The organism is Alphaproteobacteria bacterium LSUCC0719 (genome assembly GCA_040839025.1).
Classification (GTDB): domain Bacteria; phylum Pseudomonadota; class Alphaproteobacteria; order Puniceispirillales; family Puniceispirillaceae; genus UBA8309.
In genome coordinates this window covers 1-114,787 of record JBFPJN010000002.1, presented here as the reverse complement: position 1 = coordinate 114,787, position 114,787 = coordinate 1, and the positions used below count along the sequence as shown (strand labels likewise).

110 protein-coding genes (1 of these 110 cut by a window edge) are annotated in these 114,787 nt (G+C 58.8%); 69 read left to right on the top strand and 41 right to left on the bottom strand.

The window, feature by feature from the left end:
• From AB3X55_05260 to AB3X55_05235, 6 genes are all read right to left on the bottom strand, one after another.
• A protein-coding gene (locus tag AB3X55_05260; protein ID MEX0502986.1) for a hypothetical protein crosses the window boundary here: on the bottom strand, nucleotides 1–889 show its 5' portion. It extends 836 nt beyond the left edge of the window; 889 of the gene's 1,725 nt are visible here — the first part of the coding sequence; its start codon is at nucleotides 887–889; the stop codon falls past the left edge of the window.
• Entirely contained in the window at nucleotides 882–1,862 is a 981-nt protein-coding gene (locus AB3X55_05255) for a membrane dipeptidase (protein MEX0502985.1), read from the bottom strand. Before AB3X55_05255 ends, AB3X55_05260 begins: the two co-directional genes overlap by 8 nt.
• An 8-nt stretch (nucleotides 1,863–1,870) precedes the next feature.
• A complete protein-coding gene (locus AB3X55_05250) occupies nucleotides 1,871–3,313 on the bottom strand; it encodes an aldehyde dehydrogenase family protein (protein ID MEX0502984.1) in 1,443 nt (480 codons plus the stop codon).
• Between the two features lie 151 nt (nucleotides 3,314–3,464).
• Entirely contained in the window at nucleotides 3,465–4,448 is a 984-nt protein-coding gene (locus tag AB3X55_05245; GenBank protein ID MEX0502983.1) for a betaine/proline/choline family ABC transporter ATP-binding protein, read from the bottom strand.
• A 98-nt stretch (nucleotides 4,449–4,546) separates the two neighbouring features.
• Nucleotides 4,547–5,560 carry an ABC transporter permease gene (locus AB3X55_05240; GenBank protein MEX0502982.1) on the bottom strand — a complete coding sequence of 338 codons (1,014 nt, stop codon included), beginning with the start codon at nucleotides 5,558–5,560 and terminating at the stop codon, nucleotides 4,547–4,549.
• A gap of 118 nt (nucleotides 5,561–5,678) precedes the next feature.
• A complete protein-coding gene (locus AB3X55_05235) occupies nucleotides 5,679–6,653 on the bottom strand; it encodes an ABC transporter substrate-binding protein (protein MEX0502981.1) in 975 nt (324 codons plus the stop codon).
• Between the two features lie 241 nt (nucleotides 6,654–6,894).
• Here AB3X55_05235 and AB3X55_05230 point away from each other — a divergent pair, with 241 nt between their 5' ends.
• The 4 genes from AB3X55_05230 (at nucleotide 6,895) to AB3X55_05215 (ending at nucleotide 10,536) form a co-directional block, all read left to right on the top strand.
• The gene (locus AB3X55_05230) at nucleotides 6,895–8,142 is read left to right on the top strand and encodes an aconitase X (protein ID MEX0502980.1); all 1,248 of its coding nucleotides are present in this window, start codon (nucleotides 6,895–6,897) and stop codon (nucleotides 8,140–8,142) included.
• Nucleotides 8,139–8,561 carry a DUF126 domain-containing protein gene (locus AB3X55_05225; protein MEX0502979.1) on the top strand — a complete coding sequence of 141 codons (423 nt, stop codon included), beginning with the start codon at nucleotides 8,139–8,141 and terminating at the stop codon, nucleotides 8,559–8,561. The genes AB3X55_05230 and AB3X55_05225 overlap by 4 nt, the downstream gene beginning before the upstream one ends.
• A 78-nt stretch (nucleotides 8,562–8,639) precedes the next feature.
• Entirely contained in the window at nucleotides 8,640–9,620 is a 981-nt protein-coding gene (locus tag AB3X55_05220; protein MEX0502978.1) for an arginase family protein, read from the top strand.
• Nucleotides 9,621–9,645: 25 nt separating this feature from the next.
• Nucleotides 9,646–10,536, top strand: a complete 891-nt coding sequence (locus AB3X55_05215) for an urea carboxylase-associated family protein (GenBank protein ID MEX0502977.1) — start codon at nucleotides 9,646–9,648, stop codon at nucleotides 10,534–10,536.
• 14 nt (nucleotides 10,537–10,550) lie between these two features.
• Here AB3X55_05215 and AB3X55_05210 read toward each other — a convergent pair whose 3' ends face one another.
• The 3 genes from AB3X55_05210 to AB3X55_05200 form a co-directional block, all read right to left on the bottom strand.
• Complete coding sequence (locus tag AB3X55_05210) at nucleotides 10,551–12,896, bottom strand: TRAP transporter permease (protein MEX0502976.1); 2,346 nt, start codon at nucleotides 12,894–12,896, stop codon at nucleotides 10,551–10,553.
• Nucleotides 12,897–12,964: 68 nt separating this feature from the next.
• Nucleotides 12,965–14,011: a TAXI family TRAP transporter solute-binding subunit gene (locus AB3X55_05205; GenBank protein ID MEX0502975.1), complete on the bottom strand. Its 1,047-nt coding sequence runs from the start codon at nucleotides 14,009–14,011 to the stop codon at nucleotides 12,965–12,967.
• Between the two features lie 130 nt (nucleotides 14,012–14,141).
• Nucleotides 14,142–15,011 (bottom strand): dioxygenase, encoded by an 870-nt coding sequence (locus AB3X55_05200; protein MEX0502974.1) that lies wholly within the window; start codon nucleotides 15,009–15,011, stop codon nucleotides 14,142–14,144.
• A gap of 184 nt (nucleotides 15,012–15,195) precedes the next feature.
• Here AB3X55_05200 and AB3X55_05195 point away from each other — a divergent pair, with 184 nt between their 5' ends.
• On the top strand, nucleotides 15,196–15,987 hold the full coding sequence (locus tag AB3X55_05195) for a glutathione S-transferase family protein (GenBank protein MEX0502973.1): 792 nt from the start codon (nucleotides 15,196–15,198) through the stop codon (nucleotides 15,985–15,987).
• A 69-nt stretch (nucleotides 15,988–16,056) separates the two neighbouring features.
• Here AB3X55_05195 and AB3X55_05190 read toward each other — a convergent pair whose 3' ends face one another.
• Together AB3X55_05190 and AB3X55_05185 are read right to left on the bottom strand one after the other, a co-directional pair.
• Nucleotides 16,057–17,142 carry a Gfo/Idh/MocA family protein gene (locus AB3X55_05190; GenBank protein MEX0502972.1) on the bottom strand — a complete coding sequence of 362 codons (1,086 nt, stop codon included), beginning with the start codon at nucleotides 17,140–17,142 and terminating at the stop codon, nucleotides 16,057–16,059.
• A gap of 66 nt (nucleotides 17,143–17,208) precedes the next feature.
• On the bottom strand, nucleotides 17,209–17,976 hold the full coding sequence (locus tag AB3X55_05185; GenBank protein MEX0502971.1) for a GntR family transcriptional regulator: 768 nt from the start codon (nucleotides 17,974–17,976) through the stop codon (nucleotides 17,209–17,211).
• A 68-nt stretch (nucleotides 17,977–18,044) separates the two neighbouring features.
• Here AB3X55_05185 and AB3X55_05180 point away from each other — a divergent pair, with 68 nt between their 5' ends.
• The 5 genes from AB3X55_05180 (at nucleotide 18,045) to dctP (ending at nucleotide 23,167) form a co-directional block, all read left to right on the top strand.
• On the top strand, nucleotides 18,045–19,202 hold the full coding sequence (locus tag AB3X55_05180) for an LLM class flavin-dependent oxidoreductase (GenBank protein MEX0502970.1): 1,158 nt from the start codon (nucleotides 18,045–18,047) through the stop codon (nucleotides 19,200–19,202).
• The gene (locus tag AB3X55_05175; protein MEX0502969.1) at nucleotides 19,202–20,095 is read left to right on the top strand and encodes an aldo/keto reductase family oxidoreductase; all 894 of its coding nucleotides are present in this window, start codon (nucleotides 19,202–19,204) and stop codon (nucleotides 20,093–20,095) included. Before AB3X55_05180 ends, AB3X55_05175 begins: the two co-directional genes overlap by 1 nt.
• A gap of 84 nt (nucleotides 20,096–20,179) precedes the next feature.
• Nucleotides 20,180–20,788: a TRAP transporter small permease gene (locus AB3X55_05170; protein ID MEX0502968.1), complete on the top strand. Its 609-nt coding sequence runs from the start codon at nucleotides 20,180–20,182 to the stop codon at nucleotides 20,786–20,788.
• On the top strand, nucleotides 20,788–22,077 hold the full coding sequence (locus AB3X55_05165) for a TRAP transporter large permease (GenBank protein ID MEX0502967.1): 1,290 nt from the start codon (nucleotides 20,788–20,790) through the stop codon (nucleotides 22,075–22,077). Before AB3X55_05170 ends, AB3X55_05165 begins: the two co-directional genes overlap by 1 nt.
• 31 nt (nucleotides 22,078–22,108) lie before the next feature.
• A complete protein-coding gene (dctP, locus tag AB3X55_05160; GenBank protein ID MEX0502966.1) occupies nucleotides 22,109–23,167 on the top strand; it encodes a TRAP transporter substrate-binding protein DctP in 1,059 nt (352 codons plus the stop codon).
• A gap of 45 nt (nucleotides 23,168–23,212) precedes the next feature.
• On the opposite strand, the gene AB3X55_05155 is transcribed toward dctP, so the two are convergent.
• A complete protein-coding gene (locus AB3X55_05155; protein ID MEX0502965.1) occupies nucleotides 23,213–23,710 on the bottom strand; it encodes a tetratricopeptide repeat protein in 498 nt (165 codons plus the stop codon).
• 24 nt (nucleotides 23,711–23,734) lie between these two features.
• On the opposite strand from AB3X55_05155, the gene AB3X55_05150 reads away from it, so the two are divergent.
• Nucleotides 23,735–25,021: a cytochrome-c peroxidase gene (locus tag AB3X55_05150; protein ID MEX0502964.1), complete on the top strand. Its 1,287-nt coding sequence runs from the start codon at nucleotides 23,735–23,737 to the stop codon at nucleotides 25,019–25,021.
• Between the two features lie 10 nt (nucleotides 25,022–25,031).
• Here AB3X55_05150 and xylB read toward each other — a convergent pair whose 3' ends face one another.
• The 6 genes from xylB to AB3X55_05120 form a co-directional block, all read right to left on the bottom strand.
• Entirely contained in the window at nucleotides 25,032–26,477 is a 1,446-nt protein-coding gene (gene xylB / locus AB3X55_05145) for a xylulokinase (GenBank protein MEX0502963.1), read from the bottom strand.
• A 176-nt stretch (nucleotides 26,478–26,653) separates the two neighbouring features.
• A complete protein-coding gene (locus AB3X55_05140; protein ID MEX0502962.1) occupies nucleotides 26,654–26,950 on the bottom strand; it encodes a hypothetical protein in 297 nt (98 codons plus the stop codon).
• Nucleotides 26,951–26,991: 41 nt separating this feature from the next.
• Complete coding sequence (gene htpG, locus AB3X55_05135) at nucleotides 26,992–28,863, bottom strand: molecular chaperone HtpG (GenBank protein ID MEX0502961.1); 1,872 nt, start codon at nucleotides 28,861–28,863, stop codon at nucleotides 26,992–26,994.
• A 122-nt stretch (nucleotides 28,864–28,985) separates the two neighbouring features.
• The gene (locus AB3X55_05130) at nucleotides 28,986–29,819 is read right to left on the bottom strand and encodes a ferredoxin--NADP reductase (protein ID MEX0502960.1); all 834 of its coding nucleotides are present in this window, start codon (nucleotides 29,817–29,819) and stop codon (nucleotides 28,986–28,988) included.
• Nucleotides 29,820–30,042: 223 nt separating this feature from the next.
• A complete protein-coding gene (locus tag AB3X55_05125; GenBank protein ID MEX0502959.1) occupies nucleotides 30,043–31,800 on the bottom strand; it encodes a hydantoinase B/oxoprolinase family protein in 1,758 nt (585 codons plus the stop codon).
• Nucleotides 31,797–33,902, bottom strand: a complete 2,106-nt coding sequence (locus AB3X55_05120) for a hydantoinase/oxoprolinase family protein (GenBank protein ID MEX0502958.1) — start codon at nucleotides 33,900–33,902, stop codon at nucleotides 31,797–31,799. Before AB3X55_05120 ends, AB3X55_05125 begins: the two co-directional genes overlap by 4 nt.
• Before the next feature lie 96 nt (nucleotides 33,903–33,998).
• Between AB3X55_05120 and AB3X55_05115 the strand changes: the two genes are divergently transcribed.
• The 6 genes from AB3X55_05115 to AB3X55_05090 all read left to right on the top strand — a co-directional run bounded on the left by AB3X55_05115 (nucleotide 33,999) and on the right by AB3X55_05090 (nucleotide 40,213).
• Nucleotides 33,999–35,408, top strand: a complete 1,410-nt coding sequence (locus AB3X55_05115; GenBank protein ID MEX0502957.1) for a hypothetical protein — start codon at nucleotides 33,999–34,001, stop codon at nucleotides 35,406–35,408.
• A gap of 108 nt (nucleotides 35,409–35,516) precedes the next feature.
• Nucleotides 35,517–36,839: an ABC transporter substrate-binding protein gene (locus tag AB3X55_05110; protein ID MEX0502956.1), complete on the top strand. Its 1,323-nt coding sequence runs from the start codon at nucleotides 35,517–35,519 to the stop codon at nucleotides 36,837–36,839.
• Nucleotides 36,840–36,925: 86 nt separating this feature from the next.
• On the top strand, nucleotides 36,926–37,852 hold the full coding sequence (locus AB3X55_05105; GenBank protein MEX0502955.1) for a branched-chain amino acid ABC transporter permease: 927 nt from the start codon (nucleotides 36,926–36,928) through the stop codon (nucleotides 37,850–37,852).
• Nucleotides 37,853–37,857: 5 nt separating this feature from the next.
• Nucleotides 37,858–38,808 carry a branched-chain amino acid ABC transporter permease gene (locus tag AB3X55_05100; GenBank protein ID MEX0502954.1) on the top strand — a complete coding sequence of 317 codons (951 nt, stop codon included), beginning with the start codon at nucleotides 37,858–37,860 and terminating at the stop codon, nucleotides 38,806–38,808.
• Nucleotides 38,805–39,518 carry an ABC transporter ATP-binding protein gene (locus AB3X55_05095; protein ID MEX0502953.1) on the top strand — a complete coding sequence of 238 codons (714 nt, stop codon included), beginning with the start codon at nucleotides 38,805–38,807 and terminating at the stop codon, nucleotides 39,516–39,518. The genes AB3X55_05100 and AB3X55_05095 overlap by 4 nt, the downstream gene beginning before the upstream one ends.
• On the top strand, nucleotides 39,518–40,213 hold the full coding sequence (locus tag AB3X55_05090; protein ID MEX0502952.1) for an ABC transporter ATP-binding protein: 696 nt from the start codon (nucleotides 39,518–39,520) through the stop codon (nucleotides 40,211–40,213). Before AB3X55_05095 ends, AB3X55_05090 begins: the two co-directional genes overlap by 1 nt.
• Before the next feature lie 42 nt (nucleotides 40,214–40,255).
• Here AB3X55_05090 and AB3X55_05085 read toward each other — a convergent pair whose 3' ends face one another.
• Nucleotides 40,256–40,675 carry a MarR family winged helix-turn-helix transcriptional regulator gene (locus AB3X55_05085; GenBank protein MEX0502951.1) on the bottom strand — a complete coding sequence of 140 codons (420 nt, stop codon included), beginning with the start codon at nucleotides 40,673–40,675 and terminating at the stop codon, nucleotides 40,256–40,258.
• 128 nt (nucleotides 40,676–40,803) lie between these two features.
• On the opposite strand from AB3X55_05085, the gene AB3X55_05080 reads away from it, so the two are divergent.
• The 7 genes from AB3X55_05080 to AB3X55_05050 all read left to right on the top strand — a co-directional run bounded on the left by AB3X55_05080 (nucleotide 40,804) and on the right by AB3X55_05050 (nucleotide 48,664).
• Entirely contained in the window at nucleotides 40,804–41,649 is an 846-nt protein-coding gene (locus AB3X55_05080; GenBank protein MEX0502950.1) for a xanthine dehydrogenase family protein subunit M, read from the top strand.
• Nucleotides 41,649–44,405, top strand: a complete 2,757-nt coding sequence (locus AB3X55_05075) for a molybdopterin-dependent oxidoreductase (GenBank protein MEX0502949.1) — start codon at nucleotides 41,649–41,651, stop codon at nucleotides 44,403–44,405. Before AB3X55_05080 ends, AB3X55_05075 begins: the two co-directional genes overlap by 1 nt.
• 2 nt (nucleotides 44,406–44,407) lie before the next feature.
• The gene (locus AB3X55_05070) at nucleotides 44,408–45,880 is read left to right on the top strand and encodes a 6-hydroxynicotinate reductase (protein MEX0502948.1); all 1,473 of its coding nucleotides are present in this window, start codon (nucleotides 44,408–44,410) and stop codon (nucleotides 45,878–45,880) included.
• 28 nt (nucleotides 45,881–45,908) lie between these two features.
• Nucleotides 45,909–46,814, top strand: a complete 906-nt coding sequence (locus AB3X55_05065) for a UPF0280 family protein (protein MEX0502947.1) — start codon at nucleotides 45,909–45,911, stop codon at nucleotides 46,812–46,814.
• Nucleotides 46,807–47,388 (top strand): amino acid synthesis family protein, encoded by a 582-nt coding sequence (locus AB3X55_05060; protein ID MEX0502946.1) that lies wholly within the window; start codon nucleotides 46,807–46,809, stop codon nucleotides 47,386–47,388. Before AB3X55_05065 ends, AB3X55_05060 begins: the two co-directional genes overlap by 8 nt.
• A gap of 95 nt (nucleotides 47,389–47,483) precedes the next feature.
• Nucleotides 47,484–48,080: a bifunctional nicotinamidase/pyrazinamidase gene (gene pncA / locus AB3X55_05055; GenBank protein MEX0502945.1), complete on the top strand. Its 597-nt coding sequence runs from the start codon at nucleotides 47,484–47,486 to the stop codon at nucleotides 48,078–48,080.
• A 32-nt stretch (nucleotides 48,081–48,112) separates the two neighbouring features.
• Complete coding sequence (locus AB3X55_05050) at nucleotides 48,113–48,664, top strand: hypothetical protein (GenBank protein ID MEX0502944.1); 552 nt, start codon at nucleotides 48,113–48,115, stop codon at nucleotides 48,662–48,664.
• Between the two features lie 96 nt (nucleotides 48,665–48,760).
• On the opposite strand, the gene AB3X55_05045 is transcribed toward AB3X55_05050, so the two are convergent.
• The 7 genes from AB3X55_05045 to AB3X55_05015 form a co-directional block, all read right to left on the bottom strand.
• Nucleotides 48,761–49,750 (bottom strand): ABC transporter substrate-binding protein, encoded by a 990-nt coding sequence (locus AB3X55_05045; GenBank protein ID MEX0502943.1) that lies wholly within the window; start codon nucleotides 49,748–49,750, stop codon nucleotides 48,761–48,763.
• A gap of 28 nt (nucleotides 49,751–49,778) precedes the next feature.
• Nucleotides 49,779–50,879: an ABC transporter permease gene (locus tag AB3X55_05040; GenBank protein ID MEX0502942.1), complete on the bottom strand. Its 1,101-nt coding sequence runs from the start codon at nucleotides 50,877–50,879 to the stop codon at nucleotides 49,779–49,781.
• Entirely contained in the window at nucleotides 50,876–51,751 is an 876-nt protein-coding gene (locus AB3X55_05035; GenBank protein ID MEX0502941.1) for an ABC transporter permease, read from the bottom strand. The genes AB3X55_05040 and AB3X55_05035 overlap by 4 nt, the downstream gene beginning before the upstream one ends.
• Nucleotides 51,752–51,847: 96 nt before the next feature.
• A complete protein-coding gene (locus AB3X55_05030) occupies nucleotides 51,848–52,642 on the bottom strand; it encodes an ABC transporter ATP-binding protein (GenBank protein MEX0502940.1) in 795 nt (264 codons plus the stop codon).
• A gap of 66 nt (nucleotides 52,643–52,708) precedes the next feature.
• Complete coding sequence (gene hydA, locus AB3X55_05025; GenBank protein MEX0502939.1) at nucleotides 52,709–54,163, bottom strand: dihydropyrimidinase; 1,455 nt, start codon at nucleotides 54,161–54,163, stop codon at nucleotides 52,709–52,711.
• A gap of 15 nt (nucleotides 54,164–54,178) precedes the next feature.
• The gene (locus tag AB3X55_05020) at nucleotides 54,179–55,432 is read right to left on the bottom strand and encodes a Zn-dependent hydrolase (protein MEX0502938.1); all 1,254 of its coding nucleotides are present in this window, start codon (nucleotides 55,430–55,432) and stop codon (nucleotides 54,179–54,181) included.
• 138 nt (nucleotides 55,433–55,570) lie between these two features.
• Entirely contained in the window at nucleotides 55,571–55,744 is a 174-nt protein-coding gene (locus tag AB3X55_05015) for a hypothetical protein (protein ID MEX0502937.1), read from the bottom strand.
• A 221-nt stretch (nucleotides 55,745–55,965) separates the two neighbouring features.
• Between AB3X55_05015 and AB3X55_05010 the strand changes: the two genes are divergently transcribed.
• Nucleotides 55,966–56,631: a TetR family transcriptional regulator C-terminal domain-containing protein gene (locus AB3X55_05010; protein MEX0502936.1), complete on the top strand. Its 666-nt coding sequence runs from the start codon at nucleotides 55,966–55,968 to the stop codon at nucleotides 56,629–56,631.
• 24 nt (nucleotides 56,632–56,655) lie between these two features.
• On the opposite strand, the gene preA is transcribed toward AB3X55_05010, so the two are convergent.
• Nucleotides 56,656–57,963, bottom strand: coding sequence for an NAD-dependent dihydropyrimidine dehydrogenase subunit PreA (gene preA, locus AB3X55_05005; GenBank protein ID MEX0502935.1), 1,308 nt, complete (start codon nucleotides 57,961–57,963; stop codon nucleotides 56,656–56,658).
• Nucleotides 57,964–57,985: 22 nt separating this feature from the next.
• A complete protein-coding gene (locus AB3X55_05000; protein ID MEX0502934.1) occupies nucleotides 57,986–59,329 on the bottom strand; it encodes an NAD(P)-dependent oxidoreductase in 1,344 nt (447 codons plus the stop codon).
• A gap of 94 nt (nucleotides 59,330–59,423) precedes the next feature.
• On the opposite strand from AB3X55_05000, the gene AB3X55_04995 reads away from it, so the two are divergent.
• Nucleotides 59,424–59,567: a hypothetical protein gene (locus AB3X55_04995; protein ID MEX0502933.1), complete on the top strand. Its 144-nt coding sequence runs from the start codon at nucleotides 59,424–59,426 to the stop codon at nucleotides 59,565–59,567.
• A gap of 35 nt (nucleotides 59,568–59,602) precedes the next feature.
• Nucleotides 59,603–60,160, top strand: coding sequence for an amino acid synthesis family protein (locus AB3X55_04990; protein MEX0502932.1), 558 nt, complete (start codon nucleotides 59,603–59,605; stop codon nucleotides 60,158–60,160).
• 25 nt (nucleotides 60,161–60,185) lie between these two features.
• Here the strand turns inward: AB3X55_04990 and AB3X55_04985 are convergent, their stop codons facing one another.
• Nucleotides 60,186–61,118, bottom strand: coding sequence for an SMP-30/gluconolactonase/LRE family protein (locus AB3X55_04985; protein MEX0502931.1), 933 nt, complete (start codon nucleotides 61,116–61,118; stop codon nucleotides 60,186–60,188).
• Nucleotides 61,119–61,382: 264 nt separating this feature from the next.
• Between AB3X55_04985 and AB3X55_04980 the strand changes: the two genes are divergently transcribed.
• Both AB3X55_04980 and AB3X55_04975 read left to right on the top strand, forming a co-directional pair.
• Nucleotides 61,383–62,138 carry an SDR family NAD(P)-dependent oxidoreductase gene (locus tag AB3X55_04980; GenBank protein ID MEX0502930.1) on the top strand — a complete coding sequence of 252 codons (756 nt, stop codon included), beginning with the start codon at nucleotides 61,383–61,385 and terminating at the stop codon, nucleotides 62,136–62,138.
• A gap of 44 nt (nucleotides 62,139–62,182) precedes the next feature.
• Nucleotides 62,183–62,914: a spermidine synthase gene (locus tag AB3X55_04975; protein ID MEX0502929.1), complete on the top strand. Its 732-nt coding sequence runs from the start codon at nucleotides 62,183–62,185 to the stop codon at nucleotides 62,912–62,914.
• Nucleotides 62,915–62,960: 46 nt separating this feature from the next.
• Here AB3X55_04975 and AB3X55_04970 read toward each other — a convergent pair whose 3' ends face one another.
• The 3 genes from AB3X55_04970 to AB3X55_04960 form a co-directional block, all read right to left on the bottom strand.
• Nucleotides 62,961–64,166 carry an MFS transporter gene (locus AB3X55_04970; GenBank protein MEX0502928.1) on the bottom strand — a complete coding sequence of 402 codons (1,206 nt, stop codon included), beginning with the start codon at nucleotides 64,164–64,166 and terminating at the stop codon, nucleotides 62,961–62,963.
• Nucleotides 64,167–64,255: 89 nt separating this feature from the next.
• On the bottom strand, nucleotides 64,256–64,936 hold the full coding sequence (locus tag AB3X55_04965; protein ID MEX0502927.1) for a YitT family protein: 681 nt from the start codon (nucleotides 64,934–64,936) through the stop codon (nucleotides 64,256–64,258).
• A 169-nt stretch (nucleotides 64,937–65,105) separates the two neighbouring features.
• Nucleotides 65,106–66,908, bottom strand: a complete 1,803-nt coding sequence (locus AB3X55_04960) for an AMP-binding protein (GenBank protein ID MEX0502926.1) — start codon at nucleotides 66,906–66,908, stop codon at nucleotides 65,106–65,108.
• A gap of 198 nt (nucleotides 66,909–67,106) precedes the next feature.
• On the opposite strand from AB3X55_04960, the gene AB3X55_04955 reads away from it, so the two are divergent.
• Genes AB3X55_04955 through AB3X55_04935 form a run of 5 tightly spaced genes read left to right on the top strand, consistent with a single transcriptional unit; the run spans nucleotide 67,107 to nucleotide 71,677 of the window.
• Nucleotides 67,107–67,877, top strand: coding sequence for an SDR family NAD(P)-dependent oxidoreductase (locus tag AB3X55_04955; protein ID MEX0502925.1), 771 nt, complete (start codon nucleotides 67,107–67,109; stop codon nucleotides 67,875–67,877).
• Between the two features lie 19 nt (nucleotides 67,878–67,896).
• Nucleotides 67,897–68,664, top strand: coding sequence for a crotonase/enoyl-CoA hydratase family protein (locus tag AB3X55_04950; protein ID MEX0502924.1), 768 nt, complete (start codon nucleotides 67,897–67,899; stop codon nucleotides 68,662–68,664).
• A gap of 1 nt (nucleotide 68,665) precedes the next feature.
• Nucleotides 68,666–69,169: a MarR family winged helix-turn-helix transcriptional regulator gene (locus tag AB3X55_04945; protein MEX0502923.1), complete on the top strand. Its 504-nt coding sequence runs from the start codon at nucleotides 68,666–68,668 to the stop codon at nucleotides 69,167–69,169.
• Nucleotides 69,170–69,214: 45 nt separating this feature from the next.
• Nucleotides 69,215–70,090, top strand: coding sequence for an amidohydrolase family protein (locus tag AB3X55_04940; protein MEX0502922.1), 876 nt, complete (start codon nucleotides 69,215–69,217; stop codon nucleotides 70,088–70,090).
• A gap of 6 nt (nucleotides 70,091–70,096) precedes the next feature.
• Nucleotides 70,097–71,677 carry an acyl-CoA dehydrogenase family protein gene (locus AB3X55_04935; protein ID MEX0502921.1) on the top strand — a complete coding sequence of 527 codons (1,581 nt, stop codon included), beginning with the start codon at nucleotides 70,097–70,099 and terminating at the stop codon, nucleotides 71,675–71,677.
• 63 nt (nucleotides 71,678–71,740) lie between these two features.
• On the opposite strand, the gene AB3X55_04930 is transcribed toward AB3X55_04935, so the two are convergent.
• Nucleotides 71,741–72,880 carry a zinc ABC transporter substrate-binding protein gene (locus AB3X55_04930; protein ID MEX0502920.1) on the bottom strand — a complete coding sequence of 380 codons (1,140 nt, stop codon included), beginning with the start codon at nucleotides 72,878–72,880 and terminating at the stop codon, nucleotides 71,741–71,743.
• 148 nt (nucleotides 72,881–73,028) lie between these two features.
• Here AB3X55_04930 and AB3X55_04925 point away from each other — a divergent pair, with 148 nt between their 5' ends.
• The 11 genes from AB3X55_04925 to AB3X55_04875 all read left to right on the top strand — a co-directional run bounded on the left by AB3X55_04925 (nucleotide 73,029) and on the right by AB3X55_04875 (nucleotide 80,882).
• Entirely contained in the window at nucleotides 73,029–73,796 is a 768-nt protein-coding gene (locus AB3X55_04925; protein ID MEX0502919.1) for an ATP-binding cassette domain-containing protein, read from the top strand.
• Nucleotides 73,789–74,604: a metal ABC transporter permease gene (locus tag AB3X55_04920; GenBank protein MEX0502918.1), complete on the top strand. Its 816-nt coding sequence runs from the start codon at nucleotides 73,789–73,791 to the stop codon at nucleotides 74,602–74,604. Before AB3X55_04925 ends, AB3X55_04920 begins: the two co-directional genes overlap by 8 nt.
• Before the next feature lie 83 nt (nucleotides 74,605–74,687).
• A complete protein-coding gene (locus AB3X55_04915) occupies nucleotides 74,688–75,506 on the top strand; it encodes an urease accessory protein UreD (GenBank protein ID MEX0502917.1) in 819 nt (272 codons plus the stop codon).
• 8 nt (nucleotides 75,507–75,514) lie between these two features.
• The gene (locus tag AB3X55_04910) at nucleotides 75,515–75,832 is read left to right on the top strand and encodes an urease subunit gamma (GenBank protein MEX0502916.1); all 318 of its coding nucleotides are present in this window, start codon (nucleotides 75,515–75,517) and stop codon (nucleotides 75,830–75,832) included.
• Nucleotides 75,829–76,134, top strand: coding sequence for an urease subunit beta (locus tag AB3X55_04905; protein MEX0502915.1), 306 nt, complete (start codon nucleotides 75,829–75,831; stop codon nucleotides 76,132–76,134). Before AB3X55_04910 ends, AB3X55_04905 begins: the two co-directional genes overlap by 4 nt.
• On the top strand, nucleotides 76,134–77,843 hold the full coding sequence (gene ureC, locus AB3X55_04900; protein ID MEX0502914.1) for an urease subunit alpha: 1,710 nt from the start codon (nucleotides 76,134–76,136) through the stop codon (nucleotides 77,841–77,843). Before AB3X55_04905 ends, ureC begins: the two co-directional genes overlap by 1 nt.
• Before the next feature lie 11 nt (nucleotides 77,844–77,854).
• Nucleotides 77,855–78,304 carry an urease accessory protein UreE gene (locus tag AB3X55_04895; GenBank protein MEX0502913.1) on the top strand — a complete coding sequence of 150 codons (450 nt, stop codon included), beginning with the start codon at nucleotides 77,855–77,857 and terminating at the stop codon, nucleotides 78,302–78,304.
• Between the two features lies 1 nt (nucleotide 78,305).
• A complete protein-coding gene (locus AB3X55_04890; GenBank protein MEX0502912.1) occupies nucleotides 78,306–78,944 on the top strand; it encodes an urease accessory protein UreF in 639 nt (212 codons plus the stop codon).
• A 26-nt stretch (nucleotides 78,945–78,970) separates the two neighbouring features.
• Nucleotides 78,971–79,579, top strand: a complete 609-nt coding sequence (ureG, locus tag AB3X55_04885) for an urease accessory protein UreG (GenBank protein ID MEX0502911.1) — start codon at nucleotides 78,971–78,973, stop codon at nucleotides 79,577–79,579.
• Between the two features lie 80 nt (nucleotides 79,580–79,659).
• Entirely contained in the window at nucleotides 79,660–80,340 is a 681-nt protein-coding gene (locus tag AB3X55_04880) for a cupin domain-containing protein (protein ID MEX0502910.1), read from the top strand.
• A gap of 119 nt (nucleotides 80,341–80,459) precedes the next feature.
• Nucleotides 80,460–80,882: a YqaA family protein gene (locus tag AB3X55_04875; GenBank protein ID MEX0502909.1), complete on the top strand. Its 423-nt coding sequence runs from the start codon at nucleotides 80,460–80,462 to the stop codon at nucleotides 80,880–80,882.
• Between the two features lie 44 nt (nucleotides 80,883–80,926).
• Here the strand turns inward: AB3X55_04875 and AB3X55_04870 are convergent, their stop codons facing one another.
• The gene (locus AB3X55_04870) at nucleotides 80,927–81,544 is read right to left on the bottom strand and encodes a phosphoribosyltransferase family protein (GenBank protein ID MEX0502908.1); all 618 of its coding nucleotides are present in this window, start codon (nucleotides 81,542–81,544) and stop codon (nucleotides 80,927–80,929) included.
• Nucleotides 81,541–82,296 (bottom strand): adenine phosphoribosyltransferase, encoded by a 756-nt coding sequence (locus AB3X55_04865; GenBank protein MEX0502907.1) that lies wholly within the window; start codon nucleotides 82,294–82,296, stop codon nucleotides 81,541–81,543. The genes AB3X55_04870 and AB3X55_04865 overlap by 4 nt, the downstream gene beginning before the upstream one ends.
• Before the next feature lie 192 nt (nucleotides 82,297–82,488).
• Between AB3X55_04865 and AB3X55_04860 the strand changes: the two genes are divergently transcribed.
• From AB3X55_04860 to AB3X55_04835, 6 genes are all read left to right on the top strand, one after another.
• Nucleotides 82,489–83,625: a spermidine/putrescine ABC transporter substrate-binding protein gene (locus AB3X55_04860; protein MEX0502906.1), complete on the top strand. Its 1,137-nt coding sequence runs from the start codon at nucleotides 82,489–82,491 to the stop codon at nucleotides 83,623–83,625.
• Between the two features lie 82 nt (nucleotides 83,626–83,707).
• Entirely contained in the window at nucleotides 83,708–84,586 is an 879-nt protein-coding gene (locus AB3X55_04855; protein MEX0502905.1) for an ABC transporter permease, read from the top strand.
• On the top strand, nucleotides 84,586–85,380 hold the full coding sequence (locus AB3X55_04850) for an ABC transporter permease (GenBank protein MEX0502904.1): 795 nt from the start codon (nucleotides 84,586–84,588) through the stop codon (nucleotides 85,378–85,380). The genes AB3X55_04855 and AB3X55_04850 overlap by 1 nt, the downstream gene beginning before the upstream one ends.
• Nucleotides 85,381–85,384: 4 nt before the next feature.
• Nucleotides 85,385–86,473 carry an ABC transporter ATP-binding protein gene (locus AB3X55_04845; GenBank protein ID MEX0502903.1) on the top strand — a complete coding sequence of 363 codons (1,089 nt, stop codon included), beginning with the start codon at nucleotides 85,385–85,387 and terminating at the stop codon, nucleotides 86,471–86,473.
• A gap of 38 nt (nucleotides 86,474–86,511) precedes the next feature.
• Complete coding sequence (locus AB3X55_04840) at nucleotides 86,512–87,393, top strand: polysaccharide deacetylase (GenBank protein MEX0502902.1); 882 nt, start codon at nucleotides 86,512–86,514, stop codon at nucleotides 87,391–87,393.
• Between the two features lie 46 nt (nucleotides 87,394–87,439).
• Complete coding sequence (locus tag AB3X55_04835) at nucleotides 87,440–87,889, top strand: nucleoside deaminase (protein ID MEX0502901.1); 450 nt, start codon at nucleotides 87,440–87,442, stop codon at nucleotides 87,887–87,889.
• Between the two features lie 361 nt (nucleotides 87,890–88,250).
• On the opposite strand, the gene AB3X55_04830 is transcribed toward AB3X55_04835, so the two are convergent.
• The 3 genes from AB3X55_04830 to AB3X55_04820 are packed head-to-tail and all read right to left on the bottom strand — an operon-like array spanning nucleotide 88,251 to nucleotide 91,885.
• Nucleotides 88,251–89,639: a M20 family metallopeptidase gene (locus AB3X55_04830; protein MEX0502900.1), complete on the bottom strand. Its 1,389-nt coding sequence runs from the start codon at nucleotides 89,637–89,639 to the stop codon at nucleotides 88,251–88,253.
• Nucleotides 89,640–89,690: 51 nt separating this feature from the next.
• Complete coding sequence (locus tag AB3X55_04825) at nucleotides 89,691–90,899, bottom strand: MFS transporter (protein ID MEX0502899.1); 1,209 nt, start codon at nucleotides 90,897–90,899, stop codon at nucleotides 89,691–89,693.
• Nucleotides 90,896–91,885, bottom strand: a complete 990-nt coding sequence (locus AB3X55_04820) for an alpha/beta fold hydrolase (protein ID MEX0502898.1) — start codon at nucleotides 91,883–91,885, stop codon at nucleotides 90,896–90,898. Before AB3X55_04820 ends, AB3X55_04825 begins: the two co-directional genes overlap by 4 nt.
• Here AB3X55_04820 and AB3X55_04815 point away from each other — a divergent pair.
• The 5 genes from AB3X55_04815 (at nucleotide 91,824) to AB3X55_04795 (ending at nucleotide 97,338) form a co-directional block, all read left to right on the top strand.
• The gene (locus tag AB3X55_04815; GenBank protein MEX0502897.1) at nucleotides 91,824–93,404 is read left to right on the top strand and encodes an ABC transporter substrate-binding protein; all 1,581 of its coding nucleotides are present in this window, start codon (nucleotides 91,824–91,826) and stop codon (nucleotides 93,402–93,404) included. The two genes, AB3X55_04820 and AB3X55_04815, sit on opposite strands and share 62 nt — an antisense overlap.
• Before the next feature lie 79 nt (nucleotides 93,405–93,483).
• Nucleotides 93,484–94,458, top strand: coding sequence for an ABC transporter permease (locus AB3X55_04810; protein ID MEX0502896.1), 975 nt, complete (start codon nucleotides 93,484–93,486; stop codon nucleotides 94,456–94,458).
• A complete protein-coding gene (locus AB3X55_04805) occupies nucleotides 94,458–95,369 on the top strand; it encodes an ABC transporter permease (protein MEX0502895.1) in 912 nt (303 codons plus the stop codon). Before AB3X55_04810 ends, AB3X55_04805 begins: the two co-directional genes overlap by 1 nt.
• A gap of 8 nt (nucleotides 95,370–95,377) precedes the next feature.
• A complete protein-coding gene (locus tag AB3X55_04800) occupies nucleotides 95,378–96,358 on the top strand; it encodes an ABC transporter ATP-binding protein (GenBank protein ID MEX0502894.1) in 981 nt (326 codons plus the stop codon).
• Nucleotides 96,355–97,338: an ABC transporter ATP-binding protein gene (locus AB3X55_04795; protein MEX0502893.1), complete on the top strand. Its 984-nt coding sequence runs from the start codon at nucleotides 96,355–96,357 to the stop codon at nucleotides 97,336–97,338. Before AB3X55_04800 ends, AB3X55_04795 begins: the two co-directional genes overlap by 4 nt.
• A 22-nt stretch (nucleotides 97,339–97,360) precedes the next feature.
• On the opposite strand, the gene AB3X55_04790 is transcribed toward AB3X55_04795, so the two are convergent.
• On the bottom strand, nucleotides 97,361–98,632 hold the full coding sequence (locus tag AB3X55_04790) for a Zn-dependent hydrolase (GenBank protein ID MEX0502892.1): 1,272 nt from the start codon (nucleotides 98,630–98,632) through the stop codon (nucleotides 97,361–97,363).
• Nucleotides 98,633–98,774: 142 nt separating this feature from the next.
• Between AB3X55_04790 and AB3X55_04785 the strand changes: the two genes are divergently transcribed.
• Nucleotides 98,775–99,920 carry a M20 aminoacylase family protein gene (locus tag AB3X55_04785; GenBank protein MEX0502891.1) on the top strand — a complete coding sequence of 382 codons (1,146 nt, stop codon included), beginning with the start codon at nucleotides 98,775–98,777 and terminating at the stop codon, nucleotides 99,918–99,920.
• Between the two features lie 32 nt (nucleotides 99,921–99,952).
• Here the strand turns inward: AB3X55_04785 and AB3X55_04780 are convergent, their stop codons facing one another.
• Nucleotides 99,953–101,374 (bottom strand): M20 family metallopeptidase, encoded by a 1,422-nt coding sequence (locus tag AB3X55_04780; GenBank protein ID MEX0502890.1) that lies wholly within the window; start codon nucleotides 101,372–101,374, stop codon nucleotides 99,953–99,955.
• Nucleotides 101,375–101,553: 179 nt separating this feature from the next.
• Here AB3X55_04780 and AB3X55_04775 point away from each other — a divergent pair, with 179 nt between their 5' ends.
• Entirely contained in the window at nucleotides 101,554–103,101 is a 1,548-nt protein-coding gene (locus AB3X55_04775) for a M81 family metallopeptidase (GenBank protein ID MEX0502889.1), read from the top strand.
• A 1-nt stretch (nucleotide 103,102) separates the two neighbouring features.
• On the top strand, nucleotides 103,103–103,567 hold the full coding sequence (locus AB3X55_04770; GenBank protein ID MEX0502888.1) for an RES family NAD+ phosphorylase: 465 nt from the start codon (nucleotides 103,103–103,105) through the stop codon (nucleotides 103,565–103,567).
• 185 nt (nucleotides 103,568–103,752) lie between these two features.
• Here the strand turns inward: AB3X55_04770 and AB3X55_04765 are convergent, their stop codons facing one another.
• Nucleotides 103,753–104,682 (bottom strand): LysR family transcriptional regulator, encoded by a 930-nt coding sequence (locus AB3X55_04765; protein MEX0502887.1) that lies wholly within the window; start codon nucleotides 104,680–104,682, stop codon nucleotides 103,753–103,755.
• Nucleotides 104,683–104,830: 148 nt separating this feature from the next.
• On the opposite strand from AB3X55_04765, the gene AB3X55_04760 reads away from it, so the two are divergent.
• From AB3X55_04760 to AB3X55_04715, 10 genes are all read left to right on the top strand, one after another.
• Entirely contained in the window at nucleotides 104,831–106,459 is a 1,629-nt protein-coding gene (locus tag AB3X55_04760; protein ID MEX0502886.1) for an ABC transporter substrate-binding protein, read from the top strand.
• A 111-nt stretch (nucleotides 106,460–106,570) separates the two neighbouring features.
• Nucleotides 106,571–107,563 (top strand): ABC transporter permease, encoded by a 993-nt coding sequence (locus AB3X55_04755; GenBank protein MEX0502885.1) that lies wholly within the window; start codon nucleotides 106,571–106,573, stop codon nucleotides 107,561–107,563.
• Entirely contained in the window at nucleotides 107,560–108,690 is a 1,131-nt protein-coding gene (locus AB3X55_04750; protein MEX0502884.1) for a mandelate racemase/muconate lactonizing enzyme family protein, read from the top strand. The genes AB3X55_04755 and AB3X55_04750 overlap by 4 nt, the downstream gene beginning before the upstream one ends.
• Nucleotide 108,691: 1 nt before the next feature.
• Entirely contained in the window at nucleotides 108,692–109,591 is a 900-nt protein-coding gene (locus tag AB3X55_04745) for an ABC transporter permease (protein MEX0502883.1), read from the top strand.
• A gap of 2 nt (nucleotides 109,592–109,593) precedes the next feature.
• A complete protein-coding gene (locus AB3X55_04740; protein ID MEX0502882.1) occupies nucleotides 109,594–110,598 on the top strand; it encodes an ABC transporter ATP-binding protein in 1,005 nt (334 codons plus the stop codon).
• Nucleotides 110,586–111,605, top strand: coding sequence for an ABC transporter ATP-binding protein (locus AB3X55_04735; GenBank protein ID MEX0502881.1), 1,020 nt, complete (start codon nucleotides 110,586–110,588; stop codon nucleotides 111,603–111,605). The genes AB3X55_04740 and AB3X55_04735 overlap by 13 nt, the downstream gene beginning before the upstream one ends.
• Nucleotides 111,589–112,695, top strand: a complete 1,107-nt coding sequence (locus tag AB3X55_04730; protein ID MEX0502880.1) for an NAD(P)/FAD-dependent oxidoreductase — start codon at nucleotides 111,589–111,591, stop codon at nucleotides 112,693–112,695. Before AB3X55_04735 ends, AB3X55_04730 begins: the two co-directional genes overlap by 17 nt.
• A complete protein-coding gene (locus AB3X55_04725) occupies nucleotides 112,688–112,960 on the top strand; it encodes a (2Fe-2S)-binding protein (protein ID MEX0502879.1) in 273 nt (90 codons plus the stop codon). Before AB3X55_04730 ends, AB3X55_04725 begins: the two co-directional genes overlap by 8 nt.
• The gene (locus tag AB3X55_04720; GenBank protein MEX0502878.1) at nucleotides 112,961–114,334 is read left to right on the top strand and encodes an FAD-dependent oxidoreductase; all 1,374 of its coding nucleotides are present in this window, start codon (nucleotides 112,961–112,963) and stop codon (nucleotides 114,332–114,334) included.
• Complete coding sequence (locus AB3X55_04715; GenBank protein MEX0502877.1) at nucleotides 114,318–114,668, top strand: RidA family protein; 351 nt, start codon at nucleotides 114,318–114,320, stop codon at nucleotides 114,666–114,668. Before AB3X55_04720 ends, AB3X55_04715 begins: the two co-directional genes overlap by 17 nt.
• The last annotated feature ends 119 nt before the right edge of the window (nucleotides 114,669–114,787 follow it).

Genomic DNA, 114,787 nt, shown 5'->3' with positions numbered 1-114,787 from the left:
GGAACCGGTCGATCTGTTCCAGCGTGGCAGCCGGCAGTGCGCGCACTCTGGCAAGGGCGGTCTCGCGGGCCGCGATCCAGCTGTTGATCAGCCGTGGATGGTTGATCAGGAACGGCGCCATACCAAGCCCGGTGGAATTGCCGATGCCAAACCGCCGCCTCACATCCGGGTCGAGAGCCACCGCGGTTGTCGGGGATTTCGTCTGTGCGGCATGTTCCACAATATCGATGGAAAAGGCCCTGATCAGCCATACCGCCAGCATTTCCGGCTGGAAAGACCCGGTGAATTCGGGCCGGGAACTCCATTGCGTCCTGTCTGCAGCGCCGAATTTGCCGGCACCGTAAACGGCTGTGGTTCGATACAGATAGCCGACCGATTCAATCATCTCCGGGTCGGGCTGGTGCCCGGCGGCAAGTGACTCAACAACATGGCTGAACAGCCGCACCGACTTGTTGGCACGCGACAGCACCAGTTCACTCTCGGCAATGCGGCCAGCTTCCTGTTTTGGAACATTGCCGGCAAGCCGGCTGATCTGTGCGGCGTCGACCTCGCCATCACACAGGGTAAAGGTGGCATCCCATGCCTCGGCAATGACCCTGTCCGACCGCTGGTCGTCAGCAAGCTGATGGGCAAAGGCAACAAGAGTATAGGTGGCCTGGGGGCCGCGCGCCCGGTAGGTGGCGACACCAACCCCGCGATCGTCGATATCGAACACCGGACGGTCAACAACCCATCCTTCGGTCTTCAACCGACGCAGCAGGACTCGCATGAAACTCAGCCGGCTCTGATGGAAGGCACCCATGCGCGCCAGTCGCATCACCGTCTGCGGCGTTCGCAGCGGGGCCTGCCGGATGTCACCGGCATGTTGTGGTTCGCGGCTGTCAGGCATGGTTCGGTCCAAAGCTGAGGTCGAAAAAATTCAACCAGTTCTCACCCATGATGCCCGCGATCTCGGTCTCTGAAAAGCCCTGCAGGCGCAGACCGTCTGCAAGTGCGACGAAGTGCCTGTTGTCCTGAAACCAGTCCGGCATCGGTGGAAAACCGGCATTGCTGGCGCTGCCCTCGCCATAGTCAATATCCTTTGTCCATCTGCCGACACGCATCCATTCGACGATGCTGTCGGGCTGGTCCTGACATAGATCAGTGCCGATGCCAATGTGATCGGGGCCCATCAGGTCCGCTGTCTTCGCCACCATCTCGCAGAAATCGGCAAGCGTGCAGCCGGTGCCACCCTTCAGGTGATGCGGGTAAAGCGAGAAGCCAAGCATGCCGCCACTCTGGCCAAGGCTGCGCAGAACATCGTCCGACTTGTTGCGCCGCGCTGGATGCCAGAAGGTGGGGTTGGCGTGCGTAATGGCAATCGGCCGGCTGGAAAATTCAATGGCATCGAGTGTCGAGCGTTCGGCGGAATGGCTCATGTCGACAACCAGCCCGACCCGGTTCATTTCGGCGACAACCGCACGGCCCATACGGGTCAGGCCCGTATCCTCGGCCTCATAGCACCCTGTCGCCAGTAGTGACTGGTTGTTATAGGTCAGCTGCATGAAACGGGCACCAAGCGTATGGCAGATTTCCACCAGCCCGATATCATCCTCGATCGGCGAGGGATTCTGGAATCCAAAGAAAATGGCGGTTCGTCCCTCGGTGCGGGCGCGCCGGACATCGTCACCGGTGCGACCCTGGAAAATCAGCTCGGGAAATTGTTCGAACCAGCGGTTCCACCGCTCGATGTTCGCCACCGTCTCGCGAAACATCTCGTGATAGGCGATGGTGACATGAACGGCGTCAACACCGCCCTCGCGCATCTGCCGGAAGATCTTTTCGGACCAGTTGCAATATTGCAGACAGTCAATCAGATGCATGATGGCACCTATGACACCGCGCCGGCCGCGATATAGGCGGTCTTGGTGCTGGTAAAGAAATCGACCGCATATTGCCCCTGTTCACGCGGACCGTAGGAGCTGTCGCCGCGACCGCCAAATGGCACATGATAGTCGGTTCCCGCCGTTGCCAGATTGACCATGACCACGCCTGTCTCGGCCCGGCGGCGGAAGTCGGTTGCGCGGGCAAGTGACCGCGTCATGATCCCGGCGGTGAGGCCGAAATGGGTGTCATTCGACAGTGCCAGCGCCTCTTCATAGGATCCGGCGCGTATGACACAGGCAATGGGGGCGAACATCTCCTCGCGATTGATCCGCCAGTCATTGTGGGTTCCGGCAATGACGCAGGGTGCCATGTAATATCCGTCATGCGCCATATCGATCCGGTCGCCGCCACACAGGATGTCACCGCCCTCGCGTTTTGCCAGTGCGACATAATCCAGATTCTCGGCAAGCTGACTGTCGCTGACCACCGGTCCGATCTGGGTGCCGTCTTCCAGGGCGTGACCGACCTGCAGCGCCTTTGTTGCCGCGACCAGCTTTTCGACAAATTCATCATGGACAACGTCATGGACAATCAGGCGCGACGAAGCGGTGCATTTCTGACCGGTGCCGCCAAAGGCGCCATTTGCCGCGCAGGCGACTGCCAGGTCCAGATCGGCATCATCCATCACCACAAGGGCGTTCTTCGATCCCATCTCCATCTGCAGGCGTGGCATGTTCCCGATGGCGGCGGCGGCAATCTGGCGGCCTGTCTGGACCGACCCGGTAAAGGTGATGGCATTGACAGCCGGATGCGACACAAGCGCATCCCCGATGGTGGCACCTGATCCCATGACGAGGTTGAACAGCCCGGCCGGCAGTCCGGCATCGGCGATGATTTCTGTCAGGGCAACAGCCGAGCCCGGCACCAGATTGGCCGGTTTCCATATCACAGCATTGCCAAAGGCCAGCGCCGGCGCGATTTTCCAGACGGCGGTGGCTGTCGGGAAATTCCACGGGCTGATTACCGCGACAATGCCAACCGGATCGCGTCTCACGTCGATCTCGATGCCAGGCCGCACGGAATCGGCGTTGTCGCCAATCTGGCGCAACACTTCGGCAGCGTAATAGGTAAAGAACTGTCCGGCGCGATAGACCTCGCCGCGCCCCTCGGCGCGTGGCTTGCCTTCCTCGCGGCTGAGAAGCTCACCAAGCTCGTCGGCGCGGGACATCAGCGCGTTGCCAATCTTCATCAGCGCGCTCTGGCGTGCCTCCAGCCCGGTTGCCTGCCACTGTTTCTGGGCGGAGTGGGCCCCATCAAGCGCGCGTTCCAGCTGGTCCGTGTCGGCCTGTGCGTAGGTGCCAATCAGATCGGTAATGTCCGACGGGTTTCGGTTTTCGATGGCGGCGTCAGCGCCGACCCATTCACCGTTGATATAATTCTTGTGCATATTCGTCCTGTTCTGTCCGTCTGGCGTGATTGATGGCCGTCTGATCGATTGGTCCGTGTGGTTCGGTTTCTTGACAGGCCAGCCAGATCGGATATCTCAGCAGAGTGGATATTTCGGATCTGGTGTCTCGGCCACAATCCGCCGGGGTCGCCTATCCAGCTCCGTTTGTCCGCCCATTGCCCCCAAGATCATAGCGCACCAGGGCCTTGAACACTTCCTTCATGGTGATTGTTCCGACGCGCGCCTCACCGTCATGAACGGCAAAACTGCGGTTGATATCGCCTTCGGCATGGGCGATCAGGCTTTCCAGTGACATGTTGGAATCGACCGTTCCGTGGCTTGCCTTGGCACTTTTGGTCTGGTCCATGATCGACCTGACTTTCAATACGCGGGCGCGGTTGATGTCGCTGACAAAATCCTCGATATACGGGTCGCTCGGGTTCAGCAGGATATGCTGTGGTTCGCCCTGCTGGACGATGAACCCGTCCTTCAGGATCACAAGATGGTCGGCAAGCTTCAGCGCCTCATCCAGATCGTGGGTGATAAACACGATGGTCTTGTGAAGATCCTGCTGAAGTTCAAGCAGAAGGTCCTGCATCGATGTACGGATCAGCGGGTCGAGCGCCGAAAAGGCCTCGTCCATCAGCATCACTTCGGCATTCGAAGTCAGCGCCCTGGCCAGCCCGACACGCTGTTGCATGCCGCCCGACAACTGATGTGGAAAAGCATCTTCATTGCCTTCAAGACCGACACGCCGGATCCATTTGATGGCTTCCTCGGTGGACAGGCTGCCATTTTCCCCGCGGATTTCGGGTGCCAGCATGGTGTTCTGCAGCACCGTGCGATGCGGCAACAGGGCGAATTTCTGGAACACCATCGACATCTTGGTCTGCCGCAGCGCACGGAGACGCGCGCTGTCATAGGCCATGATGTCTTCACCATCCATTTCGATCTCGCCGGCTGTCGGCTCGATCAGCCTGTTGAGATGACGGATCAATGTCGACTTGCCAGACCCGGACAGCCCCATGATCACCGTGATCAGCCCTGACTTGATATCCACATTGATGTTGTTCAGGCCGATGACGTGACCGGTCCGGCGCTGGATATCGGCCTTGTCGATACCGTCTGAAAGCATTGGCAGGATCGAGGCCGGGTCGTCACCGAAAATCTTGTAGAGATTGCGAACGGCGATCTTGACCTGCTTTTGTGGCGTGGACACAGCTTGTCTCCCGTCTAGATCTTGCGTGATTCATCGACCCGGGCAAGTGCCGCCTTGGACACCCGGTCGAGAATGATGGCGAGGAGGACGATGCCAAATCCGGCGAGGAAACCAACGCCAAGTCGCAGATTGTTGATCCCGTCAAGCACCAGTGTGCCAAGGCCCGGCGCCGAGACCAGCGACGCGATCACAACCATCGCCAGACTCATCATGATGGTCTGGTTGATGCCGGCCATGATGTTGGGAAGCGCCAGCGGGATTTCGACCCGGACAAGCTTCTGGCGTGACGTCATGCCATAGGCGTTTGCGGCCTCGATGACATCACGATCGACAAGCCGGATGCCGAGATTGGTCAAACGGATCACCGGCACGATGGAATATAGGATGATGGCAAGCCCATAGAGCTTTGGTTCGGTGATCTTGAACAGGAAGATCAGCGGAATGAGATACACAAAGGTCGGCAATGTCTGCAGCATGTCCAGAACCGGTGTGATGATACGTTGTGCGGTGTCGTTCTTTGACATCAGGATTCCGGTTGGCACACCGAGAATGGCGCACAGCACGGTGCAGACAAAAATGATCGACAATGTCTGGACCGCATATCCGTAATGGTCGGTAAACAGGAAGAAGACAAAGCAGGCACCGACAAAGGCGGTGATCCGCAAGGATTTCGACGACAGCATGGTGCCGACAAGAATCAGCGGCACAAGGCACCACCATGGCAGAGTTGTGAACAGGGTCAGCGCACCGTCAAGCGCCCAGGACAATGGCTGCGTCAGCGGATCAAGCACCACGCGAAGGGCCGGTCTGATGGCAAGGAAGCTATTTTCAAGCCACGCGGTGAAGTCGCGTGTCTGCGGAATTCCGGCGCAGGCCTTGTGCAGATTGTCCAGTGAAGGAAATGGAATTTCCCACCATGCCGGATCGTCGCCCTTCAACTGGCGAAGCGACATCAGGGATTTCTTCTTGCTTTCGTCGCACCATTCGCGAAGCCCGAACAGATCGAAAATGCCGGTATAGGCAGCCATCAATAATCTCCGTTGCCCGCATCGGCCAGGCTGTTGCATGGCCATATTGCGCCGCCCCTGTCAGGCGGCGAGGGGCGGACACGGCAGTTTCGCCGTATCCGCCCGTTTACGCTGTCGGCTAGAGACGCTCAGCCAGCTTTGCCTTGGCGCTGTCATTGACCCATGCCATCACCATGTCGGTATGGTTGGTCAGAACCCAGGCAGCGGCCTCATCGGCGGATGCGTTGTTCTCTTCCTTCCAGGCCAGCATGCTGCTGATGACATCGTTCGGGAACGACATCTTCTTGACGAAGTCGGCAACCGCAGGCTCACGCGCTGCAAAATCGGCAGTGATCGCATTCAGCACCGGTGCTGACGGGAAGCCGGACACACCGATGGCGGCAGGATCGGCATCAGCCTTCTGGTTGACGGCATGCTGGGCGGCATCGATGGCACCGATATCGACCTTTGTCATCTTGTACTTGCCAAGAACCGCTGTCGGACCCCAGTAATAGCCGAACCACGGCTCATTGTCGGCAAAGGCCGACGCGATGGACGCACCGAGGTTGGCACCGGAACCATGATCGAAGACCTCGATCCCATTGGCCTCAAGCTGGTGTACGACCTTCAGATTGTCATTCACGATGCGGCAGCCCCATCCAACAGGACAGTTGTGAAACCTGGCGCCAACCTTGTCAGGATTCGCCAGAATACCGTCGATCGTTGCCAGCTCGGGGTGCTTGTCGACCAGCCAGGTCGGAACCCACCAACCTTCTTCACCGCCATTTGCGAAAACGTCGGACGCTGTGATCACCTTGCCGGCAGATACCAGTTCGGCATAGACCGGTGCCGAATTGCGCCATACCTCGGGCACAATGTCGGGCTGGCCATTCTCGGCAAGCGAGGTTACTGCGGGAACTGTATCTGTCGGGACGACGGTTACGTTACATCCGTAACCGACCTCGAGAACAAATGTGGCAACAGCGGTAATTGATTCGCCTGATGCCCAGCCCATGGCACCGATACTGACATCCCCGCAGTCGGCCTTGGCGGCTGAAATATTCATCGAGAGCGCTGCAGTAGCGACCCCAAGCACGGATAGAAACTTCTTCATGATAGTCTTTCCTCCAGATTTTATTCGGGTGCGTTTTCGCGCACCAATTCTTCCAGCCTAACCAGATTCACCTCTGTAACGAAAGCCATCAGCGCCACTTTTTATTCAGTGGCGACCGGATTCAGGGCGAACCTGTTGTCAAAAGCGGTCTCGGACTTCTAGAGTTGTCGGGCACGGACAAAGCCAGCTGGATGATATCAGGCCCTTTATCCGGGGCGCGCGGCATGGGACGGGAGTGGTGATGAAGCTGGACGATCAGGAACAGGCGATGCTGGCCGGGGAACATGGTCCGGCCTGCCAATGGGCGATCCAGCATCAGCTGCAGGTTGGACGCATGTTCGACGCCGCCGATATGGTGTCGGTCAGCCAGGCCCATATGATGGCGGATCCGGAATCGCTTGGAGATGCCGGTGTCGCCTTTGTCGAGGGGCTGGCCGGCGATGGTGGTCAAGTCGCGATTCCCATGATCACCGACCCGCGCGGCGTTGATCTTTCATATTATCTGCCGCTTGGCCAGACCGAGGACATGGCCGAGCTTGAGCGCCGGTTCGTCGCCGCCTGCCGGGCGATGGGAATCATGATGACCGACACCTGTATCAACTATCAGACGATCATGCCGCCACTTTACGGGGATCACGTCGCCTATGGTGATACTGGTGTCGTCATCTATTCGAACTCTGTCTGTGGTGCCAGATCCAATTTTGAAGGGGGGCCATCGGCGCTTGCCGCCGGGCTGACAGGCCGCACGCCGCGCTATGGCCTGCATCTCGATGAACATCGTCGCGCCACGCAACGGTTCATTGTCGATGACCGACCGCGCGACCTGATGGAATGGGGAATCCTTGGCGCCACCATCGGGCGGATGGCGGGAAGCTATTGGGAAGTGCCGGTCATCGAAGGCATCGAAGGCGCGCCGACATCAGACGAGATCAAGCATTTTGGGGCTGCGATGGCGAGTTGGGGGTCAACGCCGCTGTTTCATATTGTCGGGGTGACACCTGAATGTCGTGATCTTGCCGATGTCGAGGCCCAGCACCTGACGGCGCGGCGCGTCTCTGCGGCCGATCTTAATGATCTTGGGGCGCCATTCGGTGCCGCCGGCGAAGCCGTCGATGTCGTGGTGTTTGCGGCACCGCAGCTGAGCCTTGTTGAAATGGCGCAGCTGGCAGCTCTGTGCGAGGGTCGCCGCCGTGCCAGCTCAACGGATATGATTGTCTGCACACCTGTTCAGGTGTATGGCGACGCAAAGCAACTTGGCTATATCGATTCGATCGAGGGTTTTGGGGGCACAGTCCTGACAGGCACCTGTTTCTACCAGCAATATGCCCGCGAAATCGCCGAGGCGAATGGCTGGACCAGGCTGCTCAGCAATTCAGCCAAGATCGTCAACATCCTTGGCGGGTATGGGTATCGCCCGGCACTTGCCAGCATGGAGGATTGTGTCGCCTCCGCCGAGGCGGGCACCGTCATCGACAGGAGGCAGGCATGACAACAACGCTTTCCTGCCATGTGGGAATAGGGCCAACAGTTGACGGTGTGGCGCTTGTCGCGGATGACAATTTTTCCGCTCGATATGACCTCGACCGGGTCAATGGTGTGTTCTCGCGCCCCCAGCATCGGCTGTATGGGCAGAGTTACCGCGATGTGATCCTGGTCCTGAACACCGCCAAGGGCGGCGTTGCCACAGCGTGGATGCTGCATGAAATGGTGTCACGCCAGATGGCGCCAAAGGCGCTTTTGCTGAATGCGGCCAACACCATTCTGGCGCAGGGGGCTGCGCTGGCGAATATGGCGATGTGCGATCGTTTCGTCGATGGTGATGTGACCGGCCTGATCAGGACGGGCGACAGGCTGGTGGTTGATCCTGCCGCCGGTCTTGTAACGATTACCGAACGCGGCGCGGTCTAGATATGCGCTGTACCGGACCAGCCTTTGTTGGAGAATGCGTCAGCTGGGACGCGATGATGTTCAGGCAGGAGAATACACATGGCGAAGACGGCATCGATGGGTGATCTGTTCGGTGGTGATACGGCTGGCGGGTGGCTGAATCTGCCGTCGGCCGGGGCGGATGGGCTGGCCGGGGTGGATATCGGTGTCATCGGCATCGGGTCGGCGACTCCCTATCCAGTCGGATCCTATTGTCATGAGGCGCCGGACGCCATCCGTGCCGCGCGAAGCTGGCCAACCATTCTTGACCAGCATGATTTCGATCTGTGCGATGTGGTTCCATCGGCTGGCGTGATCCCGGCTGGCGTCAGGGCAGCCGATCTTGGCAATCTCGATGTTGTTGCCGATGCCGCGCCGGATGTCACGGCAGCCAACAGGCAGCGGATCCGCGAGGCCATAACCATGATGATCGAGGCCGGGACAAGACCGTTCGTTCTGGGCGGTGATGATTCTGTGCCGATCCCGGTGCTTGAAGCCTACAGCGCATTCGAAGGCGGGCCGATTTCGATCCTGCAGATTGATGCGCATATCGACTGGCGAGACGAAGTTGGCGGTGAAACCCAGGGACTGTCGAGCAACATGCGGCGCGCCAGCGAGATGACTCATGTTGGCAGCATCGTGCAGCTGGCGGCGCGTGGCATCGGGTCTGCACGAAAGCAGGAAGTCGAGGCGGCGCTTGATTACGGCGTGGCGTTTCACACCATGCGGCGACTGCGCGAGCCCGGCGGCATTGAACGTGCTGTTGCCGATCTTCCCGAAGGTGTGCCTGTCTATGTCGCGCTGGATGTCGACAGCCTCGACCCGACAGTGATGCCGGCTGTCATCGGTGCCGCACAGGGTGGTCTCGATTACTGGCAGATGATGGAGATTTTCGAGGCTGTTGCGGCCCGCGCGCCGATCTGCGGGTTCAATATGGTTGAATTGATGCCGTCTCGCGACGTCAACGGGCAGGGGGCATTGATGGCGTCCCGGCTTGGCCTGTCGATGCTGGGATTGATGGCACGCCAGATTGCGTCATAGGCCGCCCGGCTGCAAGGAGACTGTCATGACCCATACACCTGTAGACATGCCGGCCGACGCGGCCGCACGTCGCGCCGTTGAACCTGTCATCTGCTATCCGAACGACAGTCTGCCGCCGCCTGATCTGGACCTGTATCGCCGCGCCCGGGCTGGTGCCGGCAAGATCGACGAGGTGCGTGTGGCACCGCGGGATGCGTCATGCTTTGCCGTGCCGGCAGGTGGCTTTTTCCGGATCACGTCGGTTGAGGGGCCTCAGGTCGGCGATCTCAATCTGTGGCATGCAGACAATCTTGACGAGAAATTCTTTTCCGGCAAGACCCGCGCCATCCATGGCACACATATAACCACCGGCGAAAGAATGTGGTCCTGCCTTCCGTTCCTGCGGCCTATGGCAACGATCATCGAGGATACGCTTGGATGGTATGGGATCGATTCATTCGGCGGGTCCGTTCATGACGTGATCGGCACAAGGTGCGACCCCTACACGCATCATCTGCTGTCCGGAGACCACTATCATTATTGCTGCCATTCGAACCTGTCACGGGCGCTGGCCCGGCAGACCGGGCGTGCCATCGAGGATATCGAGATGCAGGTCCATGATGTAATGAACGTCTTCATGTGTACCGGTTTCACCCGCGACACCGGTCAGTATTTCATGAAGGCAAGTCCGGTCCGTCCAGGCGATTATATCGAGTTCTTTGCCGAAATTGATCTGATTGGCGGGCTGTCAGCCTGTCCGGGGGGTGACTGTTCGACCACCCATTCAAGCGATGTTGCCAGCTGCCATCCTCTGCTTGTCGAGGTCTTTATGCCGGAAGAGGGGGCGCTTGCCGGGTGGCAGCCGGCCATGGCAAATGGCTATAACCGCGATCACGGCCGCCAGGCATCCGCTGCCGCCAGACACCTCGACAGATAGCGTTCAGACGATGGTCAGGCGGTCGCCGGGCGTCTTGTTATGTGGTGGGCAATCACACCGACAGCGGCAATGGCAGCGCCGATATAGATGAAATCATGCTTGGCAATCAGCAGCACTGCCAACGCCAGCCTGATCCCGATCTCGCCAATGCCCAGCTTTCGGTAGTCAAAGCCGGCCAGCGCGCTGGCGACCAGATACAGCGCCAGCACCAGCCGTCCAATCACCAGCGCCAGCCCCGCCAGACTGAGTGTTCCGTCATAACCGGGAAGATAGACCACGGCCCCCGATGCCGAAGCGGCGGCGTCTATCACCGCATCATCGATCAGCAGAATTTCCGGGTAGAGCGCGAACACGAACGGGATCACGAACATCACAATTCCCGACTTCACAGCCGAGAATCCGGTCGCCATCGGTTCGGCCTTGGTGATGCTGGCCGCAGCAAAGGCGGCAAGCGCAACAGGCGGCGTTATGGCGCTGGCAACGGCGAAGTAGAAGATGAACATATGCGCGGTGAAGACCGAGATTCCGAGGCCGGCCAGAACCGGTCCCAACAGCAGCGCAACATTGATATAGGCTGGCACTGCCGGCATGCCCATGCCGAGCAGGATTGCCATCAGCATGGTCAACAGCAGGGCAACAAGCTGGAACGCCGTCGAGCCGCCACGGCCAAGATCAAGCGCCTGCAGCCAGCTGAGAACATCAAGCGAAATGAAGGTTGGCAGACCGGTAAACTGAAGACAGAAATCGATGATCGATACGGCAAGGAACATCAGATAGAGAGTCGAGATCAGAATGCCGGCATTCGACAGCGCGTCGACAACCTTCATTGGCCGCGCCCGCACTTCCGGGTCGACGAACAGCAGGCCCAGAAGCATGATCACGGCGTACCAGCCGGCGCTGCCGGCATCACCGGCCGCGTTGCGGATAATTTCCTGGATCCATGAATAGCTTGTCACCTGACAGCCAGCCTCGGTGATGATCCGCTCGGCCCCCATCAATGCGCCGAACATGCCGCATCCGATGGCTTCTTTCTTGGTCAGCAGCAACAGCAGGATCAGCAGGATCGGCCCGAAAATCATCACCAGATTCAGCATGTCCTGGCGGTCCAGCCGCATATCGTCGGTCAGCTGTCCAATGGCCTGGATATTCTGCTTTCGCGACTGGAAGATAACGGACAGGAACAGGCAGAAGAAATAGGCCAATGCCGGAATTGCCGCCGCCACAATCACATCCGAATAGGGAACGCTGGTCAGCGACGCCAGGACAAAGGCGGCCACCCCCATCACGGGCGGCATGATCGAACCGCCTGACGAGGCGGCGGCCTCGACCCCGCCGGCAAACACCTTGGAAAAGCCGCGCTTCAGCATCATCGGGATTGTCAGCACGCCGGTCGACAGCACATTGACGATGGGGCCACCGGAGATGGTTCCGAACATTGCCGAAGACACGACGGCGGCATGCGCCGGCCCACCCCGCAGATGACGGGTCCAGCGGAAGGCCAGCTTGATCAGCGACCGGCCACCTGCCGAACTGCCGAAAAGCGAGCCGAGGACAAGATAGGGAAAGATGGTGTTCAGGATGATGTCCATGAACCTGCCAAGCAGGCCCGAGGAATTGTTCACCAGGATATCATGCACGCGGGGCCGTCCGTCAGCCAGTATGCGCGGCTCACCGGCAAGCTTTGTCATCAGATATTTGTTGATGTCATCCGGTCCGTGGAAATACCAGACCAGCACCGTGACGATGGTATAGGTCGCGATCAGGATTGCGACCAGAACCAGCGGCAGACCCCAGACCTTGATGTTGTATGACAGGAATACAACAATCGCCAGGCCGACGATCAGAACCAGCCAGCCACCGGTATTGTTGACGCATCGCGGATCATCAATGGTGGTCGGCGGTTCCATCCCCAGAAGGGTGGCCAGCTCGCGCTCGGCCTTCAGGCTTTCCTCGATCAGGCGCGCGCGATCACCGGTAATCTGGTCAATCAGGCAGATCGCCTCGATCTCGACGACATAGGTGATCGAAATGGTGGCCGCCATCAGCACCAGCGCCAGATCCATGAACAGGCCGAAGCGGCGCCGAAGCGGTGATGCGTTGACCCAGCTTCGCCACATCGAATGTTTCAGCGCGACGATCAGCATCATCAGCGCAAAGAATGCCGGGTAAAACCATTCAAAGGGGAACTTGCGGAAGGTCATGCCCTTCACGCCGGTCAGCGTCTCGGCGAGGTCGTCATATCCGGGGATGCCCGGGGTCATGTTGATCAGCCCGATGATGACCATTGCCACCGTCAGCCAATACACAAGCTTCATGCCAAGATCCGGCTCGGCGGGCGATTTTGGGCTGATGTCGGCCATGCGCTGGAGTCCCCCCGACTAAAGAAAAGGCGCCGACAGGACTGTCGGCGCCATGATGTCACGGCGGATTATTTGGCGCAGTCGGGAATGGTGTATCCAGCCTCTTCCCAGGCCGCCACTGCACCGGGATGGTATTTCAGCGGGTTCAGGCCGCACATGTCCGTCAGTGCCGGATCGGTCTCGCCATGCCAGGAATTCAGCATGAACGGGGCCTTGGCGTGATATACGTCCTTCAGCCCGTCGAGAAACGCCTTCGTCAACGCCTTTGCGGTATTGAACTCCATGGCGCTGTTGACGATTTCCCCACCGACGGTGCCCGGGCAGCGGAAATTGTCATCCTCGGACTTTATCGTCACACCGCTTTTCCATCCCATGTCCGAGATCGGCATGGTCACGGCAACGGTGCCGGGGCGTTTGGTGAATTTGCCAAAGGCCTCACCGTCAAAAACCTCCTTTGGCATCGACCACATGGTCATGTCGCCGGATGCCATGGCCGCGGTCATCCGGCCATCGGGGAAGCTGACGGGAAGTACGAAGGCATCCGCCGACCCGTCCTGGATCGTCTTCACGGCCTGACCCCAGTTTACCTGAATGCCCGTGTAATCCTTCTTGTCCTCGAGACCTGTGACAAGGCGCACAAGGTCACGGGCGTTGGTCAACGCCGCGCCGCGAGGCGGGCCGTTGAAAATGCGCGCGCCCTTGATGCCGTCATATCCGGGGAAATTGCTGCTGTTGTAGGCATAGAGCGACTGGCAGGCGATCCGGTAGGTATAGAGAACCCGCAGATTGCCCGTCAGCTCGGCCCCTTTTTCCTTGCCAACCTTGGCATAGGGGCCAACCGCACGTGACATCAGGAATGGCAGGACAAAAGGTGCCGCGGCAATGTCCGACTTGCCCTCGGCGACATTCTGCACCGAATTGGTCAGCGTCTGGCCGGTGGTGACCTGAATGTCAGCCACATTGTATTTGGCGGCGACTTCGGAAAGTGACAGCACCGATACACCGGGTGCGCTGCTTGGTGATGCTGTTTCGGCAGTCAGGTTGACTTGCGCCTGCGCTGACATGGTGAGGCCGATAATCGCGGCAGCACTCGCCATTGCAAAAAATTTTGACATAAAATCCTCCCTAAAATGCCCGGTTAGTTCCGGACCTGCTTATTTTGTTCAGGCATGCCTGCTTCGCACACACTTTGACACCAGTCATGTTGGCTGGTGAATCGATGCGAGGCAAGTCTGCTCTTACAGGTCAGCCAAGCGGCACCAGCCGCAGGTCGAACTCGGCCAGCAGGAAGGGTTCTGTCACGCTGCCACTCAGCGCATAGCCGGACGGGAATGCTTCTGGCGGATGCGGTTCATATTTCATCACCAGATCACCGCGAACACCGAACACCGTATCCTGATCAAGATAGGGGTCGTCATCGGGGAAAATCTCGGTCACCAGAGGCCTGAATCCGGGTGCCTTGACGATGTAATGAAGGTGCGACGGCCGCCAGGGATGACGCCCGGTGGCCCGCAGGATGTCGCCGACAGGCCCGTCTGTGGGCACGGTGTAGCTGACCGGTTTCACAGTGGTGAAACCGTATCGCCCATCCGGGCCGGTTGTCTGGATGCCATGAAAGGAAAATGTGTCCTGCTCTTCATCCTGGCTTGAATAAAGCCCGTTCGGCGCGGTCTGCCAGATGTCGATCTCGGCCCCCTCGATGGGGTTGCCGGCGGTGTCGGTGACAGTGCCGCAGGCGACCAGCACCTCGCCGTCATAATGGCGTTTCATATCGCCGCCAAAGGCCAATGGCGGCGACCCTGAAATATGGAAGGGTCCGAGAACGCTGGATGATGTGCCGGCGTTGCTGGAATGCAGCATGTCGACAAGCGACGACAGACCCAGAACGTCTGACAGCAGAACGAATTCATGGCGTGTTTCATCGGAAATCCGGCCCGCCGCCTCAAGAAACTCAATCCCCTTGCGCCATTCGTCATGGGTCAGGTTCACATCCCTGGCAAAGGCGTGAAGATGGGTGGCAAGGCTTTGCATGACCTCGCGCATGCGTGGATCAGTGTCCGCGCCGAAATATCCCATGAACACATCCGTGATGTTGTCGGCGGTGACATTGCGCATCGTAAAACTCCCTTGCCCTGTCGCCGGGCTATCCGGCGGTGAATGCCAAGACTAGGCCAGGCACAGGGTCGCAGACCAGCGTAAATATCCTGTCTGGATTATTATGATGCGGCGCCGATCATGGCATGTTGCCGTGCCCCGAAGGCATGGCTAGACTTCGGGTTTTGCTGACCGGAGCGACGTCATGCTGATCCTCTATCACGGTGCCAATTCCGTCTGTTCCATCAAGGTCAGGATCGTGCTGGCCGAAAAGGCGCTGGAATGGGAAGGTCGGCATATCGATCTGCCAAAGGGCGAGCAGTTCCATGCCGATTTCCTGAAGGTCAATCCGCGCGCCATCGTGCCGGTGCTGGACCATGACGGCGTGCTGATCCGCGAATCCAGCGTGATCTCGGAATATCTTGATGGTCTGTCCGCGCATAACAGGCTGATGCCGACCGATCCGGCGGCACAGGCGCACACCCGGATCTGGGGGCTGAACACGCTGGAATATCATGACAGTGTGAACACGCTGACCTTTTCCAGCTATCAGCGGCAGATGCTGCTGGCGAAATCGCCGGAAGAGCTGCAGGCCCGCTGGGATGCGATGCCGGACAGGATCAGGGTGCAAAAGACCCTGGACCTGATGGAACATGGCGCGCAGTCGTACTATGTTCCGGTTGCCTTGTCACGATTGCAGCGCATGTGTGCCGAGATGGAGGAATCCCTTGCCACGCATGGCTGGCTGATGGGGCCGGATTACGGTCTCGCCGACGCGCTTGTCACCGCCTATTTCTTCCGGCTCGACTGTATCGGGGTCTCGCGCTTGTGGGAGTCACGGTTCCCGCGTGTCACCGACTGGTTCGCGCGGGTCGGCAACCGCCCTTCGCTGGCCGCGGCGACCGCGCCGTGGCTTGACGAAGCGGCCATCGACAACATTCGCCGGATTGGCCGCAAGACCTTTATCGAAGACGCGGACTTTCCGGACTATTTCTAGTCCCGGATCGTTTCCAGCCCCCATCACTGTTGGCCCTGTCACATTCGGACAGGCGGATTACCAGGCGGATTAAAATGTCACCGCCATGCCTGTGCGGGCCGATTCCTGCGCCGCCTGGCCCATGCGGACGGCCCATATCCCGTCATCCAGCCCGACCTCGACCCGTCCGCTGCCACGCACAACATCAAGAAACTTCAGATGCTGATGATATGTCGACCCGTTATGGTCGCCAGCCGCTAGGATGACGTCATCGACCGGCACGTCAATGACCACCGGGGCACAGGGGTGGCGCGGACTGGCCACGATATGGGGGACCGGCCGCCGGTCCTCGGGGCCGGACCAGAACCGTGCCGGGCCGGGTATTTTGACTTCCAGCTTGCCGTCAGGCCCGACAGCATGGACCATCTCCTGATATTCCGATCCCTCGGCGAACATCGACAACTCCAGCATCGCCCTGGTGCCATTCGCGAAATCGACGATGACATAGCCGCAATCCCAGATGTCGGGGGCCGTGCCGTCATAGCGTTCATCGAGATGGTTCACCTCCTGCCCGCCAGTGGCCATCACCCGAACGGGGTCAGAGCCAAGAACCAGCCTCATCAGATCGAAAAAGTGACAGCATTTCTCGACAAAGGTGCCACCGGAATTGGCGTTGAAGCGGTTCCAGTTGCCGACTTTCTCGAGGAAGGGATAGCGATGCTCGACAATGCTCAGCATCCTGATGCCACCGGTTGCCGCGTCAAGCTGATCCAGAAACCGCTGCATCGGCGGCATATATCTGTATTCCATCGCAACCCAGACCGGGGCGGCATAGCTGTCCCGGAACGCCTCGATGTTGGCCAGATCGGCCGGGTCGGTGAACAGCGGCTTTTCCACAAGGATAGGCAGGCTGACCTTGCTGGCGATCATCTGCAGCTGGCTGGTATGGCAATGATTCGGGCTGACAATCAGAAGACAGTCCAATTTGTCATGCGCAAGCAGCGATTCGATACTGTCAGCAAGTATGGCATCCGGCGCGGCGGCGGCGGCGGCGGCGGCCATTTTGGGATCAGGTTCGAAGATAACGCTGGCAGCGGCATCTTCCATCAGCGCGATATTGGCCAGATGTTCGCGGCCCATCATGCCGCAGCCGATTACCCCATAATGAACGGTCATGTCATTCTATCCTGTTGTTTTACGGCCATATTACTATAGTGTGCCGTGTTTCATTGCGGTTCTGTTTCACTGATCCGGCGCGTTGACTGGCAGATTGGATGCAGGCGTCATTGGCCCCTGTCTGGCGATGAAACGTGCGGTGTTCGGGTCGAACCAGTTTCGCGAGAATTCGATTCGCTGATCATGCTGCGACCAGCCATATCGTTCCACATATCCGACAGTCGATCCTGCCGGCAATGGAAATTGATCCACTGTCCAGTCGGGAAGCTGCGCCAGTGCCACCTGGTCTTCGGTCCTGGTGATCCACAGGCCAAGCTCGTCGCGATAGAATTGATAAAGCGACTGCGAGACCCGCGCCGGATCGATTTCCGGGGCCGCGTCACCATCAAGCCAGATTTCCTCGATCGCCACCGGAATGCTGTCAAGAAAGCGCAGACGCCGAAACCGATATCCGTCAGAAGCTGTCCCAAAGGATGGCAGATCGTCGGGCTTGCGAACACGCTGGCATGACAGCAGCCGTGCCGATGGCAACCCGCCTCCATCCGGCCTTTCAAGCCGGAACAGAGAATAAAGCGAGGCGGTGTGACTGGTGCGGCGAATGTAATTCCCCGAACCCTGGCGTCGGTCGAGATGGCCGATTTCCGTCAGGCGTGCCAGTGATTTGCGAAGTGTTCCCACCGCAACGCCGTGCTGGCGCGCCATCTCGCGTTCCGGCGGCAGGCGCTGTCCCTCACTCAGAAGGCCGGCCTCGATCTGCCGCGCAACAAGCTCGGCAATCTGCATGTAAACCGGCAGCGCGCCCTGTTCGGCAATGGTGTCATAATCGTCTGTCATGCCAAATTGATACACCATTGATTAATCTTGTGATAGATGCTTCCATCACACGCGCTACGGGAGACGACATGACGATAGTTCCAATCACAAGCCCTGACCTCGATGCGGCGGAAATCAGCTTCTTTTCGGCGCTCTGTTCGGATGACTTCCAGCATCTCGGCGTGCCGGATGGGACTCTGCGGTCAAGCTGGGCGCATTGTTCGGAAATTGTAAAGCGGTCCGAGGCGAACGGGTTCCGGAATATTCTGTGTCCGTCTTCCTATCAGGTTGGCCAGGATACGCTGTCCTTTGTTGCCGGCTGTGCGCCGATCACCGAAAAGATGAACCTGCTGGCCGCTGTCAGATGTGGTGAGATGCAGCCCATCATGCTGGCGCGGACCATCGCGACTCTGGATCATATGCTGGAAGGCCGGCTGACGATCAATATCATCAGTTCGGATTTCCCCGGCCAGACCGAAGACAGCGGCTATCGCTATCAGCGCTCGCGCGAGGTGGTCGAGATACTGAAACAGGCCTGGACACAGGACGAGATCAATTATGACGGCGAAATCTACCAGTTCGCCGGCCTGACAAGCGATCCTGCCCGCCCCTTTCAGCAGAATGGCGGGCCACTGTTGTATTTCGGGGGCTATTCCCCGGCCGCCATCGAGCTGTGCGCGCAGCATTGCGATGTCTATCTGATGTGGCCGGAGACGCGTGAGGATTTGGCCGCACGGATGACGACGGTGAATGAGCGGGCGGCTGCACATGGGCGGACGCTCGATTATGGGCTGCGCGTCCATATGATCGTCCGGGAAACCGAGGCCGAGGCGCGGGAATATGCCGAGGAGCTTGTCTCGAAACTGGATGATGAAGCTGGCCGTAAAATTCGCGAACGCGCGCTGGACAGCACCTCGCTTGGGGTGGCCCGTCAGGCCCGCAACCGCGATCTGGCCGATATGGAAGGCTTCATCGAACCGCATCTGTGGACCGGTGTTGGCCGCGCGCGCTCGGGCTGCGGGGCGGCGCTGGTCGGTTCAGCAGACCAGATTTTGTCTGAAATCGAGGCCTATCAGAAAATGGGCATGCGCAGTTTTATCTTTTCGGGCTATCCGCATCTGGATGAATGCGATTACATCGGCAGGCTTGTGCTGCCGGAATTGAAGACCTGTTCACTGCCGCATGAATATGGGCGCGTGCCGGCATCCACACCGGCGACACCTCTTGGCGTAGGAGCGAGAGCCTGATGGAACGTGTAACCCTGACCGATGGTGTATCGCTGTCCCGCATCGTGTATGGCATGTGGCGGCTTGGTGACGATACGGACACCTCGCCGGCGCATGTGCAGGCCAAGATCGAATCCTGCCTCGAGCAGGGCATTACCACGATGGATCAGGCCGATATCTATGGCGGCTATATGGCAGAAGAGCTGTTTGGCACAGCGCTTCGCGCTGCCCCCTCATTGAAAGACAAGATCGAGATTATCACCAAATGCGACATCATCGCGCCGGTTGGCCGGCACGAATCGGCGCGGGTGAAATATTATGATACGGGCCGGGCGCATATCACCCGGTCGGTCGAGGACAGTCTTCGCCTGATGGGGATCGAGACGATTGACCTGCTGCTGATCCACCGGCCGGACCCGCTGATGGACCATCACGAGACCGGCGCCACCCTTGATGGGCTGGTGAGTTCAGGCAAGGTCAGAAGTGTGGGTGTTTCGAATTTCCGCCCCTGGGACTGGGAACTACTGCAATCGGCGATGACGACCCGTCTTGCCACCAACCAGATCGAGATCAGTGTTCTGGCGCATGCTGCCTTCACCAATGGCGATATTGCCTTCCTGCAACGTCATGGCATTCCGCCGATGGCCTGGTCACCTCTGGCGGGTGGGGCCCTTTTCGCGCCGGAGAACAAAGCCATTCATGACAGTCTGGCGGCCATTGCCGCGCGCTATGACAGCGATGTAACGACGCTTGTTGTCGCCTGGCTGATGGCGCATCCATCCCGGATCATGCCGGTGATGGGAACCAACAGTCTCGAGCGTATCGGCCATTTCGGGGCCGCCGCGAGGATCAGTATCGACCGACAGACCTGGTATGAGATATACACCATCGTCCTCGGGCATGAGGTGGCCTAGCAGGTCGGCGAGGGATTTGGATTTGGATTTGCATCTTCATCACATGGCACAGCCACGGCGCGCCACAAGGGATTCCGGGATCTGATGGCGGCGCTGTTGATCATCCTGCAGCCCCTGCAATGGCTGAATGATATGGCCGGGCGTGTCGGGCGGTGGCTGTCGATCGGGGCTATCGCGATCATGGTGGCGGTGATCCTTCTGCAGGTATTCTGCCGCTATGTCCTGAACAATGCGCTTCCCTGGCCGGATGAGGCGGCCCGTTTCATGATGTTGTGGCTGACCGGCCTGATGGCGCCTGTTGCGCTGCGTCGCGGGGGCATGGTGGCAATCACCGGGTTTCTCGAAATGCTGCCCCGCCGGATCGTCATGGTGGCGTCGCTGATGCTTCTGGTGATTTCGCTGATGGTGCTGGTGGTTGGCGCGAATCTTGGCCTGAAACATGTCGAATCGGGCTGGCTGTTCGCCAGCTCCTCGCTGAAGCTGCCCTTGTATCTGATCGGCATGAAGTCGGTAAAAATCAAACTGGCCTGGATGTATATGTCGATCCTCACCGGGGTCTTCTTGATGATTCTGGTGAATGTCGAGCTGATCCTGCGCGCGCTGGTGGTGGCGTTCGGTGGTGAAGGCAGGTTGCGCCCCGTGCCGATGCCGGGTGCCGGCAGCGTCGATGACGCCGGTAGCGGAGGCGCCTGATGCTGATCTGGTTTTTGCCTGTATTCCTGATTTTCCTGCTTCTTGGGTTGCCGGTGTTCTTCGCCCTGCTTGCCGCGCCCGGCATGCTGCTGTGGCTGAATGGGCAGGAGCGCGATATCACGCTCCTCTATCGCAATGTCTATAACGGGATGGACAGCTTCCCGCTGATGGCGATCCCGTTCTTCATGCTGGCTGGCGAACTGATGAACCGGGGGGGGATCACCGCGCGTCTGGTGGAATTCGCACAGGCGATGATGGGGCATTTCCGTGGCGGTCTGGCGCATGTGAATGTGCTGTCTTCAATGCTGTTTGCCGGGCTTTCGGGATCGGCGGTCGCCGATACATCGGCAATCGGATCGATGCTCATCCCGGCGATGGAAAAGCAGGGCTATACCCGGCGGTTTTCGGCGGCGATCACTGCAGCCAGCTCGGTCATCGGTCCGATCATCCCGCCATCGGGAATCATGATCATCTATGCCTATGTTATGGGGGAAAGCGTTGCCGCCCTGTTCCTGGCCGGAATTGTGCCTGGCATTCTGGTTGGCGTCGGCCTGATGGTGGTGGTGTCCTGGATGGCGGACCGGTATGATTTTCCGGTCGCGACGCGGCGCTACAGCTGGCCGGAACGCGGCAAGGCAAGCCTCAAGGCCTTCTTTCCCCTGATGACGCCGGTGATCATCCTTGGCGGCATTCTTGGCGGCATCTTTACCCCGACCGAGGCGGCGGCGGTCGCGGTCGGCTATGCGATCTTCATCGGTCTGTTCATCATGAAAACGCTTCGCCTTGCCGATCTTCCCGAGGTTCTGGCAAGGGCCGCCACCACCTCGGCGGTGGTGCTGCTTCTTGTCGGCGCGGCGATGGCGTTCAAGACGGTTGTCAGCCTCAGCCATGCGCCGGAAACGCTGGCGGCAATCATCCTGTCGATTACCGACAATCCGCTGATGCTGCTGTTTCTGATCAATATTCTGCTGTTCATTGTCGGCATGTTTCTTGATGCCGGACCAGCGATTATCATCCTTGGCCCAATTCTTGGCCCAATCTTTGTCAGCATGGGGATCGACCCCGTGCATTTCGCCATCATCATGAGTGTGAATCTGACGGTGGGGCTGGCAACACCGCCTATGGGTTTGGTGCTATTTGTGGCATCATCAGTGTCGGGAGAGCGTGTGGAAACCATCGCGCGTGCCATCATACCATTCCTGTTGGTAGAGATCGCAACGATATTCCTCATTACCTATGTCCCGGCAATTTCAATGACAATACCCAGACTGACCGGGTTTGTTGACTAACCTTAACGCATAGCAATCACGGAGGACCCACATGCTTAAAAGGTTATTTTCCACGCTGCTCGTTGCAGCCATGATGGCTGGAGCATCGCTCACAGCCTATGCGGCGGATTACACAATCCGGGCAACCGCAAACTCGAACGAGAATGACGAGGACTATGACGGTCTGGTTGTTTTCAAGAACTATGTAGAGAGCGCGTCGAACGGCGCCATCGAGGTTGAGCTTTTCATCGGCACGCAGCTTTGCTCCAAGGGCGCAGAGTGCCTGCAGGGTGTCGCTGACGGTTCGATCGATGTCTACATTTCGACCTCGGGCGGTGCCGCCGGCATCTTCCCGTATGTGCAGGTTCTCGATCTGCCGTATCTGATGGCTGACGACCGGGTGGCGGAACATGTTCTGTCCGGCGATTTCACCCGCACCATGCGCTCAATGGCGCTGGATGATTCGGGGGGCAAGATCCGCCTGATGACCATTGGCAACACGGGTGGCTGGCGTAACTTTGCCAACACACGTCGCCGCATCCAGAACCCGTCCGATATGGAAGGGCTGAAGATCCGGACCGTTGTTGCCGACCTGCCGCAGGAGTTGGTTCGTGCGCTTGGTGCATCACCGACACCGATTCCGTGGCCAGAGCTGTTCACCAGCTTCCAGACAGGTGTTGTCGAGGGATCCAAGAACGGCATCACCGACATCATGGGCATGAAATTCCCGGATGCCGGCCTGAAATATGTCACGCTTGACGGCCACGCCTATATGGGTGCCCTGTGGTGGATGAACAACGAAAAGTTCACCGGCATGCCTGAAGGTCTGCGCCGCGTCGTTGTCGACGGATTTTCGCAGCTGCAGCAGGCAACCTTTGCCTCGCCAAAGCGCAAGTCGATCCAGGCCTATGCAGACTTCGTTGCCGGTGGTGGTGACCTCTATGTGCCGACCCCTGCCGAAAAGGCAGCCTTCAAGGACGCAGCCGCACCTGTCTATGACTGGTTCAAGTCCAATGTCGATGGCGGTGAAAAGATCTTCAACGCACTGACATCGGCTGTTGCCGACGCCGAAGCCGACATCAATGCCGGTCGCGGCAAGGACCTGATGTAAGCAGGCGAACCGAACAAGGGGCCGGGCGAACCTGTTTCGCCCGGCCTATCTGAATGGATAGAGCCATACCCGGTAATCATCGATCAGCTCATGCGCTTTCTCAATTTGCTCCGGCGTCATTTTCTTGATGACTTCTTCCTGGCTGATCGCGGCGTCGGGATCGCCGCCGATGGCCGACAGCACATACCACATATAGGCCCGCACAAGGTCGGGTTGCGGCATTCCAAGGCCGACCTCATAGTACCATCCAACACCGGACTGCGCGCCGGGATGGCCCTTCATGGCCGAGCGCAGATACCATTCAAAGGCGCGGGTATAGTCCTGTTCAACGCCAAGCCCCATCGCATACATGACGCCGATCAGTTCTTCGGCGTCGGCGTTGCCGGACCGCGCCGCCGGCCACAATTCCCGCATCGCCTCGTCAAAGCGGTTGGTCTCCATCAGATCGCGCGCATGTTCAATCTCGGCGGCGGCCGGCATGCTGCCAAGACACAGTCTGGCAATGATCAGAAGAACGAAAAGGCGAGCGGTGCGTTGTCTCATGTGTGTCTGCTTCTGCTTTTCATCATGGCCGGGCCCGCGGTGGCATCGCCCTTTCCCGAGCCGTTGACCGATTCCGACTATCATAGCTTTTCGCCGGCCCGCGCCAAGATCGGACAGCTGTTATTCTATGACAAGATTCTGTCTGGCAACCGCAATATTTCCTGCGGCACCTGCCACCACCATCGTTTTGGTGGTGCCGACGGCCTGTCGCTTGGCATCGGAGAGGGGGGAGTCGGGGTCGGTCCGGAACGTCATCCCGGCACCGGTGAGTCACGGATCAAGAAACGGGTTCCGCGAAATGCCAGCGCGTTGTGGAATCTTGGCGCAAAGGCCTTCACCGTGCTGTTCCATGACGGGCGTCTGGCGATTGCCGATGATTTTGACAATGGCTTCAACACACCAGCCGAGGAATGGCTGCCACATGGTCTGGAAACGGTGTTGGGAACGCAGGCCATTTTTCCCATGACGGCGCAGTTTGAAATGGCCGGCAACCCGAAGGAAAACGAGGTCGCCGGCGCGCTGCATGACCGGATCGATGCCGTTTGGCCGATCCTGGCCAAGCGGGTCCGGGTGATCCCCGAATATGGCGAGATGTTTGTCGAGACATTCGATACTGTGGATCGTCCGGAAGATGTCACGATCAGCCATATAGGCGAGGCGCTGGCGGCCTTTATCGCGCTGGAATTCAGGTCGAACGACTCGCCCTTCGATGCGTTTCTCGCCGGTGACGAGATGGCGCTGACGGCCCGCCAGCGCCAGGGTGCGGTGCTGTTCTATGGCAAGGCGGGATGCGCCGACTGTCACAGCGGCCCGTTGCTGACCGACCAGAAGTTCCACGCCTTGGCGATGCCGCCGTTCGGGCCCGGCAGAACGCGCCGCTTCGACCCCTACACCCGCGATGTCGGACGAATGGGAGAAACCGATGATCTGGCGGATGCCTACCGGTTCCGTACGCCGTCACTTCGCAATGTCGCTTTGACCGCCCCCTATGGCCACAATGGTGCCTATCCAACGCTCGAGGGCGTGATCAGGCATCATCTGGACCCCGTTGGCGCGCTTGGACGCTGGCGTCCGGAAATGGCCAATCTTCCAGATGCGCCCTGGCTTGAAGCCATTGATTTTGTGGTCTGGCAGGACCGGCTGGAGATGGACCGGTTGAAACGCCGTGTCGATATTACACCACGCCGACTGACTGACGGCGAGGTCGCGGCGCTTGTCGATTTCATGGATGCGCTGACCGGGCAGACAGCGCGCGCCCTTCCGCTGGGTATTCCCGCCAGCGTGCCGTCCGGCCTGCCGGTCGACAGGTGACCCGGACGCCTCAGCCCTTCAGCAGTTGATAGATCTGACGCCAGCGCGCCTGTGCCGCGCCAAGCCCGTCCACCAGCGCCGGGTCCGGATTGATCGTCGCCCGGATGGTCGGCTTGCGGCAGACATCACCGACACTGGCACCGTCCGCCATCATGGCAAGCCGCGCAGCGCCCAGCGCGGCACCGAAATCGCCGTCGGCAGGCAGGTCGACCGGAACGCCCGTCATCGCTGCAATATAGGCCAGCCAGGTTTCATTCTTGGCGCCGCCGCCCGTGGCCAGCAACCTTGTCGGCGCCGCACCGGCGTTGGCCAGCACCTGTGTGGCATCGGCGATTGCAAAGGCGACCCCCTGCAGCACCGCGCGGGTCATCTCGCCGCGGCCATGATGCCGCGCAAGGCCAAAGAAACCACCGCGGGCGTCGGCATCATTATGAGGCGTCCGCTCGCCGGACAGATAGGGATGAAACAGCAGGTCGGCGGCCGCAAGGTCGGTGTCGGCAAGGTCGCGCATCAAGGTGTCGATATCGGCGCCGGTGATGTCACACAGCCATGACAGACAGTCGCTTGCCGCCAGAATCACCCCCATCTGGTGCCAGCTATCCGGCAGCGCATGACAGAAGGCGTGTGCGCCGCTTTCGGCAGCCGGGGCAAACCTGTCTGTCACCGTGAACACAACACCCGAGGTTCCAAGCGACAGAAAGCTGTCTCCCGGTGCAACGGTGCCAAGTCCGACAGCCGCTGCCGCATTGTCACCGCCGCCACCGGCAACAACCGGTCTGCCGTCAATGCCCCATTCGCGGGCAATCTCGGCGCGAAGCTGGCCGGACGGGGCGCTGCCTTCGACGAGACGCGGCATGTTCGACCGGTCAAGACCACACAGCTCCAGAAGCCTGTCAGACCAGTCGCGCGCAGCCACATCGAGCCATAATGTGCCCGCCGCATCGGACATGTCCGACACCGCCTCGCCCGTCATCCGCAGACGCAGGTAATCCTTGGGAAGAAGAATCAATGCGGTGCTGCTGAAGGATTCGGGCTCCGCCTCGGCCATCCAGACAGCCTTTGGCGCTGTGAAGCCCGGCATTACGGCATTCCCGCCAATCTCGCGGAATTCGGGATATGTGCTGTCAAGCCGGGCCGCCTGGGCGGATGACCGGGTATCATTCCACAGGATGGCTGGCCGCAGCGGTTGCTGGGCCGCGTCAAGCGCCGTCAGCCCGTGCATCTGTCCCGACAGGCCGATGGCCCTGACCGCGGCAATCCCTGCAGCCTGTTCCCGCCCAAGCTGGCGTACCGCCAGATCGGCAGCCTGCCACCAGGACTCGGGATCCTGTTCCGACCATCCCTGCTGCGGCCGGCTGACGGAAAGGGCGGCGGATCGGCTGGCGACCACTGTGCCATGTTCATCGACAAGCAGCGCCTTTACCGCCGATGTGCCAAGATCGATACCAAGAAACATGACTCGCTCCGTTATGTGGGTCGCAAGCCTATCATCGAATGGCAGTGCGTTGCACCTTGCTTCACGGGGATGCCTGACAGTCGGGCTGGCGGTCGTCAGGCACCTGCTGGTTGGCCAAGATCCCGGTGAACCGTATATTTAACACCATCCGATACAGGCTGGTGCCACACAGCATGTCAGAAGGGGAATCTGCTGCCATTCCGGGGCTGTCGCGAGACATTGAATTCATGACCCGGCTTCAAAGGCACGCAGGTGAATTGGGGCGCTCCCATGCCGACATATTGCATGTCGCTGGCGATATTCTGCGCTTTTGCAAAACAGCCGCCGGCGGCGTCGAAGCGAAAGCCGCTGTCAACATAATCACCGCCCGCAATCACCCACAGCAACAGATAATCGACCCTGTCTTCAGCGGCGCGTGCCGTGCCCGCCATCAGACCGCACATAAGACTGATTGCCACCAGGCGCTTCATCATTCCTGCTCCTTGATATCTGCCAATCATTCGGCCGGGACATGTCAGGACTTGCTGTTGGCAAGCGCCCGTTCCATCACCGCGGCGATGCGTTCGGTGAATTCGCGCGGGTCGGCGATGGTCTCGCCCTCGGCAACGATGGCGCTGTCATACAGCAGCTTTGCAAAGCTGTCCGAGCCCTCAAACTCGCCCGATTCCATGCGGCTGTTCAACGCCTTGACCAACGGGTGCTTTGCATTGATCTCCAGAATCTTCGGGCCGCCATGAAAGTCCGGATTATGCATCCGCATCATCCGTTCCATCTGCGGGTGCATACCACTCTTGTCGGCGACAAGCCGGGCCAGGCTTGTTTCGAGATTGGCCGAACTGCGCACATCGGCGACAGTCCCATCAAGGACATGTTTCAGTTTTGCCACGAAACTGTCGGACAGGCCGGCATCGGCATCGGTGTCGTCCTTGCTTGGCTCACCGACATTCGAAATATCAATATCGCCACGGGTGATTGACTGGAACGTCTTGCCGTCGAATTCCGGCGTATTGGCGAGCCAGAAATCGTCAATCGGATCGGTCAGGACAAGGACGCTGATCCCTCTGGCGCGGAAGGATTCAAGATGCGGGCTTGTCATTGCCAGATCCGCATTCTCGGCCGACAGGTAATAGATCATCTCCTGGCCGGATGCGAACCCGTCGACATATTCCTTCAATGTCACCATGCCGTCCTTGCCGGTCGACCGGAACAGGCTGATATCAAGGATCTTGGCGCGGTTGGCATCGTCCTCATACAGACCTTCCTTGATCACCCGGCCAAGCGCCGCCCACAGGGTTTCATATTCGTCGCGGCGCTTGTCCAGTGCCCTGCCAAATTCGCCAAGCACGCGCTTGACCACGGCTTTGTTGATCTTGGTCACAACCGGGTTCTGTTGCAGCATTTCGCGGCTGACATTCAGATCGACGTCCGGTGTGTCGATGACTCCGCGAAGGAAGCGCAGCCATTTCGGCACCAGCCCCTCGCAATTGTCGGTGATGAAGACACGGTTCACATAGAGCTGCAGACGCGAACGCCGCTCCGGGTCGAACAGGTCAAAGGGTGCCGTCGAGGGGATGAAGACAAGATTGGTGAATTCGACAGCGCCTTCGGTTCTGTTGTGAAGTGTCGCAAAAGGCGTGTCATAGGCACCGGCAACCGACAGATAGAAATTCTGGTATTCCTCTTCGGAAATATCCTTGGCCGGCTGCGTCCACAGCGCCACCGCGCTGTTCAGTCGCTCGGGGTCGGCCTTGGCGTCATTCCACATGATCGGCTGCGCAATGTGGTCCGAATATTTCTTCACCAGATGTTCGATCCGCTCACGCTCGATATATTCCTTGGCATCCTTGCGAAGATGCAGGGTGATATCGGTGCCGACATCCTCGCGGCTGGCGCTGGCGATGGAAAAGCCGGAGCTGCCGTCACTGTGCCAGTGGCTGGCCTCGGCGGCGCCATGCGCCCTTGACACAACATCGATTGTCTCGGCCACCATGAAGGCGGAATAGAAGCCGACCCCGAACTGCCCGATCAGCTGGTCGGTCAGACCATCGCCTTCCTTGCCACTCTTTGCCGCTTCGACAAAGGCCTTGGTGCCGGAACTGGCGATGGTGCCCAGCGTTTCCTTCATCTCGGCGGCGGTCAGGCCGATGCCATTATCGCTGATGGTCAGGGTGCGCGCACTCTTGTCGGCGCGGATGGTGATTTCGCCATCAAACATGTCGGCCGCATCACCGGCACTCAGCACGGCGAATTTGCGCTTGTTGATGGCATCGGATGCGTTGGAGATCAATTCGCGAAGGAAAATCTCCTTCTGCGAATACAGCGAATTGATGACGATATCGAGAATCCTGCCGGTATCAGCCTCGAAATCGAAAACCTGATTGGACATGCTCTGGCCCCCATGTGATGTGTCTTGAGGGCATTTAATTTTCATCAGGGCCAATTTCAAGATGATCCGGGCACCGGCCTGTCCGCAATTGGTCAGGCGGCGGCATGGATGCGTGGTTTGGTCTAGTCCACAAAAGCCTTTTCAATCACGAACGTGCCCGGTCTGGCATTCGACCCTTCGGTAAAGCCACGTGATTCCAGCGCGTCACGAAGGTCTGTAAGAACCGCCTTCGACCCACAGATCATCACGCGGTCGGTGGCCGGGTCGAGCGCGGCGCCAGCCATTGATTCAAGAGTGCCGTTTTCCAGCAACGCCGTCAGGCGGCCGGTGCGTTCATATGGTTCGCGGGTCGTGGCGTCGATCAGATGCAGCCTGTCTGCGGCCAGGTCGCCGACAAGCGGGTCCGTGCGCGTCGCCGCAACCAGGTGTCGGCCATAGGTCAGTTCGGCTACCAGACGGCAGCCATGCGCGATCACCAGAGAATCGAATTTCTCATAGCTTTCCGGATCGCGGGCCACGGATGCAAAGGGCGCAATGCCCGTGCCGGTGCCGAACATCCACAGGCGGCGGCCCGGCAACAGGGCATCGAGGACCAGCGTGCCGGTGGATTTGCTTCGCATCCAGATGGTGTCGCCAGGCTGGACACGCTGCAGGAATTCGGTCAGTGGACCTCCGGGAACCTTGATGGAATAGAATTCCAGAGTGTCGTCCCAGCATGGTGATGCGATGGAATAGGCGCGAAAGACCGGGCGCGCGCCGGGCAGGCCGATCATCACAAACTCGCCGGACCGGAACCGGAAACTGGCCGGTCTGGTGATGCGGAATCGAAACAGCCGGTCAGTATAGTGTTCGACCTCTGTCACCGTCTCGGCATGGCAGCCGGACGGCGTTTCACATCGCACCGGCTGATCGCTGATCTCGGTGGCATATGATGCGTTGGTTGCCGCCATATTCATTGTCATCCCGTCAGATCCCATGAATCGATGGACACGAACATAATGTTCATTTGTACACAAACGATAATCATTTGTACACAAACAATATGCAGGACAGGCGTCAGCTGCCGGACAGACAAACAGCCGAACAGACAAAAGATTGTCTGTCTGCCCGATGGCTGGTCAGGCAGGCGGATGACGGGTGGGTATGGCCCCGATATGGCCCCGGTATGGTCGGTTCGTTTTAGCTGGCAGGCTGGCGGGCAGCGCGGGCCTGTCTGGTGGCATCCTCGTCGACCGCCGGAACATCACCCTCGCTGATGACCACGCCATAAAGATCCTTTGCCTGCGCTGCGCTGTAGCGGCCCAGCCGCACATCCTCGAGGACGGCTTCCGGTGCGCGTTCGAACGGATCACCATAGCCGCCGCCGCCGGGGGTGCGGACCCAGACACGGTCACCCGGGGCAAGGGCGATATCCTGTTCCTTTGACAGATGCAGCGGGACATAGGGGTCACCGTTACGGATCACCACGACCTTGTTTACCTCGCCATCCGCGCCGCCAAGCGCGCCCTGCGGGCCGAACCGGCCATGATCCATCACAAAACTGGCGCGGGCCTCGCCGTTGCGAAGCTCAAGTTCATAATCGAGGCCGAACCCACCGCGGTTCCTGCCGGCACCGGCCGAACCTTCATGAAGCGCATAGCGGTGATACAGGACCGGGAAGGCCTGTTCCATGATTTCCACAGGCGGTGCCTTTGAAATGCCGATGGTCGAACAGCCATTGCTCAGCCCGTCGCCATCGGCATTGCCCCCATAGCCGCCACCGGACAGCTGATACATAACGAAATCCCGACCCCGTTCGGCATTGTGGCCGCCAAGCGCGAAATTGCCGCTTGTGCCGGCCGGGGCAGCGGTGACACGGTCGGGAAGGGGTTGTACCAGCGCCGCGAAGACCGCTTCGGCGATGCGCTGGCTGACCTCGGCCGCGCAGCCCGATACCGGGCGCGGGTAATGGGCATCAAGAAAGGTGCCTTCGGGTCTGATCACTTCAAGAGGCTCAAAGGCGCCGGCGCTGATCGGCACTTCGGGAAAGATATGCCGCATCGCCAGATAGACCGAACTGAGTGTTGTGGCGAGAACCGAATTCATCGGTCCGCGACAGGGCGGGCTGGACCCCTTGAAATCGAAGACAAGGCGATCATCCTCGCGCGTGACGGTAAGTCTGATTTCCAGAGGTTCATCAACAACACCGTCACTGTCGACATAGGCAACCGATTTCCAGCTGCCAGCCGGCATCCGCGAAATCAGCTGGCGCATCTGGGTCGCGGCGCGGCTGCGAAGTTCGGCAATGGCCTGTTCAACCGTTTCATCACCATAGCGATCCAGAAGCAGGTCCAGCCTGTCCGCCCCAACATCAAGCGCTGCCGCCTGTGCTTTGACATCGCCGATCCGTTGGTCGGCCACCCGGATGTTCGAACAGATAATGGCGTAGATCTCGCGGTCCATGACCCCCTGTTTGAACAGCTTTACCGGTGGCAGCCGAAGCCCTTCCTGTTCAACCGCCGTGGCCGAAGCCGAAAATCCACCCGGCACGGCGCCGCCCGTATCCGGCCAGTGCCCGGTATTGGACAGCCAGCACCACAATGTGCCATTCCGGTAATAGGGTCGGACAAACCGTACATCCATCAGATGCGTGCCGCCGAGATAGGGGTCATTGACGATATATATGTCACCCGGTTCGGGCGCTGCCGCTTCGCCTTCACGGATCAGCCTGATCAGCTCGGCGGTGGAATATTGCATGGTTCCCACAAAGACCGGCAGCCCACCGGCACCCTGGGAAATCAACGCACCGTCATCGGCGGCATAGATGCCGTCCGACCGGTCATTGGCCTCGGCGATCACCGGCGAAAAGGCGGCACGCGAAAAACTCAGATCCATCTCGTCGCAGGCCTGTTGCAGCCCGGCTTGGATAACACTCAAGGTAATGGGATCAAGGCTCATGACGCGCCTCCGACGCTGATCAGAATGTTGCCGTCACTGTCGGCGCTGGCGCTGTCATCCGGCTGGATCAGGATCGTACTGTCCATCTGTTCCAGAATGGCCGGTCCCTGAAGACGCATGTCGAGAGGCAGCCTTTCGCGTGTATAGACAGGGGTGTCGCACCAGCCATCGCCAAACCAGACCTGCCGGGTTCCCGTCTGTGCCTCGGCCAGTGTGGCGGCACGTCCTGCATCATCGATCAACCCGCCAAGATCGATCTCGGCGCGGCAGCCAATGACCGTCGTGTTGACATTCACCACCTGCGCGCGGATTTCCGGCAGCCGGACCCTGAACCTGTTGAAATAGACCTCTTCGAACCGTGCCTGAATATCATCGCGATCCAGTCCGTCACCCCCCAGCGGCACCTGTAGAAGATGTGTCTGTCCGGCAAATTGCATGTCCAGCGAATGCTGGATGCTGATGTCCGAGATCTCGACTGGTTCCTGCCTGACAAGCGCTGTTCCCTCGTCGCGCTGTCCGGTCAGGATGCCGGCCAGCTTTTGCATGTCGAGGGCGGCCAGCGGGGTGTTGACAGTCTGCACGAAATCATGCCGCAGATCGGCAACGATGCATCCAAGGGCATTGGTGATGCCGGGCCGTGCCGGGACAAGCACTTCGGGAATGCCGAGTTCGCCTGCCAGCGCCGAGGCATGGAGCGGTCCGGCGCCGCCAAACGCAAACAGCGAAAAATCCCGCGGATCCTCGCCAAGAGACACCGACACCATGCGTGTCGCGCCAGCCATGCGGGTGGTGGCGATGCGGATCACCGCCGCCGCGGCGCTTTCGGCATCAATGCCAAGCGGGTCACCAAGCTCGGTCTGGAAAATCTGCCGGATCTGCGCCAGATCGACCTGTCCCGGAACGGATTTCAGCTTGCCGACATCAAGCCTGCCAAGAAGCATGTTGGCATCGGAAATGGTGGGTTTTGTGCCGCCACGTCCATAGCAGATCGGCCCCGGGGTGGCACCGGCGCTCTGCGGCCCGACCTCCAGAAGGCCGGCCTCATTGACCCGGGCGATGGATCCGCCACCGGCACCGATGGTACGGACATCGACCATCGGCACATGGATTGGCATGGCATATTCAAGTTCGATTTCGTGCGAGACCGACGGCTCGCTGCCGCGGATCAGCGCGACATCTGTCGAGGTGCCGCCCATATCATAGGTGATCAGATTGGGACGGTTCGCCCGACGACCTGTATAGGCGGCGGCAATCACGCCGGAGGCCGGCCCCGACATCACTGTCTTTGCCGCCTCGCGAACAACACGGCTTGCCGAGACGGTGCCGCCATTGCCGTTCATCACCAGAAGCTCGCCACCATAACCGCCATCACTGAGTTCGCGTGCCAGTCGCCCGATATAGCGTTCCAGAAGCGGCTGGACCGAGGCATTCACCGCGGCGGTGACCCCGCGTTCAAACTCGCGGCTTTCCGACAACAGGGAATGGCCGGTGGTGATGTAGTCATTCGGCCAGAAGCCGGCGAGAATTTCCGCGGCCCGCATTTCATGTGCCGGGTTGGCATAGGCATGCAGGAAATGAACCACCACCGATTCCACTCCGGCGGCAAGCAGCTGTTCACCTGCCTTGCGGACAGAATCCTCATCAAGCGGGGTCACAACGCGGCCGGCATAATCCAGGCGCTCCGGCACCTCAAGTCGCAGGTCGCGCGGGATGATCGGCGTGAAATCGCCTTTCATCCCATAGGGCTGGGGCCGGGTTCTGCGGCCAAGTTCCAGAACGTCGCGAAAGCCCATCGTGGTGATCAGGCCGGTACGGCTGAGCTTGCGTTCCAGAACGGCATTGGTCGTTGTCGTGGTGCCGTGAATGACAAGGGCGACGTCGCGAAGGTCGGTTCCCGCCTCCTGCAGCGCCGTCATCACGCCAAAGGCCTGATTGTCGATCGTGCTTGCCACTTTCGACAGATGAACGGTGCCCGTTCGCTGGTCAAGCCTGACAAGATCCGTGAATGTGCCCCCGACATCGACCCCGATCAGGTCATTTTGCCGGGCTTGGTCCCGGGTTTGGTTTTGGGCTTGGTTTTGGGCTTGGTCGCGCGCCGTCATCGGCCTTGATCCCCGATATTGTTCGTACACAAATGAGCACCGAATATTGACAAATTGTCAATTGGCTTTCCAAATCCGGATATGGTGTCGTTTCGCATGAAAGATCGTCTGGAGAGGTGGGGTGTTGTCGTGGCCGGCATGGTGCTTGCCATCCTGCCGCCAGTGCCGGCATTTGCGCATGCAACCGGCCAGAGTTTTGTCGCGCTGCTGCCGACCGGCCCCTACATGGCCGTTGGGGTGATCATTGTCGCTCTCAGCCTTCTGCTTCTCTGGTTCCTTCCTCACAGGTCGGTGTCACGTCTGCTGCCGAGTCGTGATCTGGGGCCGATTGCCGCGCCGCCGATCCTTCGCAACCTGTCCAGCTTTGCTTTTTTCCTGCTGCTGTGCTGGCTTCTGACACGCGGAATTTCGGGCACACGTGATCCGCTTGAAAACCCGCTTGTACTTGGCTTCTGGGTGGTATTCTGGATGGCCTCGCCGATGATCCAGGGATTTCTGTTTGACCTCTGGGGCTGGATGTCACCCTGGCGCTGGCTTGTCGGGCCGCTTGCCGCAGCGGTGCCACGTCCGCCACTGGTCCTGCCGGCGCGGCTTGGCGTCTGGCCGGCGGTGGTGCTGCTTCTGGGGTTCTCGATGTTCACGCTTGCCGATCCGGCGCCGGACGACCCGTCGCGGCTTGGCATGGCTGGCGGTGTCTATTGTGCGGTCACGATCATGGGTATGGCGCTGTGCGGGCCGGGACGGTGGCTTCGTCAGGTCGAGATATTTTCGGTGATCATGGCACAGTTCGGGCGCTTGGCCCCGTTGGCGCGGCGCGGCGGGCGGGTGCGGATCGGCTGGCCGGGATGGCAGCTTGCACATGGTGCGCGTGCAGCGCGCGGCATGCCTGTCTTTATTCTGGTGCTGCTTGGCACAGGATCATTTGACGGTTTCAATGAAACCTTTGTCTGGCTCGACCTGATCGGGATCAATCCGCTTGCCTTTCCCGGCAGGTCGGCTGTTGTGATGCCGGTGGTTGGTGGTCTTCTGTCGGCCAACCTCGTTCTGGTCAGCCTGTTTACGGCGCTCGTCCTGGCCGGCGACAGGCTGGTGGCCGGCCCCGGCCGGACCGGACATCTGCTGGCGGTGTTCGCGCCCACCATACTGCCCATCGCCTTTGCCTATCATGTGGCGCATTACCTGCCTTCACTCCTTGTTGACGGGCAATATGTCCTGGTGGCGTTGAACGATCCGCTCGGCACTGGCGGCAACTGGCTTGGATTTGACAGGTTTCACGTCACGACGGGCTTTTTCAACCATCGGGAATCGATGCGCCTGATCTGGCTGAGCCAGGCTGCCATTATCGTGTTCGGTCACGTGCTGGCGGTGATCCTCGCGCACGCGAATGCGGCCCAGGCCTATGGCGGGGTTCGCCGCGCCTTTACCGCGGGTCTGCCGCTGGCCCTGTTCATGATTCTCTACACATGGCTTGGCCTGTGGTTGCTGGCGGCGCCGAAGGGTGGATGAAATTTTATCTGGACAACTCGTTTGCGTGCCCACAATCTTCATCGTGGGACAACGAAACACAACCGGCATCCAAGCCGGGAGTCCACATATATTGCAAGGGAGGTAGCCATGACCAAATCAATTGAAAAACCTGCTGCCGACAATTCGGTGAAATCGCCGGATCGTCGTAAAGCTCTGAAGACGCTTGCCGCGACATCGGCACTCGCCGCCGCTGCCAGCAGCATGCCGCTGTTCGGTCGGTACGGACAGGTTCAGAGTTCCGAGCCGATCAAGATCGGCTTCCAGGTACACCGCACCGGCATCGGCGCCGCCTATGGCCGCTGGTATGACCGCACAACCAAGGCCGCGGTCGCCAAGATCAATGACGAAGGTGGCATCAATGGCCGTCCTGTCGAGATTGTTGCCGAGGATGATGGCACCGACCCCAAGCGTGGTGCCGAGGTGGTCGAGAAGATGGCCACACAGCATGGGTGTGATATCGCCTTTGGCACATTGTTCAGCCATGTCGTGATCGGTTCCGCACCGCGCGCCGGCGAGCTGAAAATCCCCTATTTCGTTGTGTCGGAAGGACATCATGTCGCCAGCGGCATGCTGAACCGCTATACGCTTCAGCCCGGCATTACCGACGTGAAAAGCCAGGTCCAGGCGATGGCGCCGTTCGTCACCAGCTCGCTTGGCAAGAAGGTCACCATGATCTATCCGGATTTCGCATTCGGGCATGATCATCGCGATTACTTCTCGGCCGCTGTCGAGGCGCAGGGTGGCGAGGTTGTCGCCAAGATCGCGATCCCGCCGACAGAGACGTCCTTCACCAAATATTTTCCGAAGATTCCGCGCAATACCGATGTGATCTATCACGTGATGGTTGGGCCCGCGGTTCTGACCTTCGTCAAGGAAATGGGTGAATTCTTCGGCAATTCGCGTCCCGAGATTTTCGGCTTCATCGACTCGCTCGAGGCGGTCGACCTTGCCAGCCCGGGTCTGGAATTCCTTGAAGGGACCTATTTCTGGGAAGGCAATCCGCGCTACGCACAGGCCAACCAGTCGGATTATGACAAGGCCTATCGCAAGGCGGTTGGTGTCGATGCCAATGGCGCGTCTGTATCCGATCCAAAGGATGTCGCGACCTACGCCCACATGTTCGGCTGCTGGGAGACGCTGCATATCGTCAAGGCCGGGATGGAGGCATCCGGTTATGCCGGTGCCGGTGACCGTGCCAAGCTGATCGAGGCTGTCGAGTCGATGACGTCGATGCCACATTCCTATGCGCATCCGCAGGGGGCCAAGGAATTCAACGGCAAGACGCACCAGACCTTTGGCCACCAGTACATCACGAAGGTCGAGAGTGGCAGGCTCAACCTCGCCCATACAACGTCGATCGAGGATACCTACTATCCTGACGAGGTGGACTACACCAAGCAGTCCTTCTGATCTTCGGGCGTGGCTGGCTGTGATGCCAGCCACGCCTGTTTCATTTATTCCGGTTTGTTGAGGGGGAGTGGCATTCGCCACAACTCATGGAACTTGGTCCTTATCTGATACTTGGCCTTCTAGAGGGGCTTGTCACAGCCGCCGTGCTGTCGCTGATGGCGCTTGGCCTGTCGCTGGTGTTCGGTGTGATGCGCGTGGTGAATGTGGCGCATGGCGAATTCTTCATGGTTGGCGCGGTGCTTGCCTGGATGATCGCCAGCGCCGTCGACGCGCATCCGGCCGTCAATTTCCTTGCCGCGCTGTTGCTGGCGCCGCCGGCAACGGCCTTGCTTGCCACCCTGGCCGACAGGCTGGTGCTGAAACGGGTCGGCTATGATCCCGAACGCACAATTGTTGCCACCATTGGCCTTCTCTACATCATCCAGCAGATTACGCTGATGACCTATGGCCCCGATGCCCGCCCGGTCGAGGCACCGTTCAATCACCGGCTGTCGATCCCGTTTGTCGAATGGACCGAAGGCGGCCTGTCGCTTTACTGGCCGTGGGGTCTTGGCACTACCAGCTACAAGCTTGCCGTGATTGGCGCGGCGATATTGCTGCTGGGGGCGATCTGGCTGCTGATGACCCGGACCCGTATCGGCCTTGTCATGCGGGCCACCCAGCTCGACAGTGAAACGGCAAAGGCCTTTGCGATTCCGGTTGACCGTGTCTACGCCGCCGTATTCGGGCTTGGCGCGGGGCTTGCGGCGCTGGCGGGCGTGCTGATCGTGCCCATCCAGCAGGCGCATTATCTGATGGGTCACGATCCGCTGCTGCTGTCCTTCATTGTCGTCATCATCGGGGGGCTTGGCAGTCTTCCCGGCACGGTTGTCGCGGCACTGCTGATCGGCATCAGTGATGGCATGATCTCGGTCTTCTTCACGCCGACGCTGGCAAAGATCATTGCCACGCTGGGGGTTGCCTTTGTGCTGATCTTCCGCCCGCAGGGTCTGTTCGGGAGGCCGGGTCTGTGAACATTATGCTTGCCAGTGACCTTCGCAAATCCTGGACGCTGCATATTGGCGTGATCATCCTCCTGTTCGCGCTGCAGTTTGTTCTGCCGGCCTATCACCACGGCAATCTGGCACGGGTGATGGTTCTTGCCTGTTATGCGATGGGATACAATATCCTGTTCGGCTATACGGGCCTTCTCAGCCTTGGTCATGCGCTATTCTTTGCCGCTGGCATGTACGGCATGTCGCTGACCATCCAGCATCTTGGCTGGGCCGCCGGTCCGGCATTGCTTGCCGGTCTTGCAGCAGGGTTCGCGGTATCGCTTGCGATCGGGCTGCTGGCGCTTCGAACTGCCGGGGTCGCCTTTATGATCGTCACCCTGATGTTCGCCCAGGCAGGCTATCTTGCGGCACTCTATTTTGGCGAATATACGCGGGGCGACGAGGGATTTGTAATCCAGCAAACGGTTCGTCAGCTTGCCGGTTTCAACCTTTCCGATCCCACCAATCGCTATTTCGCCGCGCTGATCCTGTTCGCGATCTGTGTTGTGATCTCGCTTCGGGTGGTGCAGGCCGGCTTTGGCAGGGTTCTTGTGGCGATCCGCGAGAATGAGGAACGAACGCGGATGCTTGGCTATGACATTCACCGTCACAAGCTGGCCGCGGTTGTGCTGTCGGGCACCATGTCCGCCGCCGCCGGGGCGGCATATGGCTTGCTGTTCGGGTATGCCGGCGCAACCTTTGCGTCGGTTCAATATTCGATCTTCCCGCTTTTGTGGGTGCTGCTTGGCGGCGCCGGGACAATCCTGGGCCCGTTTGTCGGCACCCTGTTCATGTTCTATCTGATCGATCTGTCGAGCGAGCTGACAACGGCCTATATGCTGATCGCCGGTTTTGCGCTGGTGCTGCTGACATTGTTTGCGCCGCAGGGGCTTGTCGGCGAGCTGCGCCGCCGTGCCTTGAGGTGGCTGCCATGACGCTGTTGTCCGCACGTGGCCTGAGTCGTAATTTCGGTGGCCTGAAGGCGGTCGACAATGTCGATTTCGACCTTCCTGCCGGCGAGGTGCGCGCCCTGATTGGTCCCAACGGGGCTGGCAAGACAACCTTTGTCGGCATGCTGTCTGGCCGGATCCCGGCAAGCGCAGGCACGGTCAGTTTTGCCGGTCAGGACATCACGTCGCTGCCGGCGCACCGGCGGATCCGGGCCGGCATGGCCTATACGTTCCAGATCACCTCGGTATTCAGCCGGCTGCCGGTTGCCGAGAATGTCGCGCTGGCGCTGCGCTGGCGGACCGGTGACGACACGGCCGCAACAAACAGGCAGGTAACCGAAGCGCTGGAGCGTGTCGGCATTGCCGACCGGGCCGACCAGCTTGCCGGCGATCTCAGCTATGGTCACCAGCGGTTGCTGGAGATCGCCATGGGGCTCAGCCAACAGCCACGGCTGTTGATTCTGGATGAGCCGACACAAGGTCTGGCTGACAGAGAGATCGCTGATTTTGTGGCGTTGATCAGGGGGCTTGCCGGCGATATGACGGTGCTGCTGATCGAGCATAACATCAATGTCGTCATGCAGACCGCCGACGCCATAACCGTACTCAATTTCGGGGCTGTTCTGGCCAATGGAACACCGTCCGAAATCAGAAACAACGCGGCGGTCCAGGCCGCCTATCTTGGGACAGGCTGATGCTGACTGTTGATAAACTGTCGTCCGGATATGGTGACATCAGGGTGCTTCATGATGTGTCCTTCACTGTGCAGGGCGGTGAAATCGTCTGCCTGCTGGGGCGTAACGGGGCTGGCAAGACAACCTGTCTGAAGACAATCATGGGCTTGTTGCCGGCCCGGTCCGGGGCCGTCACCTGTGACGGTGTCGAGGTGTCGCGTCTGCCGGCCAACGAGGTGCCGCGCCATGGCATCGGGTATATCCCGCAGGGGCGGCGGCTGTTTTCCGAACTGACCGTTGCCGAAAATCTGGAAATCGGCCTGATGGTGCGTGGCAAGGGTCGCGAGACGCGTGACCGGGTGCTTGAGATGTTTCCGCGTCTGGCCGAAAGGCTGAACCAGCGTGCCGATACGCTGTCCGGGGGGGAACAGCAGATGCTCGCCACCGGACGGGCGTTGTGCATCGAACCGTCGGTGCTGCTGCTGGACGAGCCGACCGAAGGCCTGCAACCCTCGATGATCGAGCAGATCAGGCAGGCGGTAACCGCATTGCGCGACCGGGGGGTGGCGATCCTGCTGGTCGAACAGCGGGTTGATGCCGTGCTGTCAATCGCCAACAGGGTCGTGTTTCTGGAAAATGGCCGCAGTCATCCGGCCATTGATGCCGGTGATCTGAAGTCCAGTCCGGATCTTCTGCATCGCTTTATCGGGGTGTAAGGCGCTAGCCACATACCAGTCAGACAGACAGTCGCCTGCAGGTCAGATAAGCCGTTCAAGAAGCTTGACCAGCTGGTCGCGTTCCTGACCGTCGAGCGGTGCCAGTGTCTGGCGCGTGACCTCTGCCGCCCTGCCGACAAGTTCGGCATAGAGTGTCCGGCCTTCATCGGTTGGCGTCAGCAGCAAACGCCTGCGGTCGCCGACAAGCGGCGCGGCCTGAACAAGGCCGCGTGCGCGCAATCTGTCGACCACGCCCTTGATCGTGGCCACGTCCATCGAGGTCAGGCGACCCAGCTCATTCTGCGATGTCTGGCCAAGCTCGCACAATTTTGCCAGGGCGGCGAATTGCGTCGGTGTCATGTCCGGGATCAGCGACGAGAAAATGGCAATGTGGCGCTGCATTGCGCGCCGCATCATAAAGCCGACCTGTCGCTCCAGAAGATATGTGTCCCGCGCTGTCATCAGAGGCCCTCCAGCCATGCGACCACATGGCATCCCTGTCATCTCTTTGTCAGTTGACACTACATTTGTGCCCATGCACAGTCTATTGGTACACAAACGAAATTGACAATGAATTCAACCGCGAACCCATGACGTATCTGCGGCCTCATCTTCTCGAAGACGCATTGCAATGGCTGGCGACCGAGCGGCCGCTGGTTATGGCCGGCTGCACCGATATCTATCCGACAACGCAGGCGCCGTCACTGTCCGGCCCGCTTCTCGACATCACCGCTCTGGATGATCTTCGTGGCATTACGCGCACGGATGGCTGGCGTCGTTTTGGTGCGGCGACGACCTGGGATGATGTTCTGCAGGCCGAGCTTCCGGCCTCCTACCGCATGTTGAAACAGGCTGCGCGTGAAATCGGTGCGGTACAGATTCAGGTCAGTGGCACCATCGGCGGGAACCTGTGTACGGCGTCGCCGGCGGCCGACAGCGTGCCCTGTCTGATGGCGCTTGATGCCGAGGTCGAGCTTGCGTCGGTCTCCGGCAGCCGCCGCCTGCCACTTTCTGAATTTTTGACCGGACCGCGCCGGACGGCGTTGCGGCCTGATGAACTTCTTGTCGCGATCCATGTGCCGTCGCATGCCGAGACCGGCCTGTCGGGCTTTGCCAAGCTTGGCGCGCGGCGCTATCTGGTGATTTCCATTGCCATGGTTGCCGCGAGATTGACGTTTGAAGACGGGCGCATCACCGATGCCGCGCTGTCGGTTGGGGCCTGCGCGCCGGTGGCACAGCGGCATGACAGGCTGGAATCCCTTCTTGTCGGGTGCCGGCCTGCCGAGATCGACCAGCTTGCCAGCCAGGCCATGCAGATGATTTCCGATGCACTGGCACCGATTGATGATGTGCGCGCATCGGCTGGCTATCGGCGGCAGGCGGCCGCCGAGATTGCCTGGCGGACCATTGGATCACTTTGTGCGGAGGCGGCGTGATGGACGGCATCACGGATACGGGGATCGATCTTGGTCTGACGGTGAATGGCGAAGCAAAGCGGGTCCGCTGCCAGCCATCGATGCGGCTCAGTGATCTGCTTCGTGAACAGGTTGGGCTGCGTGGCACAAAGGTCGGATGCAACGCAGGCGATTGCGGTGCCTGTACGGTTCTTCTTGATGGCCGACCTGTCTGTGCCTGTCTTGTTCCGGCCGGACAGGCAGAGGGACGGCATGTGGAAACCGCGGAATCGCTGGCCGACGCCGATAATGGGCTGTCGGGCCTGCAGCAGTCATTCCTGCGGCATGGCGCGGCGCAATGCGGCATCTGCACGCCTGGCATGATGATGGCAGCGACAGCCTTGCTTCGTGAAACCCCGTCGCCGGACCGGCAGCAGGTCGAAAACGCCATTGGTGGTGTCCTGTGTCGCTGTACCGGCTATGCCAAGATTGTCGATGCCATTATGGATGCCGGCGCTGTGGGATCGGCTGGACCGACACCCGGTGCCGGGTCGGCTGTCGGTGCCGCGGTGCAGCGCCTTGATGGCCATGCCAAGGTGAATGCCACCGAGATCTTCGGGGCCGACTTCTGGCCGCAGGATGCGCTTCTGGTGCGGGCCATCCGGGCACCGCATTTCTTTGCCGATTTCAGCTTTGGCGATCTGGCGCAGTGGCAACAGGACCGGCCCTTTGTTGCCGCCATCGTGACGGCGGCAGATATTCGCGGCGTCAATGCCTATGGCGTCATTCCCCCCTTTGCCGACCAGCCCGCCCTGGCCGAGGCGACCACAAGATTCCGGGGCGAGGCTGTGGCGCTGGTCATTGGTGATGCGGATGAACTTGCCGGGGCCGATCTGGCTGATTTTCCGGTCAGGTGGCAGGAACGCGATCCGGCACTGACGGTGGCCGAGGCAAGCCGGCCCGGCATGGCACGGCTTCATGAAACGCGCGCCGACAACCTGCTGATCAGTGGCAGGGTGAAGAGTGGCGACGGGGCAGACGGGCTTGCCGGCGGCGAGGCGCAGGTCAGCGCCGCCATCGAAACAGCCTATGTTGAGCATGCCCCGATCGAGCCCGAGGCCGGATGTGCCTGGATGGAAGGTGATGTCCTTGTCATTTCGGCCTGCACACAGGCACCGGTGATGGACCAGGAGGACACATCAAAGGTGCTTGGACTGCCGATCGAGAAGGTGCGGATCATTCCGGCGGCTGCCGGGGGCGGGTTTGGCACCAAGCTCGATGTTTCCTTGCAGCCGCTTCTTGGGCTTGCCGTGCTGAAGACGGGCCGCCCCTGCCGTATGGTCTATTCGCGTCATGAATCGATGATTTCGACCACCAAGCGGCATCCTGCCGCGATGCGTGGACAGCTTGCCGCGACCCGCGATGGTCGTCTTGTCGGCATGGTGTTCGAGGGCGACTTCAACACCGGTGCCTATGCCAGCTGGGGGCCGACCGTGGCGACGCGCGTGCCGATCCACGCATCAGGCCCCTACAATGTTCCGCATTACCTTGCCGAGGCGCATGCCATTCATACCAACGGGCCGACAGCCGGTGCCTTTCGCGGATTTGGGGTGCCGCAGGCGACCATCCTTCAGGAAGTGCTGATGGACAGGCTGGCACGCAAGCTGGATATCGACAGGCTGGCCTTCCGGCGGCTGAATGCGCTTGGCGATGGGGACCGCACTGTCTGTGGCCAGCAGGTGTTCGGCGTCGGCATTGCCGAATGTCTCGATGCGCTGGCGCCGGCCTGGCAGGCGGCACAGGCGCGGGCAGACGCGTTCAATGCCGATGGTGGCAGCCGTCGCCGCGGCGTCGGCGTTGCCTCGTGCTGGTATGGCTGCGGCAACACGGCGCTGCCAAATCCATCGACGATCCGGCTTGGAATTACCGCTGAAGGCAGGTTGCGGCTGCATCAGGGGGCAACCGATATTGGCCAGGGATCGAATACGGTCATCACCCAGATCTGTGCCGATGCGCTCGGCATGCCGCTTGCCGATTTTGAACTGGTGGGGCCGGACACGGCGATCACACCCGACTGTGGCAAGACATCGGCTTCGCGACAGACCTTCATCACCGGCAAGGCGGCAGAACTTGCCGGTCGCCAGCTTCGCGCCGATATCCTGCGTCACAGCAATATGGACGATGACTGCGAGATCCGTCTGGATGGTGCCGCTATCGTTATCACGGGGGCGGCGGACCGGCAGAGGATCGATCTGACAACCCTGCCGGTTGATCAATTCGGCTATGTGCTGCGCGCCGAGGAAACCTACGACCCGCCAACGGTGCCGCTTGATGCCGATGGCCAGGGCGAACCCTATGCCGTCTATGGCTATGGTGCGCAGGTGGTCGAACTGGAAGTCGATCTTGCGCTTGGTACGGTCAGCGTGAAGCATATCACCGCGGCGCATGATCTTGGCCGGGTGATCAACCCGTTGCTGGCCACCGGCCAGATCGAAGGTGGCATCGCCCAGGGGCTTGGTATGGCGCTGATGGAGGAATATATCCCGGGGCGCACCGAAAATCTGCATGACTATCTGATCCCGTCATGTGGCGACATGCCAACCATCGAGACCATTTTCATCGAAAAGCCCGATCCGGTAGGCCCGATGGGGGCAAAGGGACTTGGTGAACATGTGCTGATCCCGACCGCGCCGGCCATACTGAACGCAATTCACGACGCCACCGGTGCCTGGATCGATCAGCTGCCAGCCCTGCCGCATCGTGTTCTGGCGGCCATCCAGTCAACCAGAGGGATGTGATGATGGCCAAGGATACGAGCGAGAAAATCCGCTGCGATGCCTGCCCGGTGATGTGCTACATCGCCGATGGCAACAGCGGTGCCTGTGACCGTTATGCAAATCAGGACGGCCAGATTGTGCGTCTCGACCCGTTGACCATCTTTGACCGGCGGCTGGCGGCAGGCGATACCGTGAAACCCTTTCTTGGCGCTGGTTGGGATGGCGGGCTGGGATCTGAATCGGATCTGTTCGTGACCGCGATCGGTGCCGGCACGACCTATCCCGACTACAAGCCGGCGCCCTTTGTTGTCAGCCGCGATATCGATGGTGTTGATTTTGTTACCGTGGTGACCGAGGCCATTTTCTCCTATTGCGGGGTGAAGGTGAAGATCGACACCGACCGTCACCTTGGGCGTGAAGGCGCTGTGGTCAGGTGTGACGGCGAGGCTGTCGGGCTTGTCATAACGTCCGAATATGGCTCGCAGATGCTGTCGCTTGGTGGTGTTGACCACCTGACCGGCGGCTCAAAGAAAGAAGGCCGTGTCACCTGTGACACGCTGATGAAGCTGTGCAACAAACAGGCTGTCGAACTGACCATCGACGATGGGGCGACAGTGATGGTGCAGGCTGGCAAACCGCCCATTGTCGACGGTATCGTCGAGAGCCGCATGCGGGTCGGGTGCGGGTCCGCCACCATCGGCATGTTTGCCTCGCAATGGCAGGGGCTGGTCGACGAGGTGGTGGTTGTCGATGACCATATCACCGGCGTGGTATCGGAACATCAGGCCGGAAAGGTTATCGACTGGCAGGAAACAGGCATCAGAATCAAGGGCCGCCGGTCGACCCCGGGACGGTATTTCCAGGTTGCTGAACCGGGTCTTGGCTGGGGCGGCACCGATATCGAGGACCCGCTGACAATTCTTGGCGACTGGGATGCAAAGAAAGGCGCGCGCCCCGGCCTGACGCTTTTGATGGTGTCGACAACGGGCGAGCAATTCGCCTATTTCGTTCTTGATGATGATCTTGTTCCGCAGCCGGCACCACTTCCCGATACGCTTCGCCCGACGGTTGATCTGATCACTGAAAATTGTGAACCGGCCCTGTGTACGGTGCTGTTCATGGGTGGGGCCGGCGGTTCGCTTCGTGCCGGCGCGACAAAGAATCCGGTCAAACTGACCCGGTCGGTGCAGCGCCGTCACACCACGGTATCCTGTGGCGGGGTCGAGGCGTTTGTCTGGCCCGGTGGCGGAATCACCATCATGGTCGATGTGCTGAAACTTCCCGACAATGCCTTTGGCTATGTGCCGACACCGGCGCTTGTCGCGCCGCTGGAATTCACCGTTCGGCATGATGACTATGTCGAACTTGGCGGCCATGACGATGCCGTGCGAAGCATTGCCGATGCCATCGAACAGGGAAGCGAATATGGTGCCAATGCGCGAGTGCTTGGGCCCGGTGCCGATACATTGCTGACCGGTCATGACGGCGAATCCTGACACCGATAAGTGCGCTCGCCCATCGGCGATGGCGGGATTTCAGGCGGCCCTGATCGGCACGCGCCAGCGTCTCCATATCCAGCATGGACCGATTGATCTGGTGATCGACGCGGATGGCCCGGAACGGCGTGCCCTCTTCGAGCGCGCCGTGACAGCGGCCATGCCGGTCCTGTCGGCTCTTGTCGACGAGTTGGACATGCTTCGTGCGCCCTATCGGGCCGGGTACCGGTTCGAAGGTCCGGTGGCGCGCCGCATGCAGGCGGTCTGCGCTGTGGCGGGAGACAGGTTTGTCACACCGATGATTGCGGTGGCGGGATCGGTTGCCGATCATGTGCTGGCGGCGATGCGGGATGATGATGCGGCGCGATCATGCCGCCGGATCAGTGTGAACAATGGCGGCGATATTGCCTTCTGGACCGCGCCCGGTGCCACAACGCGCGCCCAGATTGCCGGTCTGCCGGCCGGCATGCTGACACTTGCCGGGCCAACCCGCTGGCAGGGAATTGCCACCTCTGGATGGGGTGGGCGCAGCCATTCACGCGGTATTGCCGACAGTGTGACCGTACTTGCCGACAGTGCCGCTCTGGCCGATATCGCGGCGACGCTGATTGCAAATGATGTCGATCTGCCGAACCATCCGATGATCACCCGGCAATCTGCGCATGAACTGGACCCGGCAAGCGACCTTGCCGCCATGATGGTGACAACCGGCGTGCCGGTGCTGGATGATGACGAGATTGACGCCGCGCTCGCCGCCGGGCGCGCCACCGCCAGTCGTTTGATGCAGCAGGACGGCATTGCAGGCGCGGTGCTGGTGCTGCAGGGCCGGATCGAAATTGTCGGTCTTGCTGCCGGGATGCTGGCGGAACAGCCATCTCCCAACAGGTGGGATGACCGCAGGACAGATGCCATCAGGGAGAACTGCCATGCCTGACTTTACGCTTCGCAAGACGATGAGTTTTGTTGAAACAATTCATCATGAAAACGGGCCGCCGCCGGAAACACCGCGCCGCCGCGCCGCCATTGTTGCCGTCGTGGCGAACCCCTTTGCCGGCAAATGGCAGGAAGATCTGCAATCGGCGATGGATGATCTGAAACCGCTTGGTCTGGCGATGACGGATGAGCTGATTGATCTTCTTGGCGGTGTCGAAGGCATCGACGGCTATGGCAAGGCGGCGCTGGCCGGCGAGGGCGGCGAGCTGGAACATACCGCCCTGTGGCATGTTCCGGGCGGCTATTCGATGCGCGAACGTCTTGGCGAGGCCAAGGCGATCGTGCCGTCGGCGATGAAGGTAGGCGGCCCCGGCACGCCGATCGATATTCCGCTGGGCCACATCAACGCGGCCTATGTGCGAAGCCATTTCGACGCTATGGAAGTGCGGCTTGCCGATGCGCCGCGTGCCGGCGAGATCATGTTTGCGCTTGCCATGTCGCGTGGTCCACGGATCCATAACCGCATGGGCGGGCTGACAGTCGATGAGGTCACCGGAAAGGACGGGCTGCGCTAGACAGCCGGGGCGCTCCGGTGGGTCGGGATATTGCGCCATGCGAGGCGGCATTCTAAACTTCAGACATGAACCAGTGTGACGGGAGGTAAGCCGAGATGAAGGCGCTTGTGGTAATTGATCCGCAGATTGATTTCTGCCCCGGCGGGGCTCTCGCCGTGAGCGATGGTGACAGCATCATGCAGCCCATCAACGAGATGATGGGGGCGTTCGATCTTGTCATCCTGACCCAGGACTGGCACCCCGAAGGACATTCCAGCTTTGCCTCGTCGCATGAGGGCGCGGCACCCTTCACCCTGACAGACATGCCCTATGGGCCACAGGTTCTGTGGCCGGATCATTGTATTCAGGGACGTCAGGGCGCGGAATTTCATCCGGCGCTGGACACGGTGCGTGCGGACGCGGTGATCCGCAAGGGGACCAACCCGGCGGTCGATTCCTATTCCGCCTTCTTTGAGAATGACAAGGCAACGGCGACCGGACTTGCCGGGTTGCTTCGTGACCGTGGTTGTCAGGATCTGACGATGGTCGGGCTTGCCACGGATTACTGTGTTGCGTGGTCGGCGCTGGATGGCGTGGCGAACGGGTTTCGGGTCGAGGTCAGGTTGCCGGCCTGCCGTGCGATCGATCTTGACGGCTCGCTGGACAGGGCACTTGCCGATATGCGGCAGGCAGGGGTGACGCTGGTGGCGTGATGCCGGTGTCATCGCACCGGGGGGAGGAAAGCATGGGCAAAGCGGTGACATCTGACGGGCCGGATAATGCCGGTGATGCGCGCTCGCCACTGGCCAGCCTGGTTGTGACCTTTATTTCAGGGGCGTTGATTGGTGCCGGCCTGTATTGGGCGGCTGGCGATCTGCGGTCTGTGCCGTCACAGGGTGGCGGCACGAAACCGACCGGCATGATAAAGGGTGACATGACAATGGCCGGCAAGCCGCATGGACACGGCATGCTGGCCGTCGATGACTGGGCGACGCCGCCAAGCGTATCGGCTGACATCTTCAAGGATCCCGAAAGCGGCTGGAATCTGCATGTCATCACGACCGGTTTCACCTTCAATGCGGCGGCTGCCGGCCGTGACAATGTCGAGGGCGAGGGGCATGCCCATATCTATGTGGATGGCAAGAAGCTTGGCCGCCTCTATGGTGACTGGTACCACATCAGCGGCCTGTCGGCCGGCCAGCATGTAGTCAAGGTATCTTTGAACGCGAATGATCACAGCGCGCTGCACCGCGATGGCGAGGAACTTGCCGCACAGGTGACGATCACCGTCGAATAGCGGTTCCGGCATCCCCAAAAAGATGGGCCGCCCACAAATGTGGACGGCCCTCCTTTGCTGCCGGACGGAGGCCCCGGCAACGCGGTGATGCTCGGATTACAGCGCCTTGTCCGTGATCATATGTGTCCAGGCACCTGACGGCTTCTTGGTGATCACCGGATCAGATCCGCCCTTCATCAGCGTTGCGACCGTGCGCTCGTAATCGGCAGGGTCCAGCGCGCCGTTCGACCCGGCGGTCAGCTTGGCGATTTCACGCATCATCCGGCGCTGGTGCTTTTCTGTCTGGGCGCCGGTGGCGTCATTCTCCAGCACAATATCGGCAGCGGCATCCGGGTTTGACTCAGCCCATTTCCAGCCCTTCATCGAGGCCCGCACAAAGCGGACCATCTGGTCCTGGAAGGCGGCATCCTTGAGCCGGTCACCAAGAACGTAGAGACCGTCCTCAAGTGTGGCCACGCCCTGGTCCTGATATTTGAAGACGACCAGTTCATCGGCGGTCAGGCCGGCGTCAATCACCTGCCAGTATTCGTTGTAGGTCATTGTGGACACACATTCGGCCTGCTTCTGCAGGATCGGGTCGACATTGAAGCCCTGCTTGAGGACGTTGACACCACTGCTGCTGCCATCGGTCGGAATGTTCAGCTGGCTCATCCAAGACAGGAACGGATATTCGTTGCCATAGAACCAGACGCCAAGTGTCTTGCCGCGGAAATCGGCCGGCGCGGTGATGCCTGAATCCTTGCGGCAGGTCAGCATCATGCCAGAGGATTTGAAGGGTTGTGCGATGTTCACAAGGTCCACACCCTTTTCGCGTGAGGCCAGAGCCGATGGCATCCAGTCAATCACCACATCAGCGCCGCCACCGGCGATCACCTGTACCGGTGAGACATCGGGCCCGCCCGGCTTGATGGTGACATCAAGGCCTTCTTCGGCGTAAAAGCCCTGGTCAGCGGCCACAAAATATCCGGCGAACTGGGCCTGGGTGACCCATTTCAACTGCAAGGTCAGCTTGTCTGCCGCGCTTGCCGCCGTGCCCATGGCAACGGTTGCGGCAAGTGCCAGCAGGGTTGTCAGAGTTTTTTTCATGTCATGCTCCCTAGGTTGTGTTTTTCGGTTATGAGGTCTTCCGGCGGTTCGACGGGTGCCAGAAGGTAACCTGCCGTTCCAGCAGGCTGAGAAGGCCGTAGCTGATTGATCCGGCAAGGGCGGCGACAACAATTTCCGCCCATACCATATCAACATTCATCCGACCGACTTCGGTCGAGATACGAAAGCCAAGGCCAACAATCGGGGTGCCAAAGAATTCGGCGACGATGGCGCCGATCAGCGCCAGCGTGGAATTGATCTTCAGCGCATTGAAGATGAACGGCGCTGCGGTCGGCAGTCGCAGTTTGATCAGCAGCTGAAAATAGGAAGAGGCGTAGGTTCGCAGCAGGTCACGCTCCATCGCCTGTGTCGCCTGCAATCCGGCGACGGTGTTCACCAGCATCGGGAAAAAGGTCATCACCACAACCACAGCCGCTTTCGACTGCCAGTCGAAGCCGAACCACATCACCATGATCGGCGCGATGCCGACAATCGGCAGCGCCGAGACGAAGTTGCCGACCGGCAGCAGGCCGCGTTGCAGGAAGGGAATGCGATCAATCAGAATGGCGACGATAAAGGCGCTGCCACAGCCCAGAATATAGCCGCTCAGCGCCGCCTTGATGACGGTCTGCTGGAAATCAGCCCAGAGGATGGATGTGGATTCGGCAAAGCGAAGCGCGATCATCGATGGCGGCGGCAGCAGGACGGTCGGTATCTTCAGCCCGATTGTGACCGCTTCCCATACAAAGATGATCCAGGCACCAAAGAAGACCGGCACTGCCAGCGACACTGCGGCGGACAGACCCTTGGGAAGGTTGCGCGCCGCCATTGTCTTTTCCACCGCCAGCCAGCCGAAAAGCCAGCAGGCAATCAGCAGCGGCCAGCTTGCCGTCGGCATGTCGCCGTCAAGAATGGACAGGATCATCACCATGCCGACAAGGCTCGCAATCAGATCGAACCGCGCCTGCGGCAGCAGGCCGAAGCGATGCCGCAAGCCGAGAATGACGAGACAGGCACTGAATGCCGCCAGTGCCATCCCGGTCTGGCCAAACATGGCAAGGGCGGTGATCAGCGCCATCGCCGCGGCAAGGCTGCCAAGCGTGGCAATGGCGCGCTGGAACCCGGTCATGCCCGAAGCCCCATCCGGCGAAGCGCGATATGGCTGATCACCCCGACGACGCCAACAAGAAGCGCCGCCATACAGGCCGCCGCGATCAGCGCCGACCAGATCTGGATTGTCTGACCGTAATAGGAACCGGCAAGAAGCCGTGCGCCAAGCCCGGCGACGGCACCGGTCGGCAATTCACCGACAATCGCACCGACAAGACTGATTGCGACAGCAACCTTCATCGAGGCAAACAGGAATGGTACCGAGGCGGGAAGGCGCAGCTTCCAGAATGTCTGAAGGCGGGATGCCTTGTAGGTGCGCATCAGGTCCATCAGCATCGGGTCGGGGCTGCGCAGTCCCTTGACCATGCCCACGACGACGGGAAAGAAGCTCAGATAGGTGGAAATCATCGCCTTTGGCACCAGGCCCGACAAGCCGACAGCGTTCAACACCACGATGATCATCGGCGCAATGGCCAGGATCGGGATTGTCTGGCTGGTGATGATCCACGGCATCAGCGACTTGTCCATCGCCCTGTTTTCGACAATCGACACCGCCAGCCCGATACCGAGGACGGTGCCCATGGCAAAGCCGAGCAGGGTCGATGACAGGGTGATGCTGCCGTGATAGATCAGCGACCGCTTCGAGGTGATTTTCTTTTTGACTGTGGTATTCCAGATTTCCGTGACGATCTGGTGTGGTGCCGGCAGCACCGGACGATCCTGCGCCATCGTATCGCGCACAAGATCGCGCATCTGCCATTCGGTTCCGGCCTTCTCGTAGCGCTCAATTTGCCAGGGCGCATTCAGATGCACGGTAAAGCCGTACCAGATCACCATGATCGCCGCGACGACGACGACAATCGGCGCTGCCCTGCTGACCGTGCCTGTCATCGTGCCCGTCACCTTTTTGGCCCCTTCACATCCGTGCCGCCGGTCCGGTCATGCTCTGTTCGCAACCCGGTCATAGGCCACTTGGTCATCGGCCACCTAGTCATAGGAATGTCCCTCGCGAAGGCCGTTGCGCACCCGCTGGGCGATTTCAAGGAACCGTTTCGATTCCCGGATATCGAGGGGCCGGTCCCGCGGCAGGTCGGATTCAATAATGTCGGTCACGCGCCCCGGGCGCGGCGACATGACGACAATCCGGGTCGACAGATAGACCGCCTCGGGAATGGAATGGGTGACGAAACAGATTGTCTTGCCGGTCTTTTGCCACAGTTGGAGAAGCTGTTCATTCAGATGGTCGCGGACGATTTCATCAAGCGCGCCAAAAGGTTCATCCATCAGCAGCAAATCGGCATCAAAGGCCAGCGCCCGCGCGATAGAGGCGCGTTGCTGCATGCCTCCCGACAGCTGCCAGGGGAATTTCCGGCCAAACCCGTCGAGTCCGACAAGGTCCAGCGTTCGCTGGACGCGCTCGGCCTGTTCGGCACGGCTGATCCCCATGATTTCCAGCGGCAGGCCGATATTCCGTTCAATCGTCCGCCATGCCAGAAGCGCCGGTGCCTGAAAGACATAGCCATAGGCACCGGCCAGGCGGGCCTGCTCCGGCGTGTCGCCATTCACCGAAATGGCACCGGCTGTTGGATGCTCAAGATCGGCGATGACCCGCAGCAGGGTGGTCTTGCCGCATCCCGATGGGCCGATGAAAGACACGAAATCACCCTTGTCGATGGTCAGATCGACGTCCTTCAGCGCGTGCACCGGCCCGTCATTCGACTCAAAGGTCAGGCATAGCTTGTCCGCATGAATCGCAGCTGTGCTGTTGGTGTCCTGTGACATCACTCCCCCGTCACGCCATTTGGTTCAGGTCCCGCCGCGGCGTGACAATCGGTGTGTCGGCACACATCATACCCCGGCCGGCATATTGGCCGGGTCCCGGATCACCGCGCGCGGTGCCGTCAGCTCTTTCCACTTTGACAGCGCCTTGTTGGTTGCAGAGAAGGGTTCACGGGGCACGAACTTGCCATGCCCCTCGCGGGTCTTCACCTCGTCCTCCTGAATCGCAACATAGCCGCGGGTCATGGTGAACCGTGGCAGCCCCTTTACCTTGAAACCTTCGAACACATTATAGTCGATGGATGATTGCTGGGTGCTGTGCGAGATCGTTTTCTCGCGGTTCGGATCAAGCACGACAATGTCGGCATCGGCCCCCTCGAGTATGGCGCCCTTGCGTGGGTACAGGTTCAGCGCCTTGGCAATGTTGGTCGAGGTGGCGGCAACGAATTCATTCATTGTCAGACGCCCGGTCTCGACACCATTCGTCCACAGCAGCGGCATACGGTCTTCAAGGCCGCCGGTGCCGTTCGGAATCTTGGTGAAATCGCCAACGCCATACCGCTTCTGCTCGGTGGTGAAAGCGCAATGATCGGTCGCCACAACCTGCAGGCTGCCGGCCTGCAGACCTGCCCACAGGCTGTCCTGATGCAGCTTGTTGCGGAATGGCGGCGACATCACGCGCTGGGCGGCATGATCCCAGTTCGGATTGGCATATTCGCTTTCGTCGAGCAGCAGATGCTGGATCAACGGTTCGCCATAGACCCGCATGCCTTTCTGGCGGGCCCGGCGGATGGCCTCATGCGCCTGTTCGCACGATACATGAACGACATAGAGCGGCACGCCAGCCATGTCGGCGATCATGATGGCGCGGTTGGTGGCCTCGCCTTCGACTTCGGGGGGGCGGGAATAGGCATGCGCCTCCGGCCCGTTATTGCCCTCTTCCATAAGCTTGGCCTGCAGCTGTGCGACAACATCGCCATTCTCGGCATGGACAAGTGGCATCGCGCCCAGCTCTGCACAACGTTGGAAGCTGGCATACATCTCGTCATCATCGACCATCAGCGCGCCCTTATAGGCCATGAAATGCTTGAAGGTGTTGATACCTTTCTTCACCACTTCGGGCATTTCATTGAATACCTGTTCACCCCACCATGTGATCGCCATGTGGAAGGAATAATCGGTTGTGGCGCGAGAGGATTTGTTGTCCCAGGCCTGGATCGCCGTCAGCAGTGACTGGTCCGGTGCCGGCAGACAGAAATCCACTACCATGGTGGTGCCGCCCGACAGTGCGGCACGGGTGCCGGATTCAAAATCGTCACTGGAATAGGTGCCCATGAACGGCATTTCGAGATGCGTGTGCGGGTCGATACCGCCCGGCATGACATAGCATCCGGTGGCGTCCAGCGTTTCGGTGCCGGACAGGCCTTCACCAATCTTCGTAATCCTGCCGTTCTCGACAAGAACATCTGCCTTGTAGGTGCGGTCGGCGGTGACGATGGTTCCATCCTTGATGACGGTGCTCATAATGTTTCTCCCTGCTCAATCATCGACGATACCGGCGGTTTCGACGACGGCATGAAACAGCACGTCGGCGCCCGCGGTCGCCCAGTCCTTGGTAATGTCTTCGGCTTCATTGTGCGACAACCCGTCGACACATGGGCACATGATCATGGCTGTCGGTGCGACCCTGTTGATCCAGCAGGCATCATGGCCTGCCCCCGACACAATGTCGCGATGTGAATAGCCAAGCCGTTCGGCAGCCCGGCGAATGGCGCCAACGCAGCCATCGTCAAATTCGACCGGGTCGAATTTGCCAGCCTGTTCGATCTCCATCTGCAGTCCGATTTCGTCGCAGATTTCCCCGGCACCGGCGCGCAGCCTTGCCTCCATATCATCAATGACTTCCTGTTTCGGATGGCGGAAATCGATGGTGAAGACGACCTTGCCGGGAATGATGTTGCGCGAATTCGGAAAGACATCGCAATGCCCGACGGCACCAACCGCAAGCGGCGCATGCGACCACGCGATCTCGTCGACCAGCTGGGTGATCCGCGCCATACCGAGGCCGGCATTGACCCGCTTTGGCATCGGGGTGGATCCGGTATGCGCCTCCTTGCCGGTCAGCGTGACCTGCAGCCAGTTCAGCCCCTGCCCGTGGGTGACAACACCGATATCTATATTTTCATCCTCGAGGATCGGGCCCTGTTCGATGTGAAGTTCGAAAAAGGCGGCCAGCTTGCGCGCGCCAACCTCTTCGTCCCCAATCCAGCCGATGCGGGCCAGTTCATCGCCGACAGTCTTGCCACCGGCATCGGTGCGGCCATAGGCCCAGTCAAGCGTATGAACGCCGGCGAAAACACCCGATGCCATCATTGGCGGCGAGAACCGTGTGCCTTCTTCATTCGTCCAGTTCACCACCTCGATGGGGTGGCGGGTCTTGATCCCGGTTTCATTCAGTGTGCGGATGATCTCCAACCCGGCAAGAACACCCAGGACACCGTCATATTTTCCGCCGGTCGGCTGGGTGTCGAGATGGCTTCCAACCATCACAGGGGGCAATGACGGATCGGTGCCCTCGCGGCGGGCGAACATGGTTCCCATCTTGTCCAGCCCCATGGTCAGCCCCTCGGCCTCGCACCAGGACTGGTACAGGCGGCGTCCTTCGGCATCCTCGTCGGTCAATGTCTGGCGGTTGTTGCCGCCGGCAACACCTGGACCGATCTTTGCCATCTCCATGAGTGACTCCCAAAGCCGGTCGCCATTGATCCGGAAATTCCTGCCACGCTGGTCCATCAACGTGCTGTTCATGTCGGACGCCATTTACCGTTTCCTTCCTCTCTTTATGGTCTTTCCCCGGTCTTCAAGTTGCCGGTCTTCAAGTTGCCGGTGTTTCAATTGCCGGTGTTTCAGTCTTTGTGCCCCGTCTGGTGGCTAGGGAGAATGCGGAACCGTGCCGTCGAGGATCCAGCGTTCCTCGGCGGCCGCGTCGTGCATGTCCCTGGCGCTGTCCGGCATGCGCGGGTTGGTCTTGAACTGGTGGTTTGCGGCAAACAGCATCCATAAGGCATGCAAATCATTCGGTTGCAGATTGGCACTGTCAGGCATTGTGGCACACTCCCTAGAAATCGCGGGCCCTCGAATTCGCGGGGTGCCTGTCACGCAGGCATACCCGCGGGTCGACCGTCTCGGCTGTCTGGCCGGGTTGACCTTCCACGACCGGGGTGGAAACGGTGTCACTAAAATTATGAAATATCATTTTTACCGTTTGGTCAAATATCTTAGGATGACCTGACCGGAAAAAATGAACTGCCGCGAAATGGGGATTTATGTCAGGTAATGTAAAGCCGCGCGCCTTGGACAGATCGGCGGGTGGCAAGACCCGGATTCAGAAAGAAAACGAGACGCGGATCCTGCATGCCGCGCTTGAGGTGTTCTCGGAAAGCGGGTTTCACGGGGCGACGCTTGATCGCATCGCCGCGGTGGCCAGCATGTCGAAGCCGAACCTGCTGTATTATTTCAAGAACAAGGAAGAAATCCACATTGCCCTGCTGACCGGGCTGCTGGATGTCTGGCTGGCACCGCTTCGCGAAATCCGCCCCGACGGCAACCCGGTTGACGAGATCGGGTCCTATATCCGTCGCAAGCTCGACTCCTCGCGCAGTTTTCCGCGCGAATCACGGTTGTTCGCGAACGAGATCCTTGCCGGCGCACCCCATATAGGGGATTTCCTGCAGACCGAGCTGAAACAGCTTGTTGATGAAAAGGCGGCCATTCTGCAGGGCTGGATCGATGATGGCCGGATGGCCCCCTGTGACCCGCGTCATGTGCTGTTCGCCATCTGGTCGACAACCCAGCATTATGCCGATTTCAGCGTCCAGGTGCGGCATGTTCTGGGTCTCGGTGCAGGCGACAAGAGCTATTATGACGAGGCCACAACCATGCTGGAAACACTGTTTCTGGGCCAGCTGATCAACCGGGATATACCCGGCTGATTCATTGGCTGGCCCCGGTGGGGTCTATTCCGCCGCGTCCCGCATCGGATTGTTGGGATGCATCGTCCAGTTGCCATATTCATCGGACACCGGTTTTCCGGTGCGGTGGTCCATGTCGCCGGCCGGGATCTGTTCCATGGTGATGCAGTTTTCCACCGGACAGACATTGACGCACAGGTTACAGCCGACGCATTCCTCGTCGATCACCTCGAACCGCCGCTCGCCGTCAACCATGTTGGTGATGGCCTGATGTGATGTGTCCTCACAGGCGATATGACACCGCCCGCATTTGATGCAGCTGTCCTGATCGATACGCGCCTTGGCGGTGTAGTTCAGGTTCAGATACTGCCACTCTGTGACGTTCGGCACGGCACGGCCGTAAATGGCGTCGAGAGTGGCATGGCCGGCATTGTCCATCCATTGTGCCAGCCCTTCGACAAGATCGTCGATGATCTTGAATCCATAGGTCATGGCGGCGGTGCAGACCTGAACATTGCCGGCCCCGAGAGCCATGAATTCGGCGGCGTCCCGCCAGGTGGTAACGCCGCCGATTCCTGAAATGGGAAGCGAGGCCGTTTCCGGATCGCGCGCAATGGAAGCCACCATGTTCAGCGCGATCGGCTTTACCGCCGGGCCGCAATAGCCGCCATGCGTTCCCTTGCCATCAATTGTCGGCTGGGGTGCGAATGAGTCGAGATCGACAGAGATGATCGAGCTGATGGTGTTGATCAGTGATACCGCATCGGCACCGCCGGCATGCGCCGCGCGGGCCGGATACCGCACATCGGTGATGTTCGGCGTCAGCTTGACGATCACCGGCATACGGGTGTTCGCCTTCGCCCATCGTGTCACCATCTCGATATATTCGGGAACCTGGCCAACCGCCGCCCCCATGCCGCGTTCCGACATGCCGTGGGGACAGCCGAAATTCAGCTCGACACCGTCGCATCCCGTATCCTCGACCTGCCGCAGGATCTGCTCCCAGCAAGGTTCCTCGCAGGGGACCATCAGGCTGGTGACAACGGCACGGTCGGGCCAGTCACGCTTGACCGACTTGATTTCCTGAAGGTTCACTTCAAGTGGCCGGTCGGTGATCAGTTCGATGTTGTTCAGCCCCAGCAGACGCCGGTCGGCACCCCAGATCGCGCCATAGCGCGGGCCGCCGACATTGACGATGTGAGGGTCGAGACCGAGGGTTTTCCATACCACCCCGCCCCAGCCTGCCTTGAAGGCACGGACGACGTTGTATTCCTTGTCTGTCGGTGGTGCCGAAGCAAGCCAGAACGGATTGGGGGATTTGATTCCAACGAAGTCATTTCTAAGGTCAGCCATGGATGCCTCCTTCGTGACAGGGTCAGGCGGACAGTGCCGCGTGGATTGATTCGGCCGCGTCGCGCCCCTGCGCCACCGCGGTCACCGTCAGGTCGTCACCGCCGGCGGTACAGTCGCCGCCAGCCCAGACAGACGGGTTGGATGTCCGGAAGGTGTCATCAACCTTGATGCGTCCCTTTTCCAGCGTGATCCCGGCAAGCGCGCTGCCGGCATCGAGAGTCTGGCCAATGGCCTTGAACAGCTGGTCGACCTCAAAGGTCTGGAATTTACCGGTGCCGGCGAGCTTGCCACCGGACAGGCTGGTATATTCCATCTTCACCAAAAGACAGCCACTGTCCGATTTCGTGACCGAGACAGGCTGCATCCAATGCCGGATATTCACGCCCTTGGAGGTTGACTGGTTCTGCTCGACCTCGGAGGCATTCATCTGTTCGCGGCCACGCCGATAGGCGATTGTCACTTCCTGGGCACCAAGAAGATGCGCCTGCGTCGCGACATCAATGGCGGTCATGCCGCCACCGATAACCATCACGCGCCGCCCAACGGGGATTTTTGCCATGTCAGTGCTTTGGCGCAGCTCGGCGATGAAATCAACGGCGCTGGCCACGGCATCCTCCTCCTCGCCATCAACGCCAAGGGCGTTGACCCCGGCAAGGCCGATGCCGACAAACACCGCGTCATGTTTTGCGGTCAGATCGTCAAGTTTCAGATCATCCCCCAGAGGCGCACCGGTCACAATCTCGATGCCGCCAATGGCGGTGACATAGTCGACTTCATGCTGCGCAAAATCATCAACCGTCTTGTAGGTGGCAATGCCATATTCATTCAGGCCGCCGGCCTTTTCGCGCGCGTCATAGACAGTGACCGTATGGCCCTTCATTGCCAGCCGGTGGGCACAGGCAAGCCCTGCGGGTCCGGCCCCGATGACGGCAACGCTTTTGCCGGTTTCGGCGGCGCGACTGTAAAACTGGCGGCCATGGCTCATCGCATGGTCTGTCGCGTGGCGCTGCAGCAATCCGATCTGCACAGGCTTGCCCTCGGCAGCCTCGCGGACACAGGCCTGTTCACACAGCGTTTCCGTCGGGCAGACCCGGGCGCACATGCCGCCAAGGATATTCTGGTCAAAGATTGTTCGTGCCGACCCGTCCAGATTGCCGGTCGCGATCTGGCGGATGAATTTCGGAATGTCGATTCCCGTCGGGCATGCCGTCACGCAGGGCGCGTCATAACAGAAATAGCACCTGTCCGCCGCGACCATCGCTTCATGCGCGTCAAGGGGTGGGTGCGCGTCGCCGAAATTTTCGTCGTAATCGCCGGCGTCAAGCCGGCTGTCGAGGATACCGTCCTCGAGATAGCGATCGACCATTTTCGTCTCCACTCGCAGCAAAGCCTGTCTCTGGCCGCGGTGCGTGGCGCGCGTTTCGGTGTGCTGCCACTGACCGAGGCCCCAGACAAAAAGAATGCCGGATAATTTCGCTTTGTCCATTAATTTTTTACCAAATGATAAAATTTTGATCCACTATGGTGGTTCGGCATCGCCCAAAGCGCTTTCACCTGTGGCCGTCAATATGGCAGGGTTGCAGATGAAACCGGGAATGGGCTGACAGCAACAGGATCAGGAAAAGGGGGGTAGCAGGCGATGGATGCAAAGCTTGAAATCCGCAAAATGGTGGCAACGGTCGAGGATCTTTTCACGGATGCCGGCGTGGCGGTATCCGGACGAAGCCGGAAATGTATTGTTGCGGCGGTGATTGCCAACCCGCTGGCAGGCCAGCCCGACGGCGACCTCGAACGTCTCAAGGATCTTGGTGCGGTGGTTTCGGCAAGGCTGGTGGCCCGTGGGTTGGAAGCGCTCGGCGCTGCGCCGGATGATGTCGAATCCTATGGCAAGGGTGCGATCATCGGCATCAATGGCGAGATCGAACATGCCGCGGCCTTGATCCATCCGCGCTTTGGCGCGCCGGTTCGCGGTGCCCTTGGCGAGGCAACAGAGATTATCCCATCCACCAAGAAGCTTGCCGGTCCGGGGGCCAGCATAACCGTCCCGATGACAAGCAAGCAGAGCATCTGGGATTTTGACCATATGGACGCCGCCGAGATCAGCATCGACGATGCGCCGCATCCCGACGAGATTGTGGTCATCCTCGCGCTCGGCGTTGGGGGCCGCCCCCGCAAACGTACGCAGCCTGACAGCTGATCCGTTCATTGTCCGGGGCAGGGGGTCACCTTGTCCGGCGAGGAGCGTTTGTGTTGAGGAACACCGCATAGAGTGATGTTGTGGCGGTGATGAAGAGCCGGTTCAGCTTTGTCCCCCCGAAACAGACATTGGCTACCGTTTCAGGGATATGGATCTTGCCGACCAGATCGCCATCGGGGCTCAGGCAATGCACGCCGTCACCGGCTGAACTCCACAGATATCCATCACAATCCACCCGGAACCCGTCAAAAAGGCCATTCGTGCTGGTTGCGAATACCTCGCCGCCGGACAGAGACCTGCCATCATCCGACAGGCGATGCCGGCGGATATGTGCCGGGCCGTCCGGATCGTGCGAGCGTCCGGTATCGGCGATATAGAGTGTCTGCTCATCAGGCGAGAAGGCCAGCCCGTTCGGCTTGACATAATCGGTCGCCACCGCAGCGACCTCATTGGTATCGGGATCCCAGCGATAGACATGGCAGGCACCGATCTCGCTGTCTGTCCGCCGGCCTTCATAATCCATCAGGATCCCGTAGGACGGGTCGGTGAACCAGACCGATCCGTCGGACCGGACAACGGCGTCATTTGGCGAATTGAACCTTTTGCCATCATATATATCGGCAAGGACTGTCAGCGACCCGTCATGTTCGGTCCTGGTCACGCGGCGGGTCAGATGCTCGCAGGTAACAAGCCGTCCCTGTCTGTCGACGGTGTTGCCGTTCGAATTCTGCGATGGCTGACGAAACACCGAAACCGAGGAATCGGTATCGTCAAAGCGCATCATCCGGTCATTGGGGATATCGGACCAGACAAGATAGCGACCAGCGGCAAACCAGGCCGGCCCTTCGCACCATCTGCCACCGGTCCACAGCCGTTCGACATGCGCATGTGGCAGCGTGCGATTGGTGAATTCCGGTTTGATGATTTCGATTCCCGTTCCCTCGATAACGCCAAACATCGTGATCCACCTCTTTCTGTCGTGACAACGCGCCGCCACGAGTGTCCGTCTTCTTTTGGCGCAGGGCAACGACAATATCCAGCGTGGTCACCTGCCGGGTCATACATGCCGGGTCATGCGTGCCGGATCGTGCTTCGAGGTGGCATGACAGGCGAAGGCGGATTAGACTGCCCCCCACCATCACCATACCGGATGACGAGATTCGGAACACCACACCAAGCTGACCCGCGCCGAGCCGGGTCATTCAACGCGGAATTTGGAACCATGACACAGTTTGCCCATTATCCTAGCCTGGCCGACAAGGCCGTGATCGTTACTGGCGGTGCCTCTGGAATCGGAGCCGATATCGTGCGGGCCTTTGCCGCCCAGGGAGCCAGAGTGGGTTTCCTTGATCTCGATGCCGCTGCCAGCGCCGCGCTGAAGGACGAGATTGACGGGATCGTGGAGTATGAAATCTGCGACCTTCGCGATATTGCCGCGATGCAGGCCGGTCTTGCCGCGCTTCGGGCGCGGCTTGGGCCCTTCACCACACTGGTCAATAATGCAGCGCGTGATGACAGGCATGACTGGAAGGATGTCAGTGTCGAATTCTGGGATGAACGGATGGCAACCAATCTTCGCCACATGTTCTTTGCCATTCAGGATGTCGCGCCCGACATGATCGAGGCCGGTGGCGGATCGATTGTGAATATCGGCTCGAACTCCTGGTGGGAAGGGCAGGGTAATTTTCCGGCCTATACAACGGCGAAATCAGCGGTTCACGGGCTGACCCGCACGATGGCGCGCGATCTTGGCAAGCACCGGATACGTGTGAACACCGTTGTCCCCGGATGGATCATGACCGAACGCCAGAAGGAATTGTGGGCAACGCCGGAGGCGCTTGAAAATCACCTGAAGCGGCAATGTCTTCCCGATCTCATCGACCCTGTCTATGTGGCGCGGATGATTGTGTTTCTGGCATCGGATGATGCCGCCATGTGTACGTCGAACAACTATATGGTCGAGGCAGGGTCGATCTAGGTCCGGTAATACAGGGCAGGGATGGACAGCGGGGCCGGATGTGAATGTCGCAATTCTTTGAAGAGCTGGATTACAGGCAGACGCAGCTTGGCGAACTGATCCTGCGCCGGCGTCGCGTGCTGGCGCTGGATCGTGATGTCGTCGAGGTCATCCTGAATGACGAACATCTGATGTCGGAGATGTTCACCGCCTCGGAAATCGCACTGGCCGACTTGCCGCTGCGGCGCCTGCGGATGGATTCGCCCGACATTCTGGTTGGTGGGCTGGGGCTGGGATACACGGCGGATGCCGTGCTGGCACATGACCATGTCCGGTCCGTGACGGTGATCGAATATCTTTCCCCGATCATCGACTGGCACCGGGCCGGTATTCTGCCGCTTGGCACCAGCCTTGCCGAAAATCCGCGCTGTCGGTTCATCGAGGGTGATTTCTTTGCGCTGGCGCTTGGCGATGGCGGATTTGACCCGGACCAGCCGGGTCGCCGGTTCGACGGCATTTTCCTTGATATCGATCACAGTCCGGATTTTCATCTGAATCCCAGCCACGCGGCGCTCTATGACGATGCCGGGCTGGAACGCCTGAAAAGCCATCTGACGGCAACCGGCATCTTTGCGCTGTGGTCGAACGATCCGCCGGATTCGCGGTTTCTGTCTCGTCTGACGACGCATTTCAGTGCCGCCAGCGCCGAAGAGGTTGTCTTCTTCAACCCGCTTCTTGGCGAGGAGTGTGTGCAGACAGTCTATCTGGGGTTTATGTCTGGCTACAATTCGGATTGATATACGGTGCCTGCCATTGACGGTTGCCATGATATGGGAATGGTCGCTAGGCGCCTTTCCGGAACCGCAGGATCGTCACACCGCTCAGCCCGGCAAGGACAAGGCCGATCGTCGCCTGTGCCGGTGCGACGCCGATCCGGTCGATCAGCATTCCCATCAACACCGCTCCAAGCGCACCGCTGCCAATCGATACGGTCGTCCACAATCCCATCACCCGGCCGCGGAAATGGTCGTCTATCGCCATCTGGACAAGCGATTGCAGCGATATCGCAAGCAGGGTCACGCTGCCGCCAAGCAGCATCACCACTCCAACCGCCGTGGCAAAGCTGTTGATCTGGCTGAGACTTGCCACAAGCAGGGGCACCAGCAGAACCATGGCAAGAACATGTGGCTGGAACACATCCGGCTTCTGGGCCTGTGAGATCGCCTTGAAGATCGCCGCGCCGGCCGCGCCCGCGCCGGCTGCTGCGGTGATGAATCCCAGTCCCGCCGGCCCGCGCTCGAACACGCCATTGGCAAGCACCGGCAGGGTTTCAAGAACGCTGCGCCCGGCAAGCGCGCCGATACCGGCAAAGATGATGGCCGATCTGACAAGCCGGCGCTGCAGCGCATAGCGCCAGCCTGCCAGCAGGTCGCCAAAATAGCTGCCGGGATCCGGTATTGTGGTCTGTGATCTTTCACGCGGGCGCATGAACCACAGGGCCAGCACCGGCACCGCATAGCTGCTGGCGGTCAGGACAAGGGCATGCGGGACGCCAATGGCATGGATCAGCGCGCCGCCGGCTGCCGGCCCGATCAGCCGCGACAGGTTGAAATTCAGGGCTGTCAGCGTCACTACCGAGGACAGCTGGTCGGCTGGTGCCAGGCGCGGCGTCAGGGACATGCGCATCGGGTGATTGGCCGACGAGATCACGCCGGTCAGAAGCGAGACCCCGGCCACAAGTACCGGTGTCACCGCGTCGGCAAGGCAGATCCAGGCAAAGATGGCAGACACAATGCCGGCGCAGGAATAGCTGATGATGCTGCCGCGCCGCACGTCAATGCGGTCCGCCACGACGCCGAACAGCGGGCTGACGAACAGGGTCGGGACAAAATTCAGGAACGCCACAAGCCCGACAAAGCTTGGCGAACCGGTCAGCACCCAGGCCAGCCATCCGATGATGACCCGCTGCGCCCAGAACCCGTTCAGGGCAATGTGCAGACTGACGATATAGTGTCTGAAAGGTGGGGACTTTAACGCTACGAGATTCATTGTTTCACTACATCACAACTTCACTACATCACAACTTCACTACATCACAAGCTGTTGCCAGAGGTCAGCCCTGTCTGCGGCTGTCTCTGTCATGGCATATCCCTGCCAAAGAGTCGGTGCAGCGTGTACATGGTGGCCGCCACACAGGGGCCGATGCCAAACGCAAACAGCAGGGTGCCGATCCCGACAACGCCGCCAAGCGACCATCCGAGTACCACCGCGCTCAGCTCGATGGCGCTGCGCACCCAGGCGATCGGAAAACCGGTCCGACGCTGCAACCCTGTCATCAACCCGTCGCGCGGGCCCGGTCCAAGATTGGCGATCAGATAGATGCCGCCCCCGATGCCGGTAACGATCACACCGGCGGCAGCTTCGGCAACCCGGAGTGCCAGCGAGTCGAATCGTGGCAGCCAGGGTAGCGCCACATCAAGCACCACCGAAATGATGACGATATTCAGAATCGTGCCCATGCCCGGGATCTGCCGGAGCGGTATCCATGACAGCAATACCATGACGCTGACGACAAAGGTGGCGAGGCCGACGCTCCATCCGGTGACGGTGGTGATCCCCTGGGCAAGGACCGTCCACGGGCTGACCCCGACGCCGGAGGCAATCAGCAGCGCCTCGCCCAGCCCGAAGACGACAAGGCCGACGGCCAGCATCACGACTGACAGCAGGGAAGGCTTTATGGTCAGCGGGTGCGGCGCGCTCCAGAACAGCCGCGGCACGGCCCTGACCTTCAGGAAGCCGAATTTTTCGCCTGCCGTCATATTTTCGGTGGTCCTTCAGATGTGCGCGCCGGTCGATCGCCGGAGAGGCATGTCTGGTTCATATCACCCGGTGACGGGGGTGTCGTCAAGCTGGTGCCGGATTGCAGGGGTCTTGTGCGTCCTGGCCCTTGTTTTTGGCGCTGTTGTGTTCTGTTTGCGCCGACGGGTGTCAGGACTGGTCAATTCTGATCGTCGCGGGGTCACCGTCATCATAGAGCCGGTCGACAAACCCGGCGCGATGCCGCAGCACGGCATTGTTGTTCAGATTGCCCTTTGCAGTGATTTCATGGGCTTTCACCGACGGGGCGTCGCCAAGAATGATCGCCCGGACAATCCTGTTGGATGAACCGGTCGCCCTTGTTGCCATGTCTGTCAGAACAGATCCGATCTGCGCGCAATAATCCGGGTCGCGAATGGTGCCGTCTTCATGCGCCTGCAGGTCAAGCTGGGGGTCCGGGAAAACCAGCATGCCGATATCGGCGCGGTTTTCACCTGTGATCACGATGTCCTGGACAAGGCCGGCCAGTGCCGGAAGCGCGGCAAGCCGGATTTTTGCCGACTGTACCCAGACAGCCGACAGAAGTTTGAAATCCTCGCCAATCCGGCCATCGAAACGCAACCCGGTTTCCAGCTTTCCGGGGTCCGCGAAACATACCGCGTCACCGGTTTTCATGAACCCTTCTTCATCAAAGGTTTCGGCATTCTTCTCCGGCTCATCATAATAGCCATCCATCACATTCGGCCCGCGCACGCGAAGTTCGAACCGGTTTTCTTCAAGCGGGATGAGTCTGGCCTCGAAAGCAGGGCCGGGAATGCCGATCATCCCTGACGTGGCACCGCCCTCGTAATGGATCAGTGACATTGGCGCTGTTTCGGTCATGCCCCAGCTTGATGTCATCATCGGCACACGGCCAAGCTCGGCCATCGCCAGATCCTCGATCCCCTGCCAGACATCGGCCGGCAATGAGGCGCCTGCATAGAAAATGAAATCAAGATCGGCGAAGAAATGATGCCGCAATTCGGCATCATTGCGCATCGCCTCGACAAGCATCGCATATCCCACCGGAACATTCGCCGACATGGTGGGCTTCAGCATACGCAGATTTTCAAGGGTTCTGTCGAACAGGCCCTTCACCGGCTTGCCGGTGTCAAGATACAGCGCCCCGCCAAAGGCAAGTGCCATGTTGAAGTTCGAATTGCCGGCAAAGACATGGTTCCAGGGAAGCCAGGACAGAATGACGGGGGGCCGTGCCTTCAAAAAGGGCAGGCAACCGCCATACTGGTTCTGGTTCACGCACAGCATGTGATGGGTCTGTGGCACCCCCTTGGGTGTCGATGTCGACCCCGATGTGAACAGGATCTTGGCAAGCGTCTGCGGCGTCACGCTGTTGCGTGCGGCTGTGATATCGGCCGTTCCGGCAAGCAGCCGGTCAAAGCCGATCATGCCGCTGTCCGGCGTGCCGCATGTCACTTTCACCGCAGCATCGAACTGTGGCAATGACAGCCCGGCGGCAAACCGTTCGGCATCCTCGGCAAAGACCATCGCCGGCCTGATTTTTTCCGCGATATGGATCAGACGCGGCAGGGCATCCGGGATCAGTGAATATTGCTCGGCAACCGGCACTGTGGCGACGCCGATATATTGCGCCGCGAGTTTGAGAATGCCATGCGTGATGCTCGGGCCGGACAGGATGATGATCTTGTCACCCGGACCAACGTCATGCTCAATCAATCCGGCGGCAACCGATCTGACCCTGGCGAGGGCATCGCCATAGGTCAGTTCAGACCATCCTGGGCCCGACCGTTCCGCAATGAATACCGCCCCGGGCGTTTCATCCGCCCAGCGGTGCAGCCATTCACCCGTATTCCGGACAACCGGATCCAGCGTGAGTCCAGAGGACAGGATCATCTCGCCATTCTGGCGATGGTCGATCAACAGCTGGTGCTTCAGGTAATCTTTCGTCGTAAACATCCGCGCCCCTCGCCAAAGCCTCTGGACAGGTTTCGGCTTTGATCATATTGTTATAAAATATAACAATATGCAGTGTGTACGGCATGTCAACAACGGACAGCGTGCCGCATGGGCATACGGCACTGGCATATCGCACGGGCATACAGCACGGGCATACGGTACGGGCATGACATTCAAGATGCCGATGTGAAAGGGCAGATGACGATGGAGATAGCAGGACAACAGGTCTGGATCACCGGTGGTGGCAGTGGACTGGGTCTTGCCTGTGCCCGACATTTCGCGGCAGCGGGCGGCAATGTCACGATCTTTGATCTGAATGATACAGCGGCGCGCGAGCATGCAGCCGATTGCGGCGCGGCGGTGGTGAAGCTGGATGTCGCCGATGAAGCATCGGTCGACGCCGCGGTCGCGTCCACGGTGGCGCAGACAGGCGCGCCGCGGGTGCTGGTGAATTGTGCCGGCATCGGTCCTGCGGCGCGTATTGTCGGACGCGAAGGCGCCCTGTCCACTGACGTTTTCACCAAGACGATCAATATCAATCTGATTGGCACCTATCTGATGATGAGCCATACGGCCCGCGCCATGCTGGCGTCCGATGCCGTAAATGACACGGGCGAGCGCGGCGTCATCATCAATACCGCATCGGTGGCGTGGCAGGATGGGCAGCTTGGACAGGCTGCTTATGCGGCGTCAAAGGGCGGTGTGGCATCGCTGTGCCTGCCGGCGGCGCGCGAGCTTGGCCAGTTTGGTGTGCGGGTGATGACCATCGCGCCGGGGCTGTTCGAAACGCCGATGACGGATGGTCTGCCGGATGATCTTCGTGATGCCCTTGGTGCCAATATTCCCTTTCCTTCACGACTTGGGCTGGCCTCGGAATATGCGCTTCTGGCCGCGCAGATTGTGAACAACCCCTATCTCAATGGCACCGTGATCCGGCTGGATGGCGCACTGCGTCTTCCCCGCAAATAGCACCCGTCCCGGGAGAGTGATGATGAGCGAAGTTCTTGATGTCTCTGTCAGCGACAGAATTGCCGTTGTGACGATGACGCGCCCCGGCAAGCGCAATGCGATGAATGAACCGCTGATGTCGGCGCTGGAAGGGTTTTTCTATTCCCCTCCGGATGGTGTCAGGGTGGTCATCCTGACAGGCATTGAAGGCCATTTCTGTGCCGGACTTGACCTTGCCGAGCATGAAACGCGGACCGCCGAGGAAAATCTTCATCACTCGCGCCGCTGGCACAAGCTGATGGACCAGATCCAGTTTGGCGGGCTGGTGGTTGTGTCGGCGATGTTTGGGGCCGTGATCGGTGGCGGGCTGGAGCTGGCAAGCTCGACCCATGTCAGAATTGCCGAGGCTTCGACGATCTTTCAGCTTCCGGAAGGGCGGCGCGGCATCTTTGTCGGCGGCGGGGCAACGCTGCGGGTCGGGCGGATTCTTGGTGGTGACCGGATGACGGAAATGATGCTGACGGGCCGCAAATATGGCAGCGAAGAGGGGCTGTCACTGGGGCTGGCCCATTATGCCTGCGGCGATGGCGAGGCGCTTGATCTGGCGCGCAGTCTGGCGGACAAGATCGCCAGCAACGCCCCGATGTCGAATTACCTGATTGTCAATTCGATCCATCATGCCGGCAACATGGCGTCAAGCGATGCGCTGTATGCGGAATCGCTGGCGGCGGCACTGTCACAGACCACCGAGGATGCCGCCGAAGGGCTTCGCGCATTCCTTGAAAAGCGTCGGCCAACCTTCAGGTGAGATGATGGGCAGCCCGGCACGATTATCACAGACAATGCCGCGAGGGGGTGTCGACCGCGTTGGCGATGCCGCGCTGTCACGGTTGATCGGCTATAATCTGAAACGCACCTTCAATGGCATTCATGTCGATCTGAGTGATGTGTTGCGGCCGCTGGGGCTGCGGATGATCACCTTCACGATCCTGACCATGCTGAAGGAAAATCCGGGTGTAAGACTGTCGAATCTGGCGCTGGCAATCGATATGGAAAAACCCAACATCGTCTCGCTGATCGACGAGCTTGCGGCGCAGCAGCTTGTCACCAGATCCGCAGATCCGGATGACAGGCGCGCGCGCCAGCTTCATCTGACAGCCGCCGGCACCGAACTGCAGCGCCAGGCCTATGGCCGTGTCTGCGAACATGAGGCCGCCTTTCTTCGCGACCTGAGCGACAGTGAACGTCAGCAGCTTGTGTCGATCCTTGCCAAGATCAGGCGCAGCGCCGGTCAGAGGGCATTCACAGCATGATATTTCGACCCTGCAGTACCTTGAGCTGAGAGGAGCAACCGTCCCATGATAGATCTCGACAGCATTCGTGCCATCGACATTCACACCCATGCCGAGGAACCTTGTGGCAACCATGCGGATGATGGCTATGACGATCTGCAGTCCACAATGGCCAAATATTTCAGGGCGCCGTGGACCCACCCGCCGACAATCGAGGAAACGGCGCAGCATTACCGCGAGCAGAACATCGCCGCCGTGATCTTTCCGGTCGATGCCGAGCGGGAGACGGGATATCGCCGTTACGCCAATGAAGAGGTGGCCGAAATCGCAGCGGCGAACAGCGATGTGCTGATTCCCTTTGCCTCGATTGATCCGTGGAAAGGCAAGATGGGTGTCCGCGAAGCCAGACGTCTGATGCGGGATTACGGCATTCGCGGGTTCAAGTTCCACCCGACCTTTCAGGGGTTCTATGCCAATGACCGCATGGCGTACCCGCTCTATGAGGCGATCGAGGAAAATGGGGGCATCGCGCTGTTCCATACCGGGCAGACAGGTGTTGGATCCGGTATGCCAGGTGGTAACGGCATGCGTCTGAAATTCAGCAATCCGATGTATATGGATGATGTGGCTGTGGATTTTCCCGGTCTGAAGATCATTCTGGCGCATCCGTCCTTTCCCTGGCAGGAGGAGGCGCTTGCGGTCGCCCAGCACAAACCGAATGTCTATATCGATCTGTCGGGATGGTCGCCGAAATATTTTCCCGAGATTCTGGTGCGCTATTGCAATTCAATCCTGAAGAAAAAGGTGCTGTTCGGGTCTGACTGGCCGATGATCACGCCGGAACGGTGGCTGCATGACTTCGAGAATATCGCCATCAAGGACGAAATCCGGCCGGACATTATCAAGCATAATGCCGCGCGGCTTCTTGGCCTGGGAGGGTAGGCTGACGTGAAGGATTTTACCGCCCCCGTAGAGGACATTCTGTTTTCCCTGCACCGGGTCGCGAATGCCGAGACAACCGGCAGCCATGATGTTGCGCTTGGCGCGGACATTCTCAGCCAGTTTGCGATCATCGCCGAACAGGTCATCGCGCCGACAAACCGTGCCGGTGACGCGCAGGGATGTCGGCTTGAAAATGGCCGGGTCAGGACGCCCGACGGCTTTGCCGACGCCTTTGCGCAAATTGCGGATGGCGGGTGGCTGGCGCTCGCCATTCCCGAACAATATGGCGGCATGGGGCTGGACCGCCTGACAGCGGCCGGCGTCTCCGAGATGTTCACCGGGGCCAATCACGCCTTGCAGATGGCGGCGGGGCTGTTGCCGGGGGCGGTGTCAACCTTGCTGCGTTTTGGCAGTGAGGACCAGAAACAGCGCTGGATCCCGCGATTGGCTGACGGGCGGACGCTGAACACCATGTGTCTGACCGAGGCCGGTGCCGGGTCCGATCTGTCACAGGTTCGAACGGTGGCGGCGCTGCAACAGGATGTCTGGCATCTTCGTGGCGAGAAGATATTCATCTCGAATGGTGATCAGGATCTGAGCGAGGACATTCTGCATTTCGTGCTTGCGCGCACGGGTCCGGTTGACGCCGGGATCAAGGGTCTGTCGCTGTTCCTGTGCCCGTCACAGATTGCCAGCGGGCGCAACAATGTCAACGTGTCGAGGCTCGAGGACAAGCTTGGCATTCACGGCTCGCCAACCTGCCAGCTTGTGTTTGACGGTGCCGAGGCCGAGTTGGTGGGGGACGAGGGGGGTGGTCTGGCGGCCATGTTCACCCTGATGAACCACGCCAGGATTGATGTAGCGTTGCAGGGCGTTGCCCATGCCGCACGCGCCTGTGATATTGCCGCAAGCTATGCACGGGACAGACAGCAGGGGCGGCAGGCTGACGGCGCGCCTGCCATGCTGGCGGCGCATCCGGATGTCAGGCAGATGCTGGATGAACAGAGAGCGCTGGCCGTCGGGTCGCGTGCCATGTGCCATCTTGCGCTTGTCGTTCTAGATGATCCCGGCCGGCATGCGCTTGCCGATTTTCTGACGCCTGTCTGCAAGATGTTTGGCAGCGAGGCCGGGATCAGGGCCGCTGATCTTGGCATCCAGGTGCTTGGGGGGTACGGCTATCTGGATGAGTACGATATCGGCCAGACATGGCGTGATGCCCGGATCACCGCAATCTATGAAGGTGCCAACGGCATTCATGCCCTGACAGCGGCAACGCGGGGTCTGCGGGCCCATGACGGTGCCGGCGCAGAGTCGTTTGCCGCCATGATCCATGATCTTGGCGACCAGCGGGCCGAAATCATCTCCCTTCTTGATGAGTGGCAGTCGCTGCGCCGTCAGACCGAAGCGCATGATGGCGTTCCGCCGAATGCGCGCCAGTTTGCCAGCATGACTGCCGAGCTGTTCTTTCGGGCCGCGTGGGTCCGTATCGGCAAGGTGGCGGTCGGTACGGCATTCGAGGCCGAGTTCACCCGCCTGGCCGATATGGTCCTTGCCAGCCCGCTGCCTTTGCCCCGCTTCAACAGCTGAACCCGCGGCCATTGCCGCGCGGTGCGGGTGCTGGTCAAGGGTATGATGGTGGGGCCGTCGTACCTATGACAGGCAGTCCCGCATCGAGCCTGCGAGGTTCCGGATCAGGGTGAAATACAGCTCCGGTCCGGCAGTGATTGTGGCACCAAGCGGGTCTAGGACTCCGGTCTCAGCTTTGGTGTTTTCCGTGACGGTTACCACCAGCTTTGGTTCGAATTGCGGTTCGGAGAAAACACAGCGCGCATCCAGACGTCGGACCTTTGACTGCAGGTCGCGGACCCGCTCCGCCCCCGGCAGGACTTCCGGCGATACCGTGATCGAGCCGACAGCGGAAACTCCGAAACGTGTCTCGAAATATTGATAGGCGTCGTGGAACACGACATATCCCCGGCCCTTTACCGGCGCCAGTTCGGCGTCAATTTCGGTGACCAGATCGTTCAGTCTGGCCACGATCCTGTCGGCATTGGCGGCATAGGCCGCCGCATTGGCCGGGTCGACCTGTGAAAGTCTGTCTGCGATTTCGCGGACCATCGCCCCGGCGTTCAGCGGGTCGAGCCAGACATGCGGGTTGAATTCATCTTCGTCATGCCCGTGCTTGTTATGCCCGTGCTTGTCATGCCCGTGCTTGTCATGCCCGGAGTCATCATGCCCGCGCTTGGCATGGGATTTGTCAGCGTGATCATGCTTGTGGCCTTCATCCTCATGATCATCATCGTCATCATGGTCGTCATCATGGTCGTCATCATCTTCATCGTCTTTGCGACCTTTATGGTCATCATGGCCGGAATCATCATGCCCATGATCGTCAAAATCATCCCCCTCCCGGACTTTGATCTTTGACAGACCCCGGCTGTCCATCAGCTCCACGGAAACGGCCTTCCTTGCGATGCCGGTGATGGATTTTTCCAGAAACGCCTCAAGCTCAGGTCCGATCCAGAACACAAGATCCGCATTCTGCAGCTGTCCGGCCTGTGATGGCTTCAGAGCATGGCTGTGCGGCGACCCGGCCCCGGCGACAATCAGATCGGGTGTGCCGACGCCCTGCATCACGGCGGCAACCAGCGAATGCACAGGCTTGATAGACGCAACAACCCTTACCTCTGCCCTGGCCAGCGTTGTGCTTGCCACAATCATTGTCGCTGCCAGCGCGGTGCCGGCCGTGATCAATGCTGCGGCCAGAAAAGTGGCTCTGATGAGGCGCATAATTGTCTCCAAAGGGGATGAAATCTGTGGCCCATAGTAATGTTATAGTATAACATAAATCAAAATTAATTTTCGGCCGTGCCGGATACAGCGTCATTCGCCATGCCTATGGTGTCCGGAACAGCACCTCATGGATAGAGAACGGAACATGCTCATATCACTTGAAGATGCCGGTATTTACAGATCCGACAGATGGCTGGTCCGTGGCGTTTCGATGAATGTTGCCCCCGGCGAGATCGTCACGCTGATCGGGCCAAATGGATCGGGCAAGTCCACAACTGCCAAAATGGCGCTTGGCGTCCTCAACGCCGACGAGGGACGGGTCCGCCGCAAGGCAAATCTGCGGGCCAGCTATGTGCCGCAGAAGCTGGATGTGAACTGGACATTGCCACTTTCGGTTACGCGGTTCCTGCGCCTTACCAACAAGGCCAGCATGACCCAGATAGACGCTGCGCTGACGGCCACCGACACGCGCCATCTTGCCAGCGCCCAGATGAGCCGCCTGTCGGGCGGTGAATTCCAGCGTGTGCTGCTTGCCCGCGCGATTCTGCGGTCTCCGGAATTTCTGGTGCTTGATGAACCGGTGCAAGGGGTGGATTTCAATGGCGAGATTGCTCTTTACAAGCTGATTGAGAAAATTCGCAATCAGCTGAATTGCGGGGTGTTGCTGATTTCCCATGATCTGCATGTGGTGATGGCGACAACCGACCGGGTGATCTGTCTGAACGGCCATGTATGCTGTTCCGGCACACCGGCAAATGTCGCCTCGAGTGACGAATTCAAATCGCTGTTCGGCGCGCATGCCACCCCCGGTCCGGCCGCCTCCGGTTTGGCATTATATGAACACCGGCATGATCATGAACATCTGCCGGACGGGCGGATCAAGAGTGATGACGGGGTCGGGATCGATGCTTGATGATTTTTTCACCCGTGCCGTCATTGGCGGCATTGGCGTCGCCATGATGGCGGGGCCGCTTGGCTGTTTCATCATCTGGCGTCGACTTGCCTATTTTGGCGACACGCTGTCGCATTCGGCGTTGCTTGGCGTGGCGCTGGCGCTGCTGTTCGAGCTGAATGTCACCGCTGCCGTCTTCGGCATGTGTGTTGCCGTGTCGCTTCTTCTGATGATGTTGCAGCGCCGCGCCAGCCTGTCTGCGGACACGCTGCTTGGATTGCTGTCCCATTCGGCATTGGCTGTCGGGCTGGTGGTCCTGGCTTTCATGACATGGGTGCGGGTCGATCTGATGGGGTTCCTGTTTGGTGACATACTTGCCATCACACCGTTTGATCTGGCCGTCATCTGGGGTGGCGGGGCTGTCGTGCTGGCGGTTCTGGTCCGGATCTGGCAGCCGCTGTTCGCGGCAACGGTCAATTACGAGCTTGCCACCGCCGAGGGTGCGCGCCCCGATCTTGCCAACATCATCTTCATGATCATGATGGCGGCCGTGATCGCGATATCGATGAAGATTGTCGGGGTGCTTCTGATCACGGCACTGCTGATCATCCCGGCCGCCACCGCACGCCGGTTTTCAACCTCGCCGGAGCAGATGGCAATCATCGCTGCCCTTGTCGGTATGGGGTCGGTCTGGCTTGGTCTGATGGGATCGCTTGAGTGGGACACCCCGGCAGGCCCCAGCATTGTTGTTGCCGCCCTTGGCTGTTTTGTAATCTCGGTTCTGCCGCTGCCAGGATGGCGGGCCGGGGGTGATGGCCACAAGGGCTAGCCGGGCCCGCGATCCGGCATGACATCAAGAAGATGCGGCAATTGGTTGGCGTCAGGCGCCGCAGTGCCTAAATAGAAACCAGTATGATGGATGGTAACGGTCATTTTGCACAGGCGCTGCAGCGCTCGCGTGGTGAAGCGGATATCGCTTTCAAGGCTGGCGATCTTGCCAGGCTGTATCAACGCGGCGCGGCCAAGGCCCTGTTGCCGCGAAGCCACGGCATGGCGCATGAAGTCGTCATTGTGAATACAGCTGGCGGCATCACGGGCGGTGATCGCTACCGCTATGGCTGTGTGGCCGATGCCAGCAGGGTGATTGTCACAACACAGGCCGCCGAACGTGCCTATCAAAGCACCAGCGATGATATTGCCAGCATGAATGTACAGCTGACCGCAAAGCATGGCGCGGCGCTCCACTGGATGCCGCAGGAAACCATCCTGTTTGATGGCAGCCGCCTTGGTCGGCGCATCGAGGTTGATCTCGACACCAGCAGTGAATGCCTTGTTCTGGAATCGCTCGTCTTTGGCCGGCATGCGATGGGAGAACGGCTTCAGAACTGCCATTTCACCGACAGCTGGCGAATAAGAAGGGATGGCAGGCTGGTGCATGCCGAGGCGCTGTCCCTTACCGGCGATATGGACAGATTGCTTGGCGCGCGCGCCGGCGTGGCGGATGCCCAGATGGCGGCGACCCTCGTATATGTCGGCCCCCGTCAGGACCAGCTGCATACAGAAATCACCAATCTGCTGCCCTGTCTTGCGTCGCGCGCGGCGGTCTCCAGCTGGCAGGGGCGGCTCGTGCTGCGGCTATTGGCGTGTGAGACAATGACAGGCAAGACCGACCTGTCACGACTCCTGAATTCATTGAGCGGCCAGCAGGTGCCGCGTGTCTGGCAATCATGAGGTAGGATATGAAACTGACACCCCGCGAAAAGGACAAGCTGCTTGTCAGCCTTGCCGCCATGGTGGCGCGAGGACGGCTGGCACGTGGCGTAAAGTTGAACCATCCAGAGGCGATCGCGCTGATTACCGATTTCGTGGTCGAGGGCGCGCGTGACGGCAGATCGGTGGCGGAGCTGATGGAAGCCGGCGCACATGTGATCACGGCTGAGCAATGTATGGAGGGTATCCCCGAGATGATCCACGATGTTCAGGTCGAGGCCACGTTTCCCGATGGAACCAAGCTGGTGACCGTCCACCATCCCATCCGCAAGGGAGGCGCGTCATGATCCCGGGTGAAATCATGCCGGCAGACGGCAACGTCACGTTGAATGAAGGGGCTGAGTCGATCAGCCTTACCGTTGCCAATACAGGTGACAGGCCGGTTCAGGTCGGAAGCCATTACCATTTCGCCGAGACCAATCCGGCGCTGGATTTCGACCGTGACGCGGCCCGCGGCATGCGCCTGGATATCGCTGCCGGCACAGCCGTGCGGTTCGAGCCGGGACAGCGCCGCGAAGTGACGCTTGTGCCGCTGTCGGGCATGCGCCGTGTCTTTGGCTTCAATCAACAGATCATGGGAGAGCTGTGATGCCGAAACAGATTTCGCGTGCTGCCTATGCCGACATGTATGGTCCAACGACCGGGGATAGGCTGCGGCTTGCCGACACCGATCTCGTCATCGAGGTCGAGAAGGATTACACCCGCTATGGCGAAGAGGTGAAATTCGGCGGCGGCAAGGTGATCCGTGATGGCATGGGCCAGTCCCAGACAAGCCGTGCCGACGGTGCCGTGGACACCGTGATCACCAACGCGCTGGTTGTCGATGTATCGGGAATTTTCAAGGCTGATATCGGGCTGAAAGACGGTGTGATCGTCGGCATCGGCAAGGCCGGCAACCCGGATACGCAGCCTGGGGTGGATATCATTATCGGCCCCGGAACCGAGGCCATCGCCGGGGAAGGTCATGTGCTGACCGCCGGCGGGTTTGACAGCCATATCCATTATATCTGTCCACAGCAGATCGAGGATGCGCTGCATTCGGGTCTGACAACCATGCTTGGCGGTGGCACCGGTCCCGCGCATGGCACGCTGGCAACCACCTGTACGCCGGGCCCGTGGCATATTGGCCGGATGCTGCAATCGGCGGATGCGTTTGCGATGAACCTGGCCTTTGCCGGCAAGGGCAATGCGGCGCTGCCGGCAGCACTGGAAGAACAGGTGCGCGGCGGGGCCTGCGCGCTGAAACTTCACGAGGATTGGGGCACCACACCGGCCGCCATCGACAATTGCCTGTCCGTTGCCGATGCGATGGATGTACAGGTGATGATCCATACCGACACGCTGAATGAAAGCGGGTTTGTCGAACATACGGTGGCGGCGATGAAACAGCGTGTCATTCACGCCTTTCACACCGAAGGTGCGGGGGGTGGTCACGCCCCGGACATTATCAAGATCTGTGGCGAGTCCCACGTCCTGCCATCCTCGACCAACCCGACCCGTCCCTATACGGTGAACACGCTGGAAGAGCATCTGGACATGCTGATGGTCTGCCATCATCTCGACAAGTCGATCCCCGAGGATGTGGCCTTTGCCGAGAGCCGTATCCGGCGCGAAACCATCGCGGCCGAGGATATCCTTCATGACATGGGCGCCTTTTCGATCATTGCCTCGGACAGCCAGGCCATGGGCCGCGTTGGCGAGGTGATCATCCGCACATGGCAGACAGCGCACAAGATGAAGGTCCAGCGTGGCCGCCTTCCCCAGGAAACAGGTGACAATGACAATGTGCGGGTGAAACGCTATATCGCCAAATACACCATCAATCCGGCGATTGCGCATGGCATCTCGGCACATATCGGATCCATCGCCATTGGCAAACGCGCCGATCTGGTGCTGTGGCATCCGGCCTTTTTCGGTGTGAAACCGGAAATGGTGATCATCGGCGGCAGCATTGCCTGTGCGCAGATGGGCGACCCGAATGCCTCGATTCCGACGCCGCAGCCTGTCTATACCCGCCCCATGTTCGGCGCGTTCGGCAGGTCGGTTGAAAATTCAGCCGTGACATTTGTCAGCGCGGCTGCACAGGAAGACGGTATCGCCGACAGGCTTGGCCTTGCCAAGACAACGGTGCCGGTGATGAACACCCGGACCATTTCCAAGGCCGACATGGTTCACAATGCCTACTGCCCGCAGATCGAGGTGAATCCCGAGACCTACGAGGTGCGCGCCGATGGCGAGATACTGACCTGTGAGCCGGCCAGGGAACTTCCGATGGCACAGCGCTATTTCATGTTCTGAGGACGTCGGTGATGCATCTTGCCCAGGACATCGAGACACATATCCATGACGGTGACGCCGCAGACACGGTGACATTGGACTATGAGGCCCGTTTCCTGCGGCGCAGGCGGCTGGTCAGTGATGGCGGCGAGGCGTTTCTGGTGGAACTTGCCGAAACAAGGTCGCTCAACCAGGGCGAAGGGTTTCGGCTTGATGACGGGCGCGTCATTGCCGTGAGGGCGGCACCGGAACCGCTGTTGGCGGTGCGGCATCATAATCTGGCCCGCATTGCCTGGCATATCGGCAACCGCCACACACCCTGCCAGATTCTCGAAGATCACCTGCTGATCCGCGAGGATGCGGTGCTGCAGGCAATGTTGCAGGGGCTTGGTGCAGAGGTAACAGTGCTGACAGCGCCCTTTACGCCCGAAGGCGGTGCCTATGGGCATGGTCGCACGCATGGTCATGACCATGAGCATTGAGATGACAGCAACGCCCTCACACCATCTACTCACCCTGCAGAACTGGTTCTCGCCGGCCTTTCCCATCGGTGCCTTCAGCTATTCCGGGGGGCTGGAAACGGCCATCGCCGGCGGCGACGTCACTGATCGTGACAGTCTTGCGGCATGGCTGACGGTCCTGCTGCTTAACGGCACGGCCTTTACCGATGCGGTGTTCCTGCGGGCGACGCTGGCGGGTGAGGAGGTGAATGACCTGTGTCTGGCGCTGTGTGCCGGTGCCGAGCGACACCGGGAGACAACCGAACTTGGCGCGGCCTTTGCCACCGTCATGCGGGAGACGCGCGCACTCGATCTGCCATCCGGCTGTGCCTATCCCGTTGCTGTCGGGATGGCGGCCCGTCATCTTGGGCTGGACAGCCGGGCAACAATAGCGGCCTTTCTACAGGGTGCCTGCATGAACCAGATTTCGGTGGCGGTCCGCGGCGTGCCGATCGGACAGCTTGACGGGCAGTCCTGTCTGGTCTCGCTGATGCCGGTGATTGACCAGGCTGTCGCCACGGTCATGACAACAGATGTGGAAGCTGTTGGCGGCTTTGCTCTGGCAGCCGATCTTTGTGCCCTTGAACATGAAACAGCCACACAGCGGATTTACAGGACATGACTGTGCAGACCTCCCCGACATCCCGGTTGAAACATGGTCCGCTCCGCGTTGGCATCGGCGGACCGGTCGGGGCCGGCAAGACAAGCATGACCGAGGCGCTGTGCAGGGCCCTGTCGCCACATCTTTCAATGGCGGTGATCACGAATGACATCTACACCCGCGAGGATGCAGATTTTCTGGTGCGCGCGCAGGCGCTGCCGGCCGAGCGGATCCGCGGGGTGGAAACCGGTGGCTGCCCGCATACCGCCATCCGCGAGGATGCCTCGGTCAATCTTGCTGCCATCGAGGATCTGAAACAGGCCTTTCCGGATCTTGATCTGATTCTGATCGAATCCGGAGGCGACAATCTGGCCGCCACCTTCAGCCCGGAATTGGTTGATCTCACAATCTATGTCATCGATGTCTGCATGGGTGCCGATATTCCGCGCAAGAAAGGGCCGGCGCTTCTCAGATCCGACATGCTGGTCGTCAACAAGATCGAGCTGGCCCCGCATGTCGATGTCGATCTTGATCAGATGCGGGCCGATACAAGGGCCGGTCGCGGTGACCTGCCATTCATCTTTGGGTCCATGCGCAGGAATGCCGGCGTCGATGAACTTGTCGCCTTCCTGAAGGAGGCGGGCGGGTTATCATGACACCGACAGCCAGAGCCATGTTCGGTCGCGGATCTGGATCCCCCCGACCCATCCAGAGGTGACCCCATATAGAGGTGAAAATGTCCGACATCGATACATCCATTGGATTGAACGCGGATTTTTCCAAACGCGTTGTCATTCGCCCCGATACCCATATCTGGGAAGGGTCGCCGATGCCGGGTGTGCAGAGAATGAAACTGGACCGCATCGGCGACGAGGTCGCGCGCGCCACCTCGTTGGTGCGCTATGCGCCGCATAGCCGCTTTTCACCACATGAACATTCCGGTGGTGAGGAAATCTTTGTTCTGGAAGGCGTGTTTGGGGACGAGCATGGGGACTATCCGGCCGGCACCTATATCCGCAACCCCATCGGCACCAGACATCAACCGGTGATCGGCGCTCAGGGCGCCACGATTTTCGTCAAGCTCCACCAGTTCAGCCATCAGGACCAGACGCAGCTGGTAATCGACACAAACACCGCGCCCTGGCATCAGGGTCTGGTCGACGGGTTGACGGTGATGCCGCTGCACCAGCATGACGGCGAGAATATTGCGCTGGTGAAGTGGGCACCCAATACCCGGTTCAACGCGCACAGGCACTGGGGTGGCGAAGAAATACTGGTGCTTGAGGGCACCTTCCATGATGAACATGGCAGCTATCCCAAGGGAAGCTGGCTACGCAGCCCGCATCTGAGCGAACATTGCCCCTATACGACACAGGATGGCGCGCTGATCTATGTCAAGGTCGGGCACCTGGCCTGACAAAGGGGCTGCTGTCTGCCTGTCTATTGTCTGGCTCTACTGTCTGGCTCCATTGTCTGGCTGGCCCCAAGGTGACATCGCGGTCCGGTTCCCGGACGTTCCATGAAAACGAGGCCCCATTGTATTTTTCGCTATTCATCAGCGCGTTTCTGGCGGCAACGATCCTTCCCGCGCAATCCGAGGCGGTGCTGGCCTATCAGCTGTCGGTTTCGCCCGGCGCGATGGTCGGACTTGTTGCTGTGGCGACAGTTGGGAACGTTCTGGGGGCTGTGGTGAACTGGGGGCTGGGAAGGGGTTTCACCCGATACAGGCACCGCGCGTGGTTTCCCGTTCGCCCGCACAGGCTGGAAAGGGCGGAAAACCATTACCGGCGATTTGGTCGCTATTCCCTGTTGTTGAGCTGGGTTCCCTTTATTGGTGATCCCATTACCGTCGTCGCCGGCCTGTTGCGTGAACCGTTATGGTCGTTTGTGCTGCTGGTGAGCATCGCCAAATCTTCGCGCTACATCGTGATCGCGGCGGTTGTGTTGAATGTAATCTAGGCCCCGCGCCAACCGGCAGGTTTTATTGCCGGCATATCGAAAGATCAGCGAATTTTCGGGAATGCCATTTCAGGTTTGTAGTCGGCGAATGAATCGAGCGTCTGCCGGTTGCATTGTTCCTGCAGGTCGGTCCCCGGCTGGACTGCGGTAACCACCGGGTATTTCGCCCGATAGCCGGCTGTGCGGTCATTGTCTTCCATGGCGATGGCCATGATGCCGGCGACAATGCCCTGTTGCCGTTCGACAAGACGAATGGCACCGTCCATCGTGCCACCTGTCTCGATCCATTGATCAACAAGAAGAACCTTTGTTCCGGCGGCAAAGGCCGGCATCCGCATTTCCATGTCCTGCGTCCGTCCGGAATAGTTAGAGAAGGATACGGCGTCTGTATCGACACAGAGCTTGCCGGCCTTGCGGATTGGCAGGAAACCGACACCGATCCGCGTCGCGATGGCAGACCCCAGGACAAACCCCATCGCATCAAGACCTGCCACCACGTCACATGTCACACCTTCGAGATCGGCTGTGAGGTCATCAAGCAGCTGGGTGAACGCTTCGCCATTGATGTAGATCGAGGTTGGATCAAGCCAGGCAAATTTCTCGCCCTTTGTGTTTGGCGACATGATGTCGAGATACCAGCGTGCGTTTCCAGTGTCGGTCATGATGCGTCTCCCATTTTGCGACATACATCTATCAGACGCGACAGACGCGCCGGGTCAATGTTGTAGAAGTCGTTTTCCAAATTAATTCCGGTGGCGACCATGAAACAATCGACCATGGCGTAGTCATGGGCGTTCTCCGGGGTGATTCCGGACGCAAGCGCAATGGGCCGGTCGGGAAGCGCGCTCCGGAACTCCTCCAGCTTTGCAAGGTCGGCGGATTTGCCGGTCGCGATACCCGAGGTGGTCACCACATCCATAAAGCCGCCGGCAATGCCCGCAGCGCGGCGATAATCGGCCGGGTCGACGGGGCGTTGTTTCTTGAACGCCGTCCCGCCGAAATACAGCCCGTCCCAGCCGGATGTTGCCCGCGTTGCGGCGATCATTTCAGCTTCTGTCTGTGTGCCCCCGCTGTCGTCAACGCGCTCTTCAATGCGGGCGTCGTCTGCCCAGTAGGCGTCAATTCTGATGCCACGCGCGCCCAGATCGCCAAGGATGGGAAAGGCCTTCAAACCGGTCACAGCAAGAAAGTTCAGGCCAAGCCACAGATCCGGATACCGGCCGCGAATCGCTTCGACTATGGGCAGGAACGGCTCGATCCCGAAATCATGATTGATCAAAAAACACCCGTTGAGTCCCGCCTCGATGATCAGGTCGATATTGACCGCGGTCTGACGTTCATCCAGCACGTGGATGACCGGGAGTATGACAGGTCCAGGAGTGTTGAATTCGGCATGAAAATCAGATTGTTGCATTGTCATGATCAAAGTTGAATTGACGTCATATGCGATACACAAACGACATCACTCTAGTGCAAAATCAGCACATCGTTGCAGGCAATAAATTACCTAATATTGACAGCCAACCTTTACAGGACCGTAAAACTGATCATGCTGCTTTGTAAACAGCGACCATCAAAGGCGCGGCATAATTATGGGAGCAATTAGATGAAATCCACTGCAAACCTTCTCGGCTCAAAGCTGTCACGGCGGAAAGTGCTGACCTACGGCGCTGCAACCGCCCTGTCGACCCCCTTCATCTCGCGGGCCTGGGCCGCGCCGACCGAGATCAACATGCTGGCCTGGTATGGCCATGGCGAGCCCGACATCGTCGCCGAATTCGAGGCGGCCAACAACGTCAAGTTCAAGCCGAAATATTACGCTGGCGGGGACAACATGCTGGGGCTGATCGCGCAGTCGCCTCCCGGCACCTATGATGTCATTCTCTCGGATGGCGAATTCGTGCAGCAGTTGAACGCAGCCGGATATATCGAAGAGCTGAACTCCGCCGATTACCCGTTTGATGACATGCTCTATGAGGATTTCACGAAATTTCCAGGGCATTGGGCAGATGGCAAGCTGTTCTCGATGATGGTGCGGTTCGGCCATCTTGGCGTGTCCTACAACAAGAACGCCATCACGGCCGAAGAAGCGATGAGCTATTCATGTTTCTGGAAGCCCGAGGTGAAGGGCAAGGTCGGGCATTTCGACTGGCATCTGCCAAGCCTTGGCATGATGAGCCTGTATAATGGCAATGGTGCCGGGCTGTGGGATCTTTCGGATGGTAAATGGGATGCCGTCCAGGAAACCACCCTGTCACTGCGTCCGCAGGTTGGCGGTTATTTCGATTATGGCGGCACCTTCAACTCGCTGAAGAATGGCGAGATGCTGGCAATGTGCGGCATCGGTGACTGGATCACCGGCGTTCTTGAAAAGGACGGCGCGCCTGTTGGATCTGTTGTGCCAAAGGAAGGCGGCATCCAGTGGACCGAGTCCTATTGCATCGGCAAGGGGTCGGACAAGGCTGACATCGTCAAGAAGTTCATCCAGTACATGCTGTCAGCCGAAGGTCAGGTGAAGTCGGCGCAGATGGCTGCCTATCCGGGTTTCGCCATCACCAAAAGCGGCCGTGCCAAGCTGATCGAAGTCGATCGGGCCGAGGCCGAGCGCACAGGCCAGGTCGACGGCATGGCCAATGATCCGATCACCCTGGTCAAGGAAGGGCGTATCCATTACCGGAACATTCCGGTGCAGCAGTCGCTGGAGGACTGGAATGACTTCTGGTCCGAATACAAGAACGCCTGAATGGGTTTGATGACTGAAGGGAGGGCGGCGGTCCGCGCCGCCCGTCCCGTGACCGGACGATGGCATTCCGGTTGTCAATGTGATGAATGACTCCACCCCAACCACAGCTGCGTCATCTGCTGCGCGGCGATCCTCGGTATTCAAGCTGACATTTCGGCTGCCCATTGTTCTGTGGCAGTCGCTGTTCTTCATCGGTCCACTTTGCTTCATGGTGGCGATGTCTTTCTTCATCGTCCGCAATTACCGGATGCAAGAAGATTTTGTGATGAAGAACTGGGCCAAGATGCTTGGCCGCGATTATTTCTGGGACAGCTATATTCTGACCTGGGGATTGGCCGGGATTGGCACTGTTGTGACGATGCTGGTGGCATTTCCAGCTGCCTATGCGCTTGCTTTCAAGGTCAGTGAGACGGTCCGGCGCTGGGCCATTTTCATGCTGATCATCCCGTTTTTCACAAGCTATCTCGTGCGGATTTTCTCCTGGTATGTGATCCTTGCCGAAAGCGGTGTCATCAATGCCGGGCTCAGCTATCTGGGACTTGGTCCCTTTGTGATGCTGAACACCAAATTCGGCACGATTGTCGGCTATATGACGCTGACATTGCCGCTTGTCGTGATCCTGCAGACCTTTGCCCTGGCGAATGTCGACAAATCGCTTGTCGAAGCGGCGTTCAATCTTGGATGCCGGCCTTTTCGAACGATCTACCGGGTCATTTTGCCGATGGCGCGAACAGGGCTGATCATCGCCGCGGTGTTCTGTTTCATCCTGTCTTTCGGTGATTTTGTCAGCCCCTATTATCTCGGCGGCTCGAAACCGCCGACATTGCCGATCCTGATTGTCGATACGGTCAAATCGGGCCAGCAATGGCCACGCGCCGCCGTCGTGGCGGTGGTGATGATGGTGACGCTGTTCGTGGTGGCCTTTGCCGGCATCATGGCGGCCTATCGGCGGAGAGTCTGATGACGGACAATCGCACTCTTCGCTGGTGTCTGTATGGCTATCTTGCGCTGGTCTTCCTGTTCATCTTTGCGCCGATCATGTTCAGCGTGATCTTCTCTTTCAACTCGGACAGGTTCCCGACCATCCCGCTCGGCAGTTTCACGCTGAAATGGTACCAGACAGTCTGGAATGATCCGGATGTGTGGGAAGCGGCGCGTACCAGCCTGATCGTGTCACTTTCGACCGCGACCATCGCGACGGCGCTTGGCTTTGCCACCGCCTATACAGATTACCGCTACAGTTTCCGTTTGAAGCCGATCTATCTCGGGCTTGTGCTGTTGCCGCCGACCATTCCGTTGATCATCATGGCGCTGGCCATGCTTGCCTGGTTTGCCAAGCTTGGCATTTCGGGACAGGTCATGTCGATCATCATCGCCCACAGCGTTCTTACCGCGCCGTTCGCGATGGCGATCATCCGTCTGCGGCTGAGCCAGATGGATCCGAGCCTTGAAGCTGCGGCTTGGAATCTGGGGGCGAGCGAATGGGGTGCGATGCGCCGTGTCATCGTGCCGTTCTGCAAGCCGGCCATTATTTCGTCCTTCTGTCTGACCGCGGCGGTGTCGTTTGATGAATTTGCCATTTCCTGGTTTGTTTCGGGACTCAACAAGACCATCCCGGTCATCATCCTCGAGATCGTTACCGGCAATATCGACCCGCAGGTCAACGCAATAGGAAGTTTTGTTTTTCTCGTCTCGATGACGCTGGTGATCATCGCACAGGTGGTGCTGATGACCCGTCGAAAGAAGGAAGTTTGATCCCATGGAAACTCCACTTGTTGAATTCAGAGCGGTGGAAAAGCGGTTTGGCGATTTCGTTGCCGTAGAACGGGTCAATTTCACCATCGAAGCAGGGGAGTTTGTCGCCATCATGGGGCCGTCCGGCTGTGGCAAGACGACAACGCTGCGGATGCTGGCAGGTCTCGAGGCACCTTCAGAGGGTGACATTCTGATGGATGGCCGGGTGATGAACCATGTGCCGGCCCATGAACGTGATACGCCGCTTGTCTGGCAGTCGCTTGCGTTGTTCCCGTTTCTGACAGCCCGCGAAAATGTCGAATTCGGCTTGCAGATGCGCGGCGTTGGTGCTGCCGAATCCCGCCGACGGGCGCTGGAATGGCTGGACCGGATGGAAATTGCGGAATTTGCCGAAAGAGACATCGCCAGCCTTTCCGGAGGCCAGAAACAGCGTGTCGCGCTGGCCCGCTCGCTGGTGATCGAACCGCGAATTCTGCTTCTGGATGAACCGCTCTCGGCACTTGACGCCAATCTTGTCATTCGCATGCAGTCTGTGCTGACAAAACTTCAGCGTGAGCTTGGCATTACCTTCGTCTATGTGACGCATTCCCAGTCCGAGGCCTTTGCCATGGCCGACCGTGTGGTGATCATGTCACGCGGCCGCATATCGCAGATCGGGACGCCAAAAGATATCTATCGCGCGCCGGCCAACCGGTTTGTGGCTGAATTTGTCGGCCGGAACAACATCATCTCCGGCACCGTCACAAAGACCACCGCAAAGACGGTCACGATCGATGGAGGCCTTGGCAGCTTCACCGTGCAGCTTGGCCAGCATAACAGTCCGGCAAAGGGGGATGTGGCAAGCTTTGTCGTGGCTGCAGACCTTGCGCAGATATCTGTCACAAAACCCGGTTCTGGCAACAGCATCGCCTGTTCGCTGATTTCCGAGGAATTCATCGGGTCTGTCGTGACCCTGTTCCTGGAGGCGGCGGATGGCAGTGAATTGAAGGTGCAGTTGCAGGAACGCGAACTGTCGAAGATGGACCTGAAGTCTGCAACCACAATCTATCTCAACTGGGCGGCTGATCACGCCCACTATATCGGCGTGGACTGACAGCGTCCTTCACCGACGCAGACGTAAGGAAGGCAAGGATGATCCAGAACCCGATCCCATGGCCCAACGGCGCGCGATGCGCCTGTGTGATTTCCTTTGATATGGATGCCGACAGTCTGATCCATATCGCCAGGCCGGAAGATTCGCATGACAGGCTCTATCCGATCAGCATGGGGCGCTATGGTCCGAATGTAGCGATTCCGCGGATTCTGGAGACCTATCGGCGGCTTGGCATCCAGCAGTCCTTTTTTCTTCCCGGCTGGTGTGTCGAAACCTATCCGAAAGCGGTAGAGGCCATTCTGCAGGGTGGCCACGAGATTGGCCATCACGGCTATCTTCATGAAGACCCGATCGAGGCACCCGATCAGCGTTACTGGTTTGAACGCGCGCTGGCGGCATACCGGAAATATTGCGGTGGCACGCCGGCGGGGTATCGCGCGCCTGTCTATAATATCAACCAGGAAGTCGTTGATCTGCTGGTTGAGCATGGGTTCCGGTACGAATCCTCGATGATGGCTGACGATATTCCCTATCGGGTTGAAACAGCCAGGGGCGGGTTCTGGGAAATGCCGGTGCATTGGGGCACCGATGACTGGCCGCCCTTCGCGCATTATGCCGAGATCGGATATATGATGCCGGTAAAGGCGCCATCGCAGGGACTTGCCGCGTTCTGGGAGGAATTCGACGCCGCCTATGAGGCGGGTGGGTTTTTCATGCTGATTGTCCACCCCTTCCTGACCGGCAGGCTGGCGCGCTGGCGTCAGGTTGAAACATGGCTGGAGGAAACCCTTCAGACAAAGGATGTATGGTTCGCCCGGCTGGATCAGATTGCCGATCATCTGGACGGGCTGGTGGCGCGCGAAGAATACAGGCCGCGGGTGGAAACCCTGCCCTATTACACAGGGCCGCAGGGTGGCTGAACCGATGGCTCAGACAGGACAGGACAGGACAGGACAGGAGAGTGTCATGGTGACCGATACCGACAGGCAGATGCTGAAGATTGCCTATGAACAGGCAAAGCTGGGCTTTGATGAGGGGGGATGCCCCATCGGGTCGGTGCTGGCGCGCGGGGGCCGGGAGGTGTCTCGTGGTCATAACCAGCGCGTGCAGCAGGGGGATCCGATTGCCCATGGAGAAATGGACGCCCTTCGCAAGGCTGGCCGACAGAAGACCTATCGGGATACGGTTCTCTACACGACCCTCAGCCCCTGCATGATGTGCAGCGGCACCATTGTGCAGTTCGGAATTCCGCGCGTGGTTGTCGGGGAGAACACCACCTTTGGCGGGAATGAGGATTTCCTTCGCCAGCACGGCGTTGACGTGGTGATTGCCGACGACCCGGACTGTATCGCGCTGATGGAAAGATTCATCCGCGAAAAGCCCGAATTATGGGCCGAAGACATCGCGGAGGACTGATCCGGGGGTGAAGACGCCTTCCTGCGGCCAGACCGGCAGCGTTCCGAACCGTTCACACGCTGTTGAATGAGGGGTATCTGCTGGCATCTCGCGAAGGTCGACATTACCGGCTTTGTCCCTCGGTACTGCGTCTGGGTGACGGTTGTCAATCAAGCCGTGAATTGCTTGAGATCGCCCAGCCTGCCCTGATGCAGGCTGCCATGGTAATCAGCAGGGGACTTGGATGGAAACAAACAACATCCGCAGGATCCGAAGAGACATTCGGCCTCGCGTACATGCTTGTGGACGGTGTTGCGGGACAAGCCCGGTCGCCGGGCAACAAGACCGACATTTCCACCTGTCTCTTTCCGGCTCCACTTGATCATTGCTCAGGCGTTCCGCCAGTGCCGAGGTCCCACCAAAGCCCGGTCATCAGGCGCAGGGCGGTCTGCGTTGTGCCCTCGAGGATATGTTCGTTCGGGGCATGTTGCGAGCATCCTGCATAGGAATGCGGCACCCAGATTGTGGGCAGTCCCAGAACATCTGCGAACACATCATTCGGCAACGAGCCGCCGAGATTCGGCATCACGGAAATCTCGGCGTCATGTGTCCTGGCAAGCGATGCGACAACCCATTCTGCCCACGGGTGGTCAGGGTCAAGTCTGGTCGCATACATGGGGTCACGCTCGGCCTTGATTTCGATTGCCTCGAACCCGTGCCTGTCGAGATGCTGCCGTAACGCTGGCAGCAGTCGATCAGGGTCGGTGCCAACCACATAGCGCAAATGTCCGAAAGCAACTGCCGACGGGGGAATCGCATTTGCCGGTGACTGGGGATTGCCGGTCTCGAATGCACGGATTTCAAAAGTATTGCTGGCAAAGACCCGTTCAGCCGGGGTCATATCCGGCTCACCCCAGTTTGGATTTATGGACGGGGCGTTTTCACCGCCCCCAACATCAAGCCTGGCGATGGCGGCCCGCACCGAATCCGTTATCTGCGTGCTGCGCCAGCCCTCGACGAGGATCTTGCCAGTGGCATCGATCATGCTGGCGATGGCATGTGCCATTACAATGCCGGGATTGGTCAACAAACCGCCCCAGTTACCGGAATGATGGGCACCCTCATGCACATCAAGGCGCATGGTGAAATTGAACACGCCGCGTGACCCCATGAAAATGGTCGGCTTGTCCGGGTGAATGCGTGGCCCGTCCGACGCGATGAATACATCGGCGTCAAAAAGATGTTTGTGGGTTGCACAGAATTCCCTCAATCCCGGCGATCCGCGCTCCTCGCCCATCTCGAGCAGAATGATCACGTTGAATCCAAGGTTGCCACGCACATCCAGAACGGTCTTCAGCGCGGCAAGATTGATCGTATGCTGGCCCTTGTTGTCAGCTGTGCCGCGCCCGTACCAGCGATGTCCGACCTTTGTGATGCGCCACGGGTCCATGTCATCAATCCATCGGCCATCATACCCTGCGACAACATCACCATGCCCATAAGTCATCACGGTTGGCAGATTGTCGCTTTCCTGCCGTCTTGCCACCAGTATCGGGCCGGCATCGCTTCGCGGATTGGGGTGAATTGTGCAGTCAAACCCCATCGCGGAAAGATAGGGCACCATCTCATCGTCAAGGTAACTCTGCAGCGCCGCTTCGCAGCCTTCGAGGTTGCTTTCTGTCCTGAAGGCAACCCGCCGTGCCAGATCAACATCAAAAGACCCGTTAAGAAAATAATCGTCAATCCGGCTGAGTGCCTTGTCACGTCCCATATCTGCTCTCCTGAGAGATTTTCCTTAACCACTGCGCCAAATGATGAAACATCACCTCAATGATGGCTTGATGAGTTTTCGTACGCTGGGGGACACAAAAAGACCGGCAACCCCGCCAAAAAGCATCATATACCAGATCGCATTGTCTATGCCGACAAGGTCACCCAGAAAGCCGACGGCAGTTCCGCCACACACCAGACTGCCAAATGAAATCGTCGACCACCAGGTCATGACCCTGGCCCTGTAGTTCTCCTGAACCTCGAGTTGGATCAAAGTCTGCGCGCCGATCCCGACAATTGTCGCCGTGAAACCGGTGGTGATGAAAATCAGGATGACAGGTGTCAGATCGGCGGACATGTTCAACAGCGCCGTTGTCACGATTCCCAGCATGGCCATCGGCCAGAGGCCTTTCTGTATCTGTGATTTGTCAAGCTTGCCAAGCCCGATCCACCCCGAAGCAAGCAGTGATCCGAGACCGGCTGCAGCCGTGACAATGGCCAGGATATGGCTTTCTCCACCCATGATCTGGCCAACAATGGCTGGCTGGATTTCCAGAACGCCGCGTACAAAGAAGCTGTTCAACGCGACAAGACACAAGGTTGAAAAAATGATGGGTGTGCGAAGCGCAACCGCACCGCCATCAATCATTCGTTTCAGGAAACTGGCGGGCTCGGCTGTGTCGCCTGTTCGGGGTTGCAAGACAAGAAAATACAATGACACGATCAGTGGCACATACAGCAAGGTTGCGATGAAAAGTGTCTCCGAAAGCCCCAGCAGATGAATTGTCAGGCCAGCCAGGCCGGGGCCGATGATCCTCGACAGGTTCCAGGAAACGGAATTCAGTCCAACAGCACTGGCAAGATAGGGTCTTGGCACGACAAGGGAGATGAAGACCAGCCTGATCGGATGATGGAATGCACTTAGCAACCCGAGCGCCGTTGAACAGGCCACCAGGGTGAAAAGATTGTGCAACCCCAAAAGCTGAATGACAAAGATCACGCCGCTGATACCCACCATCATTATCTTTGTGGCAAGCATGGCATAGCGTGAGTTCCACCGTTCTGCGAACACGGCTATGAACGGCCCAAGCAGCCCGACAGGTGCCATCAGCAGCAGGGAGACAACGCTTGTCCAGAATGTCGATTCGGTGATCTGCCAGGCCAGCCACCCCAGCCCGACCTTTTGCACCCATGTACCCAGCAGAGACAGGGTATTCGTCAGGAAGTAACCGACAAAACTTGGAAGGGTGAGAGCATTCATGCGTTTGAATGGCGGAGAATGAATTGTTCAACCAGACTGTTAAATCCGTCTGCATCCTCGCAATAGGGCGCGTGACCAACGCCCGCCATTTCAATCCGCTCCGCGTTCGGCAAATCGGAAATCAATGCCTGGAGCGCATCGGGTTTGATGACAATGTCATCCTGCGCGGAGAGGATGAGAGTCGGGCACTCAATGTTCGAAAGATAGGGTGTCGTATCCAGATGCTGCATCGCCACACCGCCCCATCTTATGCCCTCAACGCGGATGTCTCCGGCAATCGACACCAGAAATTCATGCAATTCAGACGACAAGGTTGCCGACAGCATACGCTCAATTCGGAGCGTGCCATATTCGAGATCGTTCAGGCGCATTCGCTGGTCGATACGACTTTGAACATCTTCGGACAGTGGTTCGCTCTCGGGCCTGGCCCGTCCCTTGTGTGTGCAGGAAAGAATGAGGCCTGCACAATGGTGCCTGTTCTGTGAAGCTATCACCTGCGCCAGCATCCCGCCCATCGAATGCCCAATCAGCCAGAAAGACGGCAAGTTCAAGTTTGACAGCATTGAGGCGACCTCTTCGGCGAATCCGGCCATGCCACCTTCAAAAACCGATGTTTCACCAAAGCCCGGAGCGTCAATCGAAATTACCCGGAATGTGAGAAAATGAGTGAACTGGTAATGCCAGCTTGCGCTGTTGCCATTGAATCCATGCAGGAATACCAGGGTCGGCGGCTCGCCGGTGATGCCTACTGGCTCCTGTCGTCGATAGGAAATGCGCCGATTAGACTGTGTATCTTTGTAGATTGTTCTGCCGGGAAGATCTGCAAGCCCTGGGACCATCGCCTTGTCCTTCGTAAATTCTAGACAACAGGTTTTTTTCAATGAATAGTTTTTAAGACATAAATGCATTCGAGGGGAGAAAACAATGAGTGTGCTTCGACTATTTACCTTTGGCATGGCGGCGATGCTGTTCTCGGCAAGCGCCATGGCCGCGGAACTTCGGATCGGATTGAAATCTGAACCCAGCTCCATAGACCCCCATTATCATAATCTCGGGCCGAATAACGCATTTTCGACCCATATCTTCAGTGCGCTGGTAGGAAGCGATGAAAATCAGCAGCATTTTCCCGACCTTGCCGTTTCCTGGACTCCAATCAACGACACAACCTGGGAGTTCAAGCTTCGCAAAGGCGTGAAGTGGCATGACGGAAGCGATTTCACCGCAGATGACGTGATTTTCACTGTCGAGCGTGCGCAGAACGTGCCGAATTCACCATCAAGCTTTGTCACCTATCTCAAGGGAAAAACCTTTGAAAAGGTTGATAGCCACACCATCCACATCAAAACCGAAAAACCCTATCCGCTGATGCCGAACGATATGACGACCGTCAAAATCATTTCGGCGAAGGCTGGCACGGGTGCCTCCACCGAGGATTACAACAGCGGCAAGGCTGCCATCGGCACCGGGCCCTATCGGTTTGTAGAATGGGTTCCTGGCGATCGAATCGTGCTTGAGGCCAATCCCAATTATTTCGGAGAGAAAGCTGGTTTTGACAAACTCACATTCAAACCGATTAAGGCCGGCCCTGCGCGGATCTCGGCATTATTGGCTGGGGACGTAGATTTTATTGATAGCGTGCCACCATTGGATGTCGCGCGTCTGAAGACGCAGAGTTCAGTCGCATTGAGCAGTGGTCCCTCGAACCGTGTGATCTATCTGCACATGGATCAGTTCCGCGAGAATTCACCGCATATCACGGCGAAGGACGGCAGCCCGATCAAGAACCCGCTTCTCGACGTTCGGGTTCGCAAGGCGATCTCGCATGCCATCAATCGTGATGCCATCGTGGCACGGGTGATGGAAGGCATTGCTGTTCCGGCGGGACAGTTGCTTCCAGCCGGGTTCCACGGAGTGTCTAATAAAATGTCGCCGCCAAAATACGATCCTGAGCTGTCAAAGAAGCTTCTGGCCGAAGCTGGCTATGCTGACGGTTTCAAGATGACCATTCATGGCCCGAATGACCGCTATATCAACGACGCCAAGATTGCTGAGGCGCTGGCGCAGATGCTTACAAGGATCGGTATCGAGGCGAGTGTCGAGACAATGACCAAGGCTGTGTATTTCAGTCGTGCTTCAACCGGTGGACCTGACAAGTCGCCTGAGTTCAGCTTTATGGTTCTTGGCTGGGGCGCGGGTTCCGGCGAAGCTTCATCTCCGCTTAAGGCGTTGCTCCATACCTATGACAAGTCCAAGGGCATGGGAGCTGCAAATAGAGGCCGCCATTCTGATCCGAAGGTGGATAAGTTGGTCCAGAGCGCCCTCGCGACGGTTGACTCGGATGCGCGTGGCAAACTGCTTGCCGAGGCCACCGAAATAGCTGTGGGTGAAAACTTCGGTGTCATTCCGCTTCATTACCAGGTGAACACCTGGGCATCGAAGACGGGATACGCTTATACCCCGCGTACGGACGAGCGCACCATCGTGATGGGGCTGCAGGCGAACTAGCTTCAATCTTGAAACTTTGTGGCCCCACGCTGTTCAAATCGAGCGGCGTGGGGTCCGCTAACATGTTTGTGAGTGATTGATGACAGCTTTCATTTTAAGGCGATCTTTGCAGAGCGTTCTGGTTCTGTTTGTGATGTCGCTGATCGTCTTTGTTGGTGTCAATCTGGTGGGTGATCCGGTTGATATGCTGATCAACCCGGAGGCTGATCAGGCAGAGATCGAGCGGGTGATCAAGGAACTCGGTCTTGATCGGCCGGTTACCGAGCAATATTGGTATTTTCTCGTCAATGCTTTCCAGGGAGACCTTGGCAAATCCTTTGTTTTTGGCGAGCCGGCTCTGAAACTGATTGTCCAGCGGATGCCTGCAACCTTCGAGCTGGCCCTGTTTTCCCTGTCAATTGCTGTGGTCTTCGGCATTCCTCTTGGCGTCTATGCCGGGCTGAAGCCTGACAGCAAGATAAGCAAGACCATTATGGCAGGCTCCATTCTTGGTTTTTCCATGCCAACCTTCTGGGTCGGCATCATCCTGATCATGTTTTTTGCTGTTAATCTGGGATGGCTGCCTTCAACCGGGCGCGGCGATGTGGCCACGGTGTTCGGGATAACAAGTTCAATTTTCACCCTTGATGGGCTGTCGCATATATTTCTTCCGGCGTTCAATCTGGCGTTGTTCAAACTGTCGTCCGTGATCAGGCTGGCGCGCGCCGGAACCAGGGAAATCATCCTGCAGGACTATATCAAATTTGCCCGCGCCAAGGGGCTTTCGGAAAGCCGGGTGATCAATGTGCACCTGCTGAAGAATATTCTCATTCCCATTGTGACGATCATCGGGCTTGAATTTGGGTCGCTGATCGCCTTTTCCACGGTTACGGAAACAGTGTTTGCATGGCCCGGCATGGGAAAATTGATCATCGAGGCGATCTACAATCTGGATAGGCCAATCATCGTCGCCTACCTGATGATCATCGTGCTGATCTTTGTAACACTGAACCTGATTGTGGATATCACCTATTCGCTGCTTGACCCGCGTGTCAGGATCAAGGGGGAAAGCTGATGGCTCAGGAAACTGCAACCGCACAGTCGCAAGGCTACCCTTCATCGGGTTGGCGCAAATTCTGGGCAGATTATTCCGAAAGTCCGCTTGCTGTGGTGGCGCTGCTGGTGTTTGGAGCCATCATGTTCATCGCCATTTTTGCGCCGTTCGTATCGCCGACAAACCCCTATGATCTGGCAACTGTCGACATCATGAACAGCCGATTGCCGCCAGGTTCGGAAGATTTTGCCGGGAACATGTATCTGCTTGGCACTGATGGTGCGGGCAGGGACATGCTCTCCTCGATCTTCTACGGTCTCAGGGTCAGTCTTGGTGTCGGGGCGTTTTCCGGCCTTGTTGCATTGATCGTCGGTGCCATTCTCGGTCTTTCCGCCGCCTATTACGGTGGGCGTTATGAAACCTTCGTGATGCGTATCGTCGATATTCAGCTCAGCTTTCCGTCCATTCTGATGGCGCTGGTGATACTGGCCATCTTCGGCAAAGGCGTGGAAAAGACCATCATCGCCCTGATCCTTGTACAATGGGCCTATTATGCACGGGCGGCGCGCGCCAGCGCCCTGGTCGAAAAGAACAAGGAATATGTCGAAGCCGCGAAATGTCTCGCGCTCGGCGACCGGCGAATTATCCTGAACCACATCACGCCCAATTGCATGGCCCCCCTTATTGTTGTGGGCACACTTCAGACTGCCCACGCGATCTCCCTTGAGGCCACTCTGAGCTTTCTTGGTCTTGGTCTTCCCATTACAGAACCGTCGCTGGGGCTTTTAATCGGGAACGGGTTCGAGTTCATGTATACCGGTGACTACTGGATCAGCATTTTCCCCGGAATTGCGCTGCTTATCACGATTGTTTCGATCAACCTGGTTGGCGACCAGCTTCGCGACATGTTCAACCCCCGTTTGCAGAGATAGAGGTATCGATGGCTCCAATTCTGGACGTCAGAAATCTACAGACCCATTTCTTTACCAAGGGCGGCGTGCTGAAGGCTGTTGACGGTGTGAGCTTTCAGATCGGGGCTGGTGAAATTGTCGGACTGGTCGGCGAGTCCGGGTCTGGCAAATCCATCACCGGATTTTCCATTCTGGGACTGGTCGATGCGCCCGGCCGGATTGTTGGTGGTGAAATCCTGTTTAAGGGAAGCGACCTGACCAAGCTTCCGCCTGCCGACATCCAGAAGATGCGGGGCAGCAGGATCGCCATGATCTTTCAGGATCCCATGATGACCCTGAACCCTGTGCTGCGCATTGAAACGCAGATGACCGAGGCGATCCAGACACATGACAGCAGTGTTAGCAGGGATGAAGCGCGGCAACGGTCGCGCGATGCGCTGGGCATGGTGGGGATATCCTCTCCTGACGAGCGTATGCGGGCCTATCCGCATCAGTTTTCCGGCGGGATGCGGCAGCGGGTCTCAATTGCGATTGCGATGCTCAATCGCCCGGACCTGATCATCGCGGACGAACCGACCACAGCTCTCGATGTAACGATCCAGGGGCAGGTCATTCATGAAATGCAACAGCTCTGCAGGAAGACCAAGACCGCATTATTGTGGATCACCCATGATCTGGCCGTGGTTGCCGGTATTTCCAGCCGGATATGTGTGATGTATGCCGGCCGGATTGTCGAGCAGGGGCCGAATGAGGTGCTGATTGGCAGCCCGATGCACCCTTATACAAACGGACTTCTCGGCAGCGTGCCAAGCCAGAACCGCAGAGGTCAGCCGCTGCAGCAGATCGAGGGTATTGTCCCGTCATTGCTGAATCTGCCTTCCGGCTGCGCCTTTGAAAACCGGTGCAGCCATGCGGTCGCCGAATGCAGGCAATCAGCACCCGGGGAAACGGTAATGGATGATCAACGTATCCTGCGTTGTTTCAATAAAGTGGAGCAAAGCCGACCATGACACCATTACTCACAGTGTCCAACGTGTCGCGGGATTTCATCAAGTCGCTCGACCTTGTTGCAAAGTTTCTGAACCGTCTCGGGCAGGATCATCGGGAAGAAATCGTCCATGCGGTGGATGATGTCTCTTTCGAGGTTTTCAAGGGTGAGGTGGTCGGCATTGTCGGTGAATCCGGCTGCGGGAAATCAACGCTTGGCAAGATGGTTGCCGGCATTCTGACCCCGTCAGAAGGACAGGTTCGTTTTGAAAGCGCCAACAAGTCCGATGACGGACCACCCGACGACCTGAAGACACAGATGATCTTTCAGGATCCGTTTTCCTCTCTGAATCCGCGCAAGAAGGTTATCGAGATAGTGACCGAGGCGCCTATACATCACGGCTTGATTAAGGCGTCCGAAAAGAGGGAATTCGCCCTTGAGATGCTGAACAGGGTGGGGCTGGATGCCGAGGCTCTGGGACGGTATCCGCATCAGTTCTCCGGAGGACAGAGGCAACGGATCGGCATCGCCCGCGCTCTGGCCGTATCACCTGAATTGCTTGTGTGTGATGAATCAATCGCGGCGCTGGATGTGTCGATCCAGGCACAGGTTCTGAACCTTTTTGTCAAACTGAAACAGGATTATGACCTGACCTATCTGTTCATCAGCCACGATATCGGCGTCATTGAACATATCTCGGATCGGGTGATCGTCATGTATCTGGGACGGATTGTCGAGACAGCACCGATCGAGGCCTTTGTTGAACAGCCCAACCATCCTTACACGAAGGCGCTTCTCGAAGGTGTTCCCAGGCTTGAAATTGGCCAGCGTGACTATGAACCGGTCAGCGGCGAGATTCCATCACCGCTCGACCCGCCTTCAGGGTGCCATTTCCACCCGCGATGCAAGCACAGCACAGAGCGGTGCAAGGCTGTCAGGCCAGCATTGATTGAAATTGCACCGGATCATTTTTCGGCCTGCCATCTGAATGACAGTGACTGACAACTCGTCTTGGCCCGGTTGATCAGAAATCCCTGCCAGCCAGCGTCAATACAGTCCGGGTCAGCACTGCGCTGCCCTTGGCGATAGCCTCTGTCGTGGTGAATTCTTCTGGACAATGGCTCAACCCGTCTTGGCAGGGAATAAAGATCATGGCGGCAGGCGCTATGCGCGACATATGGGCCATGTCATGACCGGCACCGCTGGAAACATTGATGTGACTGAGTTCCAGTTCATCGGCTGAACGGGCCAGATGCGCTCTCAATGTTTCGTTCATCGGGGCAACTTTTGCCGCTGATATCAACTCCATCTCGATCGCGCATGATTCGCGGTGGCCGATCTCGGCATAGCCGGATTGAAGCCGGTCCAGAAAAAGATCTCTGGAATGTTCGTGCGATGCCCGCAGATCCAAGATCATCTTCACTTCGCCCGGCACGACAGCGGCACCGTTTGGGTAAACCTCAATTCTGCCGATGGTTGCAACAAAATGCCGATTGTCCTGTCCTGAAATATCAAGGGCGAGATCCCGGATCATGGTGACGATCATGCTTGCTGTTACCAGGGCATCCTTTCGACCCTGCATCAGGGTGGTGCCGCTGTGACCGGCATTGCCGGTCACACTTATGGAATATCTGCTGATGCCGGGAATGTCGGTCACCACACCGATATCAATCTGACCGGATTCCAGCCTGTCGGATTGTTCAATATGCAGCTCCAGGCACGCCATGATTGACTGGGCGTCCTGTCTTGGGGCCAATGTCGGTTTTCCGCTGCCTCCGGACTTCACGATTTCCGCGGCCAGCTGGCGATCGTCCTGATCTGTCCGCGATAGAATATCGGCGGTGAGCAGCCCTGCCATATGTCGGCTGCCAAGACAGGATGCGCCCCATACATTCAACTCCTCTCCGAGGAAGTCGACTATTTCAATATCGACAGGAAGGTCAATGGCATGCCTGTTCAGGAAATGAATTGTTTCAAGACCGGCGATCACACCGGCGATGCCGTCGAACCTGCCTCCTGCGGACACAGTGTCGATATGCGATCCGATGATGATTTTCCGGGATGTTGCCGCTTCGCCCACGGCTTTGCGTGTGCCGATAAGATTGCCCCCGGCATCGATGTGACATTCAAGACCTGCCGCTTCGAATCTTGACCATAACCACGCTCGTGCCTGTTTGTATTCCGGGCTGAAGACCAACCGCGTGAACGGTCGGTCCGGCTCCGTCATCGACGCAAGTTCATCAATGGCAGACTGAATGCGGCCGGGATCACTGTAATGATGGAAATGCTCTGTCATCTCGCTGATTTACCGGTGGTTCCTTGCGCTGTCTTGGCAGATCCAGCTAAGGTCGCTGGGGTAGAAGACAAACAATAAAACATCTCTTGCCGGGGTAGGGTACATGGACTTGATTGCTGAGCTCAAAGAAAAACAGACAGAGATGGCGTCCTGGCGTCAGCATCTCCATCAGTTTCCGGAAATCGCCTATGAAGAGGCGATGACCTCGGACTTTGTCGCCGCCAAACTGGAGAGCTTTGGCATCGAGGTTCATCGCGGTCTTGGCAAGACGGGCGTTGTCGGTGTTATCCATGGGCAGGACAGTGATGATGACATGTCGCCGGCTATTGGTCTGCGGGCGGATATGGATGCACTTCCGATGGAGGAACAGACAAATCTAGCCTACGCATCCAGACATCCCAACCGCATGCATGCCTGCGGTCATGACGGTCATACAACGATGCTTCTCGGCGCGGCGGAATATCTGGCAAAGCACCGTCAATTCAAAGGCAAGGTCTATTGCATTTTTCAACCTGCTGAAGAAGGTGGAAATGCCGGCGCACGCTCGATGATCAATGACGGTCTGTTCGACAGGTTCCCGATGGACTCTGTATGGGGCATGCATAACTGGCCCGGCCTGGAGACTGGACAGGCGCTTGCCCATATCGGGCCCGCCATGGCCGGGGCGGATATTTTCATCCTTACCATCGAGGGTGCGGGCGGACATGCGGCGATGCCGCATCAGACCAGAGACCCGATTGTGGCCGCAGGTATGATTACGGTGGCGCTGCAGACACTTGTGTCACGGCAGCTTGATCCATTTGACCAGGCGGTGGTTTCACTGACAAAACTGGAGGCCGGAAGCGCCTTCAATGTCATTCCGAATGTCGCCACCATTGGCGGCACCTTGAGAACGATGAAGGCGGGCACGCGCGAAGATTTTCTTCAACAGATCGAAACTGTCGCCAAGACGGCGGCAAAGGTGACCGGGTGCGAGGTGAGCATGGAGATCCGCCCCGGCTATCCACCAACGATCAATCATGAAGCGGATGCGCTGTTTGCGCGTGGCATCATATCCGATGTTCTGGGGCCAGGCGGGCTTGAAACCGACCTGACGCCGGCAATGGGGGCGGAAGATTTCTCCTACATGCTCCAGGAAAAGGAAGGTGCCTATATCTGGCTCGGCGCTGGCAAGGAGTCAGCGAACCTGCATAGCCCCCTGTTTGACTTCAATGACGACCTGCTACCCATGGGCGCCAGCCTGTGGGTGCGTATGGTCGAAGCGAAACTGCCACGCCACGCGGGCTGAGCCGAGCCGATCACAAATACGCACCCTCAGGGTCAGGACGGCTGTTCAACCACAGGTGGCTTGGCATCTTTTGGGATCGGGCAAATATACGGCGTTGTTCTTTGCCGCTGGTCATGAACCTCCCGCGCGGCTTTCAGTGTCTCCGGCGAATTGATCAGATGCGTCGCTGTTGCCGCCATGACCTTGGCAGCATGGACCATGCCCTTGTGGGCTGCTGGCATTTTGCCCTGTGCCACGGTTTGCCAGGTATGAAACGGGGTTCCAACAGCGCAGGTTGCCACTCTGGCCTGGACTGTTGGTGTGACCCAACTGACATCACCAACATCGGTAGATCCTTCGCCGCCAATGCTCGGTCTTTCAAGCGGGGCGACAAAATCGCAAAGCGGCAGGTCGGGAGGTGTCTCACGGCCGGCGCGCTGGAAGCTTGCAGCGATATCCTGTGCTGTCAGCGTTTTCCTGATTGCTTCGGCGAACACGGTGTCATCTGAATCGAACGGCACCGGCCCGAGTTTGTCGAACTCGCTCTGCATCGCCTGTTCCAGTGGCGCGTTGCCGACCAGATTGGAGACGCCGGAATAGACTTTTGCCTCCATTGTGGTGCCGGTCATCATCGCCGCACCTTTGGCGATGTCCTGAACACGTGCCACCATGTCACGAAGTGTGGCATTGTCACTGGCCCGGATCAGTTGCCTGACGGTTGCGGTGGCCTGAACGACGTTCGGTGCGGCCCCGCCAACATCGAGATAGGCATAATGGATTCTGGCGGAGTCCGGCATATGCTCGCGCATATAGTTCACCCCGACATTCATCAGCTCGCAGGCATCAAGGGCACTTCTGCCAAGATGCGGCGCGGCGGCGGCATGTGCGGCCTTTCCGGTAAAGGTAAAATCAATCCTTGTGTTTGCAAGCGAGTGACCGTGCTGGACAGCATTGAAGGTCGAGGGGTGCCAGGATATGGCCGCGCTTACATCATCAAACAGGCCGTCACGTGCCATATAGGCTTTTGCAGCGCCACCTTCTTCAGCGGGGCATCCATAGTAACGGACACGCGCCTTGACTCCACTTTCGGCCAGCCAGTCCTTGACAGCGGTTGCGGCCAGAAGCGCCGCCGAGCCAAGGAGGTTATGGCCACACCCGTGACCGTCACCGCCTTCGGCAATCGGTTTGTGTTCGGCAACTCCGGGTTCCTGGCTGAGGCCGGGAAGGGCATCGAATTCGCCTAGAATGGCGATGATCGGACCCTCGTCACCAGCTTCACCAATGACCGCCGTCGGCATGCCGCAGACATTCTGTGTAATCCTGAACCCTTCCGCTTCAAGCGCGGACACATGTTCCTTCACCGACCGGAATTCCTTGTACAGCGTTTCTGGCGTGTCAAAGACCCGGTCCGCCAGTTCGATGAATGCCTCCCTTTTGGCATCAACAAGGTTCCAGATTTTCTCTTCGTTTTGAATGCTCATGGCGACACCTAGAAGTTGCAGATCTCTTTGGTCTATAGTCTTTATGGTAAAATCGTAGGCTTAGCATGTGGTTCAATCAACTGCCAAAATGGCGGTAATTGCAGACGAAATATCGGTGTCAGCATTGATCTGCTGACGGCACATTGGGAGCCAAGGTAAGGAGCCCGGGTAAGATGAAAGCACCAAGAGTGGCACTCGTGGGATTGAAGCTTGAATCCAACAGATTCTCGCGGCCCGCAGACATCGATGATTTTGAGAGCCTGAATCTTCTGGAGGGTGAAGATCTTCTCGAGGAGGCCCGCAAGCCCACCCCGTCCCTTGCCAAGGAATTTGCAGCTTTCATTGCGGCGATGGACGCAACGGGCGACTGGGTCCCGGTGCCCATACTGCTCGCCGCGTCACATCCGCTTGGGCCCATTAGAGAAGCGGTGTTCGAGCAGTTCTGCGACAGGATCCTGAGCCTGCTGCAGCAGAATGTGGATGCGGTCTATCTGTGTCTGCACGGCGCCATGGTGGCCGAGCATCTGCATGATCCGGATGGTGAATTGCTGGCGAGGATTCGAAGCAAGCTTGGGCCCGATGTCCCGATTGTCATCACTCTGGATCTGCACGCAAATATTTCGGACCGGATGTGTTCGGCTGTGAATCTGGTGTGTGGGTACAGGACAAACCCCCATGTCGATATGGCCGAGAGGGGACAGGAGGCCGCCTTTTCCCTGCGCCGGATGTTGGCCGGACAGGTGGACCCGCAGATCGCCCATGTCAAATTGCCTCTTGCCCCGGCCTCGGTTGCTCTTCTGACTGCGTCTGGTCCGTATGGCGCGTTGATTGATTATGGGCAAAGGCGACAGGCGGAACTGTCCGGTGCGGTGATGAATGTATCCATATTCGGGAATTTCATTTTTTCCGATGTACCTGAAAACGGCATTTCAGTTGTTGTTACGGCAACAAGAGATCATGACGTGGCGATGGCACTGGCAAATGAAATTGCCGAGATGGCCTGGGCGCGGCGGACCGAGTTCGTGCGCGAACTCACATCCATTCAGCAAGCTGTGGCAATGGCGATCGATCCGGACAGAAAGCCGGTGATCTTTTCCGAGGCGGGTGACAACCCCGGCGGTGGTGGATCCGGTCGAACCACCAGATTGTTGTCTGAAATGATTGCCGCCTCTGCACAAGGTGTCTTCTATGGGTCATTCTTTGACTCTGCCTTGGCAAAAGAGGCGCACGATGCAGGTATTGGGGCAACGATCAATGCCAGGTTCAACCGCAATCGCGGAACACAGGTCTGGGAACGCTGGGACGAACCGCTGGAAGTCGAAGCCGAGATTGTGGGTTTAAGCGATGGAAATGTCGTTGGCCGGCGTGGGATGCTGGAAGGGCGAAGGATGTTCCTTGGCAAATCCGCGCTCCTGCGCATCGGCGGCATTCATGTCGTGGTGATCTCGGACCGGGCACAGACATCAGACCCGGTGTTCTTTGAGATGTTCGGTCTGAATATCGATGATGCCCACACGGTTATTGTCAAATCGAGGGGGCATTTCAGAGCCGGGTTTGACCTCTGGTTCTCACCCGCGAAAACATTGGAGATTGATACAGCCGGGTTAACGTCACCGGTTCTGGACAGGTGGGATTTCAATCATATCAGGCGACCCAGCTATCCGTTGGATGAGAACACAGTCTGGCCCAGCCCCTCGGGCGTCATGAACAAGGAGCCATGATTTGCACTTCGACGGACCGGTTTGGAGGCTTCTTCCAGAGAGCCTGGCCGATACACCCATGATTGCCGCCCAGGCGCCCGAAGGACGTTTTCACCACTCCGGTCAGGTGGCAGCCTATGCGTCGTTGAGCGCTGAGGGCGCCGTTGTGGCGATGCGCAGATATCTTGATGACGGCATCAACAGGGTTCTTGTCCCGATGTGGCTGAAATCCGACCATGTTGTGGACCAGCGCGGAAATTTGGATGCTTCGGTCGTTTGGCAGGATGATCGTGCCGCCGGCAAAGTATCGCCGACATGGGCTTTTTCCGATGCGGCACGAGATGTTGACGCCCAGGCAATGCTGTATTCGTCACGATCACGTCCGGACCTTTCACATGTTGTAGTCTTTGAACCGGAATGCCTGTCCTATATTGGCCCAGCCACCACATTTGACCCTGATAAGGAATTTACAGGAGATAACAGATAGCGGATTGCAGGCATGCAACTCTTACCAAAGGCGATCGTCGCCGGAGACAAAGCTCCGAGTTCCGAGTTCCACGGTTCGTGGGCCTTAGAACCTGTGAAGTTGCTTCTCGGTTCCGCCCGCCTCGAAGCCCTGCTCATATTGCGGTTGCGAAAGATGTCTGTATCGGAGCTGTTCCACCAGAAAGCTCACGGGTCTGGCACGGTTGTTCCGCCCATCGAGATGATAGCCTCCCGCATGACGGTCTTCAGCGAGTTGGCCAAGACTGACTGATGCCGGAATTTGGGGATCAGGATAGCCACCCGGACGCCATGCGACAGCGTGAAGGGACGGAACACGATGTTCTTGCGCGATGATGCGATGAGGTCATAGCTCGACATCGTCAGCGAATCGATGAAGGAATAGCCAATGTTTCGTTCGACAAAAAGCAGGCTTGATATGGCTGTCTGCAACTCCACCTGTTGAAAAAAGCGTCCCCCCTTTGTTTCGACCATGTCTCGGATCTGTGCCGTGGTGTAGTGATCGCCATACAATCCAACAAATGGCACGCCATCAAGATCCGCTGCGTTGATGTCCGATTTTTCGGCAAGCGCGGAGGTGGCGTTGATGGCAAGATAGCCAGGCAGCTCATATTCCTCGATGAAATAGGACTCGCCGGCAATGTCGCGTCTTGGTTCGGCAAGGCCAAGATCATATTGTTGCGATGCGACAAGCTCGTGGATGGTCGGCGAGGTGCGTGTCATGAAGGAAATGGTCACGTCAGGTCGCTCGGCAACATAGCTTGCCAGAATTTCGGGCATCAGAAACTGGGCGGCGGAAGGCAGGCAGGCAACCCGCAGATCGCCGACAGTGCCCTTGCGAACCGTGGTCAGCAGCTCCTGTGTCAAGTCCAGGCGGCTGATCAAATCCTCGCTTCGTTCCTTCAGGAAATAGGCTTCCGCGGTTGGTACAAGCTTGCCGCCGGATCGCTCGAACAGCGTCAGGTCAAGCGTGTCCTCCAGGGTTTTGATGCCAGCTGAGATGGCGGGTTGCGTCCTGTTGACCGCCGTCGCGGCACGCGACAGCGAGCCGAATTTCATGACAGCGTTGAAGAATCTGAGTTGCTGGATCGTGATCATTAGCAAAATTTATACTATTAGCAATATTATTAAATTGTGCTTATTGATTTGACGCCTAATAGTCAACGAGATGTGATTCTTTGTCACACCTGACGCAACCAACGAGATCGTCCTTGTGAGACGATTGAAACACGAGGGGAGGAAATCCATGACAGTTGATTTCTCTAAACGGTCCTTCTTGAGAGCCTCGGCTGGCCTCGGGGTTACGGCCGCTACAATGCCGATGGCCAAATATGCCTTCGCCGCCGGCAAGGCTGTCGAGCCCATGACGCTGCTGACATCAAACGCCAGCTTTGACCCGGTGCGCCCGGAGATGGGTCGCTTGATCGCCCAGGCCTGCAAATCAATCGGCTGGGACGTGACGCTTGCCGCCGAAGACTACAACATGGGAATCAACAAGGTTTTCCAGGAAAAGGATTTTGACATGTTCATCGTCCGCTGGACCGGACGTGCCAACCGTGTTGATCCTGAGACCTTTACCAGGATGATGTTCCACTCAGAGGGCAATTACAACAAATGGGGCTATAACGACGCCTCCATCAACGAGATGGGTGATGCCCAGCAGAAGGAGATGGATGTCGAGAAGCGTCGTGAAATCGTCAAGGCCATGCAGCGCAAGCTGTATGATGACGTCGCGGCATCGCCGATTGTTCATCCAAGCATGACAAATGCCTACCGTGAAGACCGTCTTGCCGGGGTGGTCCCGCAGCTTGGCGAGGGCATTGGCAGCCTCTGGACCGATCTGAACATGTCGGTCAAGTCGGGTGATGGCTATGTCCGCAATGGCCAGACATCAGCGCTGAAGAATCTGAACCCTGTCAGTGTCACTGACTCGAACGAGTTCAAGGAACTTCGTACCATTTATGATCGGCTGCTCCAGGTCGGACCAAATGGTGAGCTTGTGCCATGGGCGGCAACATCGGTAACCGCGGTCGATAACACAACGATTGATATCGTGCTGCGCGATGGCATGAAGTTCCATGACGGCAACCCGGTCACGATCGAGGACATCAAATTCACCTTCGAATACTACACGAAGTGGAAAGCGCCGTTCTTTATCTCCTCGCTGGAGAAATTCGAGGATATGTCCATCACGGGTGCGAACAGCATGCGTATCAAGCTTTCCGAGCCGCACGCGCCGCTGATGATCAACTTCTTTGCACAGATCTTCATCATTCCGCAGCATATCTGGAAGGACATTCCGGAAAAGGCGGGCGTTGATGATGTGTTGAACTTCGCCAATGAAAACCCGATCGGTAGCGGGCCGTTCAAGTTCGACTATTGGGATCGTGGCAAGGAACTCAAGGTTTCGGCCTTCGAGAGCCATTTCGCAAAGCCGAAATGCGCTGGCATGATCCGCGTCACCTATGGCAGCCATGATGCCATGGCGGCGGCAATCGAGGCTGGTGAGTGTGACCGCACCCGCTATATCCTGAAGCCGACCCTGGTACAGGATCTGGACAAGATCAATGGTATCGTTGGCAAGGGTTACGCCAGCCATGGCTGGTATGGCTTCATGTTCAACCACACCCGTGGGCCGCTCCAGGATCGTGCCTTCCGCGAGGCGGTCGACCATCTGGTGCCGCGTGACGTGATCCGCGAAGTGATCATGTCCGGCTTTGCCACCAATGGCGGATCGACCATCGCCCCGGCCAATGAATACTGGCATGAGGCGGCAATCAAGCCACGGCCGAACAATGTGAAGATGGCCAAGGATATTCTTGCCAAGGCTGGCTATAGCTGGGATTCCTCCGGCAGCCTTCACTATCCGGGCTGATCTCGGATCGTGTGACCGGCACCATGTGAGCCGGGCAGGGCTGTGTCCTGCCTTGCCCGGCTCCTTTACATTAAAGCCAAAGATTCAACCTAAATTTTCGGGGCTCCCAGCGTGGCTGAATATCTTCTCAGACGGTTGATTTACACTCTCATTACGATTTTCGCCGTCGCTTCCATCCTGTTCATTATCTTCCGGCTGTTGCCGGGGGATGCCACCTTGCAGGTTATCAGCCCGGCCATGGATGAAGCTGTTCAGAAACGCATGAAAGAGGCGTTCGGGCTGGATAAATCCTTGTGGCAGCAATATCTGATCTATCTGAAAAATCTGGTCACCTTTGACTGGGGTCGGTCGTTTGTCACGTCGCAGCCAGTCATGGATATCCTGCAATACAGGTTCTGGAACACGGTGCTGCTGATGACGGCCGGCATGTGTTTCACCCTCGTCATCGGCATTGGCATCGGCATCCTGATGGCCTGGAAGCGCAATGGTGCCATTGATGTCATTGGCACGGTATCGGGTCTGGTGTTTCAGGCAGCCCCGCCCTTTGTGACCGGTCTGCTTCTGCTGATGCTGCTTAGTTACAAGCTCGGCCTGTTTCCCACAGGTGGAATGTATCCGCCCGGCCAGCGTCCCGATGGCCTGCTTGAGATGCTGTTGATGCCGGCGTTCTGGGAACGCATAGTTCTGCCAACCATCACGGTCAGCCTCTATTACATCACCACTCCGATGCTGGTAATGCGTGACTCGATGCTGGAAATACTGGGGAGCGACTTTATCGAGTTGGCGCGGGCAAAGGGTCTCGCTCCCCGTGTGGTGATGATCAAGCATGCCGCGCGCAACGCGCTTCTTGCCGTGGTCACATTGGGTTCCATCATGGTCGGTTTTGCGATCGGTGGACAGGTGGTGGTCGAATCCCTGTTTTCCTGGCCTGGAATGGGCCAGCTTATGGTCGAGGCGGCGGCCTCGCACGATTACCCCGTTGCACAGGGGACGTTCCTGATGCTGGCGGTGCTGGTGATCACCCTGAACCTCGTGACCGATATAATCTATTGCTACCTCGACCCGCGGATCAAGGTTTCCAAATCAGGGATGGATGAAAGATGACACCTGTAGATGACATCACCGTCGAGGCTGTTCGAATATATCGCGTCAGTATCCCGCTGATCACCCCCTATCATCTTTCCAAAGTCTATGACGTGATCACCCATAGCGAAGTTGTGGTGGTCGAGCTGATCGCAGACGGCGTTTCCGGCTGGGGCGAGGCTGACCCCGGTGGGGTGATGTTCACCGGCGACACCTGTGACGATGTCATGGCCTATTACACGCAAGGAGGCGCCAGCACCCTGCGAGGCATGAAGCTTGGCGAGCTGATATCCGGCGTGGCACCGGTTGGCATCCGTGGCGCGACAAAGAGCGCTATCAATGTGGCAGCCTATGATCTGGCGGGACGTCTGACAGATACACCGGTATGGAAGATGCTGGGGGACAAGCACCACCAGGCGCTGCCCAGCCTGTGGCCCACATCTTCGGGCACTGTCGAGCAGGACATGCAGGTGATCGGCGAGAAATACGATATCGGCTATCGCACATTCATGCTGAAGATGGGCAGCAATCCGGTGGAAGAGGATATTGCCCGTGCCCATCAAGTATATGAACAGACACCGGACGATGTCCGCCTGATGGTTGACGCCAATCAGGGCTGGACCTTTGACGAGGCGACGGCCTTCATGCGCCAGACAGCGGATGTGCCGCTGGCCCTGATCGAGCAGCCGATTGCCGCTGGAGACTATGGCCGCATCCATGAGCTTCGCGCGCTGGCGCCCAACCCCATTTCGGTCGATGAAAGCCTGCAGTCGCTGGCTGATGCCGAACGCATCATCGAGGCCAGAGGTGCGGATATCTTCAGTGTAAAGATTTCAAAGAATGGCGGCCTGGCCGAAGGGCTTGCCATCTGCAGGCTTGCGGCTGAGAACGGGGTCAGGATCATGATGAACAGCATGATCGAACTTGGCATCACCCAGGCGGCCGCCCTGCATCTTGGCTGTGTGTCGCCGAATGTTGTCGATTTTGGCCATGCTTTCATGTCCGTGCAGCGTACCTCGGACGACATTACCGATTTTGCCGACTGGAAAAATCGGGGCACGGTCAGCCTGCCCGACAATCCGGGCCTTGGCATCATGGTAAGGCGCGACAAGATCGATCAATATTGCCTGTCTAGGGTGGAGGGATAGGATGCAACTCTTTGGAGCCCGTCTGCGTGGCGTTCTGGGAACGCTCTACCGGCAATATAAAATCATGACATCGAACAGCTATGGTCTGATCGGTTTCTGGGTAGTCGCGTTTTTCTTCTTTGTTGCTGTTTTTGCGCCCCTCATCGCACCCTATCCGATCTGGGAAATGCAATATGATGCCGAAACGGGGCAGCTGGCGATGTTGCAGTCGCCATCCTGGCAGTTCCCGCTCGGAACAACCCATCTTGGATATGATCTGCTGTCGCAGATGATCATGGCGACGCGAACCACGGTCATGATCGGCCTGATTTCGGGGTTCATCTCGATCATGATCGGGGCCAATATCGGGCTGATTGCCGGATATTACGGGGGGGTGATTGACGAATTCCTGATGCGCTGTACGGATATTCTCTATGGAATGCCGTTCCTGCCATTTGTGATCATTCTGATTTCACTGTTCGGGCGGAAGATCGAATTTGTCATTCTTGCCATCGCGCTGATCGTCTGGCGAACCTCTGCCCGGGTGATCAGGGCGCAGACGATCTCCATTAAGCAGCGTCAGTTCGTGACCGCCGCGCGTGCCCGCGGGTGCAGCCACCTGCGGATCATTTACCGCCATATTCTGCCGAACGTGCTGCCACTCCTTCTGCTCTACACCTCGTTCAATATTGCCTGGTCGATTGTGACCGAGGCCAGCGCCAGCTTCCTTGGTTTTGGCGATGGTGACACGATCAGCTGGGGCGGCATGCTCTATGAGCTGTGGCTTTCGGGAAAGACACGTGTGGCCTGGTGGTGGTTCCTGCCACCGGCACTGAGCATCGTGGCGCTTGTCACCTCGCTGGTGTTCATCAGCCGCGCCTATGAGGAATACGCCAATCCGCGCCTGCGGGAGACACGCTAGTCATGCTGCTCGATGTGAAAAACCTTGGGGTCAAATATCGCATGGACGGTCAGCAGATCCATGCGGTGAACAGATTGTCGTTCCAGCTTCAGGAAAACGAGATTTTCGGTGTGGTGGGCGAAAGCGGTTGCGGCAAGTCCAGCCTGATCAAGGCGCTTTTGAGGCTTGTTGCGCGCAATGGATTGGTCGAGGCGGACTCGGTCAATTTCCAGGGGCAGGAACTTCTTCAGATGCCGCTGGAGGATTTCCGCAAATCCATTCTCTGGCAGAAAATTGCGCTGGTGCCCCAGAGTGCCATGAATTCGCTCAACCCCGTCTACAAGGTTGGGCCGCAGATCACCGAAGCCATCAGGACACATGTTCAGATGCCCGATCGCGCGGCGCAGGACCGGGTGTATGAACTCTTTGAAAGTGTTGGTCTGCAACGCGATCTTTTTGACAGCTACCCCCATCAGTTTTCGGGCGGCATGCGTCAGCGCGCGATGATCGCGATGGCGCTGGCCCTGAACCCAAAGCTGATCATCATGGATGAACCCACAACCGGTCTGGATGTTCTGGTCCAGGACAAGATTCTGAAAACGCTGCGTCGGATTCGCGAAGAGAATGGGTGTTCGATGATGATCATCTCGCATGACATCGCCATTATGTCGGAAATCGCGACACGTATCGGTGTCATGTATGGCGGCAGTTTTGTCGAGATTGCGCCAACCATGGAATTGTTCAAGGATCCGTCCCATCCCTATACGATGGGCCTGACCAACGCCTTTCCGTCCATTCGCGAGCTTGGCAAGGAGCTGATTTCCATTCCGGGCTCGCCGCCGGTCATGACACGCGAAGAAAGCAAATGCTGGTTCGAGCCGCGCTGTCCCTTTGCCAAGGATGGTTGCCGCGAGACATTCCCGCCAGCGCAGACGGCGGGAACCAATCATGTCGTCAGTTGTCTTCGTGCCGATGAGCGCCGGTCGCTTGCCACACTGGCCAAGGAAAAAGCCACATGGACATCTTGAGTCTTGAAAACATATCGCAGGAATTTTTTCTGCCGCGCAAATTCACAGATATTGTGACCGGCCGGCCGGCCCGCAGCATTCGTGCTGTCCAGGCGATGAATCTGGCTATCCACGAGAATGAAATCCTGGGCATTGCCGGTGAGTCAGGCTGTGGTAAATCGACGACATGTCTGATTGCGGCCGGGTTGCTGTCGCCGACCGACGGACAGGTCATGCACCGAGGCCAGCTGCTGGCAGATATGGACGATGCAGCCAGAAAGACCTTTCGCCGGTCAGTCCAGATCATCTTTCAGGACCCCTATGAGTCACTCAATCCCCGGTTTTTGATTGGCGATACGGTGGCGGAAGGGCCGCGGGCGATGCAGCTATGGCCCGAAGATGTGATCCAGCAGAAGGTTCGCTCGATCCTGACGGCTGTCGGTCTTGATCCGGACCGGTTCATGAACAGGTTTCCGCATGAGCTAAGTGGCGGTGAACGGCAGCGCGTCGGCATCGCGGCGGCGCTGGTGATGGAACCCGACATCGTCTTTGCCGACGAGCCGCTGTCGATGCTTGATGTATCGATTCGGGCCGATATTCTGGCGCTGATCCGCACCCTTGCTGCCGAGCGAAAATTTTCCTGTGTTTATGTCTCGCATGACCTGTCCATTCTGGGCAATGTCGCGGACCGGATCATGATCATGTATCTTGGCCAGGCTGTTGAAATCGGCACGGCCAAGGAAGTGCTGACCAATCCCAAACATCCCTATACCAAGGCGCTGATTTCGGCGGTGCCGATCCCAGACCCAACGATCGAGCGGGGTGTTCCCAAGATTGTTGGTGATCTGTCGATGCCGGTGAACACGCATCAGGGCTGCCAGTTCGCGCCGCGCTGCCCCTATGCCAGGGATGAATGCTGGCAGGAATTCAAAAGGCTGAGTGGTGCCATGGGAAGCCATCAATCCTCCTGCCTGCGCGAGGCCGAGCCTGATGTCCGTGATGAGATTGCCGATGCGCACCGAGGCTGACTTTGTGGTCATTGGGGGCGGTGTTGTCGGGTTGTCCGTGGCGCACGGGCTGTTGAATCGGGGCCAGTCCGTGATCTGTATCGATGGTACGGATTCCGATTTTCGTGCCTCGCGCGGCAATTTCGGCCTTGTCTGGGTGCAGGGCAAGGGGATCAAGGCGCCGCATTACGCCGCCTGGTCGCAGAAGGCGGTCCGAGAATATCCCGATTTTGTCGCCGAGCTGTCCGAGGAAACCGGCATCGAGGTCAGCCTTCAACAGACTGGCGGCTATGAATATTTCACGGATGCTGAGGCAATGGCTGAACGCGTGTCCCAGTTCGGGACGCTGAAGAAGCGGCTTGGTGGTGATTATCCGTTCGAAGTGCTGTCGGCGGATGATATCCGTGCCGCCGAACCGATGGTTGGTGGTGAAACCGTGGGCGCCACCTTCTATCCGCATGATGGGCATATCAACCCGCTGCAGCTTTTACAGGCGCTTGCCGATTCCTGCATCAGGAAAGGGCTGGCGCACTATCTTGGTGAACGATTGACCAGCGTCACCTTGAACGGTGAGGGCTTTCATCTGACAACCGAGAAGGGCCTCTCGGTCCGTTCCGCCAGGGTGGTGCTGTGCGCGGGTCTCGGGGCCAAGGTTCTGGGCCCCAAATTCGGCTTCAGGGGGCTGGTGCGTCCGCAGCGCGGGCAGGTGCTTGTCACGGAAAAGATGCCGCCGCTTCTCAACCGGCCCTCGGTGACCATCCGGCAGGTGAATGAGGGGGCGATCCAGATTGGTGACTCCAAGGAGGAGGTCGGTTTCAACGACAATGAGACCCAGGCGCAGATGGCCCGTATTGCCGGCAACGCGATCAAAGTGATGCCCAAACTGGCACGGCTGCGGCTCGTGCGTTCCTGGGGTGCCTTGCGTGTGATGTCACCCGACGGTCTGCCGATATACCAGCAGTCGCGTGCGATGCCCGGGGCCTTTCTGGTGACCTGCCACAGCGGCATCACGCTGGCGGCCACGCATTCGCGCAATCTCAGCCGGTGGCTCACCGGGGCCAGGGACGCGCCCGATCTTGGCGATTTTACCGAGGACAGGTTTGATGCCTGACAGGTTTTTCTATTTCGAGGGGCGTAAAATTCCTTTTGGTGCGGGCATGACCGTGGCCGCCGCATTGCTGCGCGCTGGCGAGGTGCATTTCCGGCAGACCCAGGTGAATGATCAGCCGCGTGGGGCCTTTTGCATGATGGGTGCGTGTTTTGAATGCCTTCTTGTCATTGATGGCCACCCGAACCGGCAGGGCTGCATGACGCCTGCCGTTCAGGACATGAAGGTGCTGCGTCAGCAGGCACATACAATGCTGGAGAACGGGTAGATGCATGTTGGCGTCATAGGCGCGGGTCCGGCCGGAATGACTGCTGCCCTGCAGTTGGCTGATGCCGGCGTCGATGTCACCCTGTTTGATGAACAGCCATCCGGTGGTGGCCAGATCTATCGGCATGCCGGGCGGATGGATGCTGATGCCGCAGCACAGTTCGGACGGGACTATGCTGCAGGCGGCGACCTTGTGCGGCAATTTGAAGAGGCGGCAGGGGGCGATGGGCTGACATATATCGCCGGTGCCACCGTGTGGTCGGTTACCGAGGATGGCGAGGTAGCCTGGTCCATCGACAATCGCAGCTACAGCCAGCATTTCGAGGCTCTGGTGCTGGCGACAGGCGCCCTTGAACGCGCGATGCCGCTGCCAGGATGGACAAACCCCGGTGTGCTGACAGTTGGTGCCGCCCAGATCCTGATGAAAACAGCAGGGCATGTGCCAAAGGATGCTGTTCTGGTTGGCTCCGGGCCATTGCTGTATCTTGTGGCCGATCAGATGCTGGCGATGGGATCTGCGCCGCGCGCGCTGCTGGAAACCCAGGTGATGACGGACTATCTGCGCGCATTGCCGCGGCTCCGTCCCAACAGTGTGACATTGTCCTATCTTGCCAAGGGGCTTGGCATGTTGCGCCGGCTGGCGCGGGCGAAAGTGCCGCGGTTTACCGGCGTTCGTGATGTAAGCATCACCCCTGCGGGAGAGCGGCACAGGATCAGCTTTACTTGCGGGGACGAGCAGCGGCAGATCGATGCTGGCCATGTATTGCTGCATGCCGGCGTTCATCCCAATATTCAACTTTCGCAGGCGCTTGGTCTGACGCATCACTGGAATGATGTGAATGAATGCTGGGAGCCTGAGATCGACCGGCAAGGTCGTACTGGCAAGGCCGGGCTTTACATTGCCGGTGACGGTGCCGGCATCCTTGGGGCAGATGCGGCCAGACTGTCCGGTGAACTTGTTGCCATGGCGGTGCTGGAAGATCATGGCGGCCATGTTGACGCGGCACGGCTGGCGGCAACCTGTGCCAGGCACAAAAGCTATCGCGCCATCCGCGGCTTTCTCGACACGCTGTATGCGCCAAAACCGTTTCACGCCCTTCCTGCCGACGATACGATCATCTGCCGGTGCGAGGAAGTTGCCGCTGGCAGAGTTCGTTCGGCAGTGCAGCTTGGATGTCTTGGTCCCAATCAGCTGAAGGCATTTTCGCGGTGTGGAATGGGAAATTGCCAGGGCCGCTATTGTGGTCTGACAGTGGTGAACCTGATTGCCGACACGCGCGGCCTGCCACATGCCGATATCGGCTATTACCGGATCCGAACCCCCATCAAACCCGTTACGCTTGAGGAGATTGCAAATCATGACATCATCCATTGAACGCCATCATACAACCCGCCGCATGAGCAAGTTCGTGATCCACAATGATGTGGTCTATCTGTGTGGCCAGGTCGGAAATCGGGGCGAATCGATTCAGGAACAGACCGCCGAAGCGCTGTCGCGGGTGGATGCCCTGCTGGCCGAAGCCGGAACGTCGAAAGACCGGATACTCCAGACAATCGTATGGTTGAAATCAATGGATGATTTCGATGCCATGAATCAGGTGTGGGAAGACTGGGTGCCGGAAGGGCATGCGCCGGCACGGGCCTGTGGCCGCGCGGATCTGGCATCGGATGAGCTGCTTGTCGAGTTCACTGTCACCGCCGCACTGTGACCAACCCCGGCACCCCCCGGGTGCATGGACCTTGAAGCTGTGGGAATGGCGCACCCGAGAGGTGAAATCGCCACCGCGTTGACCTGTGTTCTTAAGGGATTCTGCCAACTCGCGCTCGG

Coding starts and splice junctions, on each gene's coding strand:
- hydA (MEX0502939.1), bottom strand. CDS start 54,163: ATGAGCACCGTCATCAAGGATGGAACCATCGTCACCGCCGACCGCACC.
- AB3X55_04785 (MEX0502891.1), top strand. CDS start 98,775: ATGGCGTCCTGGCGTCAGCATCTCCATCAGTTTCCGGAAATCGCCTAT.
- AB3X55_04930 (MEX0502920.1), bottom strand. CDS start 72,880: ATGCGCCTCATCAGAGCCACTTTTCTGGCCGCAGCATTGATCACGGCC.
- AB3X55_05070 (MEX0502948.1), top strand. CDS start 44,408: ATGGCCAAGGATACGAGCGAGAAAATCCGCTGCGATGCCTGCCCGGTG.
- AB3X55_04980 (MEX0502930.1), top strand. CDS start 61,383: ATGACACAGTTTGCCCATTATCCTAGCCTGGCCGACAAGGCCGTGATC.
- AB3X55_05175 (MEX0502969.1), top strand. CDS start 19,202: ATGGAACGTGTAACCCTGACCGATGGTGTATCGCTGTCCCGCATCGTG.
- AB3X55_05250 (MEX0502984.1), bottom strand. CDS start 3,313: ATGCACAAGAATTATATCAACGGTGAATGGGTCGGCGCTGACGCCGCC.
- AB3X55_04850 (MEX0502904.1), top strand. CDS start 84,586: ATGACGGACAATCGCACTCTTCGCTGGTGTCTGTATGGCTATCTTGCG.
- AB3X55_04745 (MEX0502883.1), top strand. CDS start 108,692: ATGCAACTCTTTGGAGCCCGTCTGCGTGGCGTTCTGGGAACGCTCTAC.
- AB3X55_04925 (MEX0502919.1), top strand. CDS start 73,029: ATGCTCATATCACTTGAAGATGCCGGTATTTACAGATCCGACAGATGG.
- AB3X55_05110 (MEX0502956.1), top strand. CDS start 35,517: ATGACCAAATCAATTGAAAAACCTGCTGCCGACAATTCGGTGAAATCG.
- AB3X55_05085 (MEX0502951.1), bottom strand. CDS start 40,675: ATGACAGCGCGGGACACATATCTTCTGGAGCGACAGGTCGGCTTTATG.
- AB3X55_04800 (MEX0502894.1), top strand. CDS start 95,378: ATGGCTCCAATTCTGGACGTCAGAAATCTACAGACCCATTTCTTTACC.
- AB3X55_05075 (MEX0502949.1), top strand. CDS start 41,649: ATGGACGGCATCACGGATACGGGGATCGATCTTGGTCTGACGGTGAAT.
- AB3X55_04845 (MEX0502903.1), top strand. CDS start 85,385: ATGGAAACTCCACTTGTTGAATTCAGAGCGGTGGAAAAGCGGTTTGGC.
- AB3X55_05180 (MEX0502970.1), top strand. CDS start 18,045: ATGACGATAGTTCCAATCACAAGCCCTGACCTCGATGCGGCGGAAATC.
- AB3X55_04775 (MEX0502889.1), top strand. CDS start 101,554: ATGAAAGCACCAAGAGTGGCACTCGTGGGATTGAAGCTTGAATCCAAC.
- AB3X55_05220 (MEX0502978.1), top strand. CDS start 8,640: ATGGCGAAGACGGCATCGATGGGTGATCTGTTCGGTGGTGATACGGCT.
- AB3X55_05060 (MEX0502946.1), top strand. CDS start 46,807: ATGCCTGACTTTACGCTTCGCAAGACGATGAGTTTTGTTGAAACAATT.
- AB3X55_04985 (MEX0502931.1), bottom strand. CDS start 61,118: ATGTTTGGCGTTATCGAGGGAACGGGAATCGAAATCATCAAACCGGAA.
- AB3X55_04740 (MEX0502882.1), top strand. CDS start 109,594: ATGCTGCTCGATGTGAAAAACCTTGGGGTCAAATATCGCATGGACGGT.
- ureC (MEX0502914.1), top strand. CDS start 76,134: ATGCCGAAACAGATTTCGCGTGCTGCCTATGCCGACATGTATGGTCCA.
- AB3X55_05140 (MEX0502962.1), bottom strand. CDS start 26,950: ATGATGAAGCGCCTGGTGGCAATCAGTCTTATGTGCGGTCTGATGGCG.
- preA (MEX0502935.1), bottom strand. CDS start 57,963: ATGGCTGACCTTAGAAATGACTTCGTTGGAATCAAATCCCCCAATCCG.
- AB3X55_04870 (MEX0502908.1), bottom strand. CDS start 81,544: ATGACCGACACTGGAAACGCACGCTGGTATCTCGACATCATGTCGCCA.
- AB3X55_04725 (MEX0502879.1), top strand. CDS start 112,688: ATGCCTGACAGGTTTTTCTATTTCGAGGGGCGTAAAATTCCTTTTGGT.
- AB3X55_05045 (MEX0502943.1), bottom strand. CDS start 49,750: ATGAAAAAAACTCTGACAACCCTGCTGGCACTTGCCGCAACCGTTGCC.
- AB3X55_04805 (MEX0502895.1), top strand. CDS start 94,458: ATGGCTCAGGAAACTGCAACCGCACAGTCGCAAGGCTACCCTTCATCG.
- AB3X55_05150 (MEX0502964.1), top strand. CDS start 23,735: ATGGCCGGGCCCGCGGTGGCATCGCCCTTTCCCGAGCCGTTGACCGAT.
- AB3X55_04840 (MEX0502902.1), top strand. CDS start 86,512: ATGATCCAGAACCCGATCCCATGGCCCAACGGCGCGCGATGCGCCTGT.
- AB3X55_05090 (MEX0502952.1), top strand. CDS start 39,518: ATGCTGACTGTTGATAAACTGTCGTCCGGATATGGTGACATCAGGGTG.
- AB3X55_04795 (MEX0502893.1), top strand. CDS start 96,355: ATGACACCATTACTCACAGTGTCCAACGTGTCGCGGGATTTCATCAAG.
- htpG (MEX0502961.1), bottom strand. CDS start 28,863: ATGTCCAATCAGGTTTTCGATTTCGAGGCTGATACCGGCAGGATTCTC.
- AB3X55_04970 (MEX0502928.1), bottom strand. CDS start 64,166: ATGAATCTCGTAGCGTTAAAGTCCCCACCTTTCAGACACTATATCGTC.
- AB3X55_05195 (MEX0502973.1), top strand. CDS start 15,196: ATGCTGATCCTCTATCACGGTGCCAATTCCGTCTGTTCCATCAAGGTC.
- AB3X55_04910 (MEX0502916.1), top strand. CDS start 75,515: ATGAAACTGACACCCCGCGAAAAGGACAAGCTGCTTGTCAGCCTTGCC.
- AB3X55_04955 (MEX0502925.1), top strand. CDS start 67,107: ATGACGATGGAGATAGCAGGACAACAGGTCTGGATCACCGGTGGTGGC.
- AB3X55_05115 (MEX0502957.1), top strand. CDS start 33,999: ATGAAAGATCGTCTGGAGAGGTGGGGTGTTGTCGTGGCCGGCATGGTG.
- AB3X55_05010 (MEX0502936.1), top strand. CDS start 55,966: ATGTCAGGTAATGTAAAGCCGCGCGCCTTGGACAGATCGGCGGGTGGC.
- AB3X55_04750 (MEX0502884.1), top strand. CDS start 107,560: ATGACACCTGTAGATGACATCACCGTCGAGGCTGTTCGAATATATCGC.
- AB3X55_04915 (MEX0502917.1), top strand. CDS start 74,688: ATGATGGATGGTAACGGTCATTTTGCACAGGCGCTGCAGCGCTCGCGT.
- AB3X55_05255 (MEX0502985.1), bottom strand. CDS start 1,862: ATGCATCTGATTGACTGTCTGCAATATTGCAACTGGTCCGAAAAGATC.
- AB3X55_05050 (MEX0502944.1), top strand. CDS start 48,113: ATGGGCAAAGCGGTGACATCTGACGGGCCGGATAATGCCGGTGATGCG.
- AB3X55_04765 (MEX0502887.1), bottom strand. CDS start 104,682: ATGATCACGATCCAGCAACTCAGATTCTTCAACGCTGTCATGAAATTC.
- AB3X55_05130 (MEX0502960.1), bottom strand. CDS start 29,819: ATGAATATGGCGGCAACCAACGCATCATATGCCACCGAGATCAGCGAT.
- AB3X55_04890 (MEX0502912.1), top strand. CDS start 78,306: ATGACAGCAACGCCCTCACACCATCTACTCACCCTGCAGAACTGGTTC.
- AB3X55_04920 (MEX0502918.1), top strand. CDS start 73,789: ATGCTTGATGATTTTTTCACCCGTGCCGTCATTGGCGGCATTGGCGTC.
- AB3X55_04735 (MEX0502881.1), top strand. CDS start 110,586: ATGGACATCTTGAGTCTTGAAAACATATCGCAGGAATTTTTTCTGCCG.
- AB3X55_05200 (MEX0502974.1), bottom strand. CDS start 15,011: ATGCGCAATGTCACCGCCGACAACATCACGGATGTGTTCATGGGATAT.
- AB3X55_04810 (MEX0502896.1), top strand. CDS start 93,484: ATGACAGCTTTCATTTTAAGGCGATCTTTGCAGAGCGTTCTGGTTCTG.
- AB3X55_04860 (MEX0502906.1), top strand. CDS start 82,489: ATGAAATCCACTGCAAACCTTCTCGGCTCAAAGCTGTCACGGCGGAAA.
- AB3X55_04990 (MEX0502932.1), top strand. CDS start 59,603: ATGGATGCAAAGCTTGAAATCCGCAAAATGGTGGCAACGGTCGAGGAT.
- AB3X55_05080 (MEX0502950.1), top strand. CDS start 40,804: ATGACGTATCTGCGGCCTCATCTTCTCGAAGACGCATTGCAATGGCTG.
- AB3X55_04835 (MEX0502901.1), top strand. CDS start 87,440: ATGGTGACCGATACCGACAGGCAGATGCTGAAGATTGCCTATGAACAG.
- AB3X55_05125 (MEX0502959.1), bottom strand. CDS start 31,800: ATGAGCCTTGATCCCATTACCTTGAGTGTTATCCAAGCCGGGCTGCAA.
- AB3X55_05185 (MEX0502971.1), bottom strand. CDS start 17,976: ATGACAGACGATTATGACACCATTGCCGAACAGGGCGCGCTGCCGGTT.
- AB3X55_05065 (MEX0502947.1), top strand. CDS start 45,909: ATGGCGGGATTTCAGGCGGCCCTGATCGGCACGCGCCAGCGTCTCCAT.
- AB3X55_04720 (MEX0502878.1), top strand. CDS start 112,961: ATGCATGTTGGCGTCATAGGCGCGGGTCCGGCCGGAATGACTGCTGCC.
- AB3X55_04950 (MEX0502924.1), top strand. CDS start 67,897: ATGATGAGCGAAGTTCTTGATGTCTCTGTCAGCGACAGAATTGCCGTT.
- AB3X55_05095 (MEX0502953.1), top strand. CDS start 38,805: ATGACGCTGTTGTCCGCACGTGGCCTGAGTCGTAATTTCGGTGGCCTG.
- AB3X55_04820 (MEX0502898.1), bottom strand. CDS start 91,885: ATGGCGCTTGCCGAGAACAGCATCGCCGCCATGCCAAAGGTAAATAGT.
- AB3X55_04730 (MEX0502880.1), top strand. CDS start 111,589: ATGCGCACCGAGGCTGACTTTGTGGTCATTGGGGGCGGTGTTGTCGGG.
- AB3X55_05105 (MEX0502955.1), top strand. CDS start 36,926: ATGGAACTTGGTCCTTATCTGATACTTGGCCTTCTAGAGGGGCTTGTC.
- AB3X55_04895 (MEX0502913.1), top strand. CDS start 77,855: ATGCATCTTGCCCAGGACATCGAGACACATATCCATGACGGTGACGCC.
- AB3X55_04880 (MEX0502910.1), top strand. CDS start 79,660: ATGTCCGACATCGATACATCCATTGGATTGAACGCGGATTTTTCCAAA.
- xylB (MEX0502963.1), bottom strand. CDS start 26,477: ATGTTTCTTGGTATCGATCTTGGCACATCGGCGGTAAAGGCGCTGCTT.
- AB3X55_05235 (MEX0502981.1), bottom strand. CDS start 6,653: ATGAAGAAGTTTCTATCCGTGCTTGGGGTCGCTACTGCAGCGCTCTCG.
- AB3X55_05035 (MEX0502941.1), bottom strand. CDS start 51,751: ATGACAGGCACGGTCAGCAGGGCAGCGCCGATTGTCGTCGTCGTCGCG.
- AB3X55_05155 (MEX0502965.1), bottom strand. CDS start 23,710: ATGAGACAACGCACCGCTCGCCTTTTCGTTCTTCTGATCATTGCCAGA.
- AB3X55_04830 (MEX0502900.1), bottom strand. CDS start 89,639: ATGGGACGTGACAAGGCACTCAGCCGGATTGACGATTATTTTCTTAAC.
- AB3X55_04815 (MEX0502897.1), top strand. CDS start 91,824: ATGAGTGTGCTTCGACTATTTACCTTTGGCATGGCGGCGATGCTGTTC.
- AB3X55_05230 (MEX0502980.1), top strand. CDS start 6,895: ATGAAGCTGGACGATCAGGAACAGGCGATGCTGGCCGGGGAACATGGT.
- AB3X55_05015 (MEX0502937.1), bottom strand. CDS start 55,744: ATGCCTGACAGTGCCAATCTGCAACCGAATGATTTGCATGCCTTATGG.
- AB3X55_05190 (MEX0502972.1), bottom strand. CDS start 17,142: ATGACCGTTCATTATGGGGTAATCGGCTGCGGCATGATGGGCCGCGAA.
- pncA (MEX0502945.1), top strand. CDS start 47,484: ATGAAGGCGCTTGTGGTAATTGATCCGCAGATTGATTTCTGCCCCGGC.
- AB3X55_05205 (MEX0502975.1), bottom strand. CDS start 14,011: ATGTCAAAATTTTTTGCAATGGCGAGTGCTGCCGCGATTATCGGCCTC.
- AB3X55_04865 (MEX0502907.1), bottom strand. CDS start 82,296: ATGCAACAATCTGATTTTCATGCCGAATTCAACACTCCTGGACCTGTC.
- AB3X55_04945 (MEX0502923.1), top strand. CDS start 68,666: ATGATGGGCAGCCCGGCACGATTATCACAGACAATGCCGCGAGGGGGT.
- AB3X55_04940 (MEX0502922.1), top strand. CDS start 69,215: ATGATAGATCTCGACAGCATTCGTGCCATCGACATTCACACCCATGCC.
- AB3X55_04960 (MEX0502926.1), bottom strand. CDS start 66,908: ATGTTTACGACGAAAGATTACCTGAAGCACCAGCTGTTGATCGACCAT.
- AB3X55_05000 (MEX0502934.1), bottom strand. CDS start 59,329: ATGGTCGATCGCTATCTCGAGGACGGTATCCTCGACAGCCGGCTTGAC.
- AB3X55_04825 (MEX0502899.1), bottom strand. CDS start 90,899: ATGAATGCTCTCACCCTTCCAAGTTTTGTCGGTTACTTCCTGACGAAT.
- AB3X55_04855 (MEX0502905.1), top strand. CDS start 83,708: ATGAATGACTCCACCCCAACCACAGCTGCGTCATCTGCTGCGCGGCGA.
- AB3X55_05210 (MEX0502976.1), bottom strand. CDS start 12,896: ATGGCCGACATCAGCCCAAAATCGCCCGCCGAGCCGGATCTTGGCATG.
- AB3X55_04965 (MEX0502927.1), bottom strand. CDS start 64,936: ATGACGGCAGGCGAAAAATTCGGCTTCCTGAAGGTCAGGGCCGTGCCG.
- AB3X55_05165 (MEX0502967.1), top strand. CDS start 20,788: ATGCTGATCTGGTTTTTGCCTGTATTCCTGATTTTCCTGCTTCTTGGG.
- AB3X55_04715 (MEX0502877.1), top strand. CDS start 114,318: ATGACATCATCCATTGAACGCCATCATACAACCCGCCGCATGAGCAAG.
- AB3X55_05120 (MEX0502958.1), bottom strand. CDS start 33,902: ATGACGGCGCGCGACCAAGCCCAAAACCAAGCCCAAAACCAAACCCGG.
- dctP (MEX0502966.1), top strand. CDS start 22,109: ATGCTTAAAAGGTTATTTTCCACGCTGCTCGTTGCAGCCATGATGGCT.
- AB3X55_04975 (MEX0502929.1), top strand. CDS start 62,183: ATGTCGCAATTCTTTGAAGAGCTGGATTACAGGCAGACGCAGCTTGGC.
- AB3X55_05215 (MEX0502977.1), top strand. CDS start 9,646: ATGACCCATACACCTGTAGACATGCCGGCCGACGCGGCCGCACGTCGC.
- AB3X55_04790 (MEX0502892.1), bottom strand. CDS start 98,632: ATGACAGAGCATTTCCATCATTACAGTGATCCCGGCCGCATTCAGTCT.
- AB3X55_04760 (MEX0502886.1), top strand. CDS start 104,831: ATGACAGTTGATTTCTCTAAACGGTCCTTCTTGAGAGCCTCGGCTGGC.
- AB3X55_04905 (MEX0502915.1), top strand. CDS start 75,829: ATGATCCCGGGTGAAATCATGCCGGCAGACGGCAACGTCACGTTGAAT.
- AB3X55_05245 (MEX0502983.1), bottom strand. CDS start 4,448: ATGCTTTCAGACGGTATCGACAAGGCCGATATCCAGCGCCGGACCGGT.
- AB3X55_05240 (MEX0502982.1), bottom strand. CDS start 5,560: ATGGCTGCCTATACCGGCATTTTCGATCTGTTCGGGCTTCGCGAATGG.
- AB3X55_05225 (MEX0502979.1), top strand. CDS start 8,139: ATGACAACAACGCTTTCCTGCCATGTGGGAATAGGGCCAACAGTTGAC.
- AB3X55_05020 (MEX0502938.1), bottom strand. CDS start 55,432: ATGGACCAGCGTGGCAGGAATTTCCGGATCAATGGCGACCGGCTTTGG.
- AB3X55_05100 (MEX0502954.1), top strand. CDS start 37,858: ATGCTTGCCAGTGACCTTCGCAAATCCTGGACGCTGCATATTGGCGTG.
- AB3X55_05030 (MEX0502940.1), bottom strand. CDS start 52,642: ATGTCACAGGACACCAACAGCACAGCTGCGATTCATGCGGACAAGCTA.
- AB3X55_05040 (MEX0502942.1), bottom strand. CDS start 50,879: ATGACCGGGTTCCAGCGCGCCATTGCCACGCTTGGCAGCCTTGCCGCG.
- AB3X55_04995 (MEX0502933.1), top strand. CDS start 59,424: ATGCCGGATAATTTCGCTTTGTCCATTAATTTTTTACCAAATGATAAA.
- AB3X55_05170 (MEX0502968.1), top strand. CDS start 20,180: ATGGCGGCGCTGTTGATCATCCTGCAGCCCCTGCAATGGCTGAATGAT.